Raw genomic sequence first — 114,100 nt, 5'->3', positions numbered from 1 at the left:
GATAAACTTCACCCGCGATCGCGGGCCCCATCGCAATGCGTAAATCGGATGGCTGACTGCCCTGAGCGCAAAGTCGAGCGATCGCGTGAGGCACAATTTTTTGAGAAGTTCCTCGCCAGCCTGCATGAATCGCGGAGACGTGTCCCGTTTGCGTATCGGCAATCAGCACCGGGGTACAGTCTGCACTACACACCCAGACAGCTTGACCAAACTGGTCGCTGATCAGACCATCTCCCGCCAAAAAATTCTCTGCTGAAAAGTCGGGCATCTCCGAAGGGGCTAACACGTTGTTTCCGTGGACTTGCTGAAGTCGGTAAGCGCTGGCATTGGGATTGAGAACTTCGGTCAGGAGGAAAGGCGATCGCGGAGAAAATTGCTGCGTAAAAAAGCCGTGCTGCCACGATTCCAGCAAGCTACAGGTTAGATAGGGAAGCTCATTCCAGGTTTGCCAGTGCCAGGTGTGCATAACGGATTTTGCTAGATTTTAGGTTCACTTTAGCAATGGATTCCTCAAGTTGTCGGATTTGAAATATAAAGGCTGTATCAAGAAAGTATGATCGCCCCCCGTAAATTTACAAATAAAGCGTTCGTTAGGCAGCAATTGCTCGTAGAATTTTCGAGGATCAGAGTCAAAAACTTGGGATATGTTTAACTAGGGTTGAGCAAGATTACGGAGTTGGGTGAGCCGCTCGATCGAGCATTCCTCTCGATTCCGTCTCGTCCCAAGTCATATCGGAACTTTCGCACGATCGTGGGCGACAAGTCTGAGAGCTATCCCAGTCCTATTTATCGAGGAGAGTGTTAATGAGTCAGCCGCGCAATGCCCAAAGCTTTTGGAGACAGCGTTCTCTACTAAAACAGTTAAGCTGCCTGAGCGGAGTTGGCATTCTAAGTAGTGGAGTTGCCCTGGCGCAGGCTCCCTCTGACATTCCTCAAATCGTAATTTCTACCCCGTCTAAGGCGGCTCCTTCTGTCTCTCAGACGGCTTCTGACCTGATGGCTCCCTCTGCGGTCTCTCCCGCTTCAGCAAAACCCGAACCGCCTGCTCTTCAAATTGAGACGGTTCCTCAATCCACGACTTCTCCATCCACGGCTTCCCCAGCGAATGAGTACGAAGCACCCAGCACGATCGTTTTTACCGATCGCTCCTCTGGCTGTGAATTTGCTTTAGAAGCGGGAAAAACTTTGGCAAATGGGGCTTGTGGCAGTCCGACGAAAGTGGCGAGGGAGCGATCGAGTGGCTTTACAGGCGGCTACTCTACGGCTCAGGCGGCGGCTCCGATTCGAGTTGAGCGAGTCAGCTATGAGCGACGTTTGGAAAATACAGCGCCTCCGGTGACAACTCCGCTGTCTGCGTCCGCCTTTGTCAAAAACTATTACAATCGCAGCGTTCGCCCACTCGGAATTCCTGGAAACAACAATGTGCGCTTGCTGTTTCCTTTATCGATTCCTTCGGTGATTACGTCGGTGTTTGGCTGGCGAGTTCATCCGATTACGGGCGATCAGCGACATCACTCAGGGACGGATCTGGGCGTACCGATGGGGACTCCGGTTTTGGCGGCGTTGACAGGTCGCGTCATGCTGGCTGATTTCTTTGGGGGATATGGGCTGGCGATCGCCCTAGAACACACTCAAGGCACTCAGCAAACTCTCTACGCTCACTTATCAGAAATCTTTGTCAAGCCTGGAGAAGTGGTGAAGCAAGGCACGGTGATTGGGCGAGTCGGCAGTACAGGCAATTCTACGGGCCCCCATTTACACTTTGAGTTTCGGCAATTGACGACTCAGGGCTGGGTCGCTCAAGATCCAGGCGTGCAGCTAGAGTCGGCGCTGGCTCAGTTGGTGCAGTCGTTACAAACGGCTCAAAAGCTTCCTGTTCCACCAAAATTGTCTCGCAACGGCAATTCCTAGAACCTGAATTAAACTATTCTCTGTTCTCTAACCTTTAGAGAGGCAAGTAGAGAGGCAAGTCAGCTTAATCGTTTTAAACATTTGAAAATCGCGGATGTGACGAATTACTGTGTCCTGTTTTAGGAGCGGTTTAGTCGTTACTTCCGCGCTTTGTTTTTGTGAGGAAATGGGCAAGCTTAATGACAAGTGTTTGCAAATAAAAGATTTTGCTGTATCTTGATTCTTATATTCTATTGAATATCTTTCGCAATAAGTTAAACGCAGTAAGTCGAAGCTCGCTGACGATTGATCTATCTAGTACAAAGCATCTGATTTCGACAAACTGAGTTCCTTGTTAAAAAGCTCTTCTTGAAACCAGGACACTCGTCTATCTCGCTCAGCAAAAGTTAAGAATTTATCTCAACTACCCGGCACTCATGAAGCATTCTCAGCCCGCTCCTGGACAAATCTTGCAAATTTCTCGCGGCGATCGCTGGATTGCCCACTACCGCCTTCAAGAGCTTTCGATCACCTGTACTCTGACCTCTGACGGCTTTCTCCGAGTTGATGTCAACAACTTGACTGACATTTTGCAAGTCAGAAGCGTCATTCAGCAGTTAACTGCCCCGCGTCAAACCTTGACCCAATGGCTCGATCGCTGCTGGTCAATTCACTAATCTAAAGCTTCTTTAGAGCTTCACAAATTCATTCAACGTCCACCATCATCAAGGAATCGAACAATGGGGAAATCGAAAAAAAGTCAATCTGCATTCAGATTAGAAGGGCGGTTTTTGGGCTACATCGTTGAAGATGGCTACAAAATCAAGCAACTGAGATTGGCGACAGCGGATGGTGAATGTTTTATTAAGTTGTCTAAAGAAGCAAGGGCAAAACTGGGACGGGTGCTAATTCCGGGTGATTGGGTGAGCGTTGAGGGCACGAAAAAAGTTGAGTTGGAAAGCGAATTTGCGAAACTGAAAGCTTACTCAGTTGTGCCGATCGTGCCCACCGATGCGATGAAGCCAGAGATTCAACCCGGCAAGTCAAAAGCTAATATTTTGGTGTGTCAAAAGTCGGGCTGTATGAAGCGAGGTGGTAAGGCAGTTTGTCAGGCGCTAGAGACGGCATTAGGCGATCGCGGGTTGGACGACGTAACCATCAAAGGCACGGGCTGCATGAAAAATTGCGGTCAAGGGCCGAATGTGGTCATGCCTGGAAAAGCTCGCTACTGCAAAATCAGCGCCAAAGAAATTCCCGCTTTAGTGGACAAACATTTTCCAAAGGTGAAGTCGGTCGAAGAAGTGCGAGTGTTGCAGCCGATCGCTTGAGGATTGTGAATTAAATGGGCGGTTCAAACCGCGCCTACAAGAACGAAGTCTGCGAAGGCAGACTAGGAGGCATTGCTGAATCTTGGGATGAATTGCGTCAAGGCGGAGGGAAACCCCATGTTCAAAGTCCCCCAATTTTGGGGATTTAGGGGGCGAAAAGTTGACCCTTCCCACGTATTATCCCTCCAATCAGCAACGCCGACTAGGAAAGCAATTCTGGAGGACTTTTAGACCAAGATCTTCAGTTCAAAGTCCCTCAGCATTGGGGGATTTAGGGGGTTGCCTGGATTAACAACCGCAGCGAAAGATTCCATCGAATTCACGTTAATTAATTTCCGACTGCTCAACTACAGCAGAATTAGTCCCTGTCGAGCGCCCAAAATTACTGCTTCGGTACGGCTGGAGACATTGAGCTTACTAAAGAGTGAACTGATGTGAAACTTCACCGTGTGTTCAGAGAGCATGAGACGACGGGCGATCGTTTTGTTGCTCAAGCCTTCTGCCAGCATTCCCAAAACTTCGATCTCGCGAGGCGTGAGTGACTGAGACGGCAGACCAGGAAGGGGACTGGGGAGCGTAGGCAACAGAACGTCTGTGATGTCGGGATGCAAAACCGTTAGACCCGAAGCCGCAGCGACGATCGCGCCCAGAATTTCATCTGCGGACGCTTCACTTGGCAAAATCGCCCGAACGCCTGCCCGAAGCAATTCTGCGATCGCACCTTCAGACAGATCATCAATTAACAGCACGATCGCAGGCTGAAACCCATTCTCTGTCAGCAAAGTCGGGAAAGTTTCTTCCTCTTGAGCGCTCCACTCCCACAACACCACTTGGGGCTGATGCTGCTCGATTTGAGCAAAAAGATCAGAATAGGCAGTGCTTCCGACAATTTCAAAAGCCGAATCGGTCGCAATTAGCGCTTCCAAACCCGCCCGCATCACCGCCGATCGCGCCACCACCAAAACGCCAATCAATGGGAACTCCTCACGCTGCTGCCGCTTCATCCGTCGATCGCCCGTACAACACCACTTCAATTGTTTTGGCAACGCCCCCGCGCAAAATTTCTAAGGGTAGCCCGTCTCCTGAGTGCGATCGCTCCAGAATGTGAAACAGTTCGTTAATCGTTTGGAAGGGTGTGCCTCTAACCCCAATCAGAATGTCTCCTGGCAACAAGTGGGCTGCTTCTGCGGGACTTTCTGCCTCGATCTGGGTGATGAGCAGCTCGTAGGCAGGTTTTTTGCCCAACATGACCATCACCGATTCTAATGTCACGCCTAGATAGGGACGATCAGCGTAATGGTTGAGAAACCACTGCACAACATTACTGGGGATAGCAAAGCCGCGATCGTAGACAATCATCGTATTGATACCAACAATCTGACCTTGAGCGTTCGCCAGTGCGCCTCCTGAATTGCCCGGCGCGAGTGAAATATCAGCTTGAATCCAGGAACCAGGAGCCGTGTGAATAATGCCTGTTGTCAGCGCCCCAACTTGCCCCAAAGGATTGCCCACCGCCAATACAAACTCACCGACCCGCAGGCGATCGCTATCTCCGACTTCAACAACTGGAAGATTCGTCGCATCAATTTGCAAAGCGGCTAAATCTCGCTGAAGGCTTTGAGCGATCGTTTGGGCTGGCAAGACTCGCCCATCGGAGAGTTCCACCTCGATTTCTTGACCTCTGACGACGTGAGCGTTGGTGATAATCAGTCCATTTGACGACCAGATCACGCCCGATCCAGCCCCCGATTTGCCAGATCGGATCTGCACCGTTGACTGACGCAAGCGATCGGCGATCGTTACAATTTCTGTCTGAATCATTTTTCTCTCCCTGGTCTTTCGCCGACGATAATCGTGGTTTCGATCAAGGCACCGCCGCGAATCATTTGGGCTGTAATGGGATGTCCAACGCGATCGGGATCGAGTACCGCATGAACGTCTCCAATGTCAGCGATCGCCGTTCCATCTAATGCGGTGATGATGTCACCCAGTAAAACACCCGCTTGGTCTCCAGGGCCAGTTGGCTCGATGCTAACTACGATCACGCCGCCGCTTTTAGAAAGATTGAGCGATCGAGCCAGGGTTTCGGGCAATCGAACGGGCTGCATTCCCAATCCCAGGTAGCCACGGGCGATTCGTCCAGTTTGCAGTAGTTGATCGACGACGCGGTTGACCGTTGCCACTGGAATTGAAAGCGTCATGTGTCGCGGGCCGGCCGTATTGATACCGATCACCTGTCCTTGGGCATTGATCAGCGGCCCACCCGAAAATCCTGGATACAGATTCAACGAAGGGCGAATAAATTGGTCGATTCGGCCACCATGCCACGATCGCCAACTGCCCCCAATCGAGCCAATTACTCCCAGACTGGCACTGGTTGCCCCTTCACTAGAGCGAGCGATCGCCAGCACCATTTCCCCGACTCGCAGGGCCGAAGAGTCTCCGATTTGAGCGATCGCTCGCTCCACATTTTGCAGTTTGAGCAAGGCCAAATCCGTCCCTGCATCACGACCCGCAACCGTAGCCGAAACGCTGCGTCCATCTGGTAGAGTAACGCTGATTTCTTCATCGCGATTGACGGTGTGATCGGCTGTAACCACGATGCCCGATCGCCAATACACCCCACTCGAAGCGTGTCTCCGACGAGCATTCACCGCGACAACAGACTGTCCGGCTTGTTCTACCGCGTCGGCTAATTGATTTGAGAATGCTGACAATGCATTATTTTCAGAAGTCATAGTGTGAGCTGAAGATTGACTGATTCCAGGATGCGATATGAAAGGGAGCGATCGCATCAGATGAATCGGTAGATCTCAACCTGGACAAATGGCTAGGGCGTATCATCGCTTGGCTAAACTTGAACTATCAATGCTTGAGAAAATCTGACGAACCCTCGCCATTACGCGCTGAGAAATGACTACTGGGAACGAATTAAAAATTTATTGCCTGGACGCGAAGGCACTGTGGGTTTCCAAGCTCGATATCGACGCTATGAACTTTCTCAGTGCAATTTATCTGGCCGCTTGCGTGATTTGGCTCAATTGATCACACGCCCAAAGCTTTGAAGTCTGCTTAGAAATTCTTTGTTAACGTGAATTCGACGAAACCTTTCGCTATGGCTATTAATTCGGGCAGTCCCCAAGTAGATCAGTCCAAAGGTTATTGAAATGGAATTCACAAGCCAGCCCGGCCCATGACCTGCCAATTGCTCTGAAGCACGACAGCCTTTAAAAATCGGGATGATAGGATTTGAACCTACGACCCCCTCGTCCCGAACGAGGTGCGCTACCAAGCTGCGCTACATCCCGGTTAGTCAATAATAGGGTAGCACGATCGACCCAACACAGAGAATCCTGCCCAACAACTTGTTAAACTAATTGATGCACAACTTTAGGGTAGACAGGCGTGGTTGTAAAGCCAGACTGGTTAAGGGTTAAAGCTCCTCAATGGGAGCGAGTCGGCAACGTCAAAGAAATTTTGCGAGACTTATCGCTCAACACGGTCTGTGAAGAGGCCTCGTGCCCCAACATTGGCGAGTGCTTTAACGCAGGGACGGCGACGTTTCTAATCATGGGGCCAGCTTGCACGCGGGCCTGCCCCTATTGCGACATTGATTTTGAGAAGAAGCCACAGCCACTAGACCCCACCGAACCGACGCGACTAGCCGAAGCCGTGCGACGAATGCGCCTCAATCATGTGGTGATTACTTCTGTCAATCGAGATGACTTGCCAGATGGCGGAGCGGCTCAATTTGTGCGCTGTATCCAAGGGATTCGGGCCGTCTCGCCTCAGACGACGATCGAAGTTCTCATCCCTGACCTCTGTGGCAATTGGGACGCGCTGGCTATCATTCTCCACGCTAACCCAGAAGTTCTCAATCACAATACCGAAACGATCGCTCGGTTGTATCGGCGAGTCCGACCTCAAGGCGACTATGCGCGATCGCTCGACCTGCTCAAACGCACCCGCGAAATCAGTCCGCACACCTACACCAAATCTGGGATCATGGTCGGTCTGGGTGAGACAGATGAAGAAGTCCGGCAAACGATGCGCGATCTGCGAACGGTCGATTGTGACATTCTGACGATCGGGCAATACCTCCAACCAAGCCAGAAACATTTGGGTGTTCAGACCTTTGTGACTCCTGATCAGTTCGATCTCTGGCAGGAATATGGGGCGACGATCGGCTTTCTGCAAGTCGTTTCTTCACCGCTCACCCGCAGTTCTTATCACGCAGAACAAGTCAAGACGCTGATGCAAAACAACCCACGGGGGCAGGGTTGAAGGTTGTGGTGATGGGGGCGGGTGCCTGGGGTTCGACGCTGGCGAATCTGGCCAGAGACAATGGGCATCAAGTTGAGGTGTGGTCGCGTCAGAGCAGCAACCTTCAGACCACGATCGAGAACGCCGATGTGGTTGTGTCAGCGATTTCGATGAAAGGCGTAAGAGAGGTGATCTCAGGGCTACGATCATCCCTCTCGCCTCAAACCCTTCTCGTTACAGCGACCAAAGGACTGGATGCCAATTCAGGAACGGCGATCTCTTCGAGTTACCCGCAAGGGGTCGCTTTGCCTCTTCTCCCGTCGCAACTCTGGCAAGCTGCTTTTCCTGCTCACGCTGTCGCGATTCTTTCGGGGCCAAACCTCTCCAAAGAGATTCAACAAGGCTTGCCTGCGGCCAGTGTGGTTGCAAGCTCAGACTTACAGGCGGCGGAACGGGTACAAGCTGCCCTTTCTTCGGCTCGATTTCGCGTTTATACCAATTCCGATCCCCTGGGCGTTGAACTGGGGGGCGCGTTAAAGAATGTGATTGCGATCGCCGTCGGAGCCTGTGACGGTCTAAATCTAGGAACCAACGCCAAAGCAGCCCTCGTCACTCGCGGACTCGCCGAAATGATTCGCATCGGCACCTATTGGGGCGCAAAAGCTGAAACGTTTTATGGACTATCAGGCTTGGGCGATCTGCTAGCCACCTGCAACAGTGCCTTGAGCCGAAATTATCAGGTAGGTTATGGGTTAGCGCAGGGCAAACCGTTATCTGACGTTCTGGCTCAGTTAGAAGGCACCGCAGAAGGAGTCAACACGACACAGGTGCTCATTCGACTGGCGGAGCAACAGAAGATTTCAGTACCGATTTCGTCTCAAGTTCATCAACTCTTGCAAGGTGAAGTCACCCCTCACGCCGCCGTTTCAGCCCTGATGCTTCGTGACAGCAAGCCAGAAGTTTAGAAAGTTGACATCCTCTACGCCCAACCCTTCGGGGATAGACGTAGATTCTTAAGACTCACGACTTAGGTTTCTGCTTCACAGGCACTTGACTAGACATCGCTGCCCCCGCCAGTACGCCTCCACAGACTGCTTGATCTACCGTGTGCCCCCCGGCGGATAATCCTCGATTGCGGATTACTTCCCCAGAGGCAATATCTCTAGGCTTGGTTGATCCGCATTCCAAACACTGATGAACCCGATCGCTCAAATCCTTTTTGACGGTTGCCCCGCAATCTGGACACTCTTGGCTCGTTCCTCTAGGGTTCACCTTGCCAAAATGCACCTCTCGCTTCCAGCACACCCAGGGCAATATCTGATTGAGAAATTGACCAAATCCAGCATCCAGCGTATGTTTCATTGACCGCTTTGAGTTCTGGATTTGTTGTCTTTGCGTCAGTCAATGACTTGCACTGGTGAGCAAAGTTGGGAGAGGGCGCGTCAGCCGGAATGATGTATTCCCGTCGAATGGAGCAAGCATTGACCTCACACTTGCGAGATTCAATCCAGTCTTTGCGTTCACGCAGTGCGTAATTCCAGACTTTGCGGCAAACAATCAGCCATTCCTCAATGAGTGCCGCCTGGTCGGAAGTGGGGACTAGCTTAAATTCGTAAGTGAGGGTTAACGTGATCCACCTACAACCAAACGGAGTACCGTTATAAAGCGCTTCGCTAGTCTGAAGAACGCAGCACTCCGGCGTTATTGGTAGAATTACAAAGTAGATGAACTCGGTGAATCATTTCGCTTGTCTTAGACCAATCAGGCACCTACTAGAAATTTCTTCGTCGAGACTTACGTCGCTCCTCATTGAGCTATTTCTTGTCTTTTGCTGCTAATGTCGATATTGATAAAGCTCATGAAAACCCCTAACTCTTGTTTTTCAGGTAAAACGCCTATGCTGCTCAGAGGATTTTCGATGCGACGTGTCGTTTCCACATTGGCGATCGCAGGTTGCCTCACGTCGACCCTGCCGATCGTCGCCTTTGCCCAAGGCCTGCCCGGATTGACAATCTTTAGTGGAGTCAAGAGCGAAAACCAACTGAGCTACCGTCTTGATTTTGGTGGAAACTCTAACTCCTGGGATCGCTACCGTCTGCGAGTTCCCCGCGCCAAGATGAAGGTGGCTGTCGCTCAGTTTGCGATCGACTATCCCAACTACTTTAAGGGCACGTTTGATCCCAAAGATGTCGAACTGATGGTCAACGACAAAAAAGTCGCCATCGAAGAAGTCAAGTGGTCAAAAGAAAACTACGTGATCGAAGTCTTTCCTAAAGAACCCGTCCCCGCAGGCACCAACGTCGAACTGATTTTCTCAAACGTCAGAAACCCTAGCAGCGGCGGCATGTTTTACTTTAACTGCAACGTGCTGTCTCCCGGAGATGTACCTTTGCTGCGATCGCTCGGCACCTGGATCATTACCATCAGCTAGTTTCAAATCATCTCAAAATCTTGAAGAGTGAAGGGTTTCGATCGAAGCGCTTCACTTTTTAGTTCCCACTCACTTTTTCAGGTGGTATATTTGTAGACTGTGGCTTTTTGACGGTCACTTCACCTTTAGCTAAAGCAACCACAATGACTAAACGCACTTTAGAAGGAACCAGCCGCAAGAGAAGAAGAGTCTCTGGCTTTCGGGCGAGAATGAGAACCCCCAACGGTCGGCGGGTAATCACGGCTCGGAGAAAAAAAGGTCGGGCACGGCTTTCGGTTTCTGGTTAATTTCTGAATCTTTTGTAGAGGCAGGGCGAGGTCTGAGATGGCATTGCCCAAAGCAAATCGACTCAAACAACGACGAGACTTTGGTGCTGTCTATCAGCGAGGTCTGCGTCGAAACTCAGCTAACCTGGCGGTCAGGGCACTGCGTCCCCGCCAGAAGGATGAGCAGTCGCCCTCCCAGATTGGCATCTCCATCAGCAAAAAAGTCAGCAAACACGCTGTTGTGCGAAACCGCATTAAACGGCAGATCCGAGTGGCTTTGCGCCAGTTACTTCCTCTCATCCCTCACGGCTGGAAAGTCGTGATTGTCGTTAGAGAATCTGCGATTAAGTGCGATTACTTCCAATTTCTGCAAGAATTAAAGCAGTTGTTGGTAGACGCTGAGGTGATAAATGGCGATTAAAGAAGAGGTTTATTACGAAGGCGGCCCTCATGTCGGTGATTTGATTATCGGTTTGTTGTTGGCGACTACGGTGATCTGTATTCCCTTGACCATCGGTTCAGTTGTCCGAGCGCTCTGGCTGCGGTATAGAATTACAAATCGGCGGATTACCGTCACAGGTGGATGGATGGGTCGCGATCGTACCGATCTCATTTATTCCGAGATTGTCAAAGTCGTCACCGTTCCCCGTGGGTTGGGTGCTTGGGGCGATATGGTTGTGACGCTGCGAGATGGCAGTCGGTTAGAGCTTCGCTCGGTGCCCAAGTTTCGAGAAGTCTACGACTATATCAACGATAAGCTGTCCGATCGCGCTAAAAAAGCCAGTGGTGCACTGGGCAAGTAGGGAATTCCGCTTGTCTATGGACGGTTAATGATAGGGTGTACAGGCTAGACTGGGACGTGGTGTGCCAGCTAGCGTACACGCCGAGCCACATCAACTCGATCAAACTCGGCAAACTCAGAATTCTCTTTAGGTAGACGTAAGGCGAATGGACTTCGGTATAGGCTTTCTTTCCAACAACGTAATGCTGCCGATCCTAGACTTTTTCTATGGGATCGTGCCCAGCTACGGTTTAGCGATCGTGGCACTAACGCTGGTAATTCGCTTTGCGCTTTACCCCTTGAGTGCTGGCTCGATTCGCAGTATGCGCCGCATGAAGGTGTCTCAGCCTGCCATGCAAAAACGAGTTAAGGAGATTCAAGAGCGCTACAAGGACGATCCTGCCAAGCAGCAGGAAGCCATGAGCGCAGTTTATAAAGAATTTGGTAATCCCCTGGCTGGCTGCTTTCCAGTGGTGCTGCAAATGCCCGTTCTGTTTGCGTTGTTCGCCACTCTGCGGGGATCACCCTTCTCAGACGTGCCCTACACTTTCAACTTTCAGGTGACCCCCACAGGTCAGGTGGAGCAGGTTCAGGCTTTTGTGACTCCGCCTCAAAACATTTTTGTAGCTGACGGCGTTCATGCAAAGATTGCGGCGATCGCTCCCAGTGGCACCCAGTTAGCCGTTGGCGAAAAAACTAAAGTTGAGTTTCAGACCAACGACGGTAAGCCGTTTGACGCGCTGGTGTCTGAGTATCCTGACAGCAATCTCAAGCCAAAGTTCAAAGTCACTAACGGCGCCGAGCGAATCAAGCTGAACGACGACGGCACGATCGAAGCCCTTCAGCCCGGAGATGCCACCGTTCAAGCGATTGTTCCAGGACTGGCGGCTGATAAAGGATTTTTGTTTATCGATAAGCTGGGACGTGTAGGCGCGATCGATCCGGATGGAGCGCTGCACTGGGACATCATTGGCATGGTGATCTTTTTTGGCGTTAGTTTATACATCAACCAGTTGCTCTCAGGTCAAAGTAGTGGGCCGAGCAGCAATCCTCAACAAGATACCGTTAACAAAATCACGCCGATTATCTTCTCTGGCATGTTCCTCTTCTTCCCACTTCCGGCTGGGGTGTTGATGTACATGGTCATTGCCAACATTTTCCAGACGGCTCAAACTTTTGTCCTGTCGCGTGAGCCTCTACCCGAAAATCTGCAAAAAATTGTGGATGCAGAAGCGGCAAAGACGAGCAAAGAAAAGGGGTCTGACGATCTACCATTTGAACCCGGTCGTAAAAAGAAGGCTTAACATGGGTGATCAGCTTCAGCAAAGAGGTCAGGAGTGGCTAGAAGAATTCTTAAAGTTAGCAAGTCTTCCAGCACCTGTGACGACCCAGATGAGAGAAACGTTTTCCGAGGCGAGTTGTTGGCTGACGATCGACCAGTCTGCCCTTCAAACTGACCAGGTTGATTCTTTAATCGGAACCGAAGGCGCAGTGTTGGACTCGATCCAATATCTAGCAAACTCCATTCTCAATCTGGGTCAAACAGGCGAGTTGCAGGGTGCCTATACGATCGAGCTTGCGGGCTATCGAGAACGCCGTCAGCAAGCGTTGCTAAAGATTGCTGAACAGGCTGCTGAACAGGCTCGACAAACTAGCGCAGAGTATGAAATCAAATCGCTGTCCTCTGCCGAGCGGCGACAGATTCACACCATTCTCAAAGACAGCCCCGGTCTGGAGACGTTTAGCCGAGGGCAAGAACCCGATCGTCGTCTAGTTGTCCGTCCTGTACAGCCTGATCAGCCTCAAATTTAATCCTGGAGTGGGTCAAACACCTCGTTCAGCAACGCCTAAAATAGAAGTATGTAATGGTTGCCTGTGCTGAAAATGTGCAGGCATCTTAGTTTTTAATAGGATTGCCTCAATTCATGGAAGCGATTTACATTCCTCGGTTGACCCAAGCTCCTGAGCGCAGCCAGGCGATCGAGTTCAAAGAGATTTTGCCTAACTTGCCCACTCTGACTCCCGTGCAGGGCGTCTTGAAAGTCACCCATCAGGGCAACTATCTCGAAATTTCTGCTCAAGCGGAAACGATTGTCACGCTCATGTGTCACCGTTGTTTACAACAATTTAACCATCGTCTCTCGGTGTCAGCGTCTGAGATGCTCTGGCTAACTGAGAAAGAAGCACAAGTTGAAGAACTGCCCCTCGATCGCGACCTTTCAATGGATGATTTGATTGAGACGCTGCCCCCCAACGGGTACTTTGAGCCTTCGGCGTGGCTGTATGAGCAGTTGTGTTTAGAGATTCCGCAACGTCAGATTTGCAGTCAGGACTGTCAAGGAATTGAGGTGAAAAAGGCTGACTCCAAGCCTGCGATCGATCAGCGTTGGGCTTCTTTAGAATCCTTGAAAGGTCAGCTTCCCTCATAAGATAGCGGTAGAGACTGGGACAGTAGTGTACGGTGTTAGTAAGACTTTAACTGCTGACCGGGCTAAATGCTCCTCCATGATCTATGAGCTTCAGCGACGAATTTAATCTGCTGCTTCGGGCCCGCTATCCGGTGATCTACATTCCCACCCGTGAAGAAGAGCGTGTGGAAGCAACGATCGCTCAGTGTGCCAAAAATCAAGGCGATCGGGCCGTGTATATCTGGGATTTTGTCGATGGCTATCAAGGCAATCCCAATGATCTCGGTGTTGGCAAGCGCAATCCGCTCCAAGCGCTAGAATTTGTCGAGAAGCTACCCGCCAGTGCCGCCGCAATCTTTGTTTTACGAGATTTTCATCGATTTCTAGAGGACGTTTCGATCTCACGTAAGCTGCGAAATCTGGGGCGGTTGCTGAAGTCTCAACCCAAAAATCTCGTCTTACTGTCTCCCAACGTTTCGATTCCAGACGACCTGAGCGAGGTGCTGACCGTTCTGGAGTTTCCCTTACCGGGCGCGATCGAGATCAAAACAGAGATTGACCGACTGTTAGGAGCGACGGGACAACGATTGGAACCCAAAGTTTTGGATGAGCTAGTGCGATCGTGTCAGGGACTCTCGACCGAGCGGATTCGCCGGGTTTTAGCGAGAGCGATCGCCCTACATGGTGAACTGCAACCCGAAGATGTCGATCTGATCTTGGAAGAAAAGCGACAAACCATTCGACAAACCCAAATTTTAGAGTTTTATCCTGCAACAGAGAATATCTCTGATATTGGAGGACTGGATAACCTGAAAGACTGGCTGCTGCTGCGGGGTGGCTCTTTTTCAGAACGGGCACGACAGTATGGCTTGCCTCATCCCAGAGGTTTGTTGCTGGTCGGAATTCAGGGAACTGGGAAATCACTGACGGCAAAAGCGATCGCCCACCACTGGCACCTGCCGTTACTGCGATTGGATGTGGGTCGGCTATTTGGCGGGCTGGTTGGCGAATCTGAATCGCGTACTCGTCAAATGATTCAACTATCAGAAGCGCTGGCTCCCTGCATTTTGTGGATCGACGAGATCGACAAAGCGTTTTCTGGACTAGATAGTCGAGGTGATGCGGGAACCTCCAGTCGCGTCTTTGGCACCTTCATCACCTGGCTGGCAGAAAAAACTTCTCCTGTCTTCGTTGTGGCGACGGCCAACAACATTCAATCCCTGCCGCCCGAAATGTTGCGGAAAGGTCGATTTGATGAAATTTTCTTTGTCGGTCTGCCTGCTCAAGAAGAAAGACGGGCGATTTTTGCCGTTCATCTTTCTCGCCTGCGTCCCCACAATCTCAAGCACTACGATCTCGATCGCCTCGCCTACGAAACGCCGGACTTCTCGGGTGCCGAAATCGAGCAAACTTTGACCGAAGCGATGCACCTGGGGTTTAGCCAAAATCGCGACTTTACTACCGACGACATTCTCGAAGCGGCTAGTCAGATCGTTCCGCTCGCCCGGACTGCCAAAGAGCAGATTGAATTTCTCCAAGAGTGGGCGGCCGCTGGCAAGGCGCGCATGGCCTCAAAGCACAGCAGCCTGAGCAATCGCATCCAGCGCCAGTTGCAGCAGCCAGAATGAGTCATGGAAACGTTATTTCAGTTCTTTGATCGCTGGGACTCCCATCCAAAGGATTTCCCTTTTGTTGATCGACTCCCGTTTGATCGACCCCAACGGACGAGCCACAGCGGGACGAAGCTTTTGATATAGCTCAGGATGTTTTGCCTCAAGTTGAGCCTCACTGAGATTGGCATCTAGCACTTCACCGCGATCGGTCTTAACTGAATAGAGAAGACCTTTCTGAACCGATGTAATCACCACAATACGATCGCGTAACACTAGACGGCTAATCGTCGGTGACGGCTCAGATCGCAAAGCAGTCGCAGAAAGCAAAACACTTGTGGCAACAAATCCAGCAACCGTTTGATAACGCATCATGACTTCTCCAAAATCTGACATCACCCTAGCGAACTCGATCGCCAATTTCAAGGTGAGAAAAATCTTCAGGGTGGCGTGCCGATCGCAAAATCAATGTTAATATCTTGCTTGCTTCACCGTTTGATGAGGGTGACTTGATGAGTTGGTCAGGTTTAGTCAAAGTTTCTGTGGGATTGCTTTTGGCGATCGCGCTGCTGGCTGGGGGCAGTCTGATGGCGGCTCAATACTTCATTACCAAATTGAGTGCGCCCCCTCCTAAGCCGATCTATCCGAACGACAAGCCTTTAGCCTCGAAACCAGTCGCTAAATCAAAAGCTGTCGAGAAACCGGAAGTCCAGGATGATACGCCCTCTGCCAAACCACTCCCTGCGGGAGCCTTTGCGGGACGGGTGAGCCAGCCGATCGGTCTGATTTTGAGAGATGCGCCAGGTCGCGATTCTTCACAGATTGGTGGCATCGACTTCAACGATAAAGTGTTTGTATTAGAAACCAGCACAGATGGAGATTGGCAAAAAGTCCGGTTGCAAACGGGCGATCGAGAAGGCTGGGTTAAGGCTGGAAACGTTGAGAAATCTGCTCAATAACATTGAATCTTTAGAAAAGGGACTACATTTGTTTTGAAAAGATGAAATTTCTTTCTTAAGGTAGATCTGTTAATGTCTGCCGAGATATAGGCACTCTAGGGATGATCCAGCTAAGATGTTGTCAAAGGAAAAGCACAAGCCTGTCCTCTTAGCCTCATCATTTACGCCTATCAAAAGAATATGGAAACCCTTGGTTATCTGCACCTTGCCTGCGAGAACGAATTGCCCAAAGACTTTCGCTCTCCCGTTCGGCCTTTGAGAATTTTGGATAGTCTAAATTGGCAAAAGCTTCCAAGTGGGGTCTGGGTAAAGCTTTTGAGCATTGCAGTTAGCCTGACGATTTTGAGTCTCGCAAGTGCGGCAATGGCTCTACTGCAAGAGGGCGATCGAGGTTCCGAAGTCGGCAATTTGCAAAACCAATTGACAAACAAGGGCTGTTATTCAGGCTTGGTAGATGAGGTTTTTGGCCCTCAGACCAGAGAAGCGGTCATCACCTGCCAGCGCAGATTAGGCCTAGTGCCAGATGGGATTGTCGGCCCTGCCACCCTTTCCGCTTTAGCCAGCAGCCCAGTGATTGGCGGCTCCAGTCAAACCCTCAACCCGACGAATAACCTGAGCGGCATTCTCAGACTCGGCAGCAGAGGATCGGCTGTTTCTGATTTGCAGAATCGCTTGAGCGCAGCAGGCTATTACACAGGGACGATCGATGGCGTTTTTGGCCCCCAGACCGAATCCGCAGTAATCCGACTCCAGCGCGACTGGGGATTGACCGCAGATGGAGTAGTCGGATCTCAGGTCTATCAAGCATTGAACAACAGTGCCCCAATCGAACCGACGACTCCCCGTCCACCCATTGCCAACAGTCGCGAATTGACGATCGGCAGTAGCGGTTCAGATGTAGAAGATCTGCAACGCCGACTGAGCGCACGGGGCTACTTTGAGGCTTCTCCAACGGGATACTATGGCTCAATCACTAGAGATGCCGTTCTGCGGTTTCAAGCGGCTCAACGACTCCCACAAACGGGCATTGCAGATGCTAGAACGCTGAATCAGTTGGGCATTGGGACGATCGGCTCTATTGATCGAGTCAATCGCTATCATGTTGTGATTCCAAAGCAGGGCGCGGTTACACTCTCGCAGGTCAGACAATTTTTCCCCGCAGCCGTCGAAAGAACATCGAAGCTGGGTGACTATGTGGAAGCGGGCCGCTACCCCAATGTTGAACGAGCCGATCGCCAATCCAATTCGCTCCGAGCGCGAGGCTTAGATGCCAGAGTTGCCTATCGTTAGCCGACAGATTAGACGGGAAGCAGCGATCGCTGACAGGTCGGGCAAACTGCATGAATTGTCAGTTGACAGTCCAGCAGATGATAGCCCTCCTTCTGAGCGGCTTTGGTGCCGATTTTGAGGATAGGGTCACTTTTAAACTCGATCGTTTTACTGCACCGAACGCAGATCAAATGATGATGATGGTGAGGATATGGTTGGTTTAGCTCATAGTGCTTGTGACCTTCGGCTAATTCTAACTCTCGCAAAATCCCCATCCGCGCCATAAGCTTGAGCGTGCGGTAAATGGTAGAAAGACTGATGCCTTCTCCGTCAGCTTTGAGAACCTCGTAGAGATCTTCGGCGCTAAGGTGGTTTCCTTCTTCAAGATTTTGAAAAACCTGTAGGATGGTTTCGCGCTGTGGAGTCAGTCGCCACCCCTTTTCATTGAGTTCAGCTTTGAGTGATGCAGATGTATAAACAGGAGCGTTCATATTCTCAACAGAGCCTCCTTTCTTGAGAATATAGCATACAGAATCACAGGTTGATTATCAAGAAAATCTTCTTAATGAGAATAATCGTCAACTGCTGAAGCGCTTCTAACGCTGTAAAGACGGGAGATCTAGCTTGAAAGAGCTTACGATCGCTTCTCAAAACTCAGGTACTTGATAATTAGGTGCAATCCGAATTGCTGAAGCGACTCATCACGCAAACCTAGCGATTAAATTTCTTTTCAAATGCTAATTCGAGCAAGCCAGCGTTTCTACAAATACTAGACAAAAAATAGAGACGCGATCGCCACGTCCCTACCATTAACTCTTAGAGATTGAACCCTTGAAACTCGACTAGCTGAGAGACTCCAGGTAGTCACGCACCCGATTACGGCGTTTGGGCTGACGAAGTTTTTGTAAGGCCTTAGCTTCGATTTGGCGCACCCGCTCACGAGAGAGGTCTAAGGCTCGACCGATTTCTGCCAGCGAGTAGGGATGTCCGTCACTCCCCAAACCAAAGCGCATTTGAATCACGTCTCGTTCGCGATCGGTCAGATCCGCCAGCAGTTGTAGCAAATCACGACGCAGCGACTCACGCATCAAGGTTTCTTCGGGCGACACTTCTTCGGTTTCGAGCAAATCGCCTAGCTCGGTATCTTTCTCTTTGCCGACTTTGGTTTCAAGAGAAACCGATCGCGGCACTCGGATCAAGACTTCTCGCACCTGGGCTGGTTCCATCTCCAACTCAGTGGCGATGTCCTCAATGCTGGCGGTGCGTCCTTTTTCTTGCGAGATTTTGCGCTGCGCCTTCTTGATTTTGTTCAGCTTTTCGGTGATGTGGACGGGGAGGCGGATGGTTCGGCTTTGAGTGGCGATCGCCCGCGTGATGCCCTGACGAATCCACCAGTACGCATAAGTGCTAAAGCGGTATCCCTTAGTGGGATCAAACTTCTCAACCGCTCGCTCTAAGCCCAACGTGCCTTCTTGAATCAGATCCAGGAGTTCCAGCCCTCGGTTTTGGTATTTCTTGGCAACTGACACGACCAGGCGCAAATTGGCCTTGATCATGTGCTCTTTTGCAGACAGTCCTTGATTTTGAATGTCTTCTAACTCTTCGACGGGGAGGTCAACCAGCTTGGCCCAATGCTGCTTACCTTCTGCCAGGATTGGCTTAAGATCAGGAACCGTCACCTCGGCTGCCGCCGCCCAACGCTCTAGAGAGGGACGATGCCCTAGACTCGACGCGAGACGATCGCGCGCCTCAATCAAGGACACATAGCGCTGAATTGGGACAATACCCTTGGTTGCCGCTTCGTTGCGCTCCTCTAGCAGCCGCATGTAGCGTTGCACTCTCTGCGCTTCTGAAACTTCTTCATCTCGCCCCAGCAACCGAACGCGACCAATTTCTTGCAGGTATAGTCGCACCAGGTCAGTCGTCCGTCGAGTTGGAGTGCGAACTCTGTCCGCGTACTCAATTTCCAAATCGATCAGGTCAGGTTCTGTATCGCGATCGGCGAAACCTGCTTCAAAGCCCTGAGCATAGGACGGGGGACGAAACTCATTGGGGGAGGTTTCGTAGTCTGCATCAGCGTAGAAGGAAGTTGCTGGCATCATGTTCGTTTCGGGTGCTCTAGGTGAAATGGGCAGTCGGTTGCTTTAGCTGCTTTGTCGTAGTGTTCCCGCCATCCGGGGCTAAGGAACACAAGTCGGGGTTCCGCAAGCTTCTACCACATCCGACTCAAGTGAATCTGGGGACTATCTTCTTGAAAATCTTCAGGGACACTCTATCTATCTACAGGCTGTGAATCGTGAATTCGGAATCAAAGAGAAGTAGTTTTGCTTTTTAAAACCGATTTCTTGCCTTGCCTGGGGAAGTGGAAAGGGCGATCGCGAGCGGGTTAGTTCGATCAGTGAATTAACCTACATCACTTCTACGGCAATTTCCCGATGTCTTTCTCCCTGACCTTGCATCTTCATGCAGGCTTTTAATGAAGCTGAGATTTGGTTATGAAGCGATGAAGTGATACGTGAGGACTGTAGCCACCATTCAGGGAATCTACGGAGTTAGTTTAAAGACAGAAAAATATATCTTAATCCAGTTGACAAAAGGCTAGGAGTTTAGGCCTATATTGCTCGATTTTTTTAGAACTCTAAAGAATAAACAAGCTGTCTGTGTGCAACCAAAAAACTTTGTAAATATCTAATTTGTGAATATCTATGTATTTAAGTTGAAATATTTTCAAAGTAGGCGCAGATTTATGACCAATTGTTCCAAAAGTTTCGTACTGTTTGAAGCTCTATTACGACTCTAGTTTCTATTTCTTACGAAACCGAATTTTAAGCCAGGTTAACGATAAGAATTGATTCTAGAGAACTCACTCAGGATGCTGAATGTGTCTATGATTTCTCTAGATTCTGTAAACTTGCCCTCGCGTCTCGGCAGCATTGGAGCGTCTGAAAGAACGGATTTCGTCCCTTAGTCTCGTTCATCGTAAAGAACAAGAACGTGGTTTCTATCGGTTAAGAGAAACGGTTGAAAGCAACGATCGCAGACAGCTTGGCAGATTCCCTGGTTCATTTAAGGAGAGGTTCATGACGATCGCCATCGAAAAAGAAGCTGAATCTGATCATCAGTCAATATCTGAAACAAAACTCCATAAAAAAATCGGCATTCCAAAAGAAATTTTTGTGGGTGAATGTCGGGTTGCAGCGACTCCAGACACCGCCAAAATTCTGCAAAAGTATGGCTTTGAAGTGTTGGTCGAATCGGGCGCTGGAGACTGTGCAAATTTTCCTGATGAGGCTTACAAACAAGCAGATTGTCGGATTATTTCTGACCCTGAGACGCTGTGGAATGAGTCAGATTTGGTGCTGAAGGTGCGCGCACCCGGACACCACCCGATTTTGAACAAGCATGAAACCGAATTGCTGCGCGAAGGCGGAACGTTAATTAGCTTCATTTGGGCAGCACAAAACCCAGATTTGTTGCAAAGGCTGGCGGATCGGAAGGCAACGGCGATCGCAATGGATGCCGTTCCTCGGATCAGTCGGGCCCAAAAGTTGGATGCCTTGAGTTCGATGGCCAACATTGCGGGATATCGAGCGGTCGTCGAGGCGGCAAATCAGTTTGGGCGATTTTTTACAGGGCAGATTACGGCAGCCGGGAAAGTGCCTCCTGCGAAGGTGATGGTGATTGGGGCAGGGGTGGCTGGGTTGGCAGCGATCGGGACGGCACGAGGATTGGGGGCGATCGTGCGGGCGTTTGATACTCGTCCTGTCGTGAAAGAACAGGTTGAAAGTTTGGGTGCTGAGTTTCTCGAACTGGATTTTGAGGAAGACGGCAACGGAGCGGGCGGCTATGCCAAGGTGATGAGTCCAGAATTCATCAAAGCTGAGATGGATTTATTTGCCGCTCAAGCTCAAGAAGTAGACATCATTATTACGACGGCGTTGATTCCAGGGAGACCTGCGCCAAAATTGATCACGACTGCGATGGTAGAGAGCATGAAGGAAGGCTCGGTGATCGTAGATATGGCAGCCGAGCAGGGTGGAAACTGTGAAGTCACCAAGCCGGGAGAAATTTATCGCTACAACGGGGTGACGATCGTTGGCTTGACCGATCTGCCGAGTCGCATGGCCAACCAAGCCAGTCAGCTTTACGGCAAAAATTTGTGTCACCTGCTCGACGACATGGGCAGAAATGACGATTATCGAGTGGATCTCAATGATGAAGTGGTGCGTGGTGCGTTAGTCGTTCATGAAGGCGAAATCACCTATCCCCCGCCAAAGCCACCTGCGCCTGTAGAAACCGCGAAACCTGCTCCTAAAGAAGTGTCTGCCGTTCAGCCGGCCCAGCCTAAGAAAAAGAATACCTGGATTTGGCCAGTTCTGATCGGGGCTGTTTTGGTCGGAATTGGCATCAGTGCGCCGCCCTCGTTTCTATCCCACTTCACAGTGTTTGTGCTGGCTTGCTTTATTGGCTGGCAGGTGATCTGGAATGTGAAACCCGCGCTGCATACGCCTTTGATGAGTGTGACCAATGCAATCAGCGGCATCATTATTATCGGTGGAATGCTGCAAATTTCTGGCCCACTGACTTCTGCAACGACGATTTTGGGGGCGATCGCCATTCTGATCGGCAGCATCAACATCGCAGGCGGATTTTTGGTGACTCAACGAATGCTCAAAATGTTCCAAAAATAGAGAGAAACCCATGTCAGAAAGCATTTCAACGGTCGCTTATATTGCGGCGAGTGCGTTATTTATTCTCAGTCTGGGCGGACTCTCAAACCAAGAAAGCTCTCAGAAGGGCAATCTGTTTGGAATTTTGGGAATGCTGGTTGCCTTTATTGCGACGGCCCTGAGAAGTGATGTGTCAGGATACGGGGTGTTGGCGGGAGCGATCGTTCCTGGAGCCATCATTGGCGCAATTTTGGCGGGGCGAGTGGCCATGACCGAAATGCCTGAGCTGGTGGCCATGCTGCACAGCTTTGTCGGAATGGCAGCCGTCCTGGTTGGGATTGGCAATTACCTGAGTCCCCAATCGCTCACAGGCGTAGAAGCGACCATTCACGAGATCGAAATCTTCATCGGAGTATTCATCGGAGCGATTACTTTCACCGGGTCGATCGTCGCCTTTGGCAAACTGCGCGGCATTCTCAGCAGCAAACCTCTGATGCTTCCGGCACGTCACTTTTTGAATTTGGCGATGTTGGGCGCTTGTGGCTGGCTAGGATTCCAATTCATGAACGGGGCGGGATTGCAGCCGTTGTTAGTGATGACCGCGATCGCTTGTCTCCTGGGAATTCATCTCGTCATGGGCATCGGGGGTGCAGATATGCCCGTGGTGATTTCGATGCTCAACAGCTATTCGGGTTGGGCGGCGGCGGCAGCAGGCTTCATGCTCTCAAATGATTTGCTGATCATCACAGGAGCGTTGGTCGGCAGCAGTGGCGCGATTCTCAGCTACATCATGTGTAAGGCGATGAATCGATCGTTTATCAGCGTCATTCTCGGTGGGTTTGGGGCGACGGGATCGAGTGCGGCAAAAAGCAGTGAACCTGTGGGTGAAGCCAAATCGATTACCACTGAAGGCGCGGTGGAACTACTGGAAAACGCTAAAAGTGTGATCATCGTCCCCGGTTACGGAATGGCCGTCGCTCAGGCTCAACACCCGATCGCTGAGATCACCAAAGAGTTGCGCGATCAAGGCATCAAGGTGCGGTTTGGGATTCACCCCGTAGCGGGTCGTCTGCCGGGACACATGAACGTCTTGCTGGCTGAGGCGAATGTGCCCTATGACATCGTGTTAGAAATGGATGAAATTAACGAAGATTTTCCTGAAACCGATGTGGTGTTGGTGATTGGGGCAAACGATACAGTGAATCCGAGCGCGATGGAAGATCCGGGAAGCCCGATCGCCGGAATGCCCGTTTTAGAAGTTTGGAAGGCCAAAACTGTGATTGTGATGAAACGCAGTCTGGCCAGCGGTTATGCAGGCGTAGAGAACCCACTGTTCTACAAAGAGAACGCTCACATGCTGTTTGGCGACGCGCGCAAAAATGCGGATGCGATCGTGGGCAAGTTGAGTGCTGCGATCGCTCGTTAAGTGTTGCATCGGGCAACCGTGAAGGCTCAAATCTGGGCTTTTGCGTCTCTAAAAGGTCAAACGTCATGGTTATTTCGCCCATTTGAGATGAAAGTCTTGGAGGGGCGATTTTTTTAGGGATGAAGGATGAGGGATGAGGGATGAAAGGAAGATTAGAACTTGGCGTTGCTGATTGGAGAGAAATCGGTGAAGGTTGCCAATCCTCTCGCCCCCTAAATCCCCCATTTTGGGGGACTTTGAAACGTTTGGTTCTAAGCATTGCAAGGCTATGAGGCGATTCATCCCGTGATTCAGCGATACCAGATTTTCGCTATTGGCACTGATGAATCAATAAAAATTTCATCCCTCATCCCTCATCCCTCATCCCTCCTATGTCGATCGCGCCTCAAAATGCTCATCACTTCTCCCGGTCTGGGCGCGGGTAACAGCGGACTCCAATCATTCACTTCGGCAAAACTGAGACTGTACAACGTGTGAATCGTTTCGGTGACACCTGCTGGAAAGCCAATGATCAAAATTCTCACCTTTTCATAACTAGTCGGCGGCTCGTCGTCAGACAGAAAATCACGCAGATTGTCAGACATTTGGGGCTTCTCCTAAATTTTGGGCCTAAATCTTGAAACGAAAGAAGGCCCAAAAACCTAGCCATCCCACAAGCAGGACAAAGCAGGATGACTAGGAGGAATGCTATGATTCTCCATTAGCCTCCACGCTGGGTCTCAGTCAGCTTGGGGGTCAGCCGTTCATTGCTGCGGCCAACAGCTTTGAGCGGCGACGACTAGAGTTTTTGGGTATCCGATTGCCGAACACTTCACGCAAGGCAACTTAATCAGTGAGCGTACAAGAATTTCTCTGTAAAAGTCAAGTAATTTTTGCAGTGAGTTTAGGGTGCTTGCGTCAAAATTTGAGGGCGGCTTCTGATGTATCACCCAATCCTCCAAAAAGTTATCCATTCAAATAAGATGGCTTACGTGAGTTGGAACCTGGAAAAGCTTAAACACGTCAAAATGGCTAAACATCTGAGCTAAGGCGTAGCCTGAAGCCGTTTGAGCGTTTTAAGTTGTAAAACAAATGGTTTATGACAGAGAGAGTAATTTGTTAACTACTAGCAAAGGATCAAAACCGAGCCACGCATTCTCCTTCAATGCCAAAGTACGTTCCGTCAAAAGATACTCAACGAGCTTTACACTAATCTGATTTCCAGATATGTGCACTGCTTGAAGCTCGTTATTAAAGGCTTCCAAATCTTGCTGCGTTTTAAGTGAAATACCGCACACCATTGCCAAACCTGGTATGACAGCCCATCTCTTTATTACTTCAAGCTCATCTGCAAGCTTCTTATCATTTTCACTAATCTTTTGAGGAGGCATTATGCCAGTGAAGTATCTAAAAGACTCAAGAGCATAGCTAAACAGTTCAATAGGTAGTGTTGCAATTGCATTCGCTAGTGAAACAATTGGAAGTAGATCTTTATGTTGATCTGCTGCTATCCATCGCTCACCACTAATAGTCTTATATATCATTTTGGGTGGCTCTGGAAGGATAATTCCTTGCGTGCGAGCTACAAAGGCTAACCCCAATAAAGTGTCATACATAAGTCTGGTTATTTCTTTTGCCTCTAATTTCATGCCTACAGCATAAAGATCCAAGCATGTAGCATTCCAGATGGTATTGACAGCACCAAAAGATCCATATGGAATCTGAGAGTAATTTGAGAGTTGAGAAAACTGGGAATCACCTATGAGCGAATACAACCTCGCACGTTCATTTGCTCGTCTTAGTAATCCATAATCAGTTCTTGCGAATAGTTTTAGAACTTTGATAGCTGAATTAGTAATATTTGCAGACTGCAATGTGGCGCTGACTGGTTGAATCACTAGCTTGCTAGCACTTTTCTCACCAGATACATAACCTGTCAGTCCTTTTTCTCTGACTTCATGAGCTAAACGAAGAAGAGACATAAAAGCTTCTATGGCAATATCGAAATCTCCTTCTTCTTCGACAGCTAAATGGGCTAGTTTTGATAGAACAATGCCATTAGGATGACCAGAATTACTCCTTAGAGCCAATAGATCTTTCTCAAAAGCCTCTCGTATTTTTCTTAAGAGAAGTGACGTTTGGTTGTTGAATTGATTTACTGAAATGAACTCAGTAGATTCTGCAAGCCCCAAGAACTCTTTACCCCATACAGAACCAAAGTGAGCATTAATCAGACTATAAGAAGTTTCCTGAGGGAAATTCCTTATTTTTTGAGAAATATCCTGTACGTCCCACACATCCCAAGTTGGAGTATTACTTACGACATCTCGCACTCTAGCAGTTGCTTCACAACTTAGTAACAAGATATATCGATCAGCATGATATGTGGCTTTTTGAATAGCTTTTCTAGCTTTACTCTCTATATACTTTTCATATTGCTTGCACTGAAATGCCCACTTCTGTCCATTTTCTAAATCAGCAAGTATATCAATTCCTTTTTGAGGGTCTCCTTGCGTTCCATAGCGATGACAGTTTTTTGTTTCAGGAAGTTTAGATATGAAATCAAGGCAGAACGACTCGAACCGATCCCATGAGAAGTTAGGATCATTCAGGGGTAGCTTATCTGGGCGTGGTGAGACAGGGGGCAAAACCATAATTGCAAAGCACAAACAGCTTTAACAGAGGGTAGCATAGGAAAAATTTGCTGAAATGAAAGTCTAGAGGTGACCTACACGGTTCACGCAGTATAGTAATTCTGTTGGAGCGAACTGTCAAAGTTGGTCGGTGTTGTAGTAGAGGTGATCGACGGCTGCTCAATAGATCCATTAGCTCGTCAGACTCGAAAGCCCAATTTAAGCTTTAGATGCGTTTGCCCCATGCAGTGAGTTCGGGGCGATGACTTCATCAAACTTGTTTCTGAGTCAGGTAAAATTTCAGGCGTTCGATCGAGCCTCCCTCTATTTGAAGTGGCTGGTCTATGCGATCGCAAACTCGGTCAACGATCGCTTACTCGGTGGTTGAAAGCCCAAAACAATATTGCTTTTTGGTACTCCGGCTTCTAACAAATCATCCACAACACATAAATCCGTTATATCTTCCTCAACCCAAATCTTGTCATTCTTGATGCGAAGATATATTGTAATGTGACGAATTCTCTTGTCGTCTTGCCATCCCCAGCGAAACCAAAGATATTGATCATGTTCTTCATCAAAAGCGAGAAGATTTTCTACATCAGGTTTAGATGATGTCATCTGATGATAGGTAGTTAAGATCTTCTTGATAATGCTGCGATAGTGTTCTAGTTTATCCATTGTGAAATCTCCTCTCTCTGAATATCAACTACAAGTAAAAGAAGCTTGTTTTCTCTAGTCACGGCTTGCACAGATTTACGCTGAAAAAAGTCGTTGTGAGTAGCTTTATCAATGGCTAAATAAAGTGTGTATTCAGGCTCAGTGAGTTGAATTAAATTACGGTAGACGATGTATTGACCTAGCGCTGCATGAAAATCGTACATGGGCGATCGACCCACAAAACTCTTGATTTCAACCACAACTTTTTGTGAATCTCTCTGTGCGGCGATTACCCCTTCAGGGCACTGCGAAGCAATCGGTCTTTCTGCTGCTAAGTCGGCATACAATTCAGCATCTTCATATTTGATCAAATAAGGGTCGGCTGTAATTGTCCACCCATCTTTAATTAATGCATTTTTGACTGCATCGTGGTAAAGATCTCTTGCAGGCATGTCAATACGATTGAAGATTCTTTGATTTTAACGTAAACTCAGTAGAGTTTTTTCGCCTTGGTATTGAGCGCTGTAGGTCTTTCCTATTTGCCTCAAGTGTGAGTGAGCTGTTTAATGAGTTAGAGTGTTGAACGATCGCCTATTTCCATCAAAAACAGGAATTTTGAGGTTATGAATTCACCCCTGACAAATTTAAGTGATGCGATCGCGACAAACCTGCAAAACTCGATCGGTCTCTCTATTCAAAACTGGCTCGAAGCTCATCCAATTACTGCCTGGATGGTTGCTCATCCCCTCTGGGTCTTGGGACTCGTTGTATTGGCATTTTTTCTATTTTGGGGACTGCTGAATCTAATTGCTCGTCTTACCGAACGACTCTGGCTAATTGTCCTTCAGGCACCCATCAAACTAATCTACTGGCTGGGCACACTGATATTGAAACCTTTCTCAATACGATCGTTGAAAGGCAGAAAACAAACTTCTAAAGAACAGCTCAAAGATGCGATCGAGCAACTAGAAGAACTTAAAAGCGAACAAGAGAAAGTGCTGAAGAAAATTAAATCACTGTTAGCTTCTCAACCACAAAATTGAGCGCGATCGTTCCTTGGAGATTGTACTTATGCTTTTTCGTCAAGACAAAATCAGTTTGGGAAAAGCTAGCAAATTGATGGGAATGCATCGAATGCAGTTTCAAAAACTCCTGGACGATCGAAGCGTCTGTGTCCACCATGATGTAGGCGAGTCCCAAGAAGATCTCAAGACCAAGTGAGGCACGAGCGAAGAAGTACAGGTTGTGAGATTCGGGTACAGCGCTCTGTTCCGCTGCTAGTTACGTTCGAGTACTCGACCTGTTCCTACGATGTGTGGCCCTTCCTGAATGTTGAATTTAGTGTCTTTGACAAGGGCAGAGTAATCAACCCTTGGATAATACATCAATTGGAAAAGTATTTTTGCGGTTCTACCTGGGTAAACAACTCCATAACCGTCAGAATCTTCAATCTCGAAAACACGAACACCGAGGTAAGTAGAATCAGGTGGCACGACAAGATGCGGTGCATAACCAATCAGAAACTCACAGTGCCTCCCGCCATCGGCTTCTGCTCTCATATGAACCTGAGCAATGATGTGTGACTTCATATTCTGAAAGTATGACACACGCTACCCATCCGCACATGGCAGTAACGTTCCGCTTCACCCGCCGCTAGTAAACTCTCGGACTCAACAAAGAAACCCTATACGGTCGGTGTGCAAGCGGATTGTTATACGGCATCCATTACGACCTTCAACTCCTGATCGCTGAGCACTTTCGGGGTAACTATAGGGGCACCAGACTCTAGAACAAAGAATGGTGTACGTTTATAGCTACCATCAAGACGAGCTTTAAGCACCATGCCAATGATGCGCAAGGTGCTAGATAGAAGTCCTGTTGATTTTGGCTTATCTTTCCCGATGGCATATTTGGTACTTACGTGCATACGCACAGAGCCGAACGCTCTATCTAACGAACTTTGGTCTGAACTCAAGCAGTTATGAATTAAACCAACGAATGATGTACTGAGGTTTGGAGGAGTATTTCCGATCGGAGTATTACAACAAACAGCATACCATCGCAGCAAGCCATTCGCAGTAAGACGCATACATGTCAGGTTTTCAATGCCTTCGTCAAATGCGATATTTGCGGGGATGGTCTGAATAATGCTAGTACCACCCCTTTCATCAAGTATTTCATTCTCTCGTTTTAGAAAACGGGCGAAGGCTTGGCAATCAGCACAGTAACACACGCATCTATTTACATAGTCATTGCGGTGGAGAGTGCCCTTGAGTTTGCCACAATTGCAACGAATCGAGTGGGCCATAGTTTTTGTTCCTCTTCTTAAAGAACTCGCCATCGTGTGCAGTATAACGCGCCGTCCGCTGCAACTTGTTAGGCGGCAGTGTCGATCCACGAGCGAGCCGCCGCGGGCGGCTCCTGCCCCTTCGCCCGTCGGAACACGCCCAGGAACCACAACACGGGCACTGACCCGGCACCATGGCGTGTCAGCCGGTGCGGCGGGATCGGGCCAGAGCCAGCCCTCCGACGGCCGTGGCGATCAGGCCCAGCACCACGGCCACGATAGCCCCGGCTAGCCCGCCTCCGGTACCGAATCCGCCGGGAGAGGTAGCCACAACTAGCCCACCGACGGCCATGCTGATCAGCCCCGCGGCGAGGGCGACGATGACTCCGAGTCGCCCGGAGGCGGTGCCGAAACGACCGGCGGGACGAACCAGAGCCAGCACACCGATGACCACGCCGACCAGCCCCAGCACGGCGGCCGAGCTGGCCACGAGTCGGCCGGGGGTCATGCCGTAAGAACTGGCGGTGGCCGGATTTGGTTGATCGGGCTGAGCATGAGCGGACGCAATCGTCAGAATGAAGCTTGCCGCCGCGATGACCGTTGAGGTGATACCGATATGCTTCTTCTTCATGTTGCTCCTTTATGGTGGTTATTGAGTAGATGTGAATGCCGCCTAACGGCAAAGGTCAGCGGCTATCGATCAACCCGAAACGGAGACGAGAAGGACAAATCAGTCCGCTGCACCGACGGGTTGGGGAGCTTCTTCGCCTTGAACGAGAAATGCTTCGCGCAACAGAACGAAGCAGACTGGCGATAACGCCATCAACGCGGCAAATAAAACGCAGCAAATAAAACGCGGAACTGTCGAACCGACAAACAGAACCAGAGAACCGAGATACTTTGCGCCCCTCGCGAGAGGCTGCCCAACTTATGTTTAGACTGACTTGATCTATCTAACTTCATTAATGTAGGTGATTGGGCTGAAAATTGTCTGTTATAAATCTCTAGATTGGGAATTAGGGTAGAGCTTTTATCTAGAAGGCGCTAAAAAAGACGATCGCCCTCTTTCACAAGAACGATCGCCCTTTTTGACCCTTTGAATTTTAATTCAAGCGATCGTGAATAGTCAGGGCTGCAATCGTTCCTTCAACCAAAATGCTACAAACCGTACAACGTTCTAAACCATTCTACAAAAGCCTGTGTACCCGAATTTTTGGAGTTCAAAATGCGTTGCATAATTGCTTGGTGGAGTTGTCTTCCAGGCGGATCTTGCCACGCTAACCACGAGTAGATGTTTGCCTTATCACACTGAGTTTCTGTATAGGGCGCTCCTCGTTTTTTGGCTTCCGTAGCGGCTTCTTGAGCATATTGCCAAAGCGTTTCTCGATCGTCTGGAATCATGAAAGCCAGAAAAGTTTCTAACATTCCGCTGATTCTATTGTTTGGCATAATCCAGATTCCGAAATTCACGCCATTTGAAGCTCGATGAATTAAACCTGCTTCTGGCAATTCTTCTGGAAGATCAGAAATACTGGGAAGACAAGCGTTTCTTAAAGCTTGCCAGCGTCGAGCAGCATCCTCATCAGCATCTACAATAATTCCTAGAGCAACCAGATCAGAGGAATCTAATTGGGTAGATATTTCAATTGGATCAATCAATTGGGTATATCCATCATATGCCTCAATGTAAACCGTAGGGTTTTCACGAGTTCCCCAATGAATTCCATTTTGTTCAATTAGTTCAGGAATGACACGCTTATCTTGATCTCCTTCGACCAAGAGTTTGTTTCTATGCAATCTTGCCATTCCTAGCGCACCTCAATCTCCCGATTTGCAGCAACCACAATTTTACGCTCATCAAATACAACAGAGGTTGATTTTTCTCGTTCAATTCTGTGAATTGTAATACCCTGCTCACTGGCATCTTCAGATTTTGCAATGTCAGCTAGACTTGTCCAGCAGTCACTACTATGGGTTGTCGCAAACACTTGAACATCAAGCCGTTTAGCCGTTTCCCAAATGAGCTTCCACATATCAGACATAACGGTAAAATGTAACCCCGTGTCGATCTCATCCACCAATAAAACGCCTCCTTTTGCAGAGACAACCGACAGCGCAAGCCCTAACATTCGCCACATTCCATCACCCATGCTACCGATCGGTACACGCTGATCAGATCCCGAAAGTTTTACAAGAAAACCAGCCCGCGAATTTAATCTGGAGTATGTGTTTTTTCTAGAACTTATCGGTGCAATTCGTTCGATTTTAGGCTCAATGTTATTAAGGGCTTTATTGATAATCTCTTCCTCTGGCTTCAAAACAACGTGATCCTCAAACATCTCAATCATTTCATCGGCTGGAAGTGAGAAAGGAGTTACAAATCGAGTGTTGATTGGTGGACTACCACTGTCTTTGGAGGATCGCCGAATATTGTCTGTAGGCAGACCCAAATCGGTGGAAAGTGGAAACCATCGATTCTTAATTGCAATTTCCTCATTCTCTCGCTCACTTAACCATTGAACAACAAGTTCAATTTGTTCGTCATTTATAATTTCTGAATCATCATCGACGCGCTCAATAAACTTTTCAACTAAGCGTTTCTGAAACGCCATACTAAGCTTTTCGTTATTGCCATTTTGCAACCCTGAGATAAAGAATGTGCTGTCTAGATCAATTTTGCGGTCATAAAAAAGATGACAAATATCAAGAACACGAGTAGTTGTCAGTCGATCGCCCAAGTTGCGTCCCTCATTTTGTGAAAATTCACCCCGACCGATCATGACGTTCATCAGAGACCCAAGACTCGTTCTCGAACAAAGCAGTTGAATTGCTTCTAGAATTGATGTCTTCCCACTATTGTTTGTGCCAACCAACAAATTAACCCTGCCAAGTTGTTGAAGCTCAAAAGAGCGAAATCCTCGAAAGTTTTCTATTTTTAGTGACTTCAACATAATCAGCAGATTGTAAAAGAGGGTATTTGGTTTCAGGATAAACGATCGCACCCACCCACAACAAAAAACGACCACAAAAAAGAGCGATCGCCCTCTTTCACAAGAACGATCGCCCCTTTTCAATTCAATTTAGAATTCAAGGCAAACAGAGGTGTCGATTAGTAGTCGAAGTCACCACCGCCGCCCATGCCAGCGCCAGCACCTGCGCCACCGCCATCCTTGGGTTCAGGTTTGTCAACGACAATACACTCGGTTGTGAGAACCATGCCCGCGATCGAAGCCGCATTTTGCAACGCAGAACGAGTCACTTTTGCCGGGTCAACAATCCCCGCTTCAAACATGTCCACATACTCATTGGTCGCTGCATTAAAGCCCACGTTGAATTCCTTCTCGCGCACTTTCTCAGCAATCACCGCACCGTTTTGACCTGCGTTTTCAGCAATCCGCTTGAGAGGAGCCGAGAGAGAACGAGCCACAATCAGCGCGCCTGTGAGTTCTTCGTCCTTGAGGCTGGTGTTAGCCCAGGTTTCGAGTTCGGGAGAGAGGTGAGCCAATGTGGTGCCACCACCCGGAACGATGCCTTCTTCGACGGCTGCTTTGGTCGCGTTGATCGCATCTTCGAGACGCAGTTTGCGATCCTTCATTTCGGTTTCGGTTGCTGCGCCCACTTTGATCACGGCAACGCCACCCGCGAGTTTCGCCAGACGCTCTTGCAGCTTTTCTTTGTCATAGGAGGAATCGGTTTCTTCCATCTGGCGACGAATCTGCTCGACGCGAGACTTGACTTGCACTTCGTTCCCTTCCGCAACGATCGTGGTCGAATCTTTGGTAATCGTGATCCGACGCGCTTTGCCCAGGCTTTCTAACTTAGCGGTGTCGAGCTTCAGACCTGCGTCTTCGGTGATCAGTTGTCCACCTGTGAGAACGGCAATGTCTTCGAGCATCGCTTTACGGCGATCACCAAACCCAGGAGCCTTAACCGCAGCCACGTTCAACACGCCACGCAGACGGTTCACAACCAAAGTAGCCAGTGCTTCTTTCTCAATGTCTTCTGCAATGATCACCAAAGGACGACCGGAACGGGCCACTTGCTCCAGAATGGGCACGAGATCTTGCACCAGGTTGATCTTTTTGTCGGTGATCAGGATGTAAGGCTCTTCGAGAATGGCTTCCATCCGTTCGGTGTCGGTCGCAAAGTAAGGCGAGATATAGCCTTTGTCAAAGCGCATCCCTTCGGTGACTTCGAGTTCGGTGGTCATCGACTTGCCTTCTTCAAGGGAGATCACACCCTCTTTGCCGACTTTATCCATCGCGTTGGCGATCATCTGACCAACTTCATCATCGTTTCCGGCAGAGATAGCGCCGACTTGAGCGATCGACTTCGAGTCTTCGACCGGACGAGCGTGTTCAGCAATTCGCTCAACCAGGAAGCCGATTCCTTTGTCGATGCCGCGTTTGAGGGCGATCGCATTGGCACCTGCTGCCACGTTGCGAAGGCCTTCTTTGACCATTGCGTGAGCCAAAACCGTTGCAGTGGTGGTGCCGTCGCCTGCTGCGTCGTTGGTTTTAGAAGCGGCTTGACGAATCAGCGCAACGCCAGTGTTTTCAACGTGGTCTTCGAGTTCGATTTCTTTGGCGATCGTCACACCGTCATTGACGATTTGGGGTGCGCCAAACTTCTTTTCCAAGACGACGTTGCGGCCTTTGGGGCCAAGCGTGACGGCGACGGCTTCGGCCAGAATGTCCATACCGCGTTCGAGGGCACGACGGGCGTTTTCGTTGTAGATAATGCGTTTAGCCATGATTCAGTTACTCGTGAGTGGGTGGGATTGGGGAGTAGTCAGCGTTTTGAGGCGATAAACCAGCCGAAAGCTAGTCAACGACTGCCAAAATGTCTTTTTCGGACAACAAGACGTACTCTTCGGTGCCGAGTTTGATATCGGTTCCGGCGTACTTTGAGTAGAGAACTTTGTCACCGAGTTTGACTTCTGGCTCTTGACGAGACCCATCATCGCTGCGCTTGCCGGGGCCCACAGCAACAATCTCGCCGACTTGGGGCTTTTCTTTTGCGTTGTCGGGTAACAAAATGCCACCTGCGGTCTTTTCTTCTGCGGCACTGACCTTAACGAAGACGCGATCGCCCAAAGGTTTGACAGTGGACACGCTCAGAGATACGGCTGCCATAGAAATTCTCCAAACTATCTAAATGAGGAACAAGTTAAGGGATGAGGGAGGGCTTTGCCCCGCTTTCGCAAGGAGGGATGAGGGATGAATAATATCAAGTGAGCTACGAATTTTGCTTGATTCGCTTGTGGTTAGCTCTGCACTGCCATTCAGCTACGAGCGACGAATCTACTTCATCCCTCATCCCTCATCTTTCCTCCCTGTTTCCAAGTCTACATGACTTTGAGCGTTGAGTTAGCACTCTCGACTCCTGAGTGCTAATTTACCGAAGGTTGACCCGCAAAGCAACTTTTTCCCTTGTACGGGTTCCCGAACGGGCAGACTAACGAGGATCTTCTAGGGATTGAGGGAAACGATCAGCTTATCTAAGAGTGCGTCGCCCTCTCGATCGAGATAGTCTTGAGCCACACCGATCAGGGCATTGAGGTTGGTGGTGTCAGCGCGATCAATGTCGTCGTAGGCCTTATCGAGGGGAGTTTGAAATCGGAAATAGTTATTGTCTGGCAAGATCTGACGAGCAATATAGTCAACCGCGTCTGCTGACCCATCAAACAGCACATCGATCAGCGGAATTGCCCACTCTAGAGCGCCCCACTCCTGCGATTCTCGGATCGTAATTGGACGGCTGCTTTGACCTGTGCCAAAGGAGGCCACCACAAAATTTTCTAGCGGAATTCTTTGATCACCTGATCGCGCATCATTAATTCTCACGCCTTCTGCGATCGCACAGGCAGTTGGGTTGTTAGCCACTACGCCGCCGTCAACTAAAGGCACCGATCGCCCGTCAATCTGAGTGATGTGAGCCGGAAAGTACACGGGTGCAGATGAGGAGGCTTTGCAAATCTCCCAAACTGGAAAGGAATTATATTTTCGGTACGTGTCTGCTAAAACCTGTGAGCCAGCATTGGGAATCGTTTTGAACACGAGCGCTTCACGGCTGGCGAGATTGTAGCTTGTCACCAAAGTCGGCACTCGTAAATCGCCAAATCGAGCATCGCCAAAAACGCTTCTCAAAACCAGTTCTAGCCCTTTGCTCTCATAGCGAGGAGCATCTAAACCCTGGTCAAAAGTACGACCAAACCGACTCCACAAGCGAGACGCTGGATTTGGAAAAATCTCCTGGGCCCGATCGCGGTAAATCTTAACGATCGTCTCAGTTTTCATCCCCATTGATAAGGCACAGGCAATCAGCGATCCGGTTGAGGTGCCTGCAATTAAATCAAAAAGCTGTCCGATCGGCCTTCCCAGTTTTTGCTCTAAACGGTTAAGCCAGACAGCAGTGATCAACCCTCGGACACCCCCTCCACTCAGAGAAAGAATCCGATAAACCTGAGAATTGGGCATGACTAGAACCTCCTGGAAAGCCAATCGCCCGACCATTATAGGAACTCTTAGGAATTAGGGGTTAGAGGGGTTGAGACTTTCTTGAGCGCTTTATTTCTTTAACTCAGCCGCTTGAGCGATCGCCCCTAGCTGCAATCCGGGTGGGTAACTGCCTTCTTCTTTGATCTGCTTGATCGCTGCATCAGAAATGGGTAGATTCATTTTTTGAGCCAGGGATCGCACGATGTCACCTCGATCGATGACTCCCGACACCGCACCCGCAGGTGACAAAACGGTAATTCGAGTAATCTCACTCGTTTCCATTAAGCGGATTACCTCAATCAACGAGGTTGCTTCCTGAACGGTCGGCACTTCGTTTAAGGGCTGCACAATACTGAGTAACGTCTGAGTTTCCCATTGGCTACGCTCGACGGTTTGCAGGGCATCGACAGCGATCAGTCCTCGATATCGTCCGTCAGACGCGGCAAAGTAGACCGGAGCGCGACTTGTTTCCAACAGGTAGTCATCTGCAAATTGTCTCAGCTTTAAGTTGGCATCTACGACTCGAAATTCTCGTGTCATCGCCTCTTGCGCTTTGATTTTGAGCAGGGCTTCTTGAACGTGCGTCAACCGATCGTAGGAACTAGCATTCTGAATAATAAACCAGCCAATGAGAATCAGCCACAGTCCACCTAGAGAAGGTAAGCCGAGGGCAGCGCTGAGTCCTGCGACTTCGATCGCGCCCAGAGTAATTGCCAACCCGCCTAACGTTTTGCCTGCTTTTGCGGCCCATTGAGTGCCTTTTGTCTGACTGCCCGTTAGCTTCCAAATCGCTGCTTTGAGAACTTGACCCCCATCTAAAGGCAAGCCAGGAAGCATGTTGAAGATTAGTAGAACGAGATTGACACCTGCCAGTTGATTGGCTAAAACCCGCAGCGGACTATCCAGTTGAGGCAGTTGAGAAACCAGCAAGCTCAGAAGTAAGAAGAGAGCTAAACTGACCGCCGGGCCAGCAATTGCCACCTGAAACGCTTTACCAGGAGTCTTGGGTTCTTGTTCGATCGTGGCAACCCCGCCAAAAAAGAATAACGTAATTGACTTAACTTGAATTCCTTGAGACTTTGCGACCAGACTGTGACCCAACTCATGCAGCAACACAGAAGCAAAAAATAGCAGTGCCATACTGATTCCGGTTGCCCAGGCGATCGTAGACTGCCAACCAGGATATTCAGACTGCCAGGACAGTGCGTATCCGGTCGAGAACAAGATCAGCACAAAAAACCAGGATGTATCGATTAAAAGCGGAATGCCGAAAAGAGTGCCGACCCGCTTGCCAGTCTGCATGACCTGTCCTCTGCCTCGTCTGTAGGGTATCTACCTCCAGCATAAATGACGAGAGGAAGGGATGAGGGAGGAAGGAGGAGGGATGAGGGGCGGTAAACACTACAGCAGTTCTATCTGGCACATCAATTCAGGAGTTTTATCTTGATCAAGCGGTCGGAAATCCAGCCACAACCTATTTGTAAGCGCGCGAGGTTTGAACTTACCTTTGCTCAGGAAATCTAGAGAGATTTCGCAGGGTCTGCTACCCACGATCGCACTTTTCAAACATCCTCTAATTGCCGCACAAATCATTGCTGCACAAAATGAATAGCACCTTGAATGGCTACATCCCTCCTCGCGAAGCGGAACGAAGTTCTCCCTCCTTGCGCAGCGGATTACCCCCAAAGGGGGAACAGATCATCGAAGTTCTCCCTCATCCCTTCTAAAGAACGCCCGCGTTGCTCAAGCCGAGAATGACACCTGCTCCCAAAACGTGTCCAAAGCTCATAGTGGCGAGAAGTTCGGGGAGTCCAAAGCCTTCAAATAGGGCAGGCTCTTTGAGGGGTAATTTGGGGCCAACTCCGCGATTTTGGATCGCATAGCGCCCGATCGCCACCGCAAACAAACAGCAAAGACTCATGGTAATGCCGACGGCGGGAGACCACTCGATCGTACGGGCGGTTGCAACGGCGAATAAAGCAGTATTCATTAAAGGTTCTCTCCTGATTGATAAACTGGGACGAACACAGAGGATTATAGGGGTTCGACTTTTGCGTTTTGAGTTTTAAGTTGATCCGGATTCAAAACTTAAATACTCTGAAACATTTAGAAATACTTAACGAGCGATTCAATGAGTTTACGAGTCAAAATTTGTGGCATCACCCAGCCAGACCAGGGGAGCGCGATCGCCAATCTGGGCGCTTCTTCGCTAGGGTTTATCTGCGTTTTGGGCACCCCGCGCTACGTCTCGCCAGAGCAGATTTGCACCATTGTGGATCAGTTGCCGATCGATCCGGTCACGGGCAAATCGGTCGATCGAGTGGGAGTCTTTTTGGATGCATCGCTTGAGGAAATTTGCAGCGTTGTTGCGATCGCTCGTTTGACCAGCGTCCAGCTTCATGGCACCGAGTCGCCTGCTTTTTGCGATCAGTTGCGGATGGCTTTGCCTGCGATCGAAATCATCAAAGCGCTAAGGGTCAAAACGCCCGCAGCTTTGAGTCAGGCAGGCTTTTATGAAAACTGGGTCGATGCACTCCTGCTGGATGCTTACCATCCCAACCTACCGGGCGGCACAGGCGAAACGTTGGATTGGTCAACGCTGCAAAACTTTCGTCCTGGTTGTCCCTGGCTGCTGGCTGGCGGACTCACCCCCGATAATGTGATCCATGCCTTGAGTCTCGCCCGTCCCGATGGGATTGACTTGTCTAGCGGCATAGAAAAAGCCCCAGGCGATAAAAACCTGGAGCAAGTTGCAAAACTATTTGATCGGCTAAAAAGTCTCAAGCAGTAGCCAAAAATCTGTTTGCGATCGTGAACTAAAAAACCGAGTGAATTTTTGACTATCCGTTTAAAGCAACGTGAATTTGGTTAAGCTCCCTCGCTGCGTTGGTCAGATCTTCTGCCCCCAAGCTGCTGATTCTGGGGGATTTAGGAGGCGTTCCCGGATCTGCAAACGAGGCGAAAAAGTTGCTCAAAACTGACTTTAAGTTCACGTTGAGCCACGATCGTGAGCAAACGGCTGAAACTACCCAAAAACTACCAAAAAGACGGCTGATGGCGAATCAGATTGAGATACTCTTCACGAGTCTTTTGATCATCCTGAAAAGCACCCACCATCGCACTGGTTACTGTCCAAGACCCTGGTTTTTGAACGCCACGCATCACCATACACATGTGAGTGGCCTCCATGACAACCGCCACACCTCTCGGCTCCAAGACTTCTTGAATCGCTTCCGCCACCTGTCTCGTTAGCCGTTCTTGAACCTGCAAACGGCGAGAATACATTTCTACAATCCGGGCCAGCTTGCTCAAGCCGACGACCTTTTGGTTGGGAATGTAAGCAACATGCGCCCGACCCATAAACGGCAGCATGTGATGCTCACAGAGGCTAAAAAAGTTGATGTCTCGCACCAGCACCATCTCATTGTGTCCCTCATCAAAAATGGCACCGTTGACCAGATCTTCGAGCGATTGATCATAGCCACTGGTGAGAAAGCGCATCGCTTCGGCTACTCGTTTAGGCGTTTTGAGCAGTCCTTCACGTTCTGGATCTTCGCCCACGCCCAGCAGCATGGTTCGCACGGCTTCCATCATTTCGTCGTTACTCACCTCAGATGGCGGGTGCAGTTTGGCTTCTTGGCCGTTGAGCGTGTTGCGATCGGGTCTCGGTTCCAATCCTTTAACGCCTTTGGAGGTGGGTGAATTAGAAGCGTTGGAGCCGTTTGGAGAAGCAATAGTCATAGTGAATCCAGGTAAGGTGGTCAGTGAAAAATCTGTGAAAAAGTAGGGTCACGGCACGATCGCCGTCGAGATCAAATCCAATTGAGGCTAGAGATTGGACTCTAAAACGTGCCAGCGTTGGGCATCAGAATCAATTCTTCGATCACCGCTTCTTGAGGAACCAGAGCCGCATACAGAATCGATTGAGCGACCACATCGGGGGTTAGCATCTGAGCACGATCAAAGTCTGCCTGCACCGTGTCGGTATCCCAGATGGGCGTATTGACAGAGCCGGGAGAAACCGTGACGACGCGAATGCCGTGGGCCCGTTCTTCGGCAGCCAGTGTTTTGGAGAGAGCCAGCAGACCAAATTTGCTGACGCAGTAGGCTCCCCAATCAGGAAAGGTTTGATGCGCGGCGATCGAAGCCACGTTGATAATGGTGCCTTGATGTCGCTCACGCATTCCCGGCAGCACACCCTGAATGCACTGCAAAACGCTGGTCACATTTAGATTGAGAACCTGTTGCCAATCGTCCAGCGGCATGTCCATCAGGTTGCCTGTATAGCCCATGCCAGCATTGTTGACGAGGATATCTAGCGGTGTGAATTCGTCTGAGATCGTCTGAACTTGCGATCGCACCTGAGCGACCTGCGCCAGATCGATCGGGTAGACCTGCACCTTGACTCCAAGCTGTCTTGCTTGCTCTGCTACTGCGTCTAGGCGCGATTGAGAGCGGCCGACGAGAGCCAAATGAATGCCAGCTTTTGCAAACGCCAGGGCAGTTGCTTTGCCAATTCCACTACTTGCCCCAGTAATTAGGGCGCGTCGTTCTAGATTGAGGGTCATGAAATACTTGTGATAACTCGTGATAACTCAAACGGGGTCAGACATTCCGGGAAGTGCCAATCTGCTCAAGTAGCGCAGCAGGATTGGGCTTTGAACTTGCGAACTGAACGGGGTCTGGACTTTGCGCACTAAAGACTCAAACTAGTTCAGGGGCACAACTCAACCGTCAAGGGGTTTGCAGGAATGCAGAAACGGGTGGTTCACTAATTAAAAAAACTCCGCATGTTGAGTAACCGGAAATCGCAGCAATCGCCCCAAAGGGAAATTGCTCTGGAAGTTGCTCTATATCGCGTCAAACCTGACTGCCTTCACTGATCATAATCCGCAATGAAACGAAAACGTCACTGCGAGCAACCCTCCCAGATGAATGAAATGTAAACCTTTGTTAAGGTGAATTATATCACTGGCGCAGATTGGAAAGCTCTAGCTGCCAAAATTTTGACTGTCTTTGGTTGCCCACTCCCTCTTTAGACCGTTGTTTCTGCAAACACGCCGATGCTGCGAAACTTTTGATAGCGAAGTTCTCGACGCTGTTGGTTAGTGAGTTGATCCAATTCGTCCAGGTTTCTGAGAATTGCCTCTTTGAGAGTGGCAGCGGCCATCAGGGGGTCAGAATGGGCCCCGCCGATCGGCTCTGCCAAAATCTCATCTAAAATGCCCAAATTCTTGAGATCGGCTGCGGTGATTTTGAGCGCTTCGGCGGCTTGATTAGCTCTGGCAGCGTCTTTCCAGAGAATCGCGGCGCAGGCTTCTGGCGTAGCCACGGTGTAGACAGAATGCTCAAACATTAACAAGCGATCGCCCACGCCAATCCCCAATGCGCCACCTGATCCGCCTTCTCCCACCACGGTACAAATGATCGGCACCTCTAACCGAAACATTTCTCGCAGGTTGTAAGCGATCGCTTCTCCTTGTCCCAATTCTTCGGCGCTTATACCGGGGTAAGCTCCAGGTGTGTCGATGAAGGTGAGGATTGGCATCTTAAAGCGATCGGCGTGTTCCATCAGGCGCATGGCTTTGCGATAGCCGCTAGGGGAGGCCATGCCAAAGTTGCGGGTGATGTTGTCTTTGGTGTCGCGTCCTTTTTGCTGCCCTAACATCAGCACAGGTCTGCCTTCGATGCGGGCGACTCCTCCCACCACTGCCGGGTCGTCATGCCCACCGCGATCGCCGTGTAGCTCCATCCATTCATCGCTGATGGCTTGAATGTAGTCCAGCGTGCTAGGGCGACGAGGGTGCCGTGCGACTTGCATTCGCTGCAAAGGCGACAGACTGCTAAAGATTTCTTGCCGAAGCTGCAAAGCCCTTTCCTCAAGTTGACGAATCTCACCAGATACATCGACTTCATTTTCTTCTGCAAGTTCACGAATCTGAGTAATTCGCGATTCTAGCTCGGCGAGGGGCTTTTCAAAGTCTAAAAGAATGGGTCTGCGATCGGAGGAGTTTGCCATGCTGCAAATGGTTTCACTTCAAGGGGTTGAGGCTGTTCGTCACCAGAATTACCGTTAGCCACAAAACTTAGCCACAAGACTAATGTTACGGTCTTTAGATCATACGAGAGATCATGCGAGTTATTGTCCCGGTAAACGACCGCTTGCGGGTAACTCAAAGAGATTGCTTTTAGGGATTTAGCCCGATTTTTGAGTCGAGTGCGAGAGCGGAAGTTGAAATACACCCAGTTTGAAAGTTTTAGAAGAACTAACAGCTTGGCGATCGGGCATAACCCATCCAGAGGGATGCGGTTCAATGGTTTCAGAAATGTAGCACAACCGCCCCTGAAAGCGACCCTGTAACCATTTGATCAGACCGGGAAATCCTTTCCTTTCGACCATGTAGTTGTGCGATCGCGGCTTCCAACCCGAATAGCCATTGACCACTGGAACATTCGTTTTCATGCCCGCCCACATTGCAGAAGTTTGCTCAATCCAGTCAGGATTTTTGCCTGAGTCATAAACATAAGCAACTTCACAGCCTTGACTCATCAGTTCTTGTAGTTCTGCTTCTCGATGAAGCAAAGGTGCTTTTTCAAAGCTGTAGGGGTTGATAATAATTTGTTCTGACATTCCGAATAAACAAATCGTACAAATTAAGGCAAGTCGTGACTTTTTTGGAGCGATCGCTATTCTCAAAAAAGAATCAAGCCCTAACAGAACTGCTATCAGTAAATAAAAGTAGAAGAGCAGGCAAATTCTGGCGACGGCTCGCATTGCTTTTGCTCCGGGAACTAGCGCATGAACCAACTCCCAAAGCGAGTAGTCAAATAAGCTGAGAGAGAGCACAAAGATTGCCAGAGCTGTGATTAAACAGGATTGGATCAGCAGCCTACGATCGGGTTCTAAAAACTTTGATTTTGTAGAAATTAAATAAACAACAAATCCTGTCAATAAAATAATTGTTAAGCCCATGAATAGACGATGTTCCGAAATTTTTGGCAGATTTCTGGACAAAGGAGCCAAGAGCCTGAACCAGGGGCTTCCTTCTGGAGGAGTCATCCAGGAATTGAGCCTAGGCAACATCAATGAAGCAGAGAAAAAGGGACGATCTCCCATCACTTTACCCATCTTTAGATAAGGGTTTAGCAATAGAAAAAGTAAAGTAAACCAGATTAGAAGGGTAGCGATCGCAGTTCGGTAATGAGACTTAAAATACGCAAATACATTGACTCTTGCCTTCTGGCTCACAAAGAAGACGACTGGAAGAAAGATTAACACACTAAACAAAAACATCCAGCCTAGATAAATGCTGGCGAGAATTTGAAGATAAGTGAAGAATAAGAATAGGATAAACCGTCGATTTGTTGGGCTTCTGACAAACCCCCAAAGGAACAAAAAAGCAAGCGGTGTAAAAAATTGAGGAAGTAGCTGCTGGTGTCCAATTTGGGCAGCTCTCGGCATTCCAAACGCAAACAAGAAGCCTCCAAACGCAGACAATGTGGGATGAATTTGAAAATATCGTAACAGAACAACAAAGCAAAAAAAGCAAAGGGACATCACGCAGATCATCCAGATCTGATAGGCAATATCACTAGATAAAAATCCTCGAAACAACCAATAGAGCGGAGCCGTTCCCCACATATTTTCGGAGAGGGCTAACATGTTTTTGAGCGGGTAGAAAAACGCAGGAGACCATAGCTCCCCAGCATAATTCTGATTAAAAACGACTTGAAAAGAATGTTCTAAAATGTATTGAACCAGTCTGGTATCCCCTGGATCGGTCTGCATTCTAGAAAACCCACTGAACAGCGTGGGATAGAACGACATTACAACCCCAATCAAGCACACGATCGAGTAGAACAAACCTGCGACCCAAAACAAAGGGAGTCTTTTTTGGAGTTTAAAAACTGAGACGGTTTCTCCTGAAAAGTCTTTCATGTTGCAGCGCTGAAGTTATTGAGTAGGAAAGAATTTTTCTGCATGTCTCTTCACAAGAGAAACTCACTCTATTTCCTGTGTGAAAATTACCTATAGAGTTCCCAGAAAGAGGGGCAGTATGTAAGTTCTTGCCTAACATCCCTAAAATCTGCTTAAGCTTCTGGCTTGCTGAATAGAAGAAACCTTTGAGGAAAACAAGTTGTATTTAAAGATACAAACGATCGCGCGAATGCCGTCCTTCCAAGTAATTTTCTTACCTTCTTTATAGGTGCGACCGTAATAAGAAATTCCAACTTCGTAGATTCGGCAACCCATTTTTGCAACTTTCGCGGTGATTTCTGGCTCAAACCCAAATCGATTTTCCTCAATTTGAACCGCCTGGATGACCTCTCGTCGAAAAGCCTTGTAGCAAGTCTCCATATCAGTGAGATTAATATTAGTCATCATGTTAGAAAGCGTCGTTAGAAATCGATTTCCAACCATGTGCCAATAGTAAACAACCCGATGAGGCTGACTGCCCACAAACCGTGAACCAAACACCACATCCGCTTTCCCTTCTACGATCGGCTGGATCATGACCGAAAACTCTTGAGGATCATACTCAAGGTCAGCATCTTGAACGATGACAATATCCCCTGTTGCGGCTGCAAATCCTGTCCTCAAAGCCGCCCCTTTGCCACGGTTTCTAGAATGGTAGATCACTTGATTAACCTGAGATTCTACTTGAGATTTCAAAAGTTCTCGTGTACCGTCGGCGGAAAAGTCATCCACAATAATCACTTCCAGGTCTCTAATTGGTGCAGCTTTGACCGCTTCAACGACCTGCATAATGGTGCCTAACTCATTGAAACAAGGAATGATGACTGACAGTTTCATAGTGATAGATCTTCCCAAAAACACCTGTACCGACGCTCAACCCAGTTTTAAGTTTTTAGCTTGCTCAACCTATTACGATCGCTTGACAACGGTGCAAAAGTTATTCATCCAAAACTGAAAATACTGATGTTTAAATTCCTTGAAGTTAGAGTCGTCTACTAAGACTTTTCTTAGCCTTTGGCGATCGTAATATCGCTTGTGATCTCTAATTTCTGCTTCGCTAATAATCTTTAGTTTGTAGGATAAAAACTCTAAAACAGGCTGTGACCAAACTGAGGGAACCGTGAGCACGAGTTTGCCATTGTCTCTCAAAACTCTGTGAATTTCTTGCAGAATTGGTTTTTCTTGCTCAATATGCTCTAAAACAGCCAGCATGGTGACTACATCAAAGCTGGCATCCTCGAAAGGTAGAACGCCGCCCAACATCATTTGAGCCGTTTTAAGATTTCCTGACTGCATAGTAGGCACTTTGAAATCAATGCCCACACCCTGCTTGATGCGAGGGGCGATCGTCTTCAAAAAAGCCGCTTTGGTACCGCAACCCACATCTAAAATTTCTGCGTCGGGTGGGATTTGCGAGATTACTTTTCGTAAGCGCAACCACCGCAACAACGGCTCCAATAGTGCTTCAGGCATAATTTTGAAAAAGTAGCATTCCAAAATACTCAGGATATCAGATAGTGCAAAGCTTAACCTGCTCAAAGCCATTTTGGGGTTGACGACTCACAGCGCTTTAGGTGCCGACTTTTGCAAGGATTTCTAGTAGCGATCGTCCTTCAACGTCATTCATTTCACCTGTTCCAGTGATTACTAAATCAAAAATCATTTTGTACAGACCCGCCTGTGGAGGAAAGGCGACTTCTCCCAAAGCGTTGGCTGTTTTCTGACTTCGAGGTCTTCCAGAGACATAAAGCTGACCCGATTTTATGAGTTGACCTTGCTGATCGAAAAAGCGAATCCTCACATAGACTTCGCCCAACCCGGCCCCAGTCTCATAACCTAACCATGTGGACTTTCCGGTATTTTTAACTTTTGCTTTCAATACATGAGTGGTGCCAGGAGCGACTGATAGTGAAGTCGTAATTGGCTGCTTTTTCTCATCTCTAATTTGCAGAATAGATCCTTTCAGTCCTGCTATGTAGTCTAAATTCCTGGCAGGCTTAGTAATTCTAAAAAATAAGGTTTGAGCATGTCTTTCGATTTGACTATCCCGAAGTTCCCACAATCGCCAGGTACTTTGTGATTGGGCGTAGCTTCTATCAATTGTGATTGGAATCGCCTCCCACATGGATGTCCCAAATGCTCCCACTACTTGAACGAAAAGAGAAAATAAAAGCACAGATAAGAAGACGAAGGTTTGTATGTTGAATAAACTGCGTTTAGTCTCGTTGAGCAATTTTAAGTGAGCTACGATCGTATAGTTAATTAAAAAGCAAACGATCGGCAAAGTATCCGTCAAGAATCGTGGGCCATAGCTATAGCCAGCCCACCAGATTTCAAAGAAGCAGTACTGAATAAAGAGCACAAGTGAAGCTAAGAAAAGGTAAAGAAGCAGTTTCTCATCTCTGTTTGACTTGAGCTTTAAGACTTGTCCCAGACTGGGAATTGCGTAAAGAACAATAGGAGAAAAAACTAGGAAACCTCTACTAGGACTCACAAGAAGTGCAGAAAATCCTTCAGCAAATCGCTTTAGAGTAAACAGATAAAGACTGCCTGCTCCACCATAACCTCCGCCAAAACTACCAAACTGGTAAAAATTCCAAATAGCACTGATCAAGACAGAGGATAAGCCCAGAAATAGAAAGAAACTTTGCTTACGGTAGGTGAATACAGCGTAGGTTAAAATTGCCAGCAGAAAGACAATATTAGTTGGGCGAATTCCAGGCAGAAGACCGCAGAAACTGCCTGCAAGGAGTAAAAGTATCTTTTCTCGTTTTTTAGAATGGTTTACTTTTAGTAAACAGAGCAATGCGGCAAGCGTTATTAGATTGGTTGGCCCATGTTGCCAGAGTCCTTGAGAGCTAATCATCCAGGTTCCTGTTGCAAAGGCGTAAACAAAGGTGGAAACGATCGCTACAGATTTACCAAACTTGAGCTTAGATGCTAAATAAAAGATGACTACCGAAAGGGACGCGACGATCACAGCAGCCATCTTTTCAAAAAACAAGCGATCGACTTCAAAAGCAGCGCTCGTAATATCAATTGACTGAAATCCTTTAGAGATTAGTAGGTAGATATAGAAGCAAACGTAAATTGGAAAAGTAACAATTGCGGCTCCGATCGGATAAAAGGCCGTCAAAGATCCTCGAATGTTTTCAGCAAAGAAATAGTGGTTAGCAACAAAGAATAAATAGGTATTCCTAAAATTCTCAAAGTTCAGCGTGTGGTTGATCAACCAATTGAAGGCAAGCAAGGTGTTAGGAATCGTATCACCTGCACTAATGGTTCGTCCATTTAGAAAATAGATGATGAAGCAAGCACCGAATATCAGCCACCCTTCATGTGCTAGAAAAGTACCTGAAACTTGGAGAATGTTTTTTTTGGATGACATGCTTTAAACTGCTTCTATTCAAAAGTTGAAGGAGCGATCGCTTTATCTGACTCAATAATTATCTCTAAGCTGACCTCGTAAGTAGTAGAAAATGGTCACAAGTGAGCAATGATTCTATCGACATTTTTTGCTGCTGCAAGGTTTATTTAAAGAAAATAAGTCGCTATAGCAATCCCAAATCAATCGTGAAATGCAGAATTGATCGTGCCCCCTAAATCTCCCAACTTTGGGGGACTTTGAGCCGAGAGACTTCCTAGATTTCAAGACCCATTCCCCAGTTTCAAAGTCCCCCAGAATGGGGGATTTAGGGGGCGAAGCGGACTGGAACGGAGCGACAAAAATCTGTTCATGACTCATTTAGGATTGCTATAGGTGAAATTAAACTCAAAACGTTCTAAAGCATAACCCATTGTTTTACTTCGTGCTTCTATGCTTTTGATCACTGTCATTGCTAAATCATACGCATCCTCAAACATCTGTCCGGTGACCTTCATGCGCTTTGAGTTGATGCCATTGACCTCAATCCGATTCATCAAAGCACTAATAGAAAGCACAATAAATAAGGAGCGTGAGAATCGTCGTTTCGATCGAATAGGCTGAGGTGTAATGCCCATTGGAAGCCTCCACAAGCAAACTAAGCTTTGCCAATTCCCTAGTGGCTGGTTCTCAGGTTATCAAAGGTCAATGTGTGCTTAATAAATAAACCAGTTGAGGGCAAGCAATGTGTTGGGCACCGGATCACCCGTCGTTATCGTTCGCTCGCTAAGAAAATAGATAAGAAAACACGCCAAAAAGATCAGCCACCCCTCATGAACAGAAAGGTTCTTCAAAGATTTTCTCATCAATTCTCTGCCTGCGAATTCTTGAAGTCATTATAGGGTCGAGAGAATTTGAGATGGAGACAGCGATCGACGCTATTAAAACTCTCCCCTTTTAACCAAAAAAATAGACGGATGCAAGATCCGCCTGTTCACTTAAAAGATTGTTAGAGGGTAGAGCAATTCTTAGATTAACAACGGTCGAAACCCGTGTTTTACCGACGCTTCGCCGATTTGCTCCATCTTTTCGATCGTGATCCGGTTTCTTCCCCAAGAAAAGTTAGTGTGCCACTTCTCAAATTCCAGCAGCATTGATTCCGCAAAACAGGCGAACAGTTGACGAGCAGGCACATCCATATTGACAATGCTCATGATTCGCCAGTCAATATCGAGGGAGTGTTCGACAATGCCACCATTCAACACGGTAATGCCGGGATGCTGGATTTTGGTGCCCAGATTTTTTGGGTAGCCGCCGTCGATCAGCAAGCAAGGCTGTTTGAGAACGGTTGGATCGATTTCAACACCTTTGGGCATACTGGCGACCCAAACGATAATGTCCGCCTGGGGCAGAGCTTCTTCTAGTCCGACAATTTTGCCGCGGCCAAGTTCGGACTGCAATTCCTGCAACCGCTCCTGGTTACGGGCGATCAGCAACAACTCAGTGACATCCGTTCGAGCATCAAGCCAGCGACAGACTGCGCTGCCAATATCACCCGTCGCCCCACAAACGGCCACCGTCGCCTCAGATAGATTGATTCCAAGCTGTTTGGCGGCTTGCTCGACCTGACGGCAGATAATATAGGCGGTATGAGTGTTGCCCGTCGTGAAGCGATCGAACTCCAGCATGACGTTGCGGACTTGTCGAATCTGCTGCAAATTGAAGTTTTCAAAGATGATCGATGAAAAACCCCCCAGGGCTGTGATGTCGATACCGTGCTTTTGGGCGTGAGCCATCGCGTTGATTACTTTGCGCGTCGCGGCTTTGATCCGACGAGTCGCCAACATTTCGGGCAAGAAACAAGACTCGACGTATCGACCCTCAATTTTTTGTCCGGTGGCACTGGTGACCGTAATGTTGTCAACAATCTGGGGCGGGGCACTGCACCAAAAATCTAACCCCTGGTCAGCGTATTCTGGATACCCTAACTCTCTTGCAACCGATTGAGCGTGTTCTAGACTTGTGAGATGACCAATTAGACCAAACATCGACAGATATGGTAGCAGCCCGTGGATGGCTGAGATGGGTGAGTAGGAAGGGATGAGGGAGGGCTTTGCCCTGCATTCGCGAGGAGGGATGAGGGAAGCGATCGCAATCCTCACATCCCCTGTGAATCCTTTTAGACGGTTGCGAGTCCGTAGGCAGACATTTTCATGATGTCACGGGTGGTAAAGCCAATGTTGCTCAAGGCTTCGCCGTATTGAATCATGAAGTCTTCGACAAGTGCCTCGCGCTCCATGCCGAGAACTTTGGCATCGGTTTCGACCTGGTTGAGCATCTTCCAGACGATCGGCAAATTCTGTTTGTTGGCGGCTTCGAGTTCTGCTTTAGAAGCTTCAAAATTTGCTTTTAGCCATTCTTCACCATAGTTGAGGTGGGTGTATTCGTCCTTGACTACGCCTTCAGTGATTTTGCGGGCAAAGTCGTCGGCTACGGGGATGTAGATGTTGTAGGCGGCGATCGCAAAGCATTCAATGATCAACGACTGAATCAGCAGGCAGGTGACGACGTTTCCTTGGGCGGCCGCGGTTTGAAAATTCTCGTGGAGTTGTGAGAAAAACTGACGGGCAAATTCCATGTCTGGGGTGACTTTGAGGTTGCGTCCACAGGCTTCAAAGCCTTTTTTGTGGCGGTTCTCCATTTTTGCCAAGCCGAAGAGTTGATCTTTATCATCAGGCAGAAAGTCCGCCAATCGCTGATAATTTTCGTGGGCTTCTTGCTCGCCTTCAATGACGATCGCGTTGATGCGGCTGTAGGCATCTTTGTAAAGCTCGCTGTGGAAGTCAATCTCTGGGGTCGCCTCAAGTTGCGGCATAGAACAATTGTCTCCTGGTCGTGGATAAGTCGGGGTAAGCCGATTTTGGGACTGTAAGGGTTAGGGAAAATGGGGTTCTTAACTCCAGTCTGCTCCCACTCTACACTTTACCGTCTCTGGTTAGGGATGAGGCTGAGAATCGTTAAATTCTGCTCTGATGGTGCAGTTGAGAGCTAAAATGCCAGTCTGGTGAATTTGGGTCGTTCAAGCGTTAAGTGTAGCTTGTGATGATGAACTTTTCTTAATTTTTCTATCAAGAACCGTTTCATCGATCCATCAAAGGAAATTTATGCAGCGAGAAAGTTCCTTCGATCGAGCCGCTTTCAGTGTAAATACCTTGAGTGTGCAATGGCTCAGTTTGTTCCTGCTAGTTTTGGGAGCAATTTTGGTGCTGTTGCCCTTGAGCGTGATGGCGGGAATGTCGTTGACCAAAACGGGGGGCGGCTGGACGTTTGACCACTATCGAGAAGCGTGGGAGCGGGGCGGCTTTTTGCTGGCGTTTGCCAATTCGACCTTTGTGGCGCTGGTGGTGACAGCAATTCAGATGATTACGTCGGCGTTAGCAGGTTATGCGCTGGCGCGGCTGCAATTTCGAGGCAAGCAGGCTTTATTGCTGGTCATTTTGACGACATTGGTCATTCCGTTTCAGATTCTGGTGATTCCTATTTTTTTGGTGTTGAAATGGGGGCATTTGATTAACACGTATGGCGCTTTGATTTTGCCGACAGCGGTGAATGGATTTGGGATCTTTTTGATGCGGCAATATTTTCAGACGATTCCGATCGAGCTAGAAGAAGCGGCCATGTTGGATGGAGCCAATCGGTTTCAGATTCTTTGGAGAATTATGCTGCCGTTGTCTCGTCCGGCGTTGGTGACACTATTTCTATTTACCTTTATTGGCGAGTGGAATGATCTGTTCAAGCCGCTGGTGTTTACGACGCGATCGAGCCTCCGGACAGTGCAGCTTGCGTTGGCGGGCTTTCAAGAACAGTTCACGAACAACTGGACGCTGATGATGGCGGCGGTGGTGATTGCGACGATTCCGGTTGTTCTCTTATTTTTGTTAGGTCAACGGCAACTGATTCGCGGGGTGGCGGCCACGGGGATTAAGAATTAGATTAGGGCGCTTTTTGCTTCGTTGTTTGAGTTTTCTGCCCCCCAACCCTCCATTCTGAGGGACTTTAGGATGTTCAGGAGCCGCGATCGCTGTTCTAAAGTGTGCAATTGGAGTAATTTACTCGGCCTTTCGAGTTCTGAAGTCAAATGATGGAGTTCTGAGGTCAAAGTTTTGAGTTCTGAAGTCAAATGATGGAGTTCTGAGGTCGAAGTTTTGAGTTCTGAAGTCAAATGATGGAGTTCTGAGGTCGAAGTTTCGAGTTCTGAGGTCAAAGTTTCAAGCAAAAAGGTTGGCCTTTCGAGTTCTGAGGTCAAATGATGGAGTTCTGAGGTCGAAACTTTGGGGGTCGAAGCTAATATTTCAGGATTTGAGGGTGAAAGATGGAGAATTAAGTGGGAACACTGAAGCGGCGGAAGGCGTTTACCAAAAGTTCACCAATTACACCGGGGCTGAGAGCATAATGTCATCTTTCTCGTTTGATGTTTATTTAAAGTCAATTCAAAAGAATCTGCAAAAGGGCAGTGAGCGCAGCCATTACCCAGCATTAAAAGATTTGTTGGATGATCCTGCTGTTGGAATTGATGCGGTGATCGAGGAAAAAGGCAACAAAGCAGGGATTCCAGACTTTACGGTTAAGCGACGAGACTTGTTGGTGGGCTATGTAGAAGCCAAGGACGTTGGATTAGATCTGGATCAGATTGAGAAATCAGAGCAGTTGCAGCGTTATCTCGAAGCCTTTCCTAATTTGGTGTTGACCAATTATCTAGAGTTTCGCTGGTATGTCAACGGCAAGCGCAGGCTAAAAGAAGCTTTAGCTGATCGCAATGGTAATAAGCTGCAAGTTAGAGAAACTAACACGATCGCGGCTCTGCTGGATCAGTTTCTCAACTACACGGGCGAGATCATTAGCAGTCCTGAAGACTTGGCGCGACAGATGGCGAGGTTGACGAAGGCGATTAAGTTGGCGACATCAACGGCACTTGGGCTAGAAGAATCTCAGGGCGAGTTGCATCAGTTAAAGCAGGGGTTTAGTGAGGTGTTGTTGCCCGATTTGAATGATGCTGACTTTGCGGATATGTATGCTCAGACGATTTCTTATGGGCTATTTGCGGCAAGGGTGGGTCATGCTCAAAATCCAGGAAGTGATACGTTTACTCGGCGCACGGCGGGCACTTACATTCCGGCAACGAACCCGTTTTTGAAGCGGTTGTTTAATACGATCGTAGAAACCGATGCAATTAGTCAAATTGATTGGGCGATCGATGATCTGGTGCAAGTGCTGTCTCAGGTCGATATGGGCAGCATTTTAGAAGATTTTGGGCGGCGGACTCGTCAAGAAGATCCGGTTGTGCATTTTTATGAGACATTTTTGGCGGCGTACAATGCGGCTTTGCGAAAGAGTCGGGGCGTTTATTACACACCGGAGCCTGTGGTGTCTTTTATTGTGCGATCGGTGGATGCGATTCTCAAAGATCGCTTTGATCTGCCGTTGGGGTTGGCTGATAATGCCAAAGACCCGGTGACGCAAAAGCCGAGGGTGCAAATCCTTGACCCAGCCACGGGGACGGGCACATTTTTGTATGAAGTGGTCAAGCAGATTTATCGAAATTTAGAAGAAATCGGCATGGCCAATCAGTGGGATAGCTATGTCAAAGATAATTTGCTGAATCGGTTGTTTGGCTTTGAGTTGTTGATGGCTCCTTATGCGATCGCTCATCTCAAACTCGGTCTACAACTGCAAGAGTTGGGCTATCAATTTAAGGGCAAACAGCGATTAGGCATCTACCTCACGAATACGCTGGACGAGGCCCTCAAAAAATCAGAGATCTTGTTTGGTCAGTTTGTCGCCCAAGAAGCCAACGAAGCCTCAGTAGTGAAGAAAAACGCACCGATTATGGTGATTTTGGGAAATCCACCGTATTCGGGAAGCTCTCAAAATGCTAGTAAGCGGAAGAGAATTGCAAAGGCTAATGAAAGCTATTTAGCTGACATTAGATACACAGGAAGAGTTTGGGAGAAAATCGTAAAAACAGCGAAAAAGCCTCAAGAAATTACTGAGCTAACTTACATTGGTGAGCTTTTGGAGCGTTACAAAGGCAGAGTTCGGAAGGAAGGTGAGAAAAACATATCACCTCTAGACAATGACTACCTAAAATTTATTTGCTTTGCTCATCATCGTGTTGAACAGACAGGCTATGGAGTGGTTGGATATATTACTGCAAGCTCTTATCTAAATGGTTTAATTCACCGTGGAGTTAGAGAGGAACTCTTAAAGACATTTGATCAGTTTTATGTAATGGATTTACATGGAATACCGGATCAGAACTGTCCTGATGGAAGTCCTGATCGAAACGTTTTTGATATCAAAGAGGGCGTATCCATCGTAATTGGAGTTAAGGATAATAACCCATCTGTAAAAGAGCCTAAGAAGTTGTCAAAAGTTGCCTACTATGATTTGTGGGGTAAGCGCCAAGAGAAGTATAATTTCCTCTCTAGTGCTGACATTGAATCTGTAGAATGGCAAGAAATACAGCCATTACCACCAAACTACTTTTTTGCTCCTAAAGACTTTAGCTTAGGCGATGAGTACCAAAGTCTGGTAATTGTGACGGATATTTTTAGTCTCTATAAAAATGGTATTCAGTCAGGTCACGATGATTTTGCCGTTTCTCTAGAAGAAACTACACTCACAATTCGGCTAAAAGATTTCTACTCTAATCAAATTAGTAACAGCGAAATACAATCAAAGTACGGCTTAAAGGACAAAGCAGGATGGGTATTTGAAAAAGAGCGTAATGCAGCTATTACAGAAGGATATATATCAGACTTACTTAAGCGCTACTTTTATAGACCTTTTGATAATCGTTGGATATACTTCAGCAAAAGGACTTTAAAGCGACCAGTCAAGGATGTAATGCAACATCTACTGCAAGAAAATACAGCTTTAATACTTTGTAGACAGCAAGTAGAACTAGGGTTTGATCACGTTTTTGTGACTAACCTATTAGGTGACTGCAATGCAATTTCTATTGAGTCGCGAGAATTCAACTATTACTTTCCTCTTTATCTTCATCCTGATACTGACAATCAGCAAGGCAATTTATTCGCTGAAAGATCTCCAAATTTCTCTTTAGAGTTCATTGCAGCAATTCGAGAGAAGCTGGGTTATGTCCCCACTCCAGAAGCCATCTTTTACTACATCTACGCCATCTTCCACAGCCCTACCTATCGCCAACGCTACGCCGAGTTTCTCAAAATCGACTTTCCCCGCGTACCGCTGACCAGCAACGATCAGTTATTCAAAGACTTGGGTGCAAAAGGCGAAGAATTAGTAGCCCTGCACCTGATGAAATCAAAGAAACTCAACAAGCTGATCACCAAAATGGGCGGCGATGGAGACAATGCCGTAACCGAAGTTACCTACAAACCGGCCGAACAGCGAATTTATATCAACAAAAACCGCTACTTTGAAGGCATCACCCCTGACGTTTGGGAATTTAAGATCGGTGGTTATCAAGTCTTAGACAAATGGCTAAAAGATCGCAAAAAAGCCAAACGCACCTTATCTTTTGACGACGTATTGCACTATCAAAAAGTTGTCGTTGCTCTCAAAGAAACCATGCAGACCATGCAAGCGATTGATCAATTGATTCCTGGCTTCCCGATCAAGTAACCCTTATTGTGAAACATTACCAGGAGAAACTAATATGAGCATCAGCCCTAAAGAACAACTATTAAAAGAGATAGAAAAGCATCCGATTCTATACTTAAAGAAGTACTAGATTTCTTGCTGTTTATCAAATCTAGAGAACTTGAACAAACGCAATTAGAAATTAGCTGATTCAATGAATCCAGTTTGGCGGAAGATTGGCTGACCCCTAAAGAGGATGAAGCGTGGCAGCATTTGTAAAACATTCAATGAATGGTCAGTATTGATCTACAGTGTTGATCTACAGCGCACCAATCCCAAACGTATCGTAATTGACGTTGTTAATACTGACAAAGTTATCCATCAGTGCATTAAACGCGCTGGTAGGCCAGCTCTCCCGCCACATAGGTCGCACAGACAGCCCGATCGTCTCCCATTATTACCAGACTAAACACTTTATCGGCGAGTTCATCCAGTGTAGTAGCGGTTGCGATCGGGTTGCGGAAAGCCATAACTGGAGTCGATCGCGCATCCAATACAGTAAAATCTGCCTCTTTTCCAACTTCAAAATTGCCGATTTTGTCATCAAGTGATAGTGCCCTGGCTCCGCCCAACGTCATCAAAAACAGTGCTTTAAAGGGAGAAAGATTTTGTTGGCGCATTTGAGCAATTTTGTAAGCTTCATTTGCTGTTTGCAGCATCGAAAAGCTAGTCCCCCCGCCAACATCTGTGCCCAACCCCAACTTGACCGGGTGTTCAACGGATTTTGCTTGCTCAATTCTAAACAGTCCGCTCCCCAAAAATAAGTTAGAAGTAGGACAAAACGCGATCGCTGCTTCGGTCTCTGAGAGCCGCCGAAACTCCTCATCTGTAAGCTGGACACCGTGGGCGAAGACGGAGCGATTGTGAACTAATCCGGCGCGATCGTAGACATCCAAATAGCCCGCAGCATCGGGAAAAAGTTCTTTTACCCAGGCCACCTCATCGACATTTTCAGACAAGTGGGTGTGCAGATAAACATCAGGAAACTCTGCTAACAGTTTGCCTGCGAGACGCAGTTGTTCATCACTGGAGGTAATCGCAAATCGGGGCGTAATCGCGTAGAGCAATCGTCCGTTTTTGTGCCATTTCTCGATCAGTTGTTTGCTTTCTTGATAAGAGGTTTCGGCGGTGTCACACAGGTAGTCAGGCGCATGGCGATCCATCATAACTTTGCCTGCAATCATCCGCAGATTTCGCTGACTGGCTTCTTCAAAAAAAGCCTCTACCGATTCGGGGAAAACAGCCGCAAACACAAGCGCCGTTGTTGTTCCATTCTTCAACAATTCATCTAAAAAGAAACTTGCCACTTTTTGAGCATAGGCCTTATTGTTAAACTTACCTTCAACTGGAAAGGTATATTGATTTAACCATCCTAAAAGCTGTTCGCCATATGCCGCAATCATTTCGGTCTGCGGAAAGTGAAGATGAGTATCAATAAACCCAGGCACAATCAAGCGATCGATATAGGAAACCACTTCAATATCCAAATAGCGATCGCAAAGCTGTTGATAAGCTCCCAGTTCTTTCACATAGCCATCTTCTAAAACTAACAGCCCATCGGCTAAGTAGCGAACACAGTCTGACTCATTCACATAAAAAGGATCATCGATAAAATCTAGAAAAGCACCACGAATAGCCAGCGATCGTGCAGGTGAATTAGACATCAAAGTATCCAGGTAATTGAACAAACGTTACGATCGTGGCTCAATTCGCATTTCATCTAACGTTAATGAATTTTGGCTGCCTTTGAGCGCATTAAAGATAATAGACACGGTATTCTCGCCAGCATTCAGCCAGACATTAGAAAGGGTGGTCTCGTTCCAGGTCTGACCTTGTGGAAAAATCTGATTATCTACGACCTTTTTACCATTAGCATAAACATATCGAGATGCATTCCCCTCAATCGTCGCATAGCGAAACTTAAGATCATACTTTCCAGAACAAGAAACTTTGACATTAAAGGTCACAGAATCGTTGTTAACTGTACTTTTAACATATCCAGTCCCCCGAAATCCTGGCTCGATCGCTGCCTGCTTTGCTCCAGACAACATTGCATTCTCAGCCTGATAGATTCCCGTGGTTCCCAGCAAGATTGCCGCATTCACAGCATCCGTCGCAGAACTTTGTCGAGATGCATCCGCCTGATCAAACTCGCCCGCCCAGCTTAAACCAAATTGGTTGCTACGATCGCGCCGTGACCAGATCGCCGCCGCATTTTGCGTTATAAAATCTTTGTACTCAGGCTTGGGTAACGTCTGGTAAAGGTCAGACAAATTTCGCATAAAAATCCCCTTAAACTGCGGCCCATCAGCTCCACAATCCCGATTGATTTCACAGGGTTCCTGTAAGATGCCATTGGGTGCCAGCTTTTGAATTGCAGCATCGGCGATTGCTTCTGCCTGAGCCAACAAGGTCGGATCTTTTGTGCTGTGATACAAGTCTACTAACCCACCCAAAATCACGCCCTGATTGTATGTCCAAATTGTTTTACCATTATTCTGACAAGCATCATCTAAACCATCATTCACCAAGTTGTCAGAGTTGATCATTCCGGTGTTTCTAAACCATTCCCATTCTCGTTGTGCCCAGTTTAGATAATAGACTGCTTCAGCTTGAGTAGATGATCGTAAATGGAGTTTAGCTGCGATCGACAAAAACAATTCATTCGTAATCGCATTTTTGTATTGTCGGCGTTTGTGCCACCAGATTCCACCGCCGCAGGTTGCATCCCAGCCTTGGGTCATATTCTCAAAGATGGTTTTTGACATCTCTAGATAGCGACGTTGACCCGTCACATCGTAGGCTCTAATCCAAGTTAGCGCCCACCAGCCTTCGTCATCATAAAACCAGGGATTGAGAAAGTTAGTGTGCTTGTTTTTCTCAAAGGTATTGAACACATTGCCCCGATAAGGAATTGTCTGAGTGATTGCCGCGTAGTCGATCGTCGTCTCCAAAGCATTCGCCGAATTCCACCAACCTGTTGTATTCCATAGCCCTGTCGAGAGATTATAGAAAGCTTGCAGAGCAGCCATTCCAGCCGCCACACTCGGAGAACAACTTCCCGGAACAACCATTCTCTATTGCCTCGCTGAACCTAAATAAGCGATCTAATATTACAGATATTTAGTTGCTTATATATAACTATTTTTAGTCAATCACTAGCGACTAGAGACTTGCAGACAAATGATATCCCAATGTAGAAGCATAGTGTAGAGGCATAGCAATGTCATGCCCTTAGCGGAATCCACTTTTAACGGTTGTTTTATTTATTGGGTGTTTCTTTTAGTCGAGGTTGAGTCGATCGCGGTCTGATCAACAAACTTACACCGATTGCCCAGGCGATCGAAACCAGCCATCCAGCCAAAACATCACTGGGATAATGCACACCCAGATAGAGACGAGTCCATCCGATCGTCAGCACAAATACGGCTCCCCCAATTAGCACCCACCATCGCCATCGAGTGTTCCAGGTCAAAATAACCAGGGTGGCAACCAGCGTCATACTTGACATCGCATGTCCGCTCGGAAACCCGTAATCAAACTCCGGAGCGGGCGACTGCCACAAGCGCGGACGAACTCGATGAAGCAGTGCTTTTGCAGTTCGATTGATCAGAATGCTTCCTGTTAGCGTCGTGACCAGATAAGCCAATGAGTGCCATCGTCGTTTGACTAGCAATATCAATCCTGTGACGATCGCAATCGGAAACACGCCCCAAAAGACTCCCAACTTGGTGAGAAAGGTCGCGATCGCATCGAGTTGTGGCTGGCTAGTCGAGTGAATCGCCAAAAGAATCGGTACATCCCAAGGAAAGCCGCCCTGATGCTCCCAAACATCTTCTGCCAGTTCTCCAAAAAATTGCAGAGGCAAAAAGACTCCAATCAGCAACAGGATTAGGGATCTGCGACGCGCAATTAGTACATACTTGAGAAACTTGAGAAAAGACTGAAACAGTTTGGGGAGACCAGAGTCAAGCATTCATGGAAGTACAGGGTTAGAACAGAGGTTGGAAAGCCCCTGCTTGCTTAAAGTTAGGCGATCGCTCCTTTAAACCCATCAATCTGGAGTGATAAGAATGGGCATTAGATGACCTTCAGATAGAATTTTTGGCATGATAACCCTAGCGGACAATTGCATAGAATTCACGTTAATTTAGCCTTCGTTTGGGAAGCTGAGAATTCCTTGATCGCCATCCAACAAAGCGGGGATTCCGACGGGCAGCGCGGCATTTTCGCCATCGTGACCAAAGGGCAGATTGGAAACGATCGGAATCTCCAAATCCCCTAATCGATCGCGCATCACTTCTTCAACGCTAAAGCTCGGAACGCTAGCAGGTGGCTCACATTGGCTAAATCTTCCTAATGCAATGCCGCGAATTTGGTGAAAGGCACCACTCGATCGCCACTGGGTCAACATTCGATCAATCCGATAGGGCGCTTCGCTCACATCTTCTAGCGCTAAAATCACACCCGCCAAATCAGGCTGTAAGGGCGTATTCAAAAGATGGGTCGCCACGGTCAAATTTGCGGGCAGCAACAATCCGGTCGCTTGTCCGTTTCCCCAACCTGTGCCTTGAATGGGGGGTAATAATGTCTTCTCAAGCCAATCAAATAATCGTTGAGTTGACCAATCTGGCTCGGTGGCGATCGTCGTCAACAAGGGAGCATGAATGCCCGAAATTCCCTGCTGACTGAAACTCCACAGCAAGCTTGTAATGTCTGAGAAGCCAATCAGCCACTTGGGTTTACTGATCGGCAGCGTCCAATTTTCGAGCAGTCTCGCCCCACCATATCCGCCTCTAGCGCAGAGAATGCCACGACAATCAGGATCTTTGAGGGCCGTTTCTAGCTGAGTGCGGCGGGCTTGGTCAGTGCCAGCGAGATAGCCCCAGCGATCGTCAAACCCATCGCTTAATTGAATCTGATAGCCTCGATCGCGCCACACTTCAATCCCTTTCTCAAAAGCAGAAAATTCTCGTAACGTACCACTCGGCGCAATCACCCGCAGCAGATCACCCGGTTTTAGCGGTGGTGGAATTTGGCAAGGCTTCATGGGGAGAGGGGGGAGGGAGGAGAGAGGAGAGAGGAGGGAGGAAGGAGGAGGGAGGAGGGAGGAATGTAGGATGGCTTTTGGTTTAGCGTATCAGGTCGGCAAACCAGGATTCTAGACGATCACCGAAGGCTTCGAGAGAATAGTGGGCTTGGGCTTGTTGGCGGCAGAGCGTACGATCGAGGGCATCGATTTTCTTGATGGCGGACACCAATCCATCCACGCTATCGGGTTCGACGAGCCAGCCTGTTTCACCATCGCGCACAATTTCTGAGGGGCCACCGCGACGATAGGCAATCACCGGAACGCCACAAGCCAGGGACTCGATCGCCACATTGCCAAACGCCTCTACCCACCGCGGAGTCATTAACAAAGCTCTCGATTCTCCCAAAACTTGCTGTAGCTCACTGGTTGAGAGAAATCCCCCATACTCAACGGGCGCACCTAGATGGTCAATCAATATCTTTTGCCAGTAGTCTTCATCCTGGATCACGCCCCAGATTTTGAGCGGAATTCCCACCCTTTCAGCGGCCGCCACCGCATCTTCTAGCCCTTTTTCGGGGGCAATCCGACCGACCCAGGCGAGCTGATTTTTGGGCTGAGAACAAAACTGATAAAGCGACAAATCAAAGCCGTTTTGCAAGTTGCGACAGTGATTTTTGAATCGAAACGTCTCGGCCTGAGCCAAACTGTGAACGCCGATCGTTCCTTCAAATTCAAGTGCAACTTTCTCAATGATCTGATCCATCGCCTCCGTTAGCGAACCCATACTCACCAGATGAGCGATCGGGCGCTCAAAAAACGGAGTCAAATAAAACGGCAGCCAATCGTAAGCAAAATTAAATAGAAGATCATACTCGTGCTGTACCTGACGCGCATAGTCCCACATATTCCCCAGGACAGAATTTTGAGGAATCGTCACCAGCGCATCGCGTCCTTGAGTTTGAGCTGTGATTTGAAGTGTGCCAGCGATCGGTACCAGAGAAACGCCTTCTAAGACTGATCCTTGGGGAGCGACGATCGTCAAAGAATGACCTCGCTGACTCAACGCCTGAGCCACACTCTTGAGCGTCAACTCGACACCCCCACCTAACCCCGACCCCAGCGCACCAACCGAGGTAGACAACAACAATATTTTGAGCGGTTTTTGAAAAAAATGAGACACAAGAAGAAGGGATGAGGGATGAAGGATGAAGGATGAAGCCAAACGGACTTAGAACTTTCTCACAGATACACCCTATCCTCAAATCAACCCACTATGTAGCGCACCCTTGCTTGCAGTAACTCGAAGCGATCCCTCATCCCTCATCCCTCATCCCTCATCCCTCATCCTTCTCTTACGGCAAACTCTCTGGCGGACTCACCGAATTTTTGAGCGCAGGCAGACTCTCCATTCCTGGTACAGTCCGAATTCGATTTAATTGCCCCAGGGCCCAACGGGCTGTCTCCTGAACCTCTTGATCGGGATCGTCGGTCGCTTTGTGTAACAGATGACTGATTTGAGCCACCATGTCATAGACTCGCGTCAGGTCGCGAATCGCATTTTTCCGAACGTCTGCATTCTCGTCTTGGAGCGAAATCGCCAACGCTCGACTCAGCGGTTTGAGTGTCCGAGTTCCAATTTCTGAGAGCGCTGAGAGAATCAAACTTCGCTGCTTTGAGTCAGAGTCAAGCATCAAATCAACCATCGGCTGGACTGCGCGCGTGTCTCCTCGTTGACCCAATTCCCAAATGACCTTTTGCCGTTTGGCCGGATCAGGTGTCCGAAGGTCTCGAATCAACTCATCGACGATGTTAATTTTCGCCAGCCGAGTCGTTTCTGAAACCTTGGGTGTTTCTGTGACATAACTCATGGGTGGTTCTGTATGCTGTGGAAGGGTTTCCGAAACGGTGACTGTCGTGTGACCGTGACCGTTGGAATTAGAGTGCCCCTTGAGCGCAGCCGAATCACTTACCCCATTTTCTGAGTGGTCTACAGGAGACTCACTGGGTCGATCGTGCAATTCTTCAGAAGATTCAACCAAAGCATCTGGTAATGGCTGTTCTGGTTGGGTAGGTCGATCGACTGGTTTTCTGCGCCTCCAGGCTAACAAGCCGACTCCGCCCATCAAAAGCGCGCCCCCGATCGCGCCTGGTATCATCCATCCTGGTGCATTCTCTGATTTTTGAGGCTCATCCGCTTTGGCTAACTGGGCCTCTGGCAGACTCGTCGCTTTTTGAAACTTACTGACCGCCTCCGCCGTACTTTGTTCGTAGATGCCCGTAATTTCGCCGTCAAAGTAGCCCAAGAGCTTGAGGGTTTTTTGCAGCTTGCTCACCTGGGGGCCTTGAGCGCCGATCGTCAATTCTGTCTGACCAGCGTCTTGAGAAGGGGCTTGAGCAAATTGGGGCGCTTTGGGGGAAATCTGGGCAACCGCGTTTTTTGGAGTTGTCAATTCACCTGCAAAACTGGCTGCTGGTTTGGAGGCGACCGTCATACACACGGCGCAAGCGATGAATAAAAAACCAGGGCAACGAGAAATCATAGGCTGACCCAAAAGGGGGGTGCGACTAGCGTATCAACAAAGGGGGGGAAGTTCTTTTAGCTAGCTCAATCCTAACCGCCAGATCAATATAGTGCCCTCAAAAAGTTTGGCACCTACACAGAAATGATAATCCGTCAACTAGTGATCAGTCTTCCGCCAACGATCTCAAATTAAATAGAATCGTCATCTGTAGGGTGTGTTGAGTCATGCGAAACGCAGCGATTCTGTCTGAGGGTACGCTTTAAGCAGCTTAATGCACCCTATGTAATCTTTGGGGTTATTAAGTTTACAGGTGGTGCTCTTTGAGACTGGTGGTGCGTTTCGCATTGCCCAACACACCCTACGGGATTTTAACTACACAGGCTTAAGGCAATCTTTCGGGTTCAGTTTCGACGACGGCCAACGGTACTCCCGCGATTTCATTGGTTTCTGGTTGTGCTGACAGAGAACTATTCTTGAGCGCGTCTGATTGATCCGGAGAAACTTCTTCGGAGAACGATCGCTTTAATTTCTCAGTCAAGACTTCTCGCTGATTGATTAGATAAATGCTCACCAGCGTCAAACTCACGCCTACCCACTGAAGCGGACTCAGCACTTCAGACAAAAATAGATTGCCAAACAGCAGGGCAAACACGGGAGTCAAAAAGGTCAGCGAACTCAAACTGGTCAGACTGCCGCTAGAAGCAAAGTAAAAAAATAAACCGTAGGCGATCGCGCTGCCAAAAATTGTTGAATAAGCCAGCGCTGCCCAGTTAGCATTACTCAAATGAATCCACTGATCGGACTCAAGCTGACTCGATAGCCCAAAGAGCGGCAGTCCTCCCAAAATCATGTGCCACCCCGTCGCGCTCACTGGGTCGGCGTACCGACAAACGTAGCGAACTAAGACGGTTCCGACTGCCATCGACAGGGCCGCCAACAGCATGAGCCACTGTCCGTTATCAAATAGATTCAAGACAAAATTCATTCCTGAGAAGTTATCTAGAACCCACCGCCCCTGAGCGATCGACTGCACGGCTGACGAAATCCATTCCTCCGGTAACCCCAGCAAACTGATTCCGAGAACGCCGATCGTCAGCCCCAGCCAGCCCCACAAGCCGATTTTTTCGCCAAATAGCCACAGGGCCATCAAGGCAACGGCCAGCGGTTGAGAGTCAATCATCACTGACCCCAGACCTGCCCCAGTTCTCATCAGTCCTTGAGCGAGAAATCCTTGAAAAAGTGCGCCATCGACGATCGCAAACAGCGAAATCCACAGCCACGCTGCCCAGCCTTTGGGTTGAGGTCGTCCCATCCAGGTGGCCGCTATCAGCACCATCACTCCCGCAGGCACCAGCCTCACTCCCGCTAAAAAGAACGGAGTCGTCTGCGGAATCACTCCTTTCATGGCGACCATTGCCGTGCCCCAAAGAAAGAAGGGTGCAATCAGCAGCAAAGGCGCAAAGGGAAGTCGAGATTCAGTAATCTTCAAGTGCATGGGATTTGCTGATGAGGGGGTTGAGCTTATTGTATTTAATTATGTAGTTCTATGAAGCACTTAATCATTTTTGAGGTTCAAGTTAATACCCCACACGCCACACGCTGATTGACTGACAAATTTCTCGTAGTTTTGTAGAACCCTGCAAAGTGTGATCGCTAAACTCACCTTGAACTGACCACAGAGCGGCAGCGCTTTAAGAATTTTGTCCATCAGTCCGCTTCAAACCTGAAATCTTCTTGTTCAGAGCACGATCGTTCCTGTTTGAAATAGAAATGTTGCGGTTCAGAACACGATCGCTCCCATCTGAAATAGAAATGTTGGGGTTTGAAGGGCGATCGTTCCGCTTGACGAAGGGTTCTTTCTGGACTGGCTAAAAAATCTCTGATCATTTCACAGCCTCTTCGCGAAGCATCACCGCTGAACCTGTCCGTGACAGCCACCTAGCGACAGAAATTAGAAGTTTGGCTGTCAACCAGCCTCACGCTTCACTCCTCACACCTCACCTCCAAATGAGGCACACTAGAATTTGGTCATCCACACTACATTGTGCAAATTCCTATGCTTCGGCTCTTTAAGCCCCGGTCTCGTAAACAAATTGCTCGAATTGAAATCAATGGCGCGATCGCGGGCGCAACTCGAAAGCGTGTTTTAGAAGCGCTCAAAACCGTTGAAGAAAGAAAGTTTCCTGCCCTGCTGCTGAGAATTGACAGTCCAGGAGGAACCGTGGGCGACTCGCAGGAGATTTATAGTGCGCTGAGAAAGTTGCAGGAAAAGGTCAAAATCGTTGCAAGCTTTGGCAATATTTCCGCATCTGGCGGGGTCTACATCGGCATGGGTGCCCAACATATCGTGGCCAATCCAGGAACGATCACAGGCAGCATTGGCGTAATTCTGCGGGGCAATAATCTGGAACGGTTGCTGGAGAAAGTTGGTGTTTCCTTTAAGGTGATCAAATCGGGGCCTTACAAAGATATTTTGGCGTTCGATCGCGAACTCACCGACCCCGAAAAAATCATTCTGCAAGACTTGATTGACATCAGCTATTCTCAATTTGTGCAGACGGTCGCTGAGTCGCGCAATCTACCCAACGAGACGGTGAGAACCTTTGCTGATGGGCGCGTCTTTACGGGTGAGCAGGCCGTAACCTTGGGACTGGTCGATCGACTCGGCACCGAAGAAGACGCGCGTCGCTGGGCCGCCGAACTCGTAGGTCTCGACCCCGAAAAAACTAAATGCTTCACCTTTGAAGAAAAGAAGCCCCTCGTCAATCGCCTCACCTCTAACAACAGCCTGATCAGTAACCGCCTGACTAGAGCGATCGACACCGTTCCTGGACTCTCAGCGGGAATGGACTGGCTAGAATTTGAACTCTCGACCAGTGGGCTTCCTCTGTGGCTTTATCGTCCCTAATGGCGGCCGGAATTGAGCGGGAGTTATCACGACCTTCAGGTTGACATTGCATCAAATCTCAGATCCTCACTCCCCATTCCTGACTTCCCTCTCTTACAATTGAACGGCTAACAGTCTAGAGAAAACCTGGAGGATGAGACGTGCAGTGGAGAGTTCGAGCGATTCGTGGAGCGACAACGGCTTCGGCAAACACCGTCGAGGCGATTCGAGAAGCAGTGACGGAGTTGATGGACGAGTTAGAGGCTCACAATCGGCTTGACCCCGACGAGATTATTAGCGCGACCTTTTCGGTGACTCGTGATCTGGATGCAATTTTTCCGGCGGCGATCGCTCGTCAGCGTCCCCACTGGGATAATGTGCCGCTTTTGGATGTTCAACAAATGTATGTAGAAGGAAGTTTAGAGCGTTGTATTCGCTTTTTAATTCACTTTAATACACCCGATCCCAATGTCAGAATTCACCATCCCTATCTTCGACAAGCCAGAGATCTAAGACCCGATTGGTTAATGGCTCAAGTTGGAAATTCTTCAAATTAAGAACCATTTGATAAAAACAAAAAATTAGGGACATCGGCCTTCAAAGCTTTGTCCCTAAAGTTTTAAATTACTGTAGCTACCCTACTTGACGTGGATTCGATCAAATCTTTCGCTGCGGTTGTGAATCCAGGTAGCCCCCCAAATCCCCCACGAGTGAGGGACTTTGAACCCAAGATCTTGTCTGAAAGTCCCCCAAAATTGGGGGGTTGGGGGGCAGAAGCGCTGAAGAACGAAGCGAAAAAATTCCATCGAATTCACGTTATTTGAGTTGTGAGAATTCGGTGGTTAGCAGTTAGTAATCAGTTGTTGATCGAAGGCAAATAACTAATGACTAAGAACCCATCTTTTAACAATTCTCACAACTCATTCAGGATTGCTCTATCAGCCAAACGTTAAACATCAGTGGTCAGATTAGTGCTTTTGAGATCAACGTTGCGTTCTGCAAAGTATTTGTTGAGAAAGGTGCTGGCAAACGACAGGATCACGGGTGCCAGAATAAAAGAAACCGGCCCATGAACGCTAAATCCAGGCGTGATTGCAGCCGCTAACGAGAAGCAGATTCCATTCACAACCAGCGTAAACAACCCCAGCGTTAGAAAGTTGATCGGCAAGGTCAGCAGTGTCAGAATTGGTTTGATAAAGGCGTTGACTAGACCGATCGCGACCCCTGCCACCAAAGCCGCCACAAACGATTGAATATTAACGCCAGGAAGCACGATGTCTGTAACCAGCAAACTCAGAGCGGTCGCCAACAGCGTAAAGAGATAACCGAGATAATTCTTCATTTCTTGAACCTCAATTTCATCAATAGTTAATTCTTCTATTCATGATTTTTGCGGATCGATTATCCAACAGCCTCCACACACAGACAGATTTCGTAGACTAAGACCTACAAAAAAAGGACACCAGATTGCGATGTCCCATTCAGAGAGGTTTAACGGTTACTTGCCGACTGAAACCGATTCTTCTTGAGCCGTGACCAGCGTCAATTCTTCGGCGGGTGATTCTACAGGGTGATTGTGATGAAAGTGAATCCCTAAAAAGATGTCGTAGACAAAGCCTAAAAAGTTTTCTTTGAGTAGACCAACTGATTGTTTACAGCCCTTGGCATCCAAAAGCGGCTTAGTCGCATAGTAGGCGCGCTCGTAGTTGTACCAGGGCACCGACGGCCAGAGGTGATGCACGAGATGATAGTTTTGCCCCATGATCAGCCAGTTCAGCAGCGCATTGGGGTAGACTCTGGCATTTTTCCAGCGATCGCGCTCCGCAAAAGGACGATGTGGCAAATAGTCAAAGAACAATCCTAAAACTAAGCCAACGATCGCCAAAGGCACAAACCAGAAGTTAAAGACGTATCCCAAAAAGTGATAGTGGAAAGCCACATAGACCACAAGAACTAGAGAGAGCCGCGCCCAAAACCACTCGATCAATTCATTCTTGCGCCAAAGTTTGCGCTTAAAGAAGAAAATCTCATGGTAGAGAAACCGAGCATTAATAATCCACAGCGGCCCCATCGTTGAGACCACATGATCCGGGTCATTGTCAGGGTCGTTCACAAACGCATGATGCTGCATGTGAACACGGGTAAACACCGGAAAAGAAAAACACAACAGAAACGCACTGCCATGTCCTAAGAAAGCATTCATCCACTTATCTCGATGAGCTACGCCATGACAGGCATCGTGAATTACAGTTCCGACCATGTGGAGCGCCAATACATTCATACAGAAGCAGCACCAATCCACCCAACCCCAACACCAATAGCCCAACGTAGAAATCACAGCGATCGCCACCGAGAGCCAAAAAATGATGAGCGTCGGATTCAAGTCACCGGGAGCGCCGAGTAACTCTTTGGGAACTGTCAGGGGCTTTGTTGCCTCCGACATCTTTTCATCTCTCCTTTTTTACATCCTCGCGTCAGTATACGATACGCAACACCGTGAAGTTAAGTAAAGTCTCTTTAAGGTAGACAATTCGTTCAAAAACCCAACATCACCCAAATGAGCCGCCCCTCAAAACTCATCCCCTGGGAACTTGCTCAAAGAAAATAGGGTCAGGGGAAGAGAACAGTGAGAAGGGTTAAAACCACTATCCCACTTAGCATTCACGCGATCGATACTCACACAATTGAGGTTTATTTATTATGTCACGACGACAGTTTGGGTCGAGCTTAAAAATTAGAACGCTGGCAGTCAAGCGTGTAAGTCTTTTGATGGGAGCCACCCTGCTGTTGAGCGGATTGGCAACTACGGTTCCGGCTGGGGCACAAAGCACTTCACCGTCTGGAGATGTGATCATCAACACGGAGCCGGGCAATTCGGGGTCAACGACTCCCCCTTCTATCATCAATGGTGTTCGGTTTGCGTGTCAGACGATGAACGGACAGCCCACCGTCATGTATCAGCCCGAAAGCCAGCCGTCTCAGGCGTTTGCTTGGGCCACTCCGAGCACGTTGGGCGGCGGATGGGATTCGGCACGTCGCTGTAATGAAATTAGCCGCCGTCTAGAGGCTTACCGTCCTGATGGGCTGGTGGAAATGAAGACAGGCGTTGAGAACGGATACAACACAATTTGCGTGACGACCGATCGCGTTCCTTCCTGCCGTATTGTTTTAACCGTGCCCCCTGGACAAGATCCAGTCAGTACTCGCGATCGCGTCTTCCAAAATCTGACGGTAGCCGATAGCGGTCAACAAACTCAAGGAGTCGTCACCTTTGGCGAATCGAGCAACTCAGGCATTCTCGGTCAGATTGGGCAAGCATTGGGAATCAACCGCAGAAATAACTCTCGTGTGCGATCGGGGGATATTAACCTCAAGCCCTTCCTCGATCGTAAAGATGGGGGAACTGGAGAGCGTCTGAGTGGCGGTGTCACAGTGCGCCAAGCGCCTCGGTCTAACAATCGTCTGAGAATCCGCTAGTCTTTGGGGGAGGCATGAGGGAGAACTTCGATGATCTGTTCCCCCTTTGGGGGTAATCTGCTTTGTGAGAAGGGGTACGGTAGGGGTGTTCCTGCAAGGCGCTACTGTTAGTCTGGCAAGAACAAAGTGAGGAATGACGGTTCCCCTAAACCAATACAAGCTATCTTTTCATCCCTCATCCCTCATCCCTGACTGAGCCAACTGCGCCACGATCGCCACTAATTGATCGGGGTCAGTTGGCTTTGTAATGTGAGCTTGAAATCCAGCCGAAAGCGCCTGTTGCTGATCGTATTCGCCTGCGTAGGCAGTGAGGGCGATCGCGGGGATCTGACTTTTGCGACCTGGCAGCAGGGTTCTGATCTGGCGCATCAGCATGTAGCCATCCATTTCGGGCATTCCAATATCGCTGATCAGGAGGTTTGGCTGAGAATAAGCGAGGGTTTTGAGGGTTTCAACGGCGGAGGAGACAGCCATCACGTCAGCGCCTTCTTGCTCTAAAACAAACGTGACAAAATCCCGCGAGTCCGCATCGTCATCCACCACGAGAATCTGCAAACCAGCGAGAGGCAAGACAGAGAAATTTTCTTGGGTTCGATCGCCCAGAGGCATCAGAGTCAGTTCAGGGTTTGTCATGGTGTCTTGTTTGAGAAGGGGTAGTTTGACCGTAAATGTGGTTCCTTTTTCTTCGCCCAGACTCTCTGCCCAGAGGGTGCCGCCGTGAAGTTCAACCAGTTGTCGGGCGATCGCCAGCCCCAGCCCCAGACCACCATATTGTCGCGTCGTCGCGCTGTCTGCCTGCCGAAAGTAGTCAAAAATGTAGGGCAAAAATTCGGGACTGATGCCCTTTCCAGTGTCGATAACCTGAATCTGAGCCATGCCTTCGATCTGTTCGACTAGCACTTCGACTCGGCCGCCCGGAGGCGTAAACTTAACCGCATTAGAGAGAAGATTCCAAACGATTTGCTGTAGACGAGTCAGATCTCCCAAAACGGTCAGAGGCGAGGGATGCGGTTCACGGTTGTCTGCTTGGTAGTGAAGCCCGATCGCTTTTGCTTCGGCAGCCAGACGCACCGTTTCTAAAGCCGCTGTGACGATCGTTCTCACATTTACAGGCGCGACATTGAGAATCAGCTTACCCCGCAGAATTCGCGAGACATCCAGCAGATCTTCGATGAGTTGGGCTTGCAGACGGGCATTGCGCTCGATCGTCATCAGCGCTTCTGTGGTTTTGGCTCCGTCAAAGGTGCGGGTTTGCAGCAGTTTTGCCCAACCTAAAATGGGGTTTAAGGGCGTACGTAGCTCGTGGGAGAGAACGGCCAAAAATTCGTCTTTGATCCGGTTGGCAGATTCTGCTTGGGCGCGGGCTTGCTGTTCGGCGGCATAGAGACGGGCATTCTCGATCGCCACTGAGGACATTTGCGCTAACTGCACGAGAATGGCTTCGTCTTCTGACGTAAATTCGCCCACGGTCTTGTCAGATAGCTGAATCAAGCCAATATTGCGCCCGTCTCGCCCGGTCAACGGAGCCGCCAACCAACCCCGCATGGGAGGATGATCCGCCGCGTGAGCGCCAAACCCTTTCCAACTCGGATGGGCTTCTAGCTCGGTTTGGGTCAGCCGCATTGGGCGATTGAGATGACACACACAGGCATAAATGCCAGAGCCGTCGGCAGGTTCTTTATAATCACGCCACGCGGCATATTTGTCAGACAGAGAAACAGCGCTAATGGACTGGGCCCAGTTTTGGTTGGCGGTCAGGCTGGTCACGGATTGATGTGCGCCGATGATCGATCGCGCCTGTTCTGTAATGGTTTTCAGCACTTCGTCAACCGACAGCGCAGAATTCATCACGAGAGCCGCCTCGGTTAAGCCATGTAGTTGAGCAGTGTATTGCTGAGATCGGTTTAACATCTGTTCGCGTTCGACTTCGGCCTGCTTTTGTGAGGTGATATCAACCGTCACGCCATCAAAGCGAGTTGGATTGCCCTCCTGGTCATAAAAGCCTCGCCCGATCGCGCGTATCCAGCGAATTTGTCCCATTGGTGAAACGGTGCGGTAGTCGATTGTGTAATCAGATTTTTCTTCGAGGGAGGTGGCGATCGCTTGACGAGTCGGTTCGCGATCATCGGGATGCAGACGCTTATAGAAGAGGTCGATCGTCACATCAGTGTCAGGAGAAAGCCAAAAATGTGATCTACATTGGTCGCTCCATTCCAGCTTGTCAAAAGGCAGATCGCAATACCAGAGTCCTAATTCTGTCGATTTTAAGACCAGATCTAGCCGCTGACGATTGAGCTGTAGGGCGAGTTCGGCTTGCTTGCGTTCAGTGATGTCGTGATTGACTCCTAGCGTCCCCATCGGGTTGCCCTGGTCATCCGAAAACGGCACGACGATCGTCTCCGTCATCCCCTGGGAGCCATTTTTGTGAATAAAGGGAATTTCGCCTTGCCAGTAGCCAGTCGTCGTCACGCCGTTGAGAATTTCGGCTGTCAGTTGGGTTGCGGATTCAGGGGGGTGGATGATGCCCGGAGTTCTGCCCAGCATTTCTGTTTTAGAGTAGCCAAAAATTCTTTCTGCGCCAGGGTTCCAGTCGAGAATCTCACCTTGCAGATTGGTCAAGATCACCCCATCGTAAATGCGATCGAAGACGAGCGATCGCTGTCGTAGCTGGTCTTCGGTACGCTTACGGAGGACTTCGTTGTGCTTTGCTTCGGTCATGTCTGTAATCTGGACAACGCGCGATCGTCTGCCCCAAAAGCTTTCTTCGTGAGTCGTTTCTTTGACCTCGATCAGCGTTCCATTTTGTTTGCGATGTCGCCCGTTTGTGGGAGCGAGCGCTGAAGACTGAAGCTGCTCTATCAGATGGGGAACCTCTTCAATTGGGCAAATATTCAGGATGGTCATGTCCAAAAAGGCTTCCCGTGTATATCCATAGTGCTGAATCGCCGCCTCATTGACCGCCAAAAATGCCAGTGTCTCCGGGTCATAGATCCACATCGGCTGCGGACTGTGCTCAAACAAGCGACGATAGCGATCTTCACTTTCTGCGAGGGCAACTTTGAGATGCGTCAGTTCATCCGTCAGTTCATCCATTGTGGAACATTGCTCTGATTCACAAGCCGACCTTTGGGGATCAGGTTGGGGATCAGCAAGAGCGAGCGATCGCGCTGGTGGCAAGGGAGCAAGTTCTTCAGACTTTTCGTGACTTTGCATTCGTCAGCTTCAATCATCCAAAAGTAGGGGTATCGTCAGTGAGCCACTCTGAAGGTTTAGAGATCCTGGAATGGAAACTGTACGCTCGGAAGATGTGTACCTTTCGCTCTAATTTTTAGCATTTCTTAAGATAGACCGGGATCTACCTTTTGAAGGGGAATCGATCTGTGAAACTGCGGAGGCCCCAAAAATCGATCTCAGCACTGACAGAATGACTTTAAAACACACTCCCTTCATCGATTTCCATTCCCTATCTTCACGCAGAAGCATAGCCAAACATGGTAGTATCCCTGTTGCCGATTTGCGGAGACAAGCCACTTTTTAGACACTTCATTCTCAAGAGTGACCAAAGGCTGGTTGCAACGACCCCACTGACTGATATAGAAATTGATGGAATTGATTTTTATGTCCTTCCTTTTGGAGGGGGCTAGGCAGGTTTCAGCGTGAAGCAGCCCAGCGGAGTGATCCCCTCAATCCCCGTCAAAAAGGGGACTTAAAGAAGTCGAACATCGCGTAAATAATGCAAAAATCTAGGGTGACCGATCGCCGTCAAACTTCAGATCAGTCCTGGTCAAAACTGAGTTATCTCAAAACCTGGCAGGTTTAAGCTTGCGTCCATTAATTTAACTTCACCTCTTAATCCTCGTTTTAATATTCATTCTTTGATCTAATCCCCTCTAACCTCCTCGGACTCCTGTTCATGCAACTGCAAAACTCCCAGCGTAGAACGAAGATTGTGGCAACGATCGGGCCTGCCACCAGTAGCCCAGAGGTGCTGCGTCAATTGATCGAAGCCGGGGCAACGACACTACGCCTCAATTTTTCTCACGGCACCCACGATGACCATCTGCGGAGCGTTCGACTGATTCGGCAAATCTCCTACGACCTCAATCAGCCTGTTGGCATCCTCCAGGATTTGCAGGGGCCCAAGATTCGGTTAGGACGCTTTGAAAACGGCTCGATTATTCTCAACAAGGGCGATCGCTACACGTTGACCAGTCGCCTGATGCCGGGGACACAAGAAATTAGCTCGGTCACCTACGACCAGTTGGCGCAAGAAGTGCCAGAGGGTGCCACGATCATGCTAGACGATGGGCGAGTCGAGATGAAGGTGGAAGCGGTCGATCGTCCCAATCAAGCCCTGCACTGTCGCGTCGTCGTGGGCGGCCCGTTGTCAAACAACAAAGGCGTAAATTTCCCCGGCGTTTACTTATCGATCAAAGCGCTAACGGACAAAGACCGCAAAGACTTGATGTTTGGGCTAGATCAAGGCGTAGATTGGGTGGCGCTGAGTTTTGTCCGCAATCCTCAAGACGTGTTGGAGATCAAAGAACTCATTTCTAGTGCCGGAAAATCCGTGCCTGTGATCGTCAAGATTGAAAAGCACGAAGCGATCGAGCAGATGGAAGCAATTTTGTCGATCGCGGATGGCGTGATGGTTGCACGGGGCGATCTAGGAGTCGAACTGCCTGCCGAAGATGTACCCATTCTACAGAAACGACTGATCGCCACCTCCAATCGTCTGGGCATTCCGGTGATCACGGCGACTCAAATGTTGGACAGCATGGTACACAGTCCTCGACCGACTCGCGCTGAAATTTCGGATGTTGCCAACGCGATTTTAGATGGCACCGATGCGGTGATGTTGTCGAATGAGACGGCTGTGGGCAAGTACCCGATCGAAGCCGTTTCGACAATGGCTCAAATTGCGGTGCGGATCGAGAAAGAAAAGGGCAAGCGAATCTCGGAGGATGCGGGGCGATCGATCCCCAATGCGATCAGTCAGGCCGTTGGGCGGATTTCAGAACAGCTAAACGCCAAAGCGATCATGTCGTTGACCAAGACGGGATCAACCGCCCGCAACGTGTCCAAGTTTCGGCCGACGACTCCTATTTTGGCCATTACTCCCCACGTCGATGTCGCCCGACAACTACAGTTGGTTTGGGGTGTTAAGCCACTACTCGTCCTCGATTTGCCCTCAACCTGGCAGACGTTTCAAGCGGCGTTGAATGTAGCTCAAGAAAAAGAAATGGTGTCTGAAGGCGATCTGGTCGTCATGACAGCCGGGACGCTGCAAGGGGTGGCCGGCTCGACAGATTTGATCAAAGTAGAAGTCGTCACCGCCGTTCGAGGTAAGGGGATCGGGATCGGACAGGGTTCTGTTAGTGGACGCGCCAGAGTCGCTCAAAACGGCATGGACATCAATCACTTCAGCGCAGGTGAGATTTTGGTGGCTGCTAGTACGAGTGCTGACTATATTGAGGCGATTCGCAAGGCAGCGGGGATCATTACTGAAGACAGCAGTTTGACCAGCCATGCGGCGGTGATTGGGCTGCGGTTGGGGGTTCCGGTGATTGTTGGGGTCAAGAATGCGACTTCGGCGATTCGAGATGGCGAGATTGTCACGTTGGATATGCAGCGAGGATTGGTCTACTCTGGCGCAACGGTGTCACCCAATGAGGCAGCTTTGTCGGCGGTGTAGCCCTAAATTTTTGCATCAAGCTGTCCGGACTTCTCTCAAAATCTGAACGATCGCCTCATCTACTTAAACTTACGATCGCCCTCTTGAAATCGATCCGCCCATTCTCGCTCATCACGGATACACTCAAAGATGAAAAGCTTTGGGAGACTGAAAGATGGCGGATGCTGCGATCGTAACGACCATTCAACCGATTAAGTTTGGCACGGATGGCTGGCGGGGAGTCATTGCGGCCGACTTTACGTTCGATCGCCTCAAACAAGTGGCTCCGCTGGCCGCTCAGGTGTTGGCTCAGGTCTATGGTCAACAGACGGGCAGCAACACAATTATTGTGGGCTACGATCGCCGCTTTTTGTCTGAAGAATTCGCTCAGGTCACGGCTGACTCGATCCGTGCGATCGGCTTTGATGTGTTGTTGTCAGAGACGTTTGCGCCGACTCCTGCCTTTAGTTGGGCCGCCAAACAGCAGAATGCGCTGGGCGCTCTGGTGATCACAGCCAGCCACAATCCAGGAGCCTATTCTGGGCTAAAGGTGAAAAGTGCCTTTGGGGGATCGGTGCCTCCAGAAGTTACTCAGCAAATCGAAGCGCTGCTGCAAACGGGAGAAGTGCCCCAACCTGCCCAAAAACCAGGCTCACTTCAAAGCTTTAATCCCTGGATGAGCTATTGTGCGGGGCTGCGATCGATGGTAGACATTGCCGCGATTCAAACGGCGATCGATCAAGGCAGTCTGACCGTTTTTGCTGATGTGATGCACGGAGCCGCCTCAACGGGGTTGTCTCAGATTCTCAGTCGCCCAGTTCATGAATTGAATTGCGATCGCGATCCCCTCTTTGGCGGTGGCGCACCTGAACCACTTCCCAAGTATTTGCCTCAATTGCTTCAGACAATTCGCGATTATGAGAGTACGGGATCGGTCGTTGGGCTGGTGTTTGATGGCGATGCCGATCGCATTGCAGCCGTTGATGGTCAGGGCAATTTTCTCAGTTCTCAAGTGCTGATCCCGATTTTGATCGAGCATTTGTTTCTACGAAGAGGCTACAGAGGCGAAGTCGTCAAGACGGTTAGCGGCTCAGATCTGATGCCTCAAGTCGCCAAACTGCATAATCTGACGGTATTTGAGACTCCGATCGGGTATAAGTACATTGCCGATCGCATGTTAGACGCGCAGGTTCTCTTAGGCGGTGAAGAATCCGGCGGGATCGGCTACGGACACCACATTCCCGAACGCGATGCCCTGCTCTCAGCCCTCTATCTGCTCGAAACGGTTGTCAAAACGGGACTCGATTTGGGTGAGTCTTATCGTCAGCTTCAAGTCAAAACGGGATTTTCGGCGGCTTACGATCGCATCGATCTCCCTCTCGCCAGCATGGAAGTCCGCGCAAAACTTGTAAATCAGCTTCAAAATCAGCCTTTGAGTGAAATCGCTGGACTTGCCGTTCTCAATTGCCAAACGGATGATGGCTACAAGTTTCGTCTGTCTGATCAAAGCTGGCTCCTGATTCGATTCAGCGGCACCGAGCCTGTCCTGCGACTCTACTGCGAAGCACCAACGCTAGAGCAAGTCCACCAAACTTTAAATTGGGCAAAAAGTTGGGCAAACAGCTAACCAAACGCGAATTCAACAGACTTCTTCGCGCCGTCATAAATTCGGAAGAGCAAGCTAAATTCCCACCGTAAGCAACTTTGAACCAGAACCCTTCTCTTAAAGTCCCCCAGAATTGGAGGGTTGAGGGGCAGAAGGTGCAGCCAACGAAGCGAAAAAATTTCATCGAATTCACGTTCAACTGAGCCTTGAATATGAGCGTTACATCAACTCAGTTTTCACCCCTTACTTACAGCCCAGACTCTCTCTCGTATCAACTCCTGTGACTGGATTGGTGCCCGAAGCCGTTTTGCAGAGCATGGCGACGTAATAGCGATCGATAATCGCATCCGAAAAGTCTGCCCCAGTGACCTTGGCTTCGTCAAATAGTGTCCGCGAGAGTGTCGCCCCAACCAGAATGGCGTTGGTCAGATCGGCTTTGTAGAGGGTGACGCGATCGACCAGGGCCCCTTCCAGATTTGCGCCAGACAGATTGGCACCCCAAAGATTGCCGTTCGTCATCATGGCATTCTTCAGATTTGCTCCTTGAAAGTTGGTTTCTCGCATCTCAGCCGCCACAAATACCCCGCCTTCGAGGTCTGCATTCGAGAAATCTCGCCGTTCAAGCTGCGTATTCGTGTAGTTAATCGTTTTCGCCTGAGCATACGCAGGACGAGCACCCAACAACACCCAAAGCCACGCCAACCCCAAAATAATCAGCAGTTGGAGGAGATGAATCAGCGTCGATTTGAGCGATTTAAAGGTTGAATACATGGGCGTTTGGGCTTAAAAATTTGGGCGTTGCTGAACGATGGTATGAATTCGCCCCCCAACCCCCCATTCTGGGGGACTCCCGGACTTTCAAAGTCCCTCACTTGTGGGGGATTTAGGGGGCGAAAAGATTGACACTTTCCACAGATTCATCCCTCCAATCAGCAACGCCACGTAATCTACTGCTTTGATTTTACCTGTGATTGATTCACCCAATCGTTGCCCACGCGAATCGTTAGATCAGAATCTAAGTCACCCGTCGAAGCCGCCTCCACACTACCAAACTTCAATGACCCTTGCAGAAGTTTGGCCGCTTGAAGGTCGCCTTTCTGGACGATGATTTGCGTCTTACTTTGCTGATCTGCCCAGTCTTGAATCGGGTAAACATTCTCGTAGCCCAGACGATTTAAGTATTGAACAAATTGACTCGCGGCCTCTGGCTGACTTGACGCATTCTGTACCGCAATTTTGAGATTGGCACCGGCCTCAGATGTCGCCTCACTCATCCCAGTTTTGAAATACTCCTGCATTACCCGATCGCGCCCCTGAGCATCCATGATCCAGTAGCTGGCAATAAATTCATCGGGCGCACTAAATCGACCGGGCAGCAGCACCATCTTAAAATCGTTTTTGTCAAGCTTTAGTCCCAGATTTACTAGCGCCAGCATCTCTTCTACACTGAGATTGGTATCAATGTACTTTTGCATCATCGTCACCAAACCAGGAATGCGCGGCAGCATCAAAGGACTAGAGAGCTTCGATCGCAGTGCCTTAATCAGGGCTTGTTGACGCTGTACTCGCCCAATATCGCCAAACGAGTCGTGACGAAACCGCGCAAACTGTTCGGCTTTGTCGCCATTGAGGGTTTGCCAACCGGGAGCCAAGTCGATTTTGAGTTTCTGAGTTTTGTCTACATAAGACATTTGCTCTGGTACATAAATATCAATACCGCCCAGCAGATCGACTAACTCGCGAAACGCATCGGTACTGACTCGGACGTAGCGATCGACGCTAATTCCATTCAAGGTATTGCCCACAACCTGACGCGCTAGCGCAGGGCCACCACTGGCGTTGGCTTGATTAATTTTGGTTGTTCCGATGCCAGGAATGTCTACCTGGGTGTCTCTGGGGATCGACAACAAATTAACGGTATTGTCCGTTGGATCAATTCTCAAGAGAAGCATTGTGTCGCTGCGTCCCGAAAATACCGCTTCAGATCCCACAGGGGCATCCAAGACGCGATCGATACCCATCACCAAGATATTTACCGGACGACCAACCTGATACTGAAATCCACTTTTCCACAGGTCGCCCAGAAGTTTTTGACCCTCAGCAGGAGCAACAGCTCCCGGAAGCGGGGTAACCAGTGCCAATGTGGTGCCAAAGGTCGCCGAAGCGGTGGCAGCAATCAAGAAAGTAAATCCCCAAAAGAGCGATCGGGCAGTAGAAGACTTGGACTTAGGAATTGCAGGAGTCGAGGCATGGGGCATAGCGGAGTTGGATGCGGGTTTCTCCAACGTGCCTGGCTGCTTTGTTTGGCTTTTCAACGGTTCCACTCAATCACACCTCAAAAACTGACCCTTGCTCAGACGCTAACTACGCTGCTGTCTTACTAGATTCCTGGCTATCCTAACCCAAAGTCGATCGAGTCTCCGTCCGCTATAAGTGAGAATTGATAGCACCTTGGGCCCATCTGCTCACTCAAAAATCTTTGGGACTTTGGACACTTTGATCACTCAGCAGCGACTCAATGAAGAATTGTTTCCGCATACAAGCTTCTGGGAATTCTACACTTGAAACTGTCCCAGAGGCTAGTCAGGCTCCTTTGAGGTTGCGCGCAAAGCGTCCATTAGTTGGCAAAGATACCGAATGAGAAGAGTCCGCAAAGAACCTTTAGGTTGCGAAAAAGATGTGAAAAAGATTGACTAAGATGTGACAGAAAGCGCATCTGCCACTCTTTTTTCTTGAAGATTTTTAGCCGCAAAGTTTAGCCCCTCACGAGAAGCAGAAGCCTAATTTTTATGACGCAACCTCTGATCCCCGTAATTTTGGCTGGTGGTAAAGGTGAACGGTTTTGGCCCCTGAGCCGCAAGCACCGCCCAAAGCAATTTCTCTGCCTGGATGGGAGTGGCAGCAGTCTTTTGCAATCAACCGCCGATCGTCTTCTGTCGATCGCTCAAGGCTGGGATAATCTCTGGGTCGTGACGGCGGCTCACCTTGCAGATGGCGTTCGCGAACAGCTTCCAGAGTTACCGATCGAGAATCTGTTGGTTGAGCCTGAAGGCAGAGACACAGCGCCTGCCGTCGCTTGGAGTACCTTAGAAATTGCCAAACGCTATGGCAACAGTGCCGTTTTAGGGTTCTTCCCGGCTGACCACTGGATCGACAATCAGGAGACATTTGATGAGACGCTGAAGGCTGCGATCGCCGTTGCCGTCCAAAAGTCTGCCATTGTGACTTTGGGGATCACCTGCACCCACGCTGCAACCGGATACGGCTACATTGAGCAGGGCGAAAAGATTGGACTGTATGGAAACTACCCAGCCTATCGCGTCGATCGCTTTACCGAAAAGCCCGATCGCGAGACGGCGCAAAAATTTCTAGACAGCGGTCGGTTTAGCTGGAATGGCGGCATGTTTGTCTTTGAGGCTGAGGTTGCTCTCAAGGAACTACGTCACCACGCGCCTGAAATTTTGACCCCATTGGAGGCAGACGGCGTGGTTGCCTACCCAACCATTCCCAAAAAAAGTATTGACTACGCGCTAATGGAGAAGACCGATCGCGCCTGTGTGTTGCCTGTGACGTTTGGGTGGGATGATTTGGGCGATTGGGCGGCGATCGAGCGTCTACAAAAAAGCGACAGCCCCAATGTTGAACTCGCCAATCACGTCGGATTAGACACCCAAGGAACTCTGCTTTATTCCACCAATGAGGATGAATTGATTGTGACGATCGGGCTAGAGGATACCGTAATTGTCCGCGACGGCAAGGTTACGCTAATCGTCAAAAAAGACCGAACTCAGGAGATCAAAGCCATTCTCAAAACATTGCACGATCGACCAGAGTACCAGAATCTTCTCTAGAAAGTGGGGCAACGGAGGCAGGGACGCAAGGAATACAGTTGAAAACTATTCTCAAGCTAAAAATTCTGTCATCCGTTGCTCAACAATCGGTTTGGAGCAGTTTCTACACAGCAGTCGGTTCGCGAGTCTGAGACAGAAGCTTCTAGAAAACCGTGAGCTTCCATGATCTTGAAGAGGTTCACTTCGGTTTCTAGCAGGCAGGTGTGTCCACTTTGGGGCAAGACCACTACTTGAGCATTCTGAAAAGCGCGCTTGAGGCGATAAGCTTCTGGCACCGAGGGAAACAGCTTGTCATCGACGCTGGCCAACAGTAAAACTGGCTGGTCAAGCTGCTGCAATTCTGATGTCGGAGTCTGGAACTGGTGTAGGAGAGACATCCGCCAAATCGAAGTTTTTTGGGGCACCGATCGCACCGCTTCGATCAAGGCTTGTCTGTCTGCGGGTGCAATCCGCCCAAACGAAGCCAACAACGGTAAAAACGTCACCGACGAAAGCTGATACGCCACTTCTGGCAAATAGCGGCTCAAAGACGATCCCCATGTAATCCAGGGGCGACGATTAAACGAGGAAGCCGGGTTTACCAAAATCATCCGATGAAACAGATGAGGCGCAAGTACAGCAACTTTCATTGCAAGACAGCCGCCAAACGACTCGCCACAGAGGTAAACCGATCGTCCTTCATCTCCCGCGATCTCCTGGTTGATCAGATCAACGACCTGTTGCGCCAGCGCTTCCCAACTATTTAAATCATCTGGTGGAATCGCCAAACAGCGCACATCAAAGCCCGCTTCTAACCCAGCCGTCTGCGCCCTCAATAGCTGCCCTGTGCCATCCATACCAGGCAAAAAGACGAACAGTGGAGCGTTTCGCCTGAGTTTTTTGGGGGTGAGAAAGATCGGGTGACTTTGAAGCATTGCAGGAATCGGCGGTGAGGAATAGGAAAAAAATTAGCGGTCAAAAGCGGTCAGAAGCAGCCCTGACGCAGCAAATCTTTGATCTCATCGTGGCAGTGATGGGTCAGATCGTTGACGATCGTTCTTGCTTGTTTGCCCTGATAGTGTTGACGTTGAGCGGGCTGAATCCAGTAAGGGCGACCAATCATCACATTCACTCGCTGATACATCACCAGAGGATGCCAGCCCTCTTGATTGAACAATGGCTCAGAGGGATCAAAGAAGCTGAGAAGTTTGAGCGGAACGGCCGACGTTTTGGTTTCTGACTGGACGGCGATCGCCACAGGCAAAACAGCCAAATTCTGAACCGGGGCCCTGAGTGCAAGATGGGCAAATCCGCGCTGAAAATCACCCATCTGAGTGCGATCGGGACTGTTGACCATCGGATCAGTGCCCTCCGGAAACACCCCAACCGCTTGCTGAGTCTTGAGAAGCTGAGTTGCTTGATGAAAAAAGCTCTGCTGACGCTGCTCAGGAGCCTCTAGCGGAAAACAGCCCAGTTTTGTAACAATCTCCCGCATCACGGGCACCTGCCCCATGTAGTGATGACACGCAAACCGAATCGGACGATCGATCGCTGCCATCAATAATGGAGCATCCAAAAAACTTCGGTGATTGCTGACCACGAGTAGCGCACTGTCTTGGGGAACGCGATCGCGATGGTGCAAATACATTTGCATTCCCAGCGTCAGAAGCAGCAAGCGCGAAATTTGAAGCGGACTATCAGATGCCATGCAAAATGAACCAGAATCTTAGGATTAAGCCTTTTCTCTAGTTAACATTACTTTACTGAAGTCAACAAACGTCTACAGGCAGAAAGCTCGGCTAAGAAGCTTCTACCGTGCGCTGAAATTTTTGAATCGACTCACTACTCACTTAGAAATGAGGCAGACCGAGCGACAGCATTTTTATCAGTTTTGAAGAATTTAGCAAACGTCCATCTTGCGAATCTTTGGCGAAATCTCTGGGCTGATGGAGGACGATCGATAAGATTTTCCGGGGGCTAAGTTCGGTAGATTTGAGGAGTGAAACGCATTTTTGAGCAGAGTTGACCGCTAAGATTGAGAGACTTCTACCAATGAGCAGAGAAGCCAGTAGATAAATGGATAGAAAACTCAGTGGGGCGATGGTTCCTTTTCTGTTCATAAAATCTTGTTAGGGCAGGGGTGCGCTCAGTCCACTGTGACCCTGGTTAAAAGCAGTTTTAGCGATCGTGTTTGATATTATCTATGAGTTCTGAAGACCTTAAGCGTTCTACCTTTACAATCACAACGCCCCTCTACTACGCAAACGGTTTACCGCACGTGGGGACGGCCTATCCAACGATCGCCGCCGACGCAATAGCCCGATTTCAACGATTGCAGGGCAAGCCAGTCCTATTCGTCACGGGGACAGATGAGCATGGGCAAAAAATCCAGCGTACGGCAGAAGGATTGGGGCGATCGCCTCAAGAGCACTGTGACCTGATCGTGCCAGAATTCAAACAACTTTGGGAAAAATTAGGGATTCGCTACGATCGCTTTATTCGCACCACTGAGGAACGGCATGGGGCGATCGTCAAAGAATTTTTTCAGATCGTTTGGGACAAAGGCGACATTTATCTCAGTCAACAAAAAGGCTGGTACTGTGTCTCTTGCGAAGAATTTAAAGAAGAACGCGAACTGCTAGACGATCACTACTGCGCGATTCACCCTAACAAACAAGCCGAATGGCGTGACGAAGAAAACTACTTTTTCCGGCTGTCAAACTACCAGGAAAGATTAGAGAAACTGTATCAAGAGCATCCTGAATTTATCCAGCCAGCCAGCCGACGCAATGAAGTTTTAAGCTTTGTCAGCCAGGGATTGCGCGATTTTTCGATTTCGAGAATTAACGTCGATTGGGGCTTTCCGGTTCCTGAGAATCCGAACCACACGCTGTATGTCTGGTTTGACGCGCTTTTGGGTTACATTACCGCCCTGCTAGATCCAGAAAGCGAACCGACGCTCAAGAATGCCTTGTCTCGGTGGTATCCGATCGACGTTCATCTCATCGGCAAAGATATTCTGCGGTTTCATGCGGTCTATTGGCCTGCGATGCTAATGTCTGCGGGATTGCCGATGCCCGATCGTGTGTTTGGACACGGTTTTCTGGTTCAAGATGGGCTAAAAATGGGCAAAAGTACCGGAAACACCATTGATCCGGTGGCTTTGGTCGATCGCTACGGCAGCGATGCGGTGCGCTACTACTTTCTCAAAGAAATTGAATTTGGGCGAGACGGCGTGTTTGATGAGACGCGCTTTGTGAATATTCTCAACGCTGACCTGGCTAACGATCTGGGTAATCTCCTCAACCGGACGCTTAAAATGGTTTCCAAATACTATGGCGGTACGGTTCCTGATCTGGCGATCGACGATATTCCGTTAGTCAATCCGCTCAAGGCCGCTGGGGTGAAATTGGGCGATCGGGTTCAGCAAGCCTACGAAGCGTTGGCCTTTAATACAGCTTGTGAGGAAATTCTAGCGCTGGTGCGTTTGGGCAACAAATACATCGATGAGCAAGCTCCTTGGACGCTTTACAAACAAGGTCAACAACACGCGCTACAACAAGTTCTCTACGCAGTTTTAGAATCGGTGCGGTTGGCGGCTTTTTTGTTATCTCCGATTATTCCGATCGGCAGCACCAAGATTTACAAACAATTAGGATATTCAGTGGATTTTGCCGAAACGCCTTTAATTGATGATTCAATCACATTGATGAAGCACGGAATCTGGGGTGCCCTTCCGCCAAACCAGACTTTGGGAGAGGCGCAGCCAGTTTTTCAAAAACTAGAACCTCCGGAGGAGCGATCGACTTAAAGGAATGAGAGGGGTGTCCATCATTAGTTTGGATTTTAAGCATCAATACTCTTTAACAAACTGAGGAATATCAACGGTGTTAAACCATATTCACGAAAACGAAACTGTATTTTCGCCTGAGCAAGTCCTAGAAAATCGCGGCAGAGTGGCTATTTTTATCGATGGCTCTAATCTCTTTTATGCCGCCCTACAACTGGGGATCGAAATTGACTACACCAAGCTGTTGTGTCGGTTGACGGCAGGTTCGCGCCTGTTGCGTTCCTTCTTTTATACAGGAGTCGATCGCACCAACGAAAAACAGCAGGGCTTCTTGTTGTGGATGCGGCGCAACGGCTATCGAGTCATTTCTAAAGATTTAGTGCAACTCCCTGACGGCTCCAAAAAAGCCAACCTGGATGTCGAAATCGCCGTCGATATGATGTCTCTGGTCGGCTCCTACGATACGGCCGTTTTGGTGAGTGGTGATGGCGATCTGGCTTATGCGGTGAATGCGGTGAGCTATCGAGGCGTGCGAGTCGAAGTGGTGAGCCTGCGATCAATGACCAGTGATAGCCTGATTAATGTCGCCGATCGCTACATCGATTTAGACAACATCAAAGAAGACATTCAAAAAACGCCGCGCAGCTACACTTACCGTCCGCTATCGGGGATCGGAGTGATGGACGACGGCGAAGACGATCCGTCTATTTGAGAAGCAACGGGAAACGGGAGCCTTTTGAGAGGGAGTTCGTCAAGACCTTGATGGATGCTCAAAAGTCTTCTGGGCATTCGCAAGGAGAGCCAGCTTGAATTTGCATCGATCGACCTACCTAAACCTGTTGCTGATCACGCTACTGGTCGGCACTTTTGCCTGTGGAAAACGTGATACGGCAGCAGACAAGTTAGCCAACGACACCCAGGAAATCCAGAAGTTTGACAGCAATCTCAACTGGAACGACATCACCCTTGAACAGGTAGACGACAAAGGCAAACTCTGGTGGAAGGTCAAGGCGAGACAAGCGACCTACAGCAAAGATCAAAAGAACGCCACCGTTGACAATCCCAAAGGAGAACTCTATCAGGACGGCAAGCCTGTCTTTAAAGTTGAGGCGCAAAAGGGTGAAGTGCAGCAAGATGGCAAGGCGATCGTGCTCAAAGGGCAGATCATCGCGACCGATCTCAAAGATGGCACGGTGCTAAAGGGCAACGAAGCGGAATGGCGACCTGTCGAGGATGTTTTGCTGGTTCGCAATCGTGTGACCGGAATGCACAAACAGATGCAGTTTGCCGCTCAAGAAGGCCGCTTTCAGACTCGTGCGCGGACGATGGAGCTAACCAAACAAATTGTGGCTTCCTCAAAAGATCCCGAAATCCAGGTGAGAACGGAGCATTTGACCTGGAACATTCAAACTCAGAAAGTGGTGGGCGATCGCCCCATGCAAATCGATCGCTTCAAAAACAAGGTGCTGACGGAGAGAAGTACGGCCGATCGCGTCAATGTTGATCTAAAAGCAAAGACGGTTAACCTTCAGCAAAACGCCAGAATTGACTCAAAACAGCAAAATGTCCAGGTCAGCAGCAACGATTTGTTGTGGAATCTGGACGCTCAGACAATTAATTCTAGCCAACCCGTGACGATTCTCAACCCATCTCAACAAGTGACGCTGACGGCCAATCAGGGACTGCTCAATTTGCAGAAAAACACCGTTGATCTGACCGGGAATGTCAGAGGGATCGGACAGCGAAATGATTCTAAACTGGATGCCGACCGAGTCACCTGGTTTTTGACGACTCAACAGTTTCAAGCCGATGGCAACGTCAATTATCGTCAAGCCAATCCGCCCTTTAGCCTCGCGGGCCCTCGTGCAGCGGGGAGGCTTCAGGATCAGCAGGTTGCGGTCAGTGGGGGCGAGCGTGGCGGGAGAGTGGAGATGCAGATTGTGCCGCAGATGAGGCAGTAGGGATGAGGGAGGAAAGCAAGTGGTGCAGTCGAGCCGATAGAATGGGGATTGCACTTAAGACGATCCTTCTCTGAGGAGAACCCATCATGGCGCAACTGATCGCGCAGCCTCTTGACATTCCTAGCCTTGATGCAGAACTGTCTCAACAAAGTCCCCAAAAAATTCTGCAACGGGCATTGAGCCAATTTGATAACATTGCAATTTCTTTTAGCGGTGCTGAAGATGTTGTGTTGATTGATATGGCGCACAAAATTAACCCCAACATCAAAGTGTTTAGCCTCGATACGGGCCGCCTCCACGCCGAAACGTATCAGTTTATCGATCGCGTCCGCAAACACTACGGGATCACGATCGACATCATGTATCCCGATGCGACTCGACTCCAGGAAATGGTTTCAGCGAAGGGACTTTTTAGTTTTTACGAAGACGGACACCAGGAATGCTGTGGAATTCGCAAGGTCGAGCCGCTTCGTCGTAAGCTGTCTACATTGGATGCCTGGATCACAGGTCAACGTAAGGATCAAAACCCTTCAACTCGTGCCAGCGTTCCGATCGTGCAGGTGGATACGGCTTTTTCGACGGACGATCGCCAGTTGGTGAAGTTTAACCCGATCGCGAACTGGTCTTCGGCGGATGTTTGGATGTATATTCGTGCTTTTGAGGTGCCCTACAATCCTCTCCATGAGAAGGGCTTTGTGAGTATTGGCTGTGAGCCTTGCACCAGAGCAACCTTGCCCAATCAGCATGAGCGAGAAGGCCGCTGGTGGTGGGAAGAAGCCACTAAAAAAGAGTGCGGTTTACACGCGATCAATCCCAATCAGACGACTTGATCCATGTGACTTCGATGAGGTTGTTTGCTTTGCTTACAAATCCGGGAGCGCTCCTAAATTCCCTAATTCTGGCAGGGCTGATTGACCGTGAAGAAAGGTTAGGCTGACGGGAATATCTGCATCTACTGGATCTGACCGTCAGTTTCATTGTCTGGGTTAGCGGGGTTTTGGCGCAAAATCTAATGAGGTTCCCTTGTCAGCGATCGTTTTTTGAGGATAATGACTGATAGCTCACAGGCCCCTTGGGCAACTATTCTCTGACGCTGGTAAGTCGCTTATGAATTCCGTTTGGCAACAGGTCACGCTGGCAACGCTGCCACTTCATCAATGGCGATCGACGAGCTTGCTTCATCGTCCGGTGGGGCTGTTGCAGTCGTGGCGCAAAACAAGCTGGCTGATGCAGTGGGCAGACGCGATCGGAGTGGTGCTGTTGAGTCTTGTGTTTGGTCTAGCGCCCTTTGTTTCGAGCGACTTAATGGGAGTGCTGCTGGTTGCGTGTGCCGGGTATTGGGTCTTACTCACGCTTTCAGACGATTCCCCAGTGTCCGGTTTTGGGCAGAAGAAGGCAATTTGGGGTTCAGGATTGACTCCGATTCACCTGCTAGTGCTGCTCTATTGGGGAATTGCGACTGTTGCGGCGGCGGTGTCTCCAGTCAAGCGAGAAGCCTTTACAGGCTGGAGTAAGCTGACTCTCTATCTGATTTTGTTTGCGTTGATGGCGCGAGTGTTGCGATCGTCAAGGCTGCGATCGTGGCTAATTACTTTCTACCTACACATTGCTGTTTTGGTGAGTGGATATGGGTTGAGACAGTGGTTTTTTGGAGCGGATGCGCTAGCTACCTGGGTTGATCCTGAATCGCCATTTGCTAAGACGGTGCGAGTTTACAGCTTTTTAGGAAATCCGAATTTGCTGGCGGGCTATTTGTTGCCTGCGATCGCGTTGAGTATTGCTGCGATTTTTGCCTGGCGAGGGTGGCTTCCTAAAGGGTTGGCGATCGTCATGACGGTTGTGAATACGGCTTGCTTGATCTTGACGTTTAGCCGGGGCGGTCTGATCGGATTTGTGGTGCTGATTTTTGTGATTTTGCTGTCGCTGCTGTATTGGTGGAGCATTCATCTGCCGCGTTTTTGGCAAGTCTGGTCGGTTCCGATTTTGGTGGGCAGTCTGGCGGGCGTTTTGATTCTTGGCGTGTTGTTTGTGCCGCCGCTGCGAAGTCGGGTGTTTAGCATTTTTGCGGGACGCGGAGACAGCAGCAACAATTTTCGCCTCAATGTCTGGGCTTCTGTGATTCAAATGATTCAGGATTACCCCGTCTTGGGAATTGGGCCAGGTGATTCGCCGTTCAAGAAAATCTATCCGCGTTATCAACGGCCCCGCTTTAGCGCTTTGAGTTCTTACTCAATCTTGTTAGAAGTGGCCGTCGAAACGGGCTTGATTGGCTTGACCGCGTTTTTGTGGCTGCTGCTGGTGATCCTTCATCAGGGATATGTCCAACTCAAACGACTCCGACAGCTTGGCAACCGGGACGGCTTTTGGCTGATTGGCTCGATCGCCGCTCTGTTGGGCCTGTTTGGTCAAGCCCTATTTGATACGGTGCTGTATCGTCCTCAGGTGAATACGCTCTGGTGGATGGCGATCGCCCTCATTGCCAGTTTCTACACCTATCACCAGCCTGATTTGAATGAGTCGGTGAGCGATCGTGAGCAGCTTGATTAGAGAATTATCACAAAAACCTTGAAATCTACCAACATGGGAAATTTGGGAAGCAGACAGGCTAAACATCGAAGCAAAGAACTCATCAAATTTCCATTAAAAAAGTGGGACAATTGCTTACCCCACCCAAGATTGCATTACCCAAAACGGATTCTGAAAACCGCTCTATTTGTTGAGTTGGTTTCGAGTCTGACGCGCGGCTTCGAGTAGAGTGCCCCAACGTTTTTGCAGTTGTTTTGCAGTACATTTCAACGTCTGCATAATTTCCTGATCGCTAGTGGTCGATCGCTTCAAACGGACTAACTGCTGCTGCTCAGGAGACAATTGGGCAAAAAACAGTTCCCATTCTGGCTGAGACAGCCCCAAATTTTGGTCAAGGTCAGCCCCCAACCACTCGTGAACCAGTTTCCAACTTTGAGACGTTGAGAACTTTTCGACGTGGTACTTAAACCGCTGCTGCAAATAATCGCGCTGGCGGGGCGTGAGATTCAACACTTCGTCAATTTCAGGAACGGACAGGTCTTGCAGTTTGAGAGCGAGATAACTGGCACAATCGTCCTGCCCTTGAGATTCGAGATATTGCATCAGTTCGACGACGACGCGATCGCGCAGCGCCCCTTCCGAAGGATCGACTTTCTCAGCCACCATCTGTTCTCGAATCATCTGCATAATTGGCGATCGACCATACGCTTCTGCTTCGTCTCCCTTGGCCGACTCCATTGCGGTCTCAATATCAACGGCGATCTCTTGAGGCTGACGACTAGCAAATCGTTGGGCCCGCAGAATGATTAACTGTTGATTGTGCTGAGTGGGCAAGGTAATGCGCCGTTTGCCATACTGCTCGGTAAACGCCATGTACTCAGCCAGTTGGAGACGAGTTCGAGGTTGGTAATCTTCGGGCAGGGCATTTTCGCGGCGAAAGGCTCTCAGCGACTCAGTATAGAAGCCCTGCAAAAAATCCTCAATCAGCGTAAATCGAGCCTGAAAACTGAGTTGGAGGTGAGCCGGGGCGATCGGACGATAAACCATCGTACTCAAGGTACTGTGCAATTCTACGCGGCCCTGTCGAGAACCCAGCCGATAATAGTTGACGCATTTATCCAGACGATAGCGACCCAGCGTTAGTCGCCAAGATCCGACCTCTCCAGAAGTTTGAATGCGATCGCTTTTACTACAAATCCGCTCGACTTCGGCGGCGATGCGGTGGGCGATCGCTTGAGCAGCTTTTTCGGTAACTTGAATTTCGGCTTGCAGTTCTGTGGTGAGCAGTTGAGCCAGCTTTTCGATAGGAGAGAGAATGCGGTTATCTTCTGGTGTAATGGCTGTATCAGAGACCGGAAGACCACCGTTGTCAGGGATAGAAGCCGTAAAGGGGGTTGCTTCTTGTTGAAGGTTGGCAGATTTTGCGTTCATTGTCAGACCCAGACTTGGTAGTGCATGTCAGTCCCTACATCGCAGATTTAGGCGACTACGGTGAATCCGGATGCGCGTATGGCAGTTTTATATTTGGTCAGTTTTTTCACTTAATGGCGCACCATGAGATAGTTCAGCCCACCCAGCCAGAGGATGACAAGTGGCTCAAACACAGCAACTCAGTAGGTACGATCGACCAAGCTGATAAAAATATACTACTGTGTTTCAGTGGACGATCGCCAGGGTGGTTGGGGGAAGTGAGGAGTGAGGAGTGAGGAATGAGGAGGGAGGAGTGAGCAGTTAAATTTCTTCAAGCTCTCAAAGTCAAAGCTCAACCTTCAAAACTTTTTCATCCCTCCTTGCGAAGCGAAGTTCTCCCTTATCCCTTCAAATCCTCTCCTCCACCGCCTCCCATCCCAGACCTTTTCTCACTATCACAGGTTCCGCGTTGGTCAAATCTAAAATGGTGGATACCTGGTAAGAAGGTTCTTCGCCTGTATCGAGGATGAGATCAACGGATTTTTCTAGACTGTCAAACAGTTCTGCTTGAGAGGGATAGTCTAACTGGCTCTCGTCGGCTTGAAGGTGGGCAGAGGTGGATACGATCGGGTTGCCCAAGACTTTTAGAAGCGCCGCACAAAGGGGATGATCAGGAACTCGAATGCCTGTTGTTTTGCGTTTGGGACTCATCACCAGTTTGGGAACGAGCTTGGTCGCGGGCAACAGAAATGTGTAGGGGCCAGGAATCAGACTCTTCATCAAGCGGTATGCGGGGTCATTGACGATGGCATACTGCGAAATGTCGGATAGCGAAGCACACAAAAAAGTCAGTGGCTTGTCATTTGAGAGTTGTTTGAGTTGACGGACTCGCTGCACAGCCGTCTTGGAATTGAGATCACAGCCGATCGCGTACACAGTATCCGTCGGGTAGAGCATGATAGCCCCACTGCGTAATGCATCCACAACTTGCTCAACGCCACGCGCCTGGGGATTTTTGGGATGAATTCTGTAAATCGTAGCCATAGGAGGAAAAAAAGAAGAAAGGGTTTAACCATTCCTCATCGTGCAAAAGGTAGGGTGTAAAGGGACAATCAATTTCCCTTTTTCCTGGTTTACGTCAATGAGTAAAGTCGCTTATTTGGAGTGCCCGACTGGAATCGCGGGTGACATGTGTCTGGGTGCGCTGGTGAGTGTTGGCGTTCCTTTAGACTACCTGACTACGAAGCTTGACGGTCTAGGCATTGCGGAGGAGTATCAGCTTAAAGCAGCGTTTGTGCAACGCAATGGGCAGCAAGCCACCAAGATTGAAGTTGAATTGAAGGGTTCTTCAGATACGCCTCGATCGCAAGCCGAGCATTCCCACACTCACAAGCACCCTTCTCACGAACATCCTCACGCTCACGAACATCCTCACGCTCACGAGCATTCCCACACTCACGAAACATCTGCTGCAACAGGTTCTCGACTGCGCCATTTGCCCGAAATCGAACAGATGATCCAAGGAGCCGACTTGCCGCCACGGGCTGAGAATTGGAGTTTGGCAATATTTCGGCAGTTGGCAGCCGCAGAGGGAGCCGTCCACGGAATTTCACCAGAGCAGGTACATTTTCATGAAGTAGGGGCGATCGATGCGATCGTGGATATCGTCGGCACTTGTTTGGGGTTGGATTGGCTGGAGATTGATCACTTGTATTGTTCAGCTTTACCAACAGGAGGGGGGACGGTTTGGGCGGCTCACGGACGATTGCCAGTGCCAGTTCCCGCCGTTTTGAAACTCTATGAGATGCGTCAGGTGCCCCTCTACAGCAACGGCATTGAGCGAGAATTAGTCACTCCTACGGGGGCGGCGATCGCAACCACACTTTCTACAAAATTCGGATCTCCACCTACCATGACGCTGCAAAAAGTCGGACTGGGGGCAGGATCGATCGATTTACCCATTCCCAACATTCTCCGCTTATGGATTGGCGAAACGGCTGGAGAAAAGCTTGAAAAAGCCAACCACTTGCCAACTCAAAAACCTGAATTTCAGAATTCAAACAACTTAGATCAACCGTCTATTTCAGTTTTAGAAACCCAGATTGACGATTTAAACCCGCAGGCGATCGGCTATGTATTTGAGGCACTCTTTGCGGTGGGGGCGCTGGATGTTTTTACGCAAGCGATCGGCATGAAAAAATCACGTCCCGGAGTCTTACTAACGGTCATTTGTTCAGTTGAAAAAGTAGCCGACTGTAAGAAAGTTTTATTTCGAGAAACCAGCACTTTAGGCATTCGCCATTCTCTCCAGCAGCGGTCAACTTTACACCGAGAATTTCACAAAGTTGAGACGATGTTTGGTGTGATTCAAGTTAAGGTAGCCCGAAATCAAGAGGGCACCATTATCAACGTTCAACCTGAGTACGAAGACTGTGCCCAAATTGCTCGTCACCATCAGATTGCCTGGCGTGAAATTCATCAAATCGCGCTACAAAACTGGCATCAGCAAAACCAAGATCACTAAAAAACCAGGTTGGGCAAATAATGCATCCAACCTGGCGATTCTGAAGTTCAAAGATTCACATAAACGTTAGTCGATCGCGTCTTGGGCAGCCCGTTTCACATTTGTCGCCGCATCCTCAACCGATCGCTTCACGCTTTTAGCAACATCATCACTTTTGCTCTTGGCGTTGTAGGCTCCCCGTTGGGCTTTGTCTCCAACTTCCTTAGCTTTATCGACTGTGCGATCGCCCGCTCTCGCAGCTTTGTCTACAGCACCTTTTGCATCACTTGTAGCATCATCGGTCGCCCCTTTGACACTATCAACAATGTTCTTGGCTCGCTCTTGAATGGGGGCACCATTGCGATAGTTTTCAACGTACTGATCAACACTGTCAACCCGCTTAGAGTTGATGTCCTTTTCGGCACGATCGATCAACGCTTTGGTCTTTGTGGCTGTGCCTTTGGCAGCTTGTCCAGGTGCGGTATCGCTAAAGTTATTCATGCCGCCCTCGTATGGCTGCGTTTGACCAACCGGGTTAGGGCCGCCATCGGTAGAGGGCATTTTTGCCTGAGCATTACCATTACAAGCCGTGGTGAAAATTACCAGAATTCCTGCTAGAAACACCGTTAAAAGTTGAACCAGCCGAATCGATTTGAAGAAAGAAATGACTTTGCTCATAAAATTACCTCATGGGTTTGTTTGTGTTTACTTCAGCAATTTGCTTTAGCGCTATTGCGATCTAACAAAGGTTTTGATCCCCCGTCGATCGCAATTTTTGACTAAATTTTGACTACTGCCCGATCGCGGGATTTGCCTTTGCTTCTGGACGGGCTGATGCAGAGTCAGCCGTATCTTTGACAAAAGAACTTGCATCTTTGAACGCTTCACCCACACGCTCTAAAATCTTGGCATCGGGGTCACTGCGATCAATAACAGGCTGCTTTTGTAGAGGCAAGTTTGGCAAGGACTTCTGTTGCTTTGCGCCAATATCGGGACGGTCAGTCTCAGTGTTGTTAGACCCTCGATAATTGAGATCAGAGGCGTTGCTTTTGATTGAATTGTCAGCAACCTGCTTTGAAGGAAGCAAGGACTGAGCCTGTTTTTTGACATTTGACCGACCTGTGATTTTGGGGTCAGCCGTCATTTCTGACTCGGAGCCTTCTCCACCCATTTTGTGAGGGTTGTTGTTGCCACCAATCTGGACAGGCGTATTGTCAGGACGAGAGCCTTGCAAATTTGCATCGCTACAGGCAGTCGTTAGTAAAAGAACAAATCCTGCTAAAAAAACCATCAGGATCTGCTTGATTCGTACCTCTTTAAAAGAGAAAGTTGGTCGCTTCATTCCGTGCTCCTTCTTGTGTCAAATCTTACAGGAGAATCCAATCAGTTTCTATACGATTCCTATAGGTTTAAAGCCTCAAATTCACCAAATTTAGCCTTGCTTATAGAAGCCTTAAACCCAACTTAAACTTTTAATTCTCCTGTTACCTGAATCCGCTTATCAACAGTACAGAAGTCAAGTGAACAACAACCTCTAACGCAAGTCACATTTTCAGCAAATTGGTGCTAATTCTTCTCTTACCGTAGAGAGATTGCAGCCGCTCCCCAATTCTCCATTGAGCGATAGAAGACGTACATTAAACTGAGGCAGTACATTGCACTTGTCTATGAAAATCTTCTGGACACGCTCTAAACCCTTCCTGCGTTGGCTGATTTTGGGAGCCGTCCTGTTTTTCTTAGCCAAAACACTCACCACTCATTGGCAAGAAGTAGCGAACTTGCGAATCGATTCAGTTGGGTTTGCCTGTCTAACGATCGCCCTGGGGATCACGCTCTTAGCTCACATTTGGGCGGGTTGGGTCTGGAGTTGGATTCTACAATCCCTAGATCAGAATGTAACCGGAGTTTGGGGGGTTCAGGTTTACCTCAAAACCAACATTGCTAAATATTTGCCCGGAAATCTGTGGCACTTTTATGGGCGCATCTCGGCTGCTACCAAAGCTAACATTCCGCTTAAAGCCGCAACGCTAAGCATTCTATTGGAACCCTTGCTCATGGTGTCAGCGGCTCTATTAATTGCCTTGTTTAGTCTTCAGCAGATCGAGCAGGATTGGCTACGTCAGGGGTCGATCGTCGGTCTACTTCTCGTGCTAGTTAGCCTTCATCCGCGCTGTCTAAACTTGGCGATCGCTCACCTGACTCGACTCAAACAAAAAGCTACCCACTCTCCTGCCACGTCTCCCCTCAAACTGAAACGCTATCCCTGGCGATCGCTGCTTGGAGAACTGGGCTTTTTGGGACTGCGGGGCATCGGATTTGTGTTTGTGTTTCTGGCGATTCAAGTCATCTCTCTCAATCAGGTTCCCACGCTTTTAGGCGCATTCTCGATCGCTTGGCTATTAGGATTTGTCATACCAGGATTGCCGGGAGGAATTGGCGTATTTGAAGCGGTGGCGATCGCTCTTTTGCGAGAGTCGTTTTCTCCGGGTGATTTGATTAGCATTGTGGCGCTTTATCGGTTGGTCAACACGTTAGCCGAAGCGGCAGGGGTGGGATTGATCAGCCTGGACGATCGGCGCGAAAAGTAGGAGCAAAAACGATTGTAAAACTTCCAAAGCTGGCTTAAACCGACCTTCAACTTCGTCAACCTTCACTCAATATCTTCTTCGATCTCAAACGATTGATCTATTTCCAAAATCTCCGCTGGCTCCAGTCTGTAGTCATATTTAAGCTGAGAGAAAATGCGATATTCATCGAGATCAATCTGTTGTGGAGTCAAGTCCGGAGGAGGTAGATTCTCATCCATTTTGATCAGGTTATATTGCACGTTTTCGGCATAGATTGCAAACGTAACATTGAAGATTTCTAGAAAGTTGACAACCCACCAGCAGTCTTCTTCGGGACACTTTTCGTAGTAGCGAATTAGTTCAGCAATTTGCGCTTCTAGATGAGTACGAGCATTTTTGCAAATCAAAATTAGCTTGAGCAACACGATAACCAGCGTCATCGGATTGCCCTGTGACAGTAGGAGGACAAACAGCGCAGACGGATCGTTACGATTTTCGGTAGTCAGATATTCAATCACTCGATTACAAGTTCGCAAAATTAGTGCATCATTCACTAAATCGTCGTCGTAATCTCCATAAAGAAGCTCCATCTTGTCCGACAGTTTTGCCTGCAATGTTTCTGAGAACTTGTTGTTATCAACCGAAAAGATTAGATACTTTTTCAAGCTTTGCTTAAAGTCTCTGTAGCTGAGTTGCTGAACTTGATTTAGGTAAATATTTGCGAGATTAGCATAACTAAAAGGGCCGCGTTTGGCGACGATCGTTTTGATCAACCGCAGCACATTGTCGCCCAAAGCCGTCGGGTTTTTGGGTAATCGCTCAGGTGAAGAAATAATCTGTGATTTGGCGATATACATTGCGAGGTCAAACTTAAATCGATCTTTAAGCTGTTTTGATAAGGCTCTAGCGGCTTCTCGCTGCTCGATCGGATTTCCTAAATCCACATATTGTGGCACCAATAAATAAGACGTATATCGACTACTCCAGGGGCCGATTTGCTGCTCTTCATAGCGGGACGCAAAAAGTTTTAGATCTTCGTAATCTTTACTGTTTCTAAAGTTCTCAATCCACTGCCTTAGACGCTTTAAAGTCGGAGAAATCGTGTGTAGATCAAGTGCATTATCTTGAAAAACATAAACCAGATCTTGAATGGGTTTAAAGTTTCTGCTGGCATCCCAATTGTTAACCAGAATATAACAAGACCGTTTTAGAGTATTTCTAAACTCTTCTTCATCGTTGTTAAAAACAATCTCATAAACTGCATGAACCGCCCCCGAACTGACTGAATCGACGTGATAGAGAAATAATCGTTTGAACTCCAGCAACACTTCTTCGGGCGGCCATTTTCTGACGACATCCAAAAGAAAGCGATAAATGGTTTCTTGTGCCAGTTGAATATTTCGTCCCGAACGGGAAACTCTGTCTGGTTGCTCATTCTGATGTCCATCCATCAGTATTTCTCCGATCGCTCCATGACTCAGGGTTCCCAAAGATGAGTGGATCAGATGATCGGGTGACGATTGCACATTGTGCAGTTTTGATCTAAGGTATCTGCGACCCGTACCCGGAACTCCATTCATATAAACCAACACCAGATAGATGAGGCGTTCTTGCTCTTGATGAGAGAGTATCGCTCAAGTGATGGTATGGATGCAATCACTAATTTTGGCGAAATTCACAATGCTTACTTTTGGAGTCAATTAATCCACATTGTGACCGCCCAATTAGAGAAGCATCGACCGTCAATCGGCGATCGGCTGACCCAGTACTGAGCAGCATGCGCTGTTCACATATTTCCCTAGCTGGCAAAAAAGCTTGCAGAAATGTGATCACGCTAGTTGATTTTGGTGATCTCTATCACCAGCTAGTAATATCCGGAGATCTACAGAGCTTTTTAAGTTATAGCTCAAAGAATATCTAGTTCCTAATGATTGCCAAAGTTTTGCAGCACACACTGAGTCAAATCCTACAATTTTAGTTCAAGTGTACCAATGAATGAACGCAAAATGGCGGTTAGCGGCCAAAAATTCTATAAATAACTAATAGAGGACTGAGCTAACAGATAACCGACAGCATCAAGTTGAAGATGGGGGCAGAGGGACTTGAACCCTCACGACTTTTCAGTCAACGGATTTTAAGTCCGTAGCGTCTACCATTCCGCCATGCCCCCAGAGAATTAACTGCGGCTACACAACTCGAAACCGCACCTCTGCCAATCTACCTTGTTTATTGCATCATTAAATGGGTCACTTATCAACGTTGTTTTGAGATTTCTCAAGGTTTAGGAAAAGTTTAGAGAACTCGATCGCCGAGTTAACCCACAAAACTTTTTGCCTGAGAGTTCAAATCGCAGCAACGAGAGCAAAATCAACCGTCGCGGAGTACAAAGTCCTGAATTGGTCTATGCGGCAGACTTCATTCTTTGAGTCGCGTTGCCGATCGCACTTGCGAAGCGAACACCATTTGTCAGCCTCAACTCGCTCCCTTACTCAATCGTTCACCTTAGAAAACGCGATTGCAGAAAAGCTTTCCTCTGGTTGAAAAACGGTAGTATAGATGGGTTATACCCCTTCTTACCGTCGTAAAAGCATGGAAGTTGCACTTTTATACTTGGCTCTAGGTGGAGCTTATCTAGTCGCCGTCCCCCTTGCTATTTTCTTTTACCTTCAGGCTCGTTGGTACGTCGCACCCTCCTTTGAGCGCGGCTTTATGTACTTTCTGGTCTTCTTTTTCTTTCCGGGCTTGTTGGTGCTGAGTCCATTTTTGAACTTTAGACCCAAGCGGAGAACGATTTCGGCCTAGATGTAGGGATGAAGGATGAGGGATGAGGGATAAACTTGTTGAAACGCTTTGAGCGATCCTTCATCCGAATCGAGTAGCTATTATTTGGGTTGACAATGCGACGAATTGATGTAGTCGGGATCACGTTAGGCGTGTTTTTGGTAGGAGGATTGGCCTATCTGCTGCTAGAAACGATCGGACTCGACAGCATGAGCGCCGGAATTTGGAGCCAAGTGCTGTTGGTCGGGGCAATTATCGTTTGGGTTGTGACTTACCTGACGCGGGTTTTGTCACAAAATATGACCTACAATCAGCAGCTACAGGACTACAAAGAAGCCGTCTTGCAAAAGCGTCTCGAAGAACTCACCCCCGAAGAGTTAGAAAAACTTCAGGCAGAAATTGAGCAAGAAAACCAGGCAGGCAAAGGGCAGAAAAAAGCAAAGCACTAATTGAGAGCCTTCCCTATTCGTCCTAAACTAGTCCTAAACAAATTGGGTTTAAGGACAGCAATGACTTCAGTTTCTCAATGCTTCGATCGTCTGCGAGATCAGGCCCAGTGTGCACTTATTCCCTTTATTACGGCGGGTGATCCCGATTTAGAAACGACGGCCAAAGCATTAAGGATTCTCGATCGCTGTGGGGCTGATTTGATTGAGTTGGGCGTTCCTTACTCTGATCCCTTGGCGGATGGGCCCGTCATTCAGGCTGCCGCTACTAGAGCGTTAGAGCGAGGCACCCGACTGGATGACGTGTTGGCCATGGTCAAAGACGTTGCGCCAACGATTCGCGCGCCCCTGATCCTCTTCACCTACTACAACCCAATTTTGAATCGAGGCATCGATCGCTTTCTTCAGGATTTATCCGCAGTGGGAGTCAAAGGGCTGGTTGTGCCAGATTTGCCCCTAGAAGAAGCAGACAGCCTGCTAAAACCTGCGATCGCTCACGGGATTGAAGTCATTCTTTTGGTCGCCCCCACCAGCCCTCAAGAACGGATTGCGGCGATCGCCCAACAGTCTCAAGGCTTTGTCTATCTGGTTAGCACGACGGGCGTAACGGGAATGCGAAGTCAGATGCAAACGCGAGTCAAAGATTTATTGCTAGAACTGCGTCAGGTGACCGACAAGCCGATCGGGGTTGGATTTGGCATTTCTCAGCCCGACCAGGCGCACCAGGTTATGGAATGGGGATCTGATGCAGTCATTGTCGGCAGTGCCTTTGTAAAGCGATTATCAGAGGGGACTCCAGCCGAGGGACTGAGGGCGATCGAAGAATTTTGCCAAAGCTTGAGGGCGGCGATCATCTCAGAGTGATTCTCAAAACAATTTCCCCCCGATTTCGTCTCGCCATTTGAGAAAAAACCAGGGGGAAGATGAGCGATCGGATTCGATCGAATTAGAACAGTGTGGAGATCGCTCCCCGCCTAGTGACTACTTGAGAATCCCAAAGTAGTAAGCTGCAACCACAAAGTTGCCCACTAAAAGCACCAGGGCCCAAAACGTGCGAAACGGATAGGGAGGTTTGCTCGTCTTAATCGTTGCACCAGAAGCGCTCTTTGCTGTCATAAAGGGTTCTCCATATTTAGTGACCATCTCTAGGGATACCAAAACAAGGGCATTTTTGAGGTAAATTTCGGTTAAGCAGGGAGCGTAAAGAGTACAGAGCCAAGTGTGAGATGTGGGACAAAGGAGTTTAGCTTAATCAAAACTTAAATTCCTCGGATCTCTCATCCCTCTTCGCCTGCATGATAAGAACTCCGAACCAGGGGAGCCGATCGCACATGAGAAAATCCTAGATCACGGGCGATCGCACCTAGACGCTCAAATTCATCAGGATGCCAGTATTTTTGGACGGGGAGATGAGCCAGCGAGGGACGCATATATTGCCCGATCGTCAGACGATCGCAGTTTATCGCTCTCAAATCCTTTAGCGTTTCGATCACTTCTGCTTCGGTCTCACCGTGACCCAACATCAGACCGGATTTGGTGGGAAGGGTGGACTCGATCGCTTTGACAATTTGAAGGACTCTGAGAGAGCGATCGTACTTTGCCCCCCGTCGTACCGGATTTTGTAAGCGTCTTACCGTCTCGATATTGTGGTTGTAGCAAGCAGGCTGAAGGGCAACAATGGTAGAAACTCGCTGAAATTGGAGATCTTCAGACGTGCAGCCCGCTTCTCGTCCGCCCCAAAAATCAGGAGTCAGCACCTCTACCTCAGTCGTGGGATTGACTTGTCGAATGTGAGCGATCGTCTGAGCAAACCAGCCTGCTCCCTGATCGGGCAAATCGTCTCGCGCTACCGAAGTCAGCACCACATATCGCAGTCCTAACAAGCGAACGGATTCTGCCACTTTCTGAGGTTCGTCTAGGTCGAGCGGCATCGGAGCGTGACCCTTGTCCACCTGACAAAAGCCACAGGCACGAGTACAAATTGGCCCCATCAAGAGAAAGGTCGCTGTCTTTTGGGCATAGCACTCGCCTCGATTGGGACACCGACCCTCTTCACAAATCGTATGGATCTGACGCTGCTTGATGATGCGCTGCACAGTTGAAATTTCGCTGGCTTTGCCGATCGGTCGTCGCAACCACTCAGGCAGGTTAGCAAGCTCTAACTTTTGTGCAGATGATGCTGGAAGAATTGCAGGATGGGGGTTGGAAGCCATAAAAGGGAGAACACTGGGTCGCGATTTGGTGTACTTTGTGAGTTTAGTGCTAGAAATATTGAATATCCACATTTTCCCTTTTCGCAGCATACACGCGCACTTTTTGGTCAGAGGGGTACACTAGTTGATGCGATTCAGGTCGTTTTGACCTGCCTTTGATTTTAATTGAGGGCTTGTCAACCTTACCGCGATTGCTTTCGCAGTCCACCGCGCTTATTTCACTTTTATCAGGGTTTCGTCCTCCAACCGGATCAAGCGGCCGTCAAATCTGCCGTAACCCGTCACACCTAATTGTTTTTTGCAGTCGCTTCTACAGGAGTTCAGTTGTGGCAAGTCACAAAATCGTAGTCATTGATGACAGCGCCGTGATCCGGAATATGGTTCGCGATATGTTGCCCAAAGGTAATTTTGAAGTTATGGAAGCCAAAGACGGGGTTCAGGGAATCAACCTGATTCGTCAAGAGCGTCCCAATCTGATCATGCTAGATTTTCTGCTGCCTCGAATGAGCGGTTGGGAAGTGTTTCAGCAAATTCAGACTCAGCCAGAGCTACAGAGCATTCCGCTGGTGCTGATGTCCGGTCGCAAAGAAGAAGTGACCGAGAAGCTGCAAGAGCCGTTTGAATACTTTGAGTTTGTGCAAAAGCCGTTTGATCAAAAGATTTTGATTGACGCGATCAAGATGGCGATGTCAAAGGCAAAACGTCGCCCTGCTGCGGCTCCGGTGGCTTCGGGAGGTGGAGCGGCCGCCAGCGGTGACATTCAAGCGCTAAACGCCAAGATTGCCAAGATGCAAGCTGAAATCGATGCGCTCAGGAAACAGCAGGGGCAGATTTTAGCCTTCATCAAGCAAAAGTTGAAGTAAATCTGGAAAAGACCCAAGTTTTATCCGATTGGGTATGAGTCGATCGAGCCTTTTCGCTGCTTGTCTTAATGCGAATTCGATCAGGCTCTCTGCGTCGTTATCCAGTCCTTCAGCCCCATAAATCCCCATTCTGACGAACTGTGATGTCGAGTATTTGGCTCAAAGTTTTGAATTGAGTAGGGGAGGCGACGCTTGGGGTATTGAATTCACATCCGATCGCCAGAGTCTTAATCGAGATCTCTTCTGCCCTCTAGAGCGCGGGCCAGGGTCACTTCGTCAGCGTATTCTAGATCACCACCCATCGGTAGCCCAAAAGCAATGCGAGTAACGCGAGTGAAGGGTTTGAGCAGGTGTCCGACGTAGAGCGTGGTGGTTTCTCCTTCGACACTGGGACTGATCGCGAGAATGACTTCTCCAATTTTTTGTTGACTAACGCGACGGACTAGCTGTTGAATGTGTAGCTGTTCGGGGCCGATGCCGTCGATCGGGGAGATCAGCCCACCCAACACATGATATTTGCCTCGATATTCACGAGTTTTTTCTAGCGCGATCACATCTCTAGAGTCCGCAACCACACAAATCGTTGCACTATCTCGATTAGCAGCGCGACAAATATCACAAACTGGCTCGGCTGATAGGTGAAAACAAACTGAACAGAAGCCCACTTGCAGCTTGGCCTCAACGATCGCCATTGCCAGCGCTTTTGCTTCTTCTTCGGGGCGCTTGAGGATGTGGAGAGCTAACCGTTGGGCTGTTTTGGGGCCAACACCAGGGAGGTGCTGAAGTTGCTCAATGAGACGAGCGAGGGGGCGTGTGTAAACCGTTTGCGTTCCTCCAAATTCTTGTTGATCTTAGCGTAGGGTGGGGGATCTTGAGAGAGATGAGGGAGAACCTCGATGATCTGTTCCCCCTTTGGGGGTAATCCGCTTTGTGAGGAGGGAGGAGGGATGAAATAAAGTGGGAGTTGGCTTTATTCCCTTTTCTACAAAATAGTGTAGTGTGTGCCTTTTGGTGTGGAGATCATTGCTTAACCGGGGGGCCATTCCATTGGTCTTCCGCCGAGAATGTGGAGGTGAAGATGATACACCGTTTGGCCGCCGTCTTCGCCTGTGTTGATGACGACTCGGTAGCCGTTGGTCAGTCCAACCTGTTGGGCAACTCGTTTGGCGGTTAGGAGTAAGTGCCCCATTAGAGCATGGTCTTGAGATTCGGCATCCGAAAGTTTGGCGATCGCTTGCTTGGGAATCACCAAAATATGAACGGGCGCTTGAGGATTGACATCGCGGAAGGCAAGGGCGAGATTATCTTCGTAAACAATGTCGGCAGGGATCTCTTTGCGAATAATCTTGCCAAAAATGGTGTCGTTGTCGCTCATGGCAGGCTGCGGGTTGCGATCGCGCTGGTTTCAAAGGCTTTCTAGTTGCATAATCTCACGAATTGGGTCGCTAAAGACTGATTAATTTCTCAACGCATTGCCCATTGACTCTAGAGGCGGCTATCTTCTGAATGCGTATTCGTTTACTCAGGTATGCAAAAAAATCGCATTCTGTTCTTTGAGTAGAGCGAGCGCAGAAGCTCACAACTAAGCTCTGAAACAGCTACCTGCTTCAACTGCATACAGAACGATCTCTATAGTTGGATACAAAAATGTAAGTTTGATTACACTCTGAACTGATACTCATCTCAGTCAGGCGCAGCGTATCTCTTTGACCATCATTTAGCTATAAAAAGTTAGTTTTTACAATCACAGAATAGATGCTTGCGTCTCTCCGGGACTCAGAATTCACAAAATCCCATCCTCATAATCTGCTGTATCAATCAATCCTACGAAAGACTTCTATCGATAAGCAAGGAATTCTCAATAGATGCTTCTCGAAGTTAGGTTACGACTTTGTAGTACCTTGGATAATCAATGACCTGCATTCATTTTTTTCTAATCCTCAAAGACGCATTAGGACGTTTTGAGCCTTCTTGTCTGTCATGCATTCGCGCGATCGGGCATTAGAAAAAGATGCTGTGGAGATTTGATTAAGACTTAGTGTGTTCGCTAAAAGCGTGTGTTTCTCTGCTGCTGTCAATCCTTTTGAGCAGTCGCTGCTAGTGCAATTACCTGTTTTAGGGTATTGAGTTTTCAAGAACTCTAGTCGTCTACTTCATTACCTTGATGCTTACCAATCAGATATGGGTTGACTCTTTGCAACATTGATGAACTGCGATCGGATTCTCCGAGGTTCCGCCCAATGGAAGCCAATGTGATCGACTCAATTAGACAGCCGATCCTGACATCCATTCTTTAAGACAACCCTTTACTTACCAGGCAATCTTTGTGTTAGAAGCATGTGTATTTGCGACCGTAATGTGCGGTTTTTTTGGCATTCTTTTTAAGAAAAATCTAGTGATGAAAATCATCTCAATGGATGTCATGAGTACGGGGGTGATTGCCTATTACGTGCTAATTGCATCGCGGAGTGGCTTGCTTACGCCCATTCTCACAGGCGACCCCAAAGGAAATTATGCTGATCCGGTTCCCCAAGCTGTCATTTTGACAGCGATCGTCATTGGCTTTTCGATTCAAGCCCTGATGCTGGTTGGCGTAATGAAACTGGCACGAGACAATCCGACTTTAGAAACCCGCGAAATCGAGCGAAATAACGCCCCATGAACACCCTCACCCTGGTTTGGATTGCTCTACCGTTTTTTGTAGGGTTCATTAGCTATATGCTCCCTCGGTTCGATCGCTACCTCTCGTTTGCAGTGGCGATCGCCTCGATTAGTTTTGCATTGCTAGCGTTTAACAACCCTCCGCTGACGCTGAAATTACTCGACAGCTTTGGCGTTACGTTATTAGTCGATCAATTAAGCAGCTTCTTTATTTTAACGAATGCACTGGTGACAGCCGCCGTCATTCTCTATTGTTGGCATAGTGATAAGACTGCATTCTTTTATATGCAACTGATCATTCTGCATGGTAGCGTCAACGCTGCGTTTGCTTCTACAGATTTCATTAGCTTGTATGTGGCTTTAGAAGTTATTAGTATTGCAGCATTCTCATTGATTGCTTATCCTCGATCGGATCGATCAATCTGGGTTGCGTTGCGCTATCTCTTTACCAGCAATGTAGCGATGTTGTTTTATCTGGTTGGCGCAGGATTGGTTTATCAAGCCAGCCATTCCTTTGCGTTTACAGGATTACGCGAGGCACCCCCAGAAGCCCTTGCTCTGATCTTTTTGGGGCTTTTAGTCAAAGGAGGCATCTTTGTATCGGGGCTATGGCTGCCGTTGACTCACTCTGAATCAGAAACACCCGTGTCGGCAATGCTGTCAGGTGTGGTCGTCAAAGCAGGAGTCTTACCGCTCGTTCGGTGTGCCCTTTTGGTAGAAGAAGTTGATCCGCTGATTCGGCTGTTTGGGGTGGGGACGGCGCTATTAGGGGTTGGATATGCTGTTTTTGAAAAAGACACCAAACGAATGCTGGCGTTTCACACCGTTTCGCAGTTGGGCTTTATTTTGGCGGCTCCCGAAGTCGGGGGATTCTATGCGCTGACACATGGATTAGTTAAATCAGCACTGTTTCTAATCGCAGGCGTGTTGCCCAGTCGCAACCTCAAAGAATTACAGCATCAGCCGATTCATACCCCGATCTGGATTGTGCTCGTAGTTGCCAGCTTCTCAATTTCAGGCTTTCCACTTTTGTCGGGCTTTGGGGCGAAAGTGTTGACGATGAAAAGTTTATTACCCTGGCAAGCGATCGGCATGAATATCGCAGCCTTTGGAACCGCCATCTCGTTTGCCAAATTCATCTTTTTGCCTCGACAAAGCCAACCCGAACAAGTCAAAGACACCCAGCCTGGGTTTTGGGCAGCCGTGATTTTATTAATTGGGGGACTGGTTTTAGCGAATGTCGTGTACTACGAGGCTTATAGTCTTGCCAATATCATCAAACCTTTGGCGACGATCGCTCTCGGTTGGCTGGCCTACTTTCTGGTCTTTCGTCAAACCGTTTTCAAACTGCCGCGCCTATTAGAGCAATTTGATCATCTAGTGGGAGTCATGAGTTTGATGTTAGTTCTATTGTTTTGGATGGTGATGGCATGATTGGATCGCTTAATGTAATGCTGCGGCTGATCATTTGGTTTTTGCTCACAGCTAATTTGAGTGTGGCAAACATTATCATTGGGTTTTGTGTCGCCTTATTGTTGCCGCATAGCAAGACAACGCTAGGAGCCTTGAAAGATTGGCTGCGGGTGCTGTGGGAGATTGTTGTTGCTATTCCTCAAGCGTATATGGAGGCCTTTGAACTGATCTTTCGCCCTCATACTCAAGAAGACATCACAATGGAGCGGGTCAAACAACGGCGATCGCCCGGTTTGATTTTTCTCGACATCTTTCTCATTACCTTTACGCCCAAAACTATTGTTGTCAAGTACCACGAAGCAGGCTGGTATGAAGTACATCGGGTACAACGGCGGCGAAAACGGGCTGATTAGACCAGACTCAACAGGCAGCAGCTCAACCAAATTATTAAGACGACTCAAAAAGGAAAGACATGAACCTGGTTTTGATTGCAATGATTTTGGCGTTACTCATTCCGATGTATGAGGCCTGGCAGGATGATGATATTTGGCAAAAGATGTTAGCATTCGCCAGCATTGCGACCAAGACTTCGGTGATGATTTTAGTCGTTTCTGTCCTGCGGGATGACTGGATGATTGGGGTGGCTGGCGTAATCATCTTGAGTGTGGGAAATGCTGGATTAATGCTATTAGCACAGGTGATCAAACGGATGAGTGCATTATGACAAGTGTCTTTATTAACGTTCTTAGCTATTTCTGCCTTGCAGTCGGACTCTTCTTCTGGTTTTGGGGCACCTTTCCGCTACTGGGAAAGCGATCGATTCTATTCAAACTTCATAGTCTTTCGGTTGCGGATACGCTCGGCTCGATGAGCATTGTGGTGGGTCTGCTGCTCAAGATTCCTGAAAACTGGTCGCTGCTGCTGTTAGCACTTATTTCACTGGCAATGTGGAATACGATGCTGGGATATGTGCTGGCGTACTGCTCTAGTAGTGGAGAAACCAATGATCAACGATAGCTATGTATATTTCATTGTTGCCCTGCTGCCACTGTCGGCGTTTATGGTCACGATTCAGACCAATCCCTTTAATGCTCTGGTGATTCGTGGCATATTGGGTGCGATCGCTGCTCTGGTCTATTCAGTGCTCGGTGCGCCAGATGTTGCTTTGACTGAGGCATTAGTCGGAACGATGTTAGCGATTACACTTTATGCGGTGGCGGTGCGATCGTCGCTAGTGATGCGAATGGGTGTTCTTCAAAAGGGCTGTCTTGACCTAGAAGAGAAGCACAAAGGACAGATGAATGATTCTCTGTTTGCACCGCTCATCGCTGACCTGCGAACCATTACGCGCAAATACCATCTGCGGCTAGAACTCATTCCCTATCCTGATTCTGAATCTCTAACACAAGCATTGCTCGAAAAAGAAATTCATGTCACTTGTATTGCACAGTTGCAGTCTGATCAAGATCCTACACAGTATCAAACCGTGACTCGAATTCGTCGCCTCTATGAGATTCTACAAACCGAACTGACATCACCCATCACTAGCCTGGACTATATCAGTGCATCAGACCTGGAGGAAAAACATTAAATGAAATGGCTCTATATTGCAGCAGGAATCGCCCTGTATATCAAATTTCTAATCTTGCCAAATCCGACCGCAGATGGGCTGGATCTCTCGATCGTCGAAGCCGTCATTCAAGAGAGCGGAGTGGCGAATGCGGTATCTGCCATTATTCTCAGAAATCGACTCTATGACACAATCTTTGAAGTTATTGTTTTTACGATCGCCATTATGGGGGCGCACTTTCTCTTAGCCAATGAGCGACCGTTTTGCACCATTTATCAGTTTACCGATCAGCCTTCGATTGTTCTGGCCCGACTGGGAGCGACGGTGGCCGCGATGGTCGGGGTTGAGCTTGCCATTCGAGGTCATCTCAGTCCGGGGGGAGGGTTTGCGGCGGGAGTTGCAGGCGGAACGGCGATCGGTCTGGTCGCGATTACCTCGTCCTCAAAGTGGATGGAGTCGATTTACCAACGCTGGCACGCAGCCACCTGGGAAAAGATTTCGGTACTGGTATTTATTGTGCTGTCGGTGGTCACGCTGGCGGGGATTGAATTGCCCCACGGTGAATTAGGTGCGCTGTTTAGCGGTGGCGTGGTTCCCATCCTCAATATTCTAGTGGCGATCAAAGTTGCTCTAGGTTCGTGGGCTGTAATTTTAGTGTTTATTCGCTATCGAGGATTGTTGTAGAAGACCCTTGCAAACATTCATGTGGCAAATCTCATCTAAAAGTCCCCTTGGGGGGTTGGGGGGCAGAAGTACTAAACAACGCAGCGCCTAAAACTTCATTCAACTAACGGTAACCTTAACGTGAATTCGATGAAATCTTTCGCTACGGTGAGTAATCCGGGCAGCCCCCTAAATCCCCCAATTCTGGGGGACTTTGAACCGGAAATCTTGTTTAAAAGTCCCCCAGAATTGAGGGGTTGGAGGGCAGAGGTACTAAGCAACGCAGCGCCTAAAACTTCATTCAACTAACGGTAACCTTAATAACCAGGAATTCAATAACCAGAGATTCTGATTTTGGGTAATTTGGCAATCCCTGATTGAGAATGATGCAAAATCTAGAGTGAGCAAACGTTCTCTATTTTTTGGAGCAGACTCAAATCGTGGAAACAAAACCGCCTCTTCCCCCGTTTACCCTCGAAACCGCCAAACTCAAAGTCCAGGCCGCCGAAGACGCTTGGAATACTCGTGACCCCGATCGCGTGGCTTTGGCGTATACACCCGATTCATGCTGGCGTAATCGATCGGAGTTTTTTAGCGGCCGCGACAACATTCGATCGTTCCTTCAGCGCAAGTGGGCCAAAGAACTTGAGTATCGGCTCAAAAAAGAACTGTGGAGCTTTACCGACAATCGCATCTCAGTTCGCTTTGAGTATGAATGGCACGACGAATCGGGACAGTGGTCTCGATCGTATGGCAACGAGCAATGGGAATTTGCCGAAAATGGCTTGATGCAGCGACGAGAAGCCAGTATCAATGACGTTTTGATTGAGGAGAGCGATCGGAAGTTTCGCTAATGATTCTTCAGTTCAGCCGTGTTGAAATCTGATCTCAACCTGTTTGGGTGCGATCGATCAGATTTCACGACTCCGAACTTGCTCCAGAAACTCAGGATAATTGGCAATCGCGGTAGTTTTTTTGTTGATGGCCATATTTGGGTACAGTTTTTTGTGATCCGAGCTACCGATTCAGTCCAAAATTAGTCCAACGTCTAACAAATCTGTTTCCCCCATTTCCCAAAATCAAGCTATACTATTCAAGTGCAATCCACGGGATGTAGCGCAGCTTGGTAGCGCGCCTGCTTTGGGAGCAGGATGCCGCAGGTTCGAATCCTGTCATCCCGATTTTTCGTGAATATGCCTGATTCTGGGATAGGGGAATTTAGTGCGAAATGTACTTTAGAGACCTCTAGCGCATCACCAACGTTTGAGAACGCGATCGAAATGGGTGCGTTTCTACCTAATCTTTGATATCAAAACTACAGTCCCAGGTACGCAGTGAGGCGATCGATGGGTCAATCGACTCTCATCTCAAAAATCGATTTCGGCATCACAATTTTCATAGCTCAAATCAAATTGCTACGTCTTTTAGATCTCATCTTTCTAGAAACTCCTCCATCTGATAGTTCTACTTCTTGATATTCATATTGTTGAGAATATTTCATTCGTAGCGTTGTGAAGGCTCTCTTACGATTGGTCTGATCTTGTTTAGTGCTGCCACTTTTAATGAAGTCATTCAAGTCAACCCATCCTTCTGAATCCTGCTTAGACTTGTCTTTAATAAACTCAGCAGACTTTTTAAGTAACTCCACAATTGCATCTGTATTAAAATTTCTTTCAGGTGTTTCTACCTTTAGTAATGCCTCAAGCTTTTCTCGATGAAATTCCCCATTTGCACTAAACCCTCGTTGTGAAGTCGGGGCCTGATCCGCCGATGCTGCCAGGGTCGTAACGACTGGAGACAAAGGAACTTGATAAACAGGAACCGAACCCCAACCATTCACGATCGAGTCAAAATAGACCCGTCCTGTTTTGCTCAAATGGTCTGGTGATGGCTTTCCACTAAAGTAAGTTGAATGATTGTCTAGCAATTCTAAATTGTCTTGACTTAGTAGTAGAATGCGTCGATAAATATTCCTCACGCCTCCCCCAATTTCAAACGCCTCGGTGTCGGGAGACTGAGCAAGCAACCAGCCATACTCACGCTTTGATCTTCCCATAGAACACAACGTGTTGAAGCCAGCCATTAATTCTTTGAACCATTTACCCGTTTTTTCTTTGACTGCCAGAGCTTCATCAAAAATAAGCAGCTTTGCGCCTTTGGACTTTTGAAACTTTTGAATAAAACAATTAATCGTCGCCATGACTTCAACCATCGACTCAGCGCTAGTAAAGGGGTCAATATGCAAGGGTAAGTAATGATCTACCGCTTCCCAGTAGTGAGCCTCTGATGCGTCAGCTTTTGGATCGATCGCCCAAATCGTCACGTCCGGGTGCAACCGTTTAACGGCCCTCGATGCGATCGCAACGATAACCCCTTTGCCCGCTCCAGGCGGCCCGACAATCAACGATGATTGCAAATTAACTGCCAATGACTCAGCAATCTCTATTGACTCACTAGAGGAAACCGGGCAGGCTGTTTGAGTCGCTACAGATGATCCTTCAAGTTCATATTGCGGAATCGTCACTATCGGAGCCGTACCCAGATCAGGCAAATCTGAAGGCTGACACTCTGTCACAGGTGAACTCTTAACTTCTACCGCGCCCAACTGAGTTTGAACTGTAGGCTGATAGCTTTGTGCGATGTCCCACTGTTGCCATTCTTCGCGCTGGATTTCTCTCTCAGTTTTTCCGGTTTTAGCTTCTGCGTCTTTATTGAGTTTGTGGGCGTACATCAAATCGTTGAGACCCACTAGCGCCACGATCGCCGCCAAAGGAAATCCGGCCATTGCCATTCCCACAAACGTTCCTAAAACGGTAGCGACGCCGATCGCACCTTGATCTTTTGTAAATTTAGCGAGTGCGATCGCATTCTGTCCAAAATCATTCTCAAACTTGATATTGCCAGTTGCTTTATCAGTCGCTTTAACAATTGCGTGAGTATAGTTCGTCATCATCTTCCTGTTAACTAAAGTTTTGTTGGGGTGATTACACCTCCTTTTTTTACCTGCTCAAACTTGTGTATAGCAGTCCTGAATCAGTTGTGAGCATCGTCAAAGAATAAGTTCTTAGTCATTAGTCATTAGTTGTTAGGCTTCGATTGACGACTAATTACTAACCACTAATCACCATCACCACTGGTTTACCGGGATGGGTTACCCGGATTGACCGCAACAGAGTTAAATCTCTTCATGCCTTCCCACACTCGTAGAGCCACCCGTAAGCAGAACTCAAAGCCAAACATCGTCACTGTGAAACAAATCATTGCCCACCAATCAATCAGGTTTGCATCCCAGTTAGGAAAGTCTCTGACAATCATATCGATGCCCCCTTTGTAGGGAGGAAATGCCATAAAACATACAATCGCTTCAAAGATATAAGCCCCACCTTTATATCGCTCTAAGCTAGTCATCCACGATTGAGGCTGTTTGATTGCATGTTCCTCTAAAAGCATCGGAAGCGTTTCGATCGCTTGAATGGTTCCCCACAAAATCACCCCTAGAAATTGCGAAAGATTTAATGCGATCCATGCAATCCAGCCACCTATCAACGGGATTTGCACCAGACTAGATAGGAATGGAATATATCGAATTTGATCGGCTAATTCTTTGGCTAATCTCATCCAGGGTTGGACGTTGACCAACATCATGAAGCACAATCCAGCAATAAACAGCCAACTGAGAATTTTTGACAAAGTTTTCATGATTTCTATCTTCCTTGTTGATCCAATAAGTTTTGCATTTCTGGTTTGTCTGCGAGTGCTACTCGTGCAATATCCGTAATGAGTCCGTCTTGAATAATGGCGGTGTCGCCCAGTCGATTGCAAACAATTGCGTTATCTCTAACTCGTCTATTGAGAGCCGAATCAACGGTAGTTGCGCCTTCTCTGAAATAGGCTTCTTTTCCGGTCTTCTGGTCTTTGATTAGAATGCAATTAGCTTTGTAACGCTCGATCGCAACCTTTGATAAATCTTGAGCATTTCTGGCATCATCTCTGTTTTTACGTAACCGCTCATTAAAGGCTAATTGGTCTTGTTTGATCGCCTGATTTTTAGCAATTGATTGCTTTATACTTTCACCTTGACTGAGGGCAATGAGTGCGATCGCGCCCAAGATCAAATGAGATGTTTTAATGTTCATTCACTACCTCCTCAGTAAGGATGAGTTAACTGTTTTACTTGATTTAGACAAGCGTGATAGTGTCAAAAATAGTTGCACTAAAAAGTTAATTAAGAATGAATAACGTCTTGAATGACTACAGCTCGACGAGTTAATTTTTGGAATAAGATTTGCTATTGTTTTACAATCTTTTAGTGAGCTATAAATTCTTGTCGTTATCTTGTTTTGACTTGAGTCACCCGCCTTTAACTGAGTCATGGGTAAACCGTTTGCAATGCTGAATGAGATAGAGATCATCAAAGTGTCCTGATTTGAAGTAGAAGATGAGAGTAGAGTGGTAAATCGTCCTCATATTCACGTTGTTTACTTTGCATTTATGCCAAAACTTTGTAGTAGTTTTTATCGTTTGTGGGGAGAGATTAATCTTTTTTCAACTATCAAGATTCGTCACTAACTACAAGCTCAGTCTAAAAAGGTGACGATCGACGACTCGCAAACCTAACTGTTCTTTGGTACGTGCCTCAAGTGAGGTAGCCAGCGCTGCAAATCGGTGTTACTATTTCCAAGACTTTGATCTGGTAAGTAAGCTGATATCAAGCTGTCCGTTAGACCGTACATTTGCGGATTGTGAGCAAACACTGGAACTCTCGATTCTTTTACCCTGTCACCCATAGCTGATACCTTTGGTGAGCGATCGTTTAGAGAAGCCGTATCGCCAAAACAGTTAACGCCTCGAATTTGTCTCAGTTCTCTATGTAGTTTTTGATGCCAGGAGCAATCATGAAATCATTGGTTCGTTGGAGTGCTACGGTCGGTTTGGTGGGAGCCACTTTGCTAGGTTCGCTCGTTGTGAGTGGGTTAGAGGCACTCGCCCTGACTCCAGAGCAAATTGTCCAAAAGTTACGGACGATTCCTGCCTTTACTTTGGCTGACAAGCAGGGTGCGCCTCTCGTTGCTGCGCCCAACACGGGTCAAAAGGGCACTCCAGAAGCGCCAATTTTTATCAGTCAAAAGGATGCTCAGGCGTTTTTAGAAGGGCTGAAGACAAGAAACCCTAATTTGGCAAAAGAAGTCAAAGTCGTACCTGTGTCTTTGGCAGAAGTGTATCAACTGGGCAAAGCGAATCAAGGCAAGCCTGACCAATTAGTATTTACCTACGTGCCCACCAAGCAGCAAGTTGATTCGGCGGTGGCGGTTCTCAAGCAAAATGGTCAGCAGATCAATCAGTTTAATGCAACGCCTCTATTTGCGCTGGGCCAAAAGAAAGGCGATGGAGTTGGCTTTTTGACGCTGCCACGCGACAAGCAACGAGTCATTCCCATGTTTTTTGAGAAAGAACAGGTGCAAGCATTGCTGACTCAGCTTAAGAAAGAGGTGAAAAACTTTCCGGCTGATGTGCAGATTCAGGTGATCCCGTTGGAGAATGTGCTGCAAGAGATGCAGTCTAACAACAACAAAGATCCCAAAAATCAAGAGTTTCTAAATCAGATTGAGTTGGTGCCCTCGGTCGAGTCGATTCAATTTATCCAAAGCCTGCAAAAGGCAGCACCCGCGCAAAACAGACCTCAAGCTGCTCCGAGTAAGCCTAAGAAGTAGGGATGAGGGATGAGGGATGAGGGATGAGGGATGAAAGGGCGGCTTCGGTTGGTTCTGGAGGGTCGGCATTCCTCGTTTTGCTTTTGATTGAAGACTTTTGCTGGAATAGTGGAGTCTACCTAAAACTTTCTGAGAGTCTTCTATTCTCATGTGTGACGCTTTACAGGTCTCTGGCTTAACGCTTTGGGAGTGGCGATCGCACGCCAAAAAATCTGCTCTAGCGGCTGGCGTTCCGGTTGGAGAAGTCGATTGGCTGCTGCAAGCTCTGACGGAACTCGATCGCTTGGCTTTGCAGTTGGACTCCTTCAAAACTCAGGAGGTTGACCTGAAGGTTTCCTTTGTAGAGTTACAGCAGCTTTGGCAGAGACGGCTTGAAGAGCGAGTTCCGATTCAATATCTGGTTGGCTTTGCACCGTGGCGACAGTTTACTCTCAAAGTCTCGCCTGCCGTTTTGATTCCGCGTCCTGAGACCGAAGAGTTGATCGATTGGGCGATCGCTGCTGCTCGTTCTAACCCCGCTTTGCAGTCAGGACACTGGGCAGATTTGGGAACAGGCAGTGGCGCGATCGCGATCGCACTAGCGGATGCGTTGCCCAATGCGACGATTCATGCGGTTGACCAGAGTGTAGAAGCGCTGGCGATCGCTCGACAAAATGCTCAAAACTTGGGACTTTCAGCCAGAATCCACTTTTATCAAGGTTCTTGGCTGGAGCCACTAGATTTTCTCAAAGGAAGGCTGGCTGGACTCGTTTCTAATCCGCCCTATATTCCGAGTCAGACGGTGTTGGCGCTAGAGCCAGAAGTAATTAATCACGAGCCGCACTTGGCGCTGGATGGGGGCGCAAACGGATTGGACTGTATTCGGCATCTGGTGGAGACGGCACCTGAGTATCTTCGATCTGATGGGGTCTGGATGATTGAGATGATGGCGGGGCAAGCCGATTTAGTCACCGATCTTCTTAAGCAACAAACGCGGTACGATCGCATCACCACTCACCGGGATCTGGATGGTGTTGAACGTTTTACGATCGCTCATCTCAAATCTGTTTCCTAAAATGCACCCTCAAGCCATTTCGCCTCAACCGGGTCAAGAATCTGTCTGGAGCTATCCGCGGCCGCCTCGATTAGAGCCAACGTCTAAACAAATTCAAATTATTTTTAATGGCGAAGTGATTGCTGAAACGCAACGGGCTTTTCGCGTGTTAGAAACCAGTCACCCTCCGGTTTATTACATTCCGCTAGAGGACATTCGACCGCAATATTTGAGACCATCTACTCGATCGACCTTTTGTGAGTGGAAGGGTGCGGGCAGTTATTACAGTGTGGTGGTCGGTGATAAGTCGGCGATCGATGTGGGCTGGTACTATGCCAGTCCAACGCCTGATTTTGCAGCGATTAAGGATTACGTCGCGTTCTACGCTGCCCCGATGGATGCTTGCTACGTTGATGGCGAAAAGGTGACTCCTCAACCTGGAAGCTTTTACGGCGGCTGGATTACAAGTGATATTGTGGGCCCGTTTAAGGGGGAGCCAGATTCGTGGGGGTGGTGAGGGAGAAAGAGGGATGAGGGATGAGGGATGAGGGATGAGGGATGAGGGATGAGGGATGAGGG

Annotated in this window: 113 protein-coding genes, 3 tRNA genes and 1 pseudogene (1 of these 117 cut by a window edge); 55 read left to right on the top strand and 62 right to left on the bottom strand. The window is 48.6% G+C overall.

The features are described from left to right. Positions 1–466, bottom strand: partial view of a peptidoglycan editing factor PgeF gene (gene pgeF / locus ACKFKH_RS05400; RefSeq protein ID WP_446857219.1) — the 5' portion only. The gene continues 320 nt to the left of window position 1, outside the view; only the first 466 of its 786 coding nucleotides appear in the window; the start codon lies at positions 464–466; the stop codon falls past the left edge of the window. A gap of 192 nt (positions 467–658) precedes the next feature. Here pgeF and ACKFKH_RS05395 point away from each other — a divergent pair, with 192 nt between their 5' ends. The 4 genes from ACKFKH_RS05395 (at position 659) to ACKFKH_RS05380 (ending at position 3,218) form a co-directional block, all read left to right on the top strand. Next, the gene (locus tag ACKFKH_RS05395; protein WP_446857218.1) at positions 659–805 is read left to right on the top strand and encodes a hypothetical protein; all 147 of its coding nucleotides are present in this window, start codon (positions 659–661) and stop codon (positions 803–805) included. After that, the gene (locus ACKFKH_RS05390) at positions 805–1,911 is read left to right on the top strand and encodes a peptidoglycan DD-metalloendopeptidase family protein (protein ID WP_446857217.1); all 1,107 of its coding nucleotides are present in this window, start codon (positions 805–807) and stop codon (positions 1,909–1,911) included. Before ACKFKH_RS05395 ends, ACKFKH_RS05390 begins: the two co-directional genes overlap by 1 nt. 416 nt (positions 1,912–2,327) lie before the next feature. Next, positions 2,328–2,567, top strand: coding sequence for an Asr1405/Asl0597 family protein (locus ACKFKH_RS05385; RefSeq protein ID WP_446857216.1), 240 nt, complete (start codon positions 2,328–2,330; stop codon positions 2,565–2,567). A 63-nt stretch (positions 2,568–2,630) separates the two neighbouring features. After that, positions 2,631–3,218: a (2Fe-2S) ferredoxin domain-containing protein gene (locus ACKFKH_RS05380; protein ID WP_446857215.1), complete on the top strand. Its 588-nt coding sequence runs from the start codon at positions 2,631–2,633 to the stop codon at positions 3,216–3,218. Positions 3,219–3,565: 347 nt separating this feature from the next. On the opposite strand, the gene ACKFKH_RS05375 is transcribed toward ACKFKH_RS05380, so the two are convergent. From ACKFKH_RS05375 to ACKFKH_RS05360, 4 genes are all read right to left on the bottom strand, one after another. Beyond that, positions 3,566–4,222 (bottom strand): response regulator transcription factor, encoded by a 657-nt coding sequence (locus tag ACKFKH_RS05375; protein WP_446857214.1) that lies wholly within the window; start codon positions 4,220–4,222, stop codon positions 3,566–3,568. Further along, positions 4,203–5,039: a S1C family serine protease gene (locus tag ACKFKH_RS05370; protein ID WP_446857213.1), complete on the bottom strand. Its 837-nt coding sequence runs from the start codon at positions 5,037–5,039 to the stop codon at positions 4,203–4,205. The genes ACKFKH_RS05375 and ACKFKH_RS05370 overlap by 20 nt, the downstream gene beginning before the upstream one ends. Beyond that, complete coding sequence (locus tag ACKFKH_RS05365) at positions 5,036–5,956, bottom strand: S1C family serine protease (protein WP_446857212.1); 921 nt, start codon at positions 5,954–5,956, stop codon at positions 5,036–5,038. Before ACKFKH_RS05365 ends, ACKFKH_RS05370 begins: the two co-directional genes overlap by 4 nt. A gap of 496 nt (positions 5,957–6,452) precedes the next feature. Beyond that, positions 6,453–6,526: transfer RNA gene (locus ACKFKH_RS05360), tRNA-Pro, on the bottom strand. Between the two features lie 97 nt (positions 6,527–6,623). Here ACKFKH_RS05360 and lipA (ACKFKH_RS05355) point away from each other — a divergent pair. Together lipA (ACKFKH_RS05355) and ACKFKH_RS05350 are read left to right on the top strand one after the other, a co-directional pair. Beyond that, positions 6,624–7,502, top strand: coding sequence for a lipoyl synthase (lipA, locus tag ACKFKH_RS05355; protein ID WP_446857211.1), 879 nt, complete (start codon positions 6,624–6,626; stop codon positions 7,500–7,502). A 5-nt stretch (positions 7,503–7,507) separates the two neighbouring features. Beyond that, positions 7,508–8,446 carry an NAD(P)H-dependent glycerol-3-phosphate dehydrogenase gene (locus ACKFKH_RS05350; RefSeq protein WP_446857322.1) on the top strand — a complete coding sequence of 313 codons (939 nt, stop codon included), beginning with the start codon at positions 7,508–7,510 and terminating at the stop codon, positions 8,444–8,446. A gap of 55 nt (positions 8,447–8,501) precedes the next feature. Here ACKFKH_RS05350 and ACKFKH_RS05345 read toward each other — a convergent pair whose 3' ends face one another. Then, entirely contained in the window at positions 8,502–8,843 is a 342-nt protein-coding gene (locus ACKFKH_RS05345) for a zinc ribbon domain-containing protein (protein ID WP_446857210.1), read from the bottom strand. Next, a complete protein-coding gene (locus ACKFKH_RS05340; protein WP_446857321.1) occupies positions 8,743–9,114 on the bottom strand; it encodes a helix-turn-helix domain-containing protein in 372 nt (123 codons plus the stop codon). Before ACKFKH_RS05340 ends, ACKFKH_RS05345 begins: the two co-directional genes overlap by 101 nt. A gap of 285 nt (positions 9,115–9,399) precedes the next feature. On the opposite strand from ACKFKH_RS05340, the gene ACKFKH_RS05335 reads away from it, so the two are divergent. From ACKFKH_RS05335 to ACKFKH_RS05300, 8 genes are all read left to right on the top strand, one after another. Then, complete coding sequence (locus ACKFKH_RS05335) at positions 9,400–9,912, top strand: DUF2808 domain-containing protein (RefSeq protein WP_446857209.1); 513 nt, start codon at positions 9,400–9,402, stop codon at positions 9,910–9,912. A gap of 143 nt (positions 9,913–10,055) precedes the next feature. Continuing rightward, complete coding sequence (rpmH, locus tag ACKFKH_RS05330; protein ID WP_446857208.1) at positions 10,056–10,199, top strand: 50S ribosomal protein L34; 144 nt, start codon at positions 10,056–10,058, stop codon at positions 10,197–10,199. A gap of 37 nt (positions 10,200–10,236) precedes the next feature. Continuing rightward, positions 10,237–10,599 (top strand): ribonuclease P protein component, encoded by a 363-nt coding sequence (gene rnpA, locus ACKFKH_RS05325; protein WP_446857207.1) that lies wholly within the window; start codon positions 10,237–10,239, stop codon positions 10,597–10,599. Then, a complete protein-coding gene (locus tag ACKFKH_RS05320) occupies positions 10,589–10,981 on the top strand; it encodes a PH domain-containing protein (protein WP_446857206.1) in 393 nt (130 codons plus the stop codon). Before rnpA ends, ACKFKH_RS05320 begins: the two co-directional genes overlap by 11 nt. Positions 10,982–11,126: 145 nt before the next feature. Continuing rightward, positions 11,127–12,263, top strand: coding sequence for a membrane protein insertase YidC (gene yidC, locus ACKFKH_RS05315; RefSeq protein ID WP_446857205.1), 1,137 nt, complete (start codon positions 11,127–11,129; stop codon positions 12,261–12,263). A gap of 1 nt (position 12,264) precedes the next feature. After that, entirely contained in the window at positions 12,265–12,771 is a 507-nt protein-coding gene (locus ACKFKH_RS05310) for a Jag family protein (RefSeq protein ID WP_446857204.1), read from the top strand. 113 nt (positions 12,772–12,884) lie between these two features. Next, positions 12,885–13,388 (top strand): YceD family protein, encoded by a 504-nt coding sequence (locus ACKFKH_RS05305; RefSeq protein ID WP_446857203.1) that lies wholly within the window; start codon positions 12,885–12,887, stop codon positions 13,386–13,388. A gap of 83 nt (positions 13,389–13,471) precedes the next feature. Then, positions 13,472–14,995, top strand: coding sequence for an AAA family ATPase (locus ACKFKH_RS05300; RefSeq protein WP_446857202.1), 1,524 nt, complete (start codon positions 13,472–13,474; stop codon positions 14,993–14,995). A 12-nt stretch (positions 14,996–15,007) separates the two neighbouring features. On the opposite strand, the gene ACKFKH_RS05295 is transcribed toward ACKFKH_RS05300, so the two are convergent. After that, complete coding sequence (locus ACKFKH_RS05295) at positions 15,008–15,349, bottom strand: hypothetical protein (RefSeq protein ID WP_446857201.1); 342 nt, start codon at positions 15,347–15,349, stop codon at positions 15,008–15,010. A gap of 140 nt (positions 15,350–15,489) precedes the next feature. Between ACKFKH_RS05295 and ACKFKH_RS05290 the strand changes: the two genes are divergently transcribed. Together ACKFKH_RS05290 and ACKFKH_RS05285 are read left to right on the top strand one after the other, a co-directional pair. Beyond that, positions 15,490–15,936, top strand: coding sequence for an SH3 domain-containing protein (locus tag ACKFKH_RS05290; protein WP_446857200.1), 447 nt, complete (start codon positions 15,490–15,492; stop codon positions 15,934–15,936). Positions 15,937–16,116: 180 nt separating this feature from the next. Then, the gene (locus ACKFKH_RS05285; RefSeq protein WP_446857199.1) at positions 16,117–17,226 is read left to right on the top strand and encodes a peptidoglycan-binding domain-containing protein; all 1,110 of its coding nucleotides are present in this window, start codon (positions 16,117–16,119) and stop codon (positions 17,224–17,226) included. Between the two features lie 8 nt (positions 17,227–17,234). Here the strand turns inward: ACKFKH_RS05285 and ACKFKH_RS05280 are convergent, their stop codons facing one another. Next, positions 17,235–17,696, bottom strand: a complete 462-nt coding sequence (locus tag ACKFKH_RS05280; RefSeq protein ID WP_446857198.1) for a Fur family transcriptional regulator — start codon at positions 17,694–17,696, stop codon at positions 17,235–17,237. Positions 17,697–18,047: 351 nt separating this feature from the next. Next, positions 18,048–19,304 carry an RNA polymerase sigma factor SigC gene (sigC, locus tag ACKFKH_RS05275; protein ID WP_446857197.1) on the bottom strand — a complete coding sequence of 419 codons (1,257 nt, stop codon included), beginning with the start codon at positions 19,302–19,304 and terminating at the stop codon, positions 18,048–18,050. 981 nt (positions 19,305–20,285) lie between these two features. Here sigC and pntA point away from each other — a divergent pair. Together pntA and pntB are read left to right on the top strand one after the other, a co-directional pair. Further along, positions 20,286–21,896, top strand: coding sequence for a Re/Si-specific NAD(P)(+) transhydrogenase subunit alpha (gene pntA, locus ACKFKH_RS05270; protein WP_446857196.1), 1,611 nt, complete (start codon positions 20,286–20,288; stop codon positions 21,894–21,896). Positions 21,897–21,906: 10 nt separating this feature from the next. Next, positions 21,907–23,301: a Re/Si-specific NAD(P)(+) transhydrogenase subunit beta gene (gene pntB, locus ACKFKH_RS05265; RefSeq protein ID WP_446857195.1), complete on the top strand. Its 1,395-nt coding sequence runs from the start codon at positions 21,907–21,909 to the stop codon at positions 23,299–23,301. Positions 23,302–23,654: 353 nt separating this feature from the next. Here the strand turns inward: pntB and ACKFKH_RS05260 are convergent, their stop codons facing one another. Together ACKFKH_RS05260 and ACKFKH_RS05255 are read right to left on the bottom strand one after the other, a co-directional pair. Next, a complete protein-coding gene (locus tag ACKFKH_RS05260; protein WP_446857194.1) occupies positions 23,655–23,885 on the bottom strand; it encodes a hypothetical protein in 231 nt (76 codons plus the stop codon). Between the two features lie 492 nt (positions 23,886–24,377). Then, positions 24,378–25,934, bottom strand: a complete 1,557-nt coding sequence (locus ACKFKH_RS05255) for a restriction endonuclease (RefSeq protein WP_446857193.1) — start codon at positions 25,932–25,934, stop codon at positions 24,378–24,380. Between the two features lie 241 nt (positions 25,935–26,175). Between ACKFKH_RS05255 and ACKFKH_RS05250 the strand changes: the two genes are divergently transcribed. Further along, on the top strand, positions 26,176–26,301 hold the full coding sequence (locus tag ACKFKH_RS05250; RefSeq protein ID WP_446857192.1) for a hypothetical protein: 126 nt from the start codon (positions 26,176–26,178) through the stop codon (positions 26,299–26,301). Here the strand turns inward: ACKFKH_RS05250 and ACKFKH_RS05245 are convergent. Together ACKFKH_RS05245 and ACKFKH_RS05240 are read right to left on the bottom strand one after the other, a co-directional pair. Then, positions 26,256–26,591, bottom strand: coding sequence for a XisI protein (locus tag ACKFKH_RS05245; RefSeq protein WP_446857191.1), 336 nt, complete (start codon positions 26,589–26,591; stop codon positions 26,256–26,258). The two genes, ACKFKH_RS05250 and ACKFKH_RS05245, sit on opposite strands and share 46 nt — an antisense overlap. After that, complete coding sequence (locus tag ACKFKH_RS05240) at positions 26,579–27,022, bottom strand: XisH family protein (RefSeq protein WP_446857190.1); 444 nt, start codon at positions 27,020–27,022, stop codon at positions 26,579–26,581. The genes ACKFKH_RS05245 and ACKFKH_RS05240 overlap by 13 nt, the downstream gene beginning before the upstream one ends. A 171-nt stretch (positions 27,023–27,193) precedes the next feature. Between ACKFKH_RS05240 and ACKFKH_RS05235 the strand changes: the two genes are divergently transcribed. Both ACKFKH_RS05235 and ACKFKH_RS05230 read left to right on the top strand, forming a co-directional pair. Further along, the gene (locus ACKFKH_RS05235) at positions 27,194–27,613 is read left to right on the top strand and encodes a hypothetical protein (RefSeq protein ID WP_446857189.1); all 420 of its coding nucleotides are present in this window, start codon (positions 27,194–27,196) and stop codon (positions 27,611–27,613) included. Next, positions 27,609–27,791 (top strand): UPF0175 family protein, encoded by a 183-nt coding sequence (locus tag ACKFKH_RS05230; RefSeq protein WP_446857320.1) that lies wholly within the window; start codon positions 27,609–27,611, stop codon positions 27,789–27,791. Before ACKFKH_RS05235 ends, ACKFKH_RS05230 begins: the two co-directional genes overlap by 5 nt. 56 nt (positions 27,792–27,847) lie before the next feature. Here ACKFKH_RS05230 and ACKFKH_RS05225 read toward each other — a convergent pair whose 3' ends face one another. From ACKFKH_RS05225 to psaK, 10 genes are all read right to left on the bottom strand, one after another. Next, positions 27,848–28,159 carry a hypothetical protein gene (locus ACKFKH_RS05225; RefSeq protein ID WP_446857188.1) on the bottom strand — a complete coding sequence of 104 codons (312 nt, stop codon included), beginning with the start codon at positions 28,157–28,159 and terminating at the stop codon, positions 27,848–27,850. A gap of 122 nt (positions 28,160–28,281) precedes the next feature. Further along, positions 28,282–28,878 carry a DUF6151 family protein gene (locus tag ACKFKH_RS05220; protein WP_446857187.1) on the bottom strand — a complete coding sequence of 199 codons (597 nt, stop codon included), beginning with the start codon at positions 28,876–28,878 and terminating at the stop codon, positions 28,282–28,284. 181 nt (positions 28,879–29,059) lie between these two features. Continuing rightward, positions 29,060–29,488: a DUF6223 family protein gene (locus tag ACKFKH_RS05215; RefSeq protein ID WP_446857186.1), complete on the bottom strand. Its 429-nt coding sequence runs from the start codon at positions 29,486–29,488 to the stop codon at positions 29,060–29,062. Positions 29,489–30,015: 527 nt separating this feature from the next. After that, the gene (locus tag ACKFKH_RS05210; protein ID WP_446857185.1) at positions 30,016–30,663 is read right to left on the bottom strand and encodes a DUF3226 domain-containing protein; all 648 of its coding nucleotides are present in this window, start codon (positions 30,661–30,663) and stop codon (positions 30,016–30,018) included. 2 nt (positions 30,664–30,665) lie between these two features. Continuing rightward, positions 30,666–31,808, bottom strand: a complete 1,143-nt coding sequence (locus ACKFKH_RS05205; RefSeq protein ID WP_446857184.1) for an AAA family ATPase — start codon at positions 31,806–31,808, stop codon at positions 30,666–30,668. Positions 31,809–31,966: 158 nt separating this feature from the next. Then, entirely contained in the window at positions 31,967–33,610 is a 1,644-nt protein-coding gene (gene groL, locus ACKFKH_RS05200) for a chaperonin GroEL (protein ID WP_446857183.1), read from the bottom strand. Between the two features lie 70 nt (positions 33,611–33,680). Next, complete coding sequence (gene groES / locus ACKFKH_RS05195) at positions 33,681–33,992, bottom strand: co-chaperone GroES (RefSeq protein WP_446857182.1); 312 nt, start codon at positions 33,990–33,992, stop codon at positions 33,681–33,683. 336 nt (positions 33,993–34,328) lie between these two features. Beyond that, the gene (locus ACKFKH_RS05190) at positions 34,329–35,336 is read right to left on the bottom strand and encodes a CBASS cGAMP-activated phospholipase (protein ID WP_446857181.1); all 1,008 of its coding nucleotides are present in this window, start codon (positions 35,334–35,336) and stop codon (positions 34,329–34,331) included. Positions 35,337–35,426: 90 nt separating this feature from the next. After that, entirely contained in the window at positions 35,427–36,659 is a 1,233-nt protein-coding gene (locus ACKFKH_RS05185; protein ID WP_446857180.1) for a site-2 protease family protein, read from the bottom strand. Positions 36,660–37,080: 421 nt separating this feature from the next. Then, positions 37,081–37,347, bottom strand: coding sequence for a photosystem I reaction center subunit PsaK (gene psaK / locus ACKFKH_RS05180; protein WP_446857179.1), 267 nt, complete (start codon positions 37,345–37,347; stop codon positions 37,081–37,083). A gap of 141 nt (positions 37,348–37,488) precedes the next feature. Here psaK and ACKFKH_RS05175 point away from each other — a divergent pair, with 141 nt between their 5' ends. Further along, entirely contained in the window at positions 37,489–38,148 is a 660-nt protein-coding gene (locus ACKFKH_RS05175; protein WP_446857178.1) for a phosphoribosylanthranilate isomerase, read from the top strand. 245 nt (positions 38,149–38,393) lie between these two features. Here ACKFKH_RS05175 and folE read toward each other — a convergent pair whose 3' ends face one another. The 10 genes from folE to ACKFKH_RS05125 all read right to left on the bottom strand — a co-directional run bounded on the left by folE (position 38,394) and on the right by ACKFKH_RS05125 (position 49,574). Next, a complete protein-coding gene (folE, locus tag ACKFKH_RS05170) occupies positions 38,394–39,098 on the bottom strand; it encodes a GTP cyclohydrolase I FolE (protein ID WP_446857177.1) in 705 nt (234 codons plus the stop codon). 101 nt (positions 39,099–39,199) lie between these two features. After that, positions 39,200–39,925, bottom strand: coding sequence for an SDR family oxidoreductase (locus tag ACKFKH_RS05165; RefSeq protein WP_446857176.1), 726 nt, complete (start codon positions 39,923–39,925; stop codon positions 39,200–39,202). 467 nt (positions 39,926–40,392) lie between these two features. Continuing rightward, positions 40,393–41,376 carry an acetyl-CoA carboxylase carboxyltransferase subunit alpha gene (locus ACKFKH_RS05160; RefSeq protein ID WP_446857175.1) on the bottom strand — a complete coding sequence of 328 codons (984 nt, stop codon included), beginning with the start codon at positions 41,374–41,376 and terminating at the stop codon, positions 40,393–40,395. Between the two features lie 177 nt (positions 41,377–41,553). Next, positions 41,554–43,296, bottom strand: coding sequence for a hypothetical protein (locus tag ACKFKH_RS05155; RefSeq protein WP_446857174.1), 1,743 nt, complete (start codon positions 43,294–43,296; stop codon positions 41,554–41,556). Between the two features lie 141 nt (positions 43,297–43,437). Then, entirely contained in the window at positions 43,438–44,172 is a 735-nt protein-coding gene (locus ACKFKH_RS05150; protein WP_446857173.1) for a glycosyltransferase family 2 protein, read from the bottom strand. 72 nt (positions 44,173–44,244) lie between these two features. Then, positions 44,245–44,808, bottom strand: a complete 564-nt coding sequence (locus tag ACKFKH_RS05145; RefSeq protein ID WP_446857172.1) for a methyltransferase domain-containing protein — start codon at positions 44,806–44,808, stop codon at positions 44,245–44,247. A 97-nt stretch (positions 44,809–44,905) separates the two neighbouring features. Beyond that, complete coding sequence (locus ACKFKH_RS05140) at positions 44,906–46,723, bottom strand: hypothetical protein (RefSeq protein ID WP_446857171.1); 1,818 nt, start codon at positions 46,721–46,723, stop codon at positions 44,906–44,908. A gap of 353 nt (positions 46,724–47,076) precedes the next feature. Next, positions 47,077–47,337 (bottom strand): hypothetical protein, encoded by a 261-nt coding sequence (locus tag ACKFKH_RS05135; RefSeq protein WP_446857170.1) that lies wholly within the window; start codon positions 47,335–47,337, stop codon positions 47,077–47,079. A gap of 390 nt (positions 47,338–47,727) precedes the next feature. Then, on the bottom strand, positions 47,728–48,747 hold the full coding sequence (locus tag ACKFKH_RS05130; RefSeq protein WP_446857169.1) for a long-chain acyl-[acyl-carrier-protein] reductase: 1,020 nt from the start codon (positions 48,745–48,747) through the stop codon (positions 47,728–47,730). A gap of 131 nt (positions 48,748–48,878) precedes the next feature. Continuing rightward, on the bottom strand, positions 48,879–49,574 hold the full coding sequence (locus ACKFKH_RS05125; RefSeq protein ID WP_446857168.1) for an aldehyde oxygenase (deformylating): 696 nt from the start codon (positions 49,572–49,574) through the stop codon (positions 48,879–48,881). Between the two features lie 289 nt (positions 49,575–49,863). Between ACKFKH_RS05125 and ACKFKH_RS05120 the strand changes: the two genes are divergently transcribed. Further along, positions 49,864–50,691 (top strand): carbohydrate ABC transporter permease, encoded by an 828-nt coding sequence (locus tag ACKFKH_RS05120; RefSeq protein WP_446857167.1) that lies wholly within the window; start codon positions 49,864–49,866, stop codon positions 50,689–50,691. Here the strand turns inward: ACKFKH_RS05120 and ACKFKH_RS05115 are convergent. Then, the gene (locus ACKFKH_RS05115; protein ID WP_446857166.1) at positions 50,688–50,963 is read right to left on the bottom strand and encodes a hypothetical protein; all 276 of its coding nucleotides are present in this window, start codon (positions 50,961–50,963) and stop codon (positions 50,688–50,690) included. The two genes, ACKFKH_RS05120 and ACKFKH_RS05115, sit on opposite strands and share 4 nt — an antisense overlap. Positions 50,964–51,064: 101 nt before the next feature. On the opposite strand from ACKFKH_RS05115, the gene ACKFKH_RS05110 reads away from it, so the two are divergent. Continuing rightward, entirely contained in the window at positions 51,065–54,364 is a 3,300-nt protein-coding gene (locus ACKFKH_RS05110; protein ID WP_446857165.1) for a type ISP restriction/modification enzyme, read from the top strand. Positions 54,365–54,711: 347 nt separating this feature from the next. Here the strand turns inward: ACKFKH_RS05110 and guaD are convergent, their stop codons facing one another. The 7 genes from guaD to ACKFKH_RS05075 all read right to left on the bottom strand — a co-directional run bounded on the left by guaD (position 54,712) and on the right by ACKFKH_RS05075 (position 63,431). Continuing rightward, positions 54,712–56,046, bottom strand: coding sequence for a guanine deaminase (gene guaD, locus ACKFKH_RS05105; RefSeq protein ID WP_446857164.1), 1,335 nt, complete (start codon positions 56,044–56,046; stop codon positions 54,712–54,714). A gap of 27 nt (positions 56,047–56,073) precedes the next feature. Continuing rightward, on the bottom strand, positions 56,074–57,456 hold the full coding sequence (locus ACKFKH_RS05100) for a glycoside hydrolase family 76 protein (protein ID WP_446857163.1): 1,383 nt from the start codon (positions 57,454–57,456) through the stop codon (positions 56,074–56,076). 188 nt (positions 57,457–57,644) lie between these two features. Beyond that, positions 57,645–58,358, bottom strand: a complete 714-nt coding sequence (locus tag ACKFKH_RS05095; RefSeq protein ID WP_446857162.1) for a phosphatase PAP2 family protein — start codon at positions 58,356–58,358, stop codon at positions 57,645–57,647. Between the two features lie 174 nt (positions 58,359–58,532). Further along, the gene (locus tag ACKFKH_RS05090) at positions 58,533–59,432 is read right to left on the bottom strand and encodes a S66 peptidase family protein (RefSeq protein WP_446857161.1); all 900 of its coding nucleotides are present in this window, start codon (positions 59,430–59,432) and stop codon (positions 58,533–58,535) included. A gap of 82 nt (positions 59,433–59,514) precedes the next feature. Continuing rightward, positions 59,515–60,594, bottom strand: coding sequence for a glycosyltransferase family 4 protein (locus ACKFKH_RS05085; RefSeq protein WP_446857160.1), 1,080 nt, complete (start codon positions 60,592–60,594; stop codon positions 59,515–59,517). Positions 60,595–60,766: 172 nt separating this feature from the next. Continuing rightward, on the bottom strand, positions 60,767–61,954 hold the full coding sequence (locus ACKFKH_RS05080; RefSeq protein ID WP_446857159.1) for a HEAT repeat domain-containing protein: 1,188 nt from the start codon (positions 61,952–61,954) through the stop codon (positions 60,767–60,769). 364 nt (positions 61,955–62,318) lie between these two features. Further along, positions 62,319–63,431 (bottom strand): DMT family transporter, encoded by a 1,113-nt coding sequence (locus ACKFKH_RS05075; protein WP_446857158.1) that lies wholly within the window; start codon positions 63,429–63,431, stop codon positions 62,319–62,321. Between the two features lie 549 nt (positions 63,432–63,980). Here ACKFKH_RS05075 and sppA point away from each other — a divergent pair. Beyond that, positions 63,981–64,844, top strand: a complete 864-nt coding sequence (sppA, locus tag ACKFKH_RS05070; protein WP_446857157.1) for a signal peptide peptidase SppA — start codon at positions 63,981–63,983, stop codon at positions 64,842–64,844. 140 nt (positions 64,845–64,984) lie between these two features. Next, positions 64,985–65,380 (top strand): chorismate mutase, encoded by a 396-nt coding sequence (gene aroH, locus ACKFKH_RS05065; RefSeq protein ID WP_446857156.1) that lies wholly within the window; start codon positions 64,985–64,987, stop codon positions 65,378–65,380. 392 nt (positions 65,381–65,772) lie between these two features. Here the strand turns inward: aroH and ACKFKH_RS05060 are convergent, their stop codons facing one another. Together ACKFKH_RS05060 and crtR are read right to left on the bottom strand one after the other, a co-directional pair. Beyond that, positions 65,773–66,165: a phage holin family protein gene (locus ACKFKH_RS05060; RefSeq protein ID WP_446857155.1), complete on the bottom strand. Its 393-nt coding sequence runs from the start codon at positions 66,163–66,165 to the stop codon at positions 65,773–65,775. A 156-nt stretch (positions 66,166–66,321) separates the two neighbouring features. Further along, complete coding sequence (gene crtR / locus ACKFKH_RS05055) at positions 66,322–67,266, bottom strand: beta-carotene hydroxylase (RefSeq protein ID WP_446857154.1); 945 nt, start codon at positions 67,264–67,266, stop codon at positions 66,322–66,324. 257 nt (positions 67,267–67,523) lie between these two features. On the opposite strand from crtR, the gene ACKFKH_RS05050 reads away from it, so the two are divergent. Further along, on the top strand, positions 67,524–68,300 hold the full coding sequence (locus ACKFKH_RS05050) for a COP23 domain-containing protein (protein WP_446857153.1): 777 nt from the start codon (positions 67,524–67,526) through the stop codon (positions 68,298–68,300). Positions 68,301–68,468: 168 nt separating this feature from the next. On the opposite strand, the gene ACKFKH_RS05045 is transcribed toward ACKFKH_RS05050, so the two are convergent. After that, positions 68,469–71,513: a PAS domain S-box protein gene (locus ACKFKH_RS05045; RefSeq protein ID WP_446857152.1), complete on the bottom strand. Its 3,045-nt coding sequence runs from the start codon at positions 71,511–71,513 to the stop codon at positions 68,469–68,471. A gap of 700 nt (positions 71,514–72,213) precedes the next feature. Between ACKFKH_RS05045 and pyk the strand changes: the two genes are divergently transcribed. Then, positions 72,214–73,995 carry a pyruvate kinase gene (pyk, locus tag ACKFKH_RS05040; RefSeq protein ID WP_446857151.1) on the top strand — a complete coding sequence of 594 codons (1,782 nt, stop codon included), beginning with the start codon at positions 72,214–72,216 and terminating at the stop codon, positions 73,993–73,995. A gap of 154 nt (positions 73,996–74,149) precedes the next feature. Next, the gene (locus ACKFKH_RS05035) at positions 74,150–75,601 is read left to right on the top strand and encodes a phosphoglucomutase/phosphomannomutase family protein (RefSeq protein WP_446857150.1); all 1,452 of its coding nucleotides are present in this window, start codon (positions 74,150–74,152) and stop codon (positions 75,599–75,601) included. Between the two features lie 222 nt (positions 75,602–75,823). On the opposite strand, the gene ACKFKH_RS05030 is transcribed toward ACKFKH_RS05035, so the two are convergent. Together ACKFKH_RS05030 and ACKFKH_RS05025 are read right to left on the bottom strand one after the other, a co-directional pair. Next, the gene (locus ACKFKH_RS05030) at positions 75,824–76,351 is read right to left on the bottom strand and encodes a pentapeptide repeat-containing protein (protein WP_446857149.1); all 528 of its coding nucleotides are present in this window, start codon (positions 76,349–76,351) and stop codon (positions 75,824–75,826) included. Between the two features lie 176 nt (positions 76,352–76,527). Further along, positions 76,528–77,904 carry an LCP family protein gene (locus tag ACKFKH_RS05025; RefSeq protein WP_446857148.1) on the bottom strand — a complete coding sequence of 459 codons (1,377 nt, stop codon included), beginning with the start codon at positions 77,902–77,904 and terminating at the stop codon, positions 76,528–76,530. A gap of 465 nt (positions 77,905–78,369) precedes the next feature. On the opposite strand from ACKFKH_RS05025, the gene ACKFKH_RS05020 reads away from it, so the two are divergent. Further along, positions 78,370–79,431 (top strand): mannose-1-phosphate guanylyltransferase, encoded by a 1,062-nt coding sequence (locus ACKFKH_RS05020; RefSeq protein WP_446857147.1) that lies wholly within the window; start codon positions 78,370–78,372, stop codon positions 79,429–79,431. A gap of 68 nt (positions 79,432–79,499) precedes the next feature. Here ACKFKH_RS05020 and ACKFKH_RS05015 read toward each other — a convergent pair whose 3' ends face one another. Further along, a complete protein-coding gene (locus ACKFKH_RS05015) occupies positions 79,500–80,345 on the bottom strand; it encodes an alpha/beta fold hydrolase (protein WP_446857146.1) in 846 nt (281 codons plus the stop codon). A gap of 50 nt (positions 80,346–80,395) precedes the next feature. Further along, entirely contained in the window at positions 80,396–81,118 is a 723-nt protein-coding gene (locus ACKFKH_RS05010) for a lysophospholipid acyltransferase family protein (RefSeq protein WP_446857145.1), read from the bottom strand. A 495-nt stretch (positions 81,119–81,613) separates the two neighbouring features. Between ACKFKH_RS05010 and metG the strand changes: the two genes are divergently transcribed. The 5 genes from metG to ACKFKH_RS04985 all read left to right on the top strand — a co-directional run bounded on the left by metG (position 81,614) and on the right by ACKFKH_RS04985 (position 87,708). Next, positions 81,614–83,221, top strand: coding sequence for a methionine--tRNA ligase (metG, locus tag ACKFKH_RS05005; protein ID WP_446857144.1), 1,608 nt, complete (start codon positions 81,614–81,616; stop codon positions 83,219–83,221). A gap of 76 nt (positions 83,222–83,297) precedes the next feature. Next, the gene (locus ACKFKH_RS05000; RefSeq protein WP_446857143.1) at positions 83,298–83,912 is read left to right on the top strand and encodes a LabA-like NYN domain-containing protein; all 615 of its coding nucleotides are present in this window, start codon (positions 83,298–83,300) and stop codon (positions 83,910–83,912) included. A 94-nt stretch (positions 83,913–84,006) separates the two neighbouring features. Further along, positions 84,007–85,161, top strand: coding sequence for an LPS export ABC transporter periplasmic protein LptC (gene lptC / locus ACKFKH_RS04995; RefSeq protein WP_446857142.1), 1,155 nt, complete (start codon positions 84,007–84,009; stop codon positions 85,159–85,161). Between the two features lie 86 nt (positions 85,162–85,247). Beyond that, a complete protein-coding gene (locus ACKFKH_RS04990; protein WP_446857141.1) occupies positions 85,248–85,991 on the top strand; it encodes a phosphoadenylyl-sulfate reductase in 744 nt (247 codons plus the stop codon). A 277-nt stretch (positions 85,992–86,268) separates the two neighbouring features. Next, entirely contained in the window at positions 86,269–87,708 is a 1,440-nt protein-coding gene (locus ACKFKH_RS04985; protein WP_446857140.1) for an IctB family putative bicarbonate transporter, read from the top strand. 162 nt (positions 87,709–87,870) lie between these two features. Here the strand turns inward: ACKFKH_RS04985 and ACKFKH_RS04980 are convergent, their stop codons facing one another. Then, the gene (locus ACKFKH_RS04980) at positions 87,871–89,118 is read right to left on the bottom strand and encodes a HetZ-related protein (RefSeq protein ID WP_446857139.1); all 1,248 of its coding nucleotides are present in this window, start codon (positions 89,116–89,118) and stop codon (positions 87,871–87,873) included. On the opposite strand from ACKFKH_RS04980, the gene ACKFKH_RS04975 reads away from it, so the two are divergent. After that, positions 89,118–89,393 (top strand): hypothetical protein, encoded by a 276-nt coding sequence (locus ACKFKH_RS04975; protein ID WP_446857138.1) that lies wholly within the window; start codon positions 89,118–89,120, stop codon positions 89,391–89,393. The genes ACKFKH_RS04980 and ACKFKH_RS04975 overlap by 1 nt on opposite strands. A 112-nt stretch (positions 89,394–89,505) precedes the next feature. On the opposite strand, the gene ACKFKH_RS04970 is transcribed toward ACKFKH_RS04975, so the two are convergent. Next, the gene (locus tag ACKFKH_RS04970; RefSeq protein ID WP_446857136.1) at positions 89,506–90,141 is read right to left on the bottom strand and encodes an L-threonylcarbamoyladenylate synthase; all 636 of its coding nucleotides are present in this window, start codon (positions 90,139–90,141) and stop codon (positions 89,506–89,508) included. 97 nt (positions 90,142–90,238) lie between these two features. Between ACKFKH_RS04970 and larC the strand changes: the two genes are divergently transcribed. Beyond that, positions 90,239–91,621, top strand: coding sequence for a nickel pincer cofactor biosynthesis protein LarC (gene larC, locus ACKFKH_RS04965; RefSeq protein WP_446857135.1), 1,383 nt, complete (start codon positions 90,239–90,241; stop codon positions 91,619–91,621). 66 nt (positions 91,622–91,687) lie between these two features. Here larC and ACKFKH_RS04960 read toward each other — a convergent pair whose 3' ends face one another. Continuing rightward, the gene (locus ACKFKH_RS04960) at positions 91,688–92,278 is read right to left on the bottom strand and encodes a DUF6658 family protein (RefSeq protein ID WP_446857134.1); all 591 of its coding nucleotides are present in this window, start codon (positions 92,276–92,278) and stop codon (positions 91,688–91,690) included. Between the two features lie 112 nt (positions 92,279–92,390). Then, positions 92,391–92,942 carry a DUF6658 family protein gene (locus tag ACKFKH_RS04955; RefSeq protein WP_446857133.1) on the bottom strand — a complete coding sequence of 184 codons (552 nt, stop codon included), beginning with the start codon at positions 92,940–92,942 and terminating at the stop codon, positions 92,391–92,393. A 325-nt stretch (positions 92,943–93,267) separates the two neighbouring features. Between ACKFKH_RS04955 and ACKFKH_RS04950 the strand changes: the two genes are divergently transcribed. Further along, positions 93,268–94,188 (top strand): lysylphosphatidylglycerol synthase domain-containing protein, encoded by a 921-nt coding sequence (locus tag ACKFKH_RS04950; protein WP_446857132.1) that lies wholly within the window; start codon positions 93,268–93,270, stop codon positions 94,186–94,188. A 62-nt stretch (positions 94,189–94,250) separates the two neighbouring features. Here the strand turns inward: ACKFKH_RS04950 and ACKFKH_RS04945 are convergent, their stop codons facing one another. Continuing rightward, positions 94,251–95,747 carry a hypothetical protein gene (locus tag ACKFKH_RS04945; protein ID WP_446857131.1) on the bottom strand — a complete coding sequence of 499 codons (1,497 nt, stop codon included), beginning with the start codon at positions 95,745–95,747 and terminating at the stop codon, positions 94,251–94,253. A 66-nt stretch (positions 95,748–95,813) separates the two neighbouring features. Here ACKFKH_RS04945 and ACKFKH_RS04940 point away from each other — a divergent pair, with 66 nt between their 5' ends. Further along, on the top strand, positions 95,814–95,939 hold the full coding sequence (locus ACKFKH_RS04940) for a hypothetical protein (protein WP_446857130.1): 126 nt from the start codon (positions 95,814–95,816) through the stop codon (positions 95,937–95,939). Between the two features lie 315 nt (positions 95,940–96,254). Here the strand turns inward: ACKFKH_RS04940 and ACKFKH_RS04935 are convergent. Continuing rightward, positions 96,255–96,337, bottom strand: a tRNA-Leu gene (locus ACKFKH_RS04935). Between the two features lie 419 nt (positions 96,338–96,756). Between ACKFKH_RS04935 and ndhL the strand changes: the two genes are divergently transcribed. The 3 genes from ndhL (at position 96,757) to trpA (ending at position 98,258) form a co-directional block, all read left to right on the top strand. Then, complete coding sequence (ndhL, locus tag ACKFKH_RS04930; RefSeq protein WP_446857129.1) at positions 96,757–96,969, top strand: NAD(P)H-quinone oxidoreductase subunit L; 213 nt, start codon at positions 96,757–96,759, stop codon at positions 96,967–96,969. Positions 96,970–97,064: 95 nt separating this feature from the next. After that, the gene (locus tag ACKFKH_RS04925; protein ID WP_446857128.1) at positions 97,065–97,397 is read left to right on the top strand and encodes a DUF3007 family protein; all 333 of its coding nucleotides are present in this window, start codon (positions 97,065–97,067) and stop codon (positions 97,395–97,397) included. A 60-nt stretch (positions 97,398–97,457) separates the two neighbouring features. Next, positions 97,458–98,258 carry a tryptophan synthase subunit alpha gene (gene trpA / locus ACKFKH_RS04920; protein ID WP_446857127.1) on the top strand — a complete coding sequence of 267 codons (801 nt, stop codon included), beginning with the start codon at positions 97,458–97,460 and terminating at the stop codon, positions 98,256–98,258. A 117-nt stretch (positions 98,259–98,375) separates the two neighbouring features. On the opposite strand, the gene psaX is transcribed toward trpA, so the two are convergent. Both psaX and lipA (ACKFKH_RS04910) read right to left on the bottom strand, forming a co-directional pair. Continuing rightward, positions 98,376–98,510, bottom strand: a complete 135-nt coding sequence (psaX, locus tag ACKFKH_RS04915) for a photosystem I protein PsaX (RefSeq protein WP_446857126.1) — start codon at positions 98,508–98,510, stop codon at positions 98,376–98,378. 161 nt (positions 98,511–98,671) lie between these two features. Further along, positions 98,672–99,607: a lipoyl synthase gene (gene lipA / locus ACKFKH_RS04910; protein ID WP_446857125.1), complete on the bottom strand. Its 936-nt coding sequence runs from the start codon at positions 99,605–99,607 to the stop codon at positions 98,672–98,674. 326 nt (positions 99,608–99,933) lie between these two features. On the opposite strand from lipA (ACKFKH_RS04910), the gene ACKFKH_RS04905 reads away from it, so the two are divergent. Next, positions 99,934–100,470, top strand: a complete 537-nt coding sequence (locus ACKFKH_RS04905) for a response regulator (RefSeq protein WP_446857124.1) — start codon at positions 99,934–99,936, stop codon at positions 100,468–100,470. A gap of 227 nt (positions 100,471–100,697) precedes the next feature. Here ACKFKH_RS04905 and recR read toward each other — a convergent pair. Both recR and ACKFKH_RS04895 read right to left on the bottom strand, forming a co-directional pair. Further along, a pseudogene (recR, locus tag ACKFKH_RS04900) lies at positions 100,698–101,279 on the bottom strand (recombination mediator RecR); the annotation flags it as partial. A gap of 218 nt (positions 101,280–101,497) precedes the next feature. Beyond that, positions 101,498–101,845 (bottom strand): histidine triad nucleotide-binding protein, encoded by a 348-nt coding sequence (locus ACKFKH_RS04895; protein ID WP_446857123.1) that lies wholly within the window; start codon positions 101,843–101,845, stop codon positions 101,498–101,500. 951 nt (positions 101,846–102,796) lie between these two features. Here ACKFKH_RS04895 and ACKFKH_RS04890 point away from each other — a divergent pair. The 9 genes from ACKFKH_RS04890 to ACKFKH_RS04850 all read left to right on the top strand — a co-directional run bounded on the left by ACKFKH_RS04890 (position 102,797) and on the right by ACKFKH_RS04850 (position 107,958). Next, positions 102,797–103,132 (top strand): cation:proton antiporter subunit C, encoded by a 336-nt coding sequence (locus ACKFKH_RS04890; RefSeq protein WP_446857122.1) that lies wholly within the window; start codon positions 102,797–102,799, stop codon positions 103,130–103,132. Beyond that, on the top strand, positions 103,129–104,565 hold the full coding sequence (locus ACKFKH_RS04885; RefSeq protein WP_446857121.1) for a cation:proton antiporter: 1,437 nt from the start codon (positions 103,129–103,131) through the stop codon (positions 104,563–104,565). The genes ACKFKH_RS04890 and ACKFKH_RS04885 overlap by 4 nt, the downstream gene beginning before the upstream one ends. Beyond that, positions 104,562–104,957: a Na+/H+ antiporter subunit E gene (locus ACKFKH_RS04880; protein ID WP_446857120.1), complete on the top strand. Its 396-nt coding sequence runs from the start codon at positions 104,562–104,564 to the stop codon at positions 104,955–104,957. Before ACKFKH_RS04885 ends, ACKFKH_RS04880 begins: the two co-directional genes overlap by 4 nt. A 59-nt stretch (positions 104,958–105,016) precedes the next feature. Next, on the top strand, positions 105,017–105,268 hold the full coding sequence (locus ACKFKH_RS04875; protein ID WP_446857119.1) for a hypothetical protein: 252 nt from the start codon (positions 105,017–105,019) through the stop codon (positions 105,266–105,268). Next, positions 105,265–105,561, top strand: coding sequence for a monovalent cation/H(+) antiporter subunit G (locus tag ACKFKH_RS04870; RefSeq protein ID WP_446857118.1), 297 nt, complete (start codon positions 105,265–105,267; stop codon positions 105,559–105,561). The genes ACKFKH_RS04875 and ACKFKH_RS04870 overlap by 4 nt, the downstream gene beginning before the upstream one ends. Then, entirely contained in the window at positions 105,548–106,135 is a 588-nt protein-coding gene (locus tag ACKFKH_RS04865; RefSeq protein ID WP_446857117.1) for a DUF4040 domain-containing protein, read from the top strand. Before ACKFKH_RS04870 ends, ACKFKH_RS04865 begins: the two co-directional genes overlap by 14 nt. Next, positions 106,136–106,798: a Na(+)/H(+) antiporter subunit B gene (locus tag ACKFKH_RS04860; protein WP_446857116.1), complete on the top strand. Its 663-nt coding sequence runs from the start codon at positions 106,136–106,138 to the stop codon at positions 106,796–106,798. Between the two features lie 419 nt (positions 106,799–107,217). Then, positions 107,218–107,631, top strand: coding sequence for a nuclear transport factor 2 family protein (locus ACKFKH_RS04855; RefSeq protein WP_446857115.1), 414 nt, complete (start codon positions 107,218–107,220; stop codon positions 107,629–107,631). A gap of 253 nt (positions 107,632–107,884) precedes the next feature. After that, a tRNA-Pro gene (locus ACKFKH_RS04850) sits at positions 107,885–107,958 on the top strand. A gap of 221 nt (positions 107,959–108,179) precedes the next feature. On the opposite strand, the gene ACKFKH_RS04845 is transcribed toward ACKFKH_RS04850, so the two are convergent. The 3 genes from ACKFKH_RS04845 to ACKFKH_RS04835 all read right to left on the bottom strand — a co-directional run bounded on the left by ACKFKH_RS04845 (position 108,180) and on the right by ACKFKH_RS04835 (position 110,913). Continuing rightward, positions 108,180–109,727, bottom strand: coding sequence for a hypothetical protein (locus ACKFKH_RS04845; protein WP_446857114.1), 1,548 nt, complete (start codon positions 109,725–109,727; stop codon positions 108,180–108,182). A 188-nt stretch (positions 109,728–109,915) separates the two neighbouring features. Then, a complete protein-coding gene (locus ACKFKH_RS04840; protein ID WP_446857113.1) occupies positions 109,916–110,476 on the bottom strand; it encodes a hypothetical protein in 561 nt (186 codons plus the stop codon). Between the two features lie 5 nt (positions 110,477–110,481). Beyond that, positions 110,482–110,913, bottom strand: a complete 432-nt coding sequence (locus ACKFKH_RS04835) for a hypothetical protein (protein ID WP_446857112.1) — start codon at positions 110,911–110,913, stop codon at positions 110,482–110,484. 759 nt (positions 110,914–111,672) lie between these two features. On the opposite strand from ACKFKH_RS04835, the gene ACKFKH_RS04830 reads away from it, so the two are divergent. The 3 genes from ACKFKH_RS04830 (at position 111,673) to ACKFKH_RS04820 (ending at position 114,038) form a co-directional block, all read left to right on the top strand. Beyond that, positions 111,673–112,488 (top strand): Tic22 family protein, encoded by an 816-nt coding sequence (locus ACKFKH_RS04830; RefSeq protein ID WP_446857111.1) that lies wholly within the window; start codon positions 111,673–111,675, stop codon positions 112,486–112,488. Positions 112,489–112,636: 148 nt separating this feature from the next. Then, positions 112,637–113,542, top strand: a complete 906-nt coding sequence (prmC, locus tag ACKFKH_RS04825; RefSeq protein WP_446857110.1) for a peptide chain release factor N(5)-glutamine methyltransferase — start codon at positions 112,637–112,639, stop codon at positions 113,540–113,542. Beyond that, entirely contained in the window at positions 113,499–114,038 is a 540-nt protein-coding gene (locus ACKFKH_RS04820) for a DUF427 domain-containing protein (RefSeq protein WP_446857109.1), read from the top strand. Before prmC ends, ACKFKH_RS04820 begins: the two co-directional genes overlap by 44 nt. Positions 114,039–114,100: the final 62 nt, after the last annotated feature.

It is taken from the genome of Phormidesmis sp. 146-20, from assembly GCF_052939475.1.
The sequence above is the reverse complement of the archived record's forward strand: the minus strand, read 5'-3'. Positions and strand labels throughout refer to the sequence as shown.

Bases quoted from the DNA above. Each gene is read 5' to 3' on its own strand.
- ACKFKH_RS05390 (WP_446857217.1), top strand. From the start codon at position 805: ATGAGTCAGCCGCGCAATGCCCAAAGCTTTTGGAGACAGCGTTCTCTA.
- ACKFKH_RS05385 (WP_446857216.1), top strand. From the start codon at position 2,328: ATGAAGCATTCTCAGCCCGCTCCTGGACAAATCTTGCAAATTTCTCGC.
- ACKFKH_RS05380 (WP_446857215.1), top strand. From the start codon at position 2,631: ATGGGGAAATCGAAAAAAAGTCAATCTGCATTCAGATTAGAAGGGCGG.
- ACKFKH_RS05375 (WP_446857214.1), bottom strand. From the start codon at position 4,222: ATGAAGCGGCAGCAGCGTGAGGAGTTCCCATTGATTGGCGTTTTGGTG.
- ACKFKH_RS05370 (WP_446857213.1), bottom strand. From the start codon at position 5,039: ATGATTCAGACAGAAATTGTAACGATCGCCGATCGCTTGCGTCAGTCA.
- ACKFKH_RS05365 (WP_446857212.1), bottom strand. From the start codon at position 5,956: ATGACTTCTGAAAATAATGCATTGTCAGCATTCTCAAATCAATTAGCC.
- ACKFKH_RS05345 (WP_446857210.1), bottom strand. From the start codon at position 8,843: ATGAAACATACGCTGGATGCTGGATTTGGTCAATTTCTCAATCAGATA.
- ACKFKH_RS05335 (WP_446857209.1), top strand. From the start codon at position 9,400: ATGCGACGTGTCGTTTCCACATTGGCGATCGCAGGTTGCCTCACGTCG.
- rpmH (WP_446857208.1), top strand. From the start codon at position 10,056: ATGACTAAACGCACTTTAGAAGGAACCAGCCGCAAGAGAAGAAGAGTC.
- rnpA (WP_446857207.1), top strand. From the start codon at position 10,237: ATGGCATTGCCCAAAGCAAATCGACTCAAACAACGACGAGACTTTGGT.
- ACKFKH_RS05320 (WP_446857206.1), top strand. From the start codon at position 10,589: ATGGCGATTAAAGAAGAGGTTTATTACGAAGGCGGCCCTCATGTCGGT.
- yidC (WP_446857205.1), top strand. From the start codon at position 11,127: ATGGACTTCGGTATAGGCTTTCTTTCCAACAACGTAATGCTGCCGATC.
- ACKFKH_RS05310 (WP_446857204.1), top strand. From the start codon at position 12,265: ATGGGTGATCAGCTTCAGCAAAGAGGTCAGGAGTGGCTAGAAGAATTC.
- ACKFKH_RS05305 (WP_446857203.1), top strand. From the start codon at position 12,885: ATGGAAGCGATTTACATTCCTCGGTTGACCCAAGCTCCTGAGCGCAGC.
- ACKFKH_RS05300 (WP_446857202.1), top strand. From the start codon at position 13,472: ATGAGCTTCAGCGACGAATTTAATCTGCTGCTTCGGGCCCGCTATCCG.
- ACKFKH_RS05295 (WP_446857201.1), bottom strand. From the start codon at position 15,349: ATGCGTTATCAAACGGTTGCTGGATTTGTTGCCACAAGTGTTTTGCTT.
- ACKFKH_RS05290 (WP_446857200.1), top strand. From the start codon at position 15,490: ATGAGTTGGTCAGGTTTAGTCAAAGTTTCTGTGGGATTGCTTTTGGCG.
- ACKFKH_RS05285 (WP_446857199.1), top strand. From the start codon at position 16,117: ATGGAAACCCTTGGTTATCTGCACCTTGCCTGCGAGAACGAATTGCCC.
- ACKFKH_RS05280 (WP_446857198.1), bottom strand. From the start codon at position 17,696: ATGAACGCTCCTGTTTATACATCTGCATCACTCAAAGCTGAACTCAAT.
- sigC (WP_446857197.1), bottom strand. From the start codon at position 19,304: ATGCCAGCAACTTCCTTCTACGCTGATGCAGACTACGAAACCTCCCCC.
- pntA (WP_446857196.1), top strand. From the start codon at position 20,286: ATGACGATCGCCATCGAAAAAGAAGCTGAATCTGATCATCAGTCAATA.
- pntB (WP_446857195.1), top strand. From the start codon at position 21,907: ATGTCAGAAAGCATTTCAACGGTCGCTTATATTGCGGCGAGTGCGTTA.
- ACKFKH_RS05260 (WP_446857194.1), bottom strand. From the start codon at position 23,885: ATGTCTGACAATCTGCGTGATTTTCTGTCTGACGACGAGCCGCCGACT.
- ACKFKH_RS05255 (WP_446857193.1), bottom strand. From the start codon at position 25,934: ATGGTTTTGCCCCCTGTCTCACCACGCCCAGATAAGCTACCCCTGAAT.
- ACKFKH_RS05250 (WP_446857192.1), top strand. From the start codon at position 26,176: ATGACTTCATCAAACTTGTTTCTGAGTCAGGTAAAATTTCAGGCGTTC.
- ACKFKH_RS05245 (WP_446857191.1), bottom strand. From the start codon at position 26,591: ATGGATAAACTAGAACACTATCGCAGCATTATCAAGAAGATCTTAACT.
- ACKFKH_RS05240 (WP_446857190.1), bottom strand. From the start codon at position 27,022: ATGCCTGCAAGAGATCTTTACCACGATGCAGTCAAAAATGCATTAATT.
- ACKFKH_RS05235 (WP_446857189.1), top strand. From the start codon at position 27,194: ATGAATTCACCCCTGACAAATTTAAGTGATGCGATCGCGACAAACCTG.
- ACKFKH_RS05225 (WP_446857188.1), bottom strand. From the start codon at position 28,159: ATGAAGTCACACATCATTGCTCAGGTTCATATGAGAGCAGAAGCCGAT.
- ACKFKH_RS05220 (WP_446857187.1), bottom strand. From the start codon at position 28,878: ATGGCCCACTCGATTCGTTGCAATTGTGGCAAACTCAAGGGCACTCTC.
- ACKFKH_RS05215 (WP_446857186.1), bottom strand. From the start codon at position 29,488: ATGAAGAAGAAGCATATCGGTATCACCTCAACGGTCATCGCGGCGGCA.
- ACKFKH_RS05210 (WP_446857185.1), bottom strand. From the start codon at position 30,663: ATGGCAAGATTGCATAGAAACAAACTCTTGGTCGAAGGAGATCAAGAT.
- ACKFKH_RS05205 (WP_446857184.1), bottom strand. From the start codon at position 31,808: ATGTTGAAGTCACTAAAAATAGAAAACTTTCGAGGATTTCGCTCTTTT.
- groL (WP_446857183.1), bottom strand. From the start codon at position 33,610: ATGGCTAAACGCATTATCTACAACGAAAACGCCCGTCGTGCCCTCGAA.
- groES (WP_446857182.1), bottom strand. From the start codon at position 33,992: ATGGCAGCCGTATCTCTGAGCGTGTCCACTGTCAAACCTTTGGGCGAT.
- ACKFKH_RS05190 (WP_446857181.1), bottom strand. From the start codon at position 35,336: ATGCCCAATTCTCAGGTTTATCGGATTCTTTCTCTGAGTGGAGGGGGT.
- ACKFKH_RS05185 (WP_446857180.1), bottom strand. From the start codon at position 36,659: ATGCAGACTGGCAAGCGGGTCGGCACTCTTTTCGGCATTCCGCTTTTA.
- psaK (WP_446857179.1), bottom strand. From the start codon at position 37,347: ATGAATACTGCTTTATTCGCCGTTGCAACCGCCCGTACGATCGAGTGG.
- ACKFKH_RS05175 (WP_446857178.1), top strand. From the start codon at position 37,489: ATGAGTTTACGAGTCAAAATTTGTGGCATCACCCAGCCAGACCAGGGG.
- folE (WP_446857177.1), bottom strand. From the start codon at position 39,098: ATGACTATTGCTTCTCCAAACGGCTCCAACGCTTCTAATTCACCCACC.
- ACKFKH_RS05165 (WP_446857176.1), bottom strand. From the start codon at position 39,925: ATGACCCTCAATCTAGAACGACGCGCCCTAATTACTGGGGCAAGTAGT.
- ACKFKH_RS05160 (WP_446857175.1), bottom strand. From the start codon at position 41,376: ATGGCAAACTCCTCCGATCGCAGACCCATTCTTTTAGACTTTGAAAAG.
- ACKFKH_RS05155 (WP_446857174.1), bottom strand. From the start codon at position 43,296: ATGAAAGACTTTTCAGGAGAAACCGTCTCAGTTTTTAAACTCCAAAAA.
- ACKFKH_RS05150 (WP_446857173.1), bottom strand. From the start codon at position 44,172: ATGAAACTGTCAGTCATCATTCCTTGTTTCAATGAGTTAGGCACCATT.
- ACKFKH_RS05145 (WP_446857172.1), bottom strand. From the start codon at position 44,808: ATGCCTGAAGCACTATTGGAGCCGTTGTTGCGGTGGTTGCGCTTACGA.
- ACKFKH_RS05140 (WP_446857171.1), bottom strand. From the start codon at position 46,723: ATGTCATCCAAAAAAAACATTCTCCAAGTTTCAGGTACTTTTCTAGCA.
- ACKFKH_RS05135 (WP_446857170.1), bottom strand. From the start codon at position 47,337: ATGGGCATTACACCTCAGCCTATTCGATCGAAACGACGATTCTCACGC.
- ACKFKH_RS05130 (WP_446857169.1), bottom strand. From the start codon at position 48,747: ATGTTTGGTCTAATTGGTCATCTCACAAGTCTAGAACACGCTCAATCG.
- ACKFKH_RS05125 (WP_446857168.1), bottom strand. From the start codon at position 49,574: ATGCCGCAACTTGAGGCGACCCCAGAGATTGACTTCCACAGCGAGCTT.
- ACKFKH_RS05120 (WP_446857167.1), top strand. From the start codon at position 49,864: ATGCAGCGAGAAAGTTCCTTCGATCGAGCCGCTTTCAGTGTAAATACC.
- guaD (WP_446857164.1), bottom strand. From the start codon at position 56,046: ATGTCTAATTCACCTGCACGATCGCTGGCTATTCGTGGTGCTTTTCTA.
- ACKFKH_RS05100 (WP_446857163.1), bottom strand. From the start codon at position 57,456: ATGGTTGTTCCGGGAAGTTGTTCTCCGAGTGTGGCGGCTGGAATGGCT.
- ACKFKH_RS05095 (WP_446857162.1), bottom strand. From the start codon at position 58,358: ATGCTTGACTCTGGTCTCCCCAAACTGTTTCAGTCTTTTCTCAAGTTT.
- ACKFKH_RS05090 (WP_446857161.1), bottom strand. From the start codon at position 59,432: ATGAAGCCTTGCCAAATTCCACCACCGCTAAAACCGGGTGATCTGCTG.
- ACKFKH_RS05080 (WP_446857159.1), bottom strand. From the start codon at position 61,954: ATGATTTCTCGTTGCCCTGGTTTTTTATTCATCGCTTGCGCCGTGTGT.
- ACKFKH_RS05075 (WP_446857158.1), bottom strand. From the start codon at position 63,431: ATGCACTTGAAGATTACTGAATCTCGACTTCCCTTTGCGCCTTTGCTG.
- ACKFKH_RS05060 (WP_446857155.1), bottom strand. From the start codon at position 66,165: ATGAAGAATTATCTCGGTTATCTCTTTACGCTGTTGGCGACCGCTCTG.
- crtR (WP_446857154.1), bottom strand. From the start codon at position 67,266: ATGTCGGAGGCAACAAAGCCCCTGACAGTTCCCAAAGAGTTACTCGGC.
- ACKFKH_RS05050 (WP_446857153.1), top strand. From the start codon at position 67,524: ATGTCACGACGACAGTTTGGGTCGAGCTTAAAAATTAGAACGCTGGCA.
- ACKFKH_RS05045 (WP_446857152.1), bottom strand. From the start codon at position 71,513: ATGCAAAGTCACGAAAAGTCTGAAGAACTTGCTCCCTTGCCACCAGCG.
- pyk (WP_446857151.1), top strand. From the start codon at position 72,214: ATGCAACTGCAAAACTCCCAGCGTAGAACGAAGATTGTGGCAACGATC.
- ACKFKH_RS05035 (WP_446857150.1), top strand. From the start codon at position 74,150: ATGGCGGATGCTGCGATCGTAACGACCATTCAACCGATTAAGTTTGGC.
- ACKFKH_RS05030 (WP_446857149.1), bottom strand. From the start codon at position 76,351: ATGTATTCAACCTTTAAATCGCTCAAATCGACGCTGATTCATCTCCTC.
- ACKFKH_RS05020 (WP_446857147.1), top strand. From the start codon at position 78,370: ATGACGCAACCTCTGATCCCCGTAATTTTGGCTGGTGGTAAAGGTGAA.
- ACKFKH_RS05015 (WP_446857146.1), bottom strand. From the start codon at position 80,345: ATGCTTCAAAGTCACCCGATCTTTCTCACCCCCAAAAAACTCAGGCGA.
- ACKFKH_RS05010 (WP_446857145.1), bottom strand. From the start codon at position 81,118: ATGGCATCTGATAGTCCGCTTCAAATTTCGCGCTTGCTGCTTCTGACG.
- metG (WP_446857144.1), top strand. From the start codon at position 81,614: ATGAGTTCTGAAGACCTTAAGCGTTCTACCTTTACAATCACAACGCCC.
- ACKFKH_RS04990 (WP_446857141.1), top strand. From the start codon at position 85,248: ATGGCGCAACTGATCGCGCAGCCTCTTGACATTCCTAGCCTTGATGCA.
- ACKFKH_RS04985 (WP_446857140.1), top strand. From the start codon at position 86,269: ATGAATTCCGTTTGGCAACAGGTCACGCTGGCAACGCTGCCACTTCAT.
- ACKFKH_RS04980 (WP_446857139.1), bottom strand. From the start codon at position 89,118: ATGAACGCAAAATCTGCCAACCTTCAACAAGAAGCAACCCCCTTTACG.
- ACKFKH_RS04970 (WP_446857136.1), bottom strand. From the start codon at position 90,141: ATGGCTACGATTTACAGAATTCATCCCAAAAATCCCCAGGCGCGTGGC.
- larC (WP_446857135.1), top strand. From the start codon at position 90,239: ATGAGTAAAGTCGCTTATTTGGAGTGCCCGACTGGAATCGCGGGTGAC.
- ACKFKH_RS04960 (WP_446857134.1), bottom strand. From the start codon at position 92,278: ATGAGCAAAGTCATTTCTTTCTTCAAATCGATTCGGCTGGTTCAACTT.
- ACKFKH_RS04955 (WP_446857133.1), bottom strand. From the start codon at position 92,942: ATGAAGCGACCAACTTTCTCTTTTAAAGAGGTACGAATCAAGCAGATC.
- ACKFKH_RS04950 (WP_446857132.1), top strand. From the start codon at position 93,268: ATGAAAATCTTCTGGACACGCTCTAAACCCTTCCTGCGTTGGCTGATT.
- ACKFKH_RS04945 (WP_446857131.1), bottom strand. From the start codon at position 95,747: ATGAATGGAGTTCCGGGTACGGGTCGCAGATACCTTAGATCAAAACTG.
- ACKFKH_RS04940 (WP_446857130.1), top strand. From the start codon at position 95,814: ATGGATGCAATCACTAATTTTGGCGAAATTCACAATGCTTACTTTTGG.
- ndhL (WP_446857129.1), top strand. From the start codon at position 96,757: ATGGAAGTTGCACTTTTATACTTGGCTCTAGGTGGAGCTTATCTAGTC.
- ACKFKH_RS04925 (WP_446857128.1), top strand. From the start codon at position 97,065: ATGCGACGAATTGATGTAGTCGGGATCACGTTAGGCGTGTTTTTGGTA.
- trpA (WP_446857127.1), top strand. From the start codon at position 97,458: ATGACTTCAGTTTCTCAATGCTTCGATCGTCTGCGAGATCAGGCCCAG.
- psaX (WP_446857126.1), bottom strand. From the start codon at position 98,510: ATGACAGCAAAGAGCGCTTCTGGTGCAACGATTAAGACGAGCAAACCT.
- lipA (WP_446857125.1), bottom strand. From the start codon at position 99,607: ATGGCTTCCAACCCCCATCCTGCAATTCTTCCAGCATCATCTGCACAA.
- ACKFKH_RS04895 (WP_446857123.1), bottom strand. From the start codon at position 101,845: ATGAGCGACAACGACACCATTTTTGGCAAGATTATTCGCAAAGAGATC.
- ACKFKH_RS04885 (WP_446857121.1), top strand. From the start codon at position 103,129: ATGAACACCCTCACCCTGGTTTGGATTGCTCTACCGTTTTTTGTAGGG.
- ACKFKH_RS04880 (WP_446857120.1), top strand. From the start codon at position 104,562: ATGATTGGATCGCTTAATGTAATGCTGCGGCTGATCATTTGGTTTTTG.
- ACKFKH_RS04875 (WP_446857119.1), top strand. From the start codon at position 105,017: ATGAACCTGGTTTTGATTGCAATGATTTTGGCGTTACTCATTCCGATG.
- ACKFKH_RS04870 (WP_446857118.1), top strand. From the start codon at position 105,265: ATGACAAGTGTCTTTATTAACGTTCTTAGCTATTTCTGCCTTGCAGTC.
- ACKFKH_RS04865 (WP_446857117.1), top strand. From the start codon at position 105,548: ATGATCAACGATAGCTATGTATATTTCATTGTTGCCCTGCTGCCACTG.
- ACKFKH_RS04860 (WP_446857116.1), top strand. From the start codon at position 106,136: ATGAAATGGCTCTATATTGCAGCAGGAATCGCCCTGTATATCAAATTT.
- ACKFKH_RS04845 (WP_446857114.1), bottom strand. From the start codon at position 109,727: ATGACGAACTATACTCACGCAATTGTTAAAGCGACTGATAAAGCAACT.
- ACKFKH_RS04840 (WP_446857113.1), bottom strand. From the start codon at position 110,476: ATGAAAACTTTGTCAAAAATTCTCAGTTGGCTGTTTATTGCTGGATTG.
- ACKFKH_RS04835 (WP_446857112.1), bottom strand. From the start codon at position 110,913: ATGAACATTAAAACATCTCATTTGATCTTGGGCGCGATCGCACTCATT.
- ACKFKH_RS04830 (WP_446857111.1), top strand. From the start codon at position 111,673: ATGAAATCATTGGTTCGTTGGAGTGCTACGGTCGGTTTGGTGGGAGCC.
- prmC (WP_446857110.1), top strand. From the start codon at position 112,637: ATGTGTGACGCTTTACAGGTCTCTGGCTTAACGCTTTGGGAGTGGCGA.